The organism is Halomonas getboli (assembly GCF_023094245.1).
In the GTDB taxonomy this organism is placed as follows: domain Bacteria; phylum Pseudomonadota; class Gammaproteobacteria; order Pseudomonadales; family Halomonadaceae; genus Halomonas; species Halomonas getboli.
This window is the reverse complement of the sequence record NZ_JALMEW010000002.1, coordinates 55213-168784: the sequence shown is the minus strand read 5'-3', so window position 1 is coordinate 168784 and position 113572 is coordinate 55213. Positions and strand designations below refer to the sequence as shown.

The window sequence follows — 113572 nt, the reverse complement described above, 5'->3', positions numbered from 1 at the left end:
GTGGAGAAAGAGATCACCTGGGAGTGCCAGGGCGAGGAATACACGGCGACGGTCTACGTCCGTCGGCTCAGCTACATGACTGCCGTGTACGACGCCCAGGCGTTCGGCGGCCAGGTCGATGGCATCGCCGGCCGCATCGCCGCCAGCATCTGCGACGACAAGGGCAAGCCTGTCTTCACACCCCAGGACGTGACCGGCGAGGCCGACCCCGATCGCGGCCCGCTCGACCACAACCTGACCATGGCCCTGCTCGGCGTGATCGGTGAGGTCAACAACCCGGGAAAGGCGAAGAGCTGAGCCTTGGCGATGAGGTGTGGCACGAGCTGGTGCTTGCCGGCGTGGGTGGCCGCACCATCGCGGAGGCTCAGCAGAACCTAAGCATCGTCGAGTTCTATTCCTGGCTGGCGTACCGGCGGAAGCGGGGCGGGCTGAACCTTGGGATGCGCTTTGAACAAGGCGCCGCCACGATCTGCTCGCTTCTGGCGCAGGCCAACTGGAAGAAGACGGACGGCACCGACTGGACGGCCGCGGACTTCATGCCTCACCTCACCGACGACGAGGCCGACCCGCCGATCGATCACGAAGAGGCCATGAGGCGCTGGACCTGACCCAGGGCTGACCCTGCACTAATCTGAGTGAGCAACTCAGCGCAGGGAGGCCGCGATGGCGGATTATTGCAAGCAGTGCGCCGAGCAGTATCTCGGGCACGACAGTCGTGACCTTGCCGGCCTGTGCCGGCGGGGCGAAACCGTTTGGGAATTGTGCGAGGGCTGCGGCGAGGTCGTCGAAGTCGATCATGAAGGCCGCCGCGTCAGCCGTGACGGGAGGGCCGCGTCATGAAGATCATCGGTGGATCGTTCGGGCCCAGCGGCAAGGCTCAGCTGCGCAACGGCAAGCTGGAGGTCATGGGCCTGAAGAACGCGAAGTACGGCCCCGACGAGGTGGAATCGGTCAACGTCCGGCAGGAGGTGAATCGCCGCTTCGGTGTCATCGGTGCCATCTTCGGCGGGCTGATTCTGGCATTCCTGTTCGGCCTGTTTATGGGCCCATTCGGCTGGCTGGTAGGTTTCGGCCTCGCCATCGCCGGCTCGTTCTATTCCGACAAGCGTTTCATCGCCGACCTGGAGATGACCGACGGCGCGTCCCTCACGCTCCAACCAGACCGCAAAGCCGCCCGGCAGCTGGTCTATCTGAAGGACAACGGTAGCAGCTAGACCCTACCCACCTCGTTTCACTCAAGGCCGCCCCACGGGGCGGCCTTTTCTATGCGCGGAGATTGCCATGGCCACTCGTTCACTCGGGCAGCTGACGCTCGACCTGGTGGCCCGCACCGGCGGCTTCGTTCAGGGCATGGACAAGGCGCAGCGCCGCTCGGCGAAGTGGCGCCGGCAGGTGAGTCGCGACCTCGAGAAAGTGCGTAACGCGTTCAAGCTGGCTGGTGTGGCGGCGGCTACGGCCTTCGGCGCCATGGCCGTGCAGACCATCAACAACGCCCGCGAGCTGGAGCGGTACGCCCAGATGGGCGATACCACCACGCAGACGTTCCAGCGGATGTCCTACGGGGCCAACCGATTCGGCGTCGATCAGGAGAAGCTGGCCGACATCCTCAAGGATGTGAACGACCGCATCGGCGATTACGTTCAGACCGGCGGCGGCCCGATGGCCGACTTCTTCGAGAACATCGCGCCGAAGGTCGGCGTGACAGCCGATCAGTTCGCGCGGCTCTCCGGGCCCGAGGCGCTCCAGCTCTACGTCTCCAGCCTCGAAGCGGCCGGGGTGTCGCAGAAGGACATGACCTTTTACATGGAGGCCATCGCCTCCGACACCACGGCGCTGATCCCGCTGCTGGCCAACGGCGGGGCGGAGATGCAGCGCCTGGGCAATGAGGCCGAGCGCACCGGCAACGTGTTCTCGGAGATGGAATTCGACCGCCTGCGCGCGGCGAAGACCGGCATCGATGAGCTGACCGGCGCCGCGATCGGCATGAAGAACGAGATGGTGCTCGGCGCCTTGCCGGCGGTGAACAGCCTGGTGGATCAGCTGAGCGATCCCCAGACCCTCGAGAATGCCAAGGCGCTGGGCGAGGCTATCGCCACGGCGATGGGCTGGGCCGTCACGGCCATCGACAAGGTGGTCGAGGGGATGAGCTGGGTGGGCGAGGAGATTGCCGCCTGGGTCAACGGCCCCGGTCTGCACGACATCGAGCGCATGACCGAAGCCGTGGAAGACCAGCAGGCCAAGATCGACCGGCTGACCCATGGGCCGATGCAGGCGCCGCAATCGGTTATCGACCGGGAGATCGAGAAGCTCAAGGATCTCGAGGCGCGGCTGCAGCGCGGCATCGATCTGCAGAACCAGCTGACCGGCATGGGCCGCGGTGGTGGCGCCGGCGGCGATGCTGGCGCTGGGGATGGCTCGGGCGGCGCCAGCGACGCCACGCCGTCGACCCTGATGCTCACCAACGAGCAGGCGGGTCGCCCGTATAGCACCGCCGGCGAAACGGACGCCAGCCGGGCCGTGGCCGACTTTACCGACAAGGCGGAGGAGGGCACCACCGGCCTTCGCGACTTCAACACCGAGCTGTCGCGTTCGTCCCAGCGCCTCGCCTCGGCCTATGGCGGCGCCGCTGACTGGGGACGTGGCGCCATGGGCGCGATGGAGGGCGAGCAGGATAACGGCGGCCGGAGCGTTCGCCAGCGCATCGAGGCCGGCAAGGACACATCGCCCTACTGGCTCGAGCCGAACCCGACCGCCCACGGCACCTACACCCGGCCCGCCTCGGGCATGGAGGCCATCGGCTCCGCTCAGCGGATCGGCGGCGGAGGAGGCGGTACCGGCACCGGCACAGGTTCCGCCGACCGAGTGCCCATCCAGCTGTCAGTCGTTGGCGCGAACGGCGAGACCACCACCGGCGAGGCCGAGGTCGAGAGCGCTCTGGTCGATGTGCTCGAGGCGGCCGCCGCCGGCACCCGGAGATAACCATGCGCATCCACACCGAGAAGCATCGCCAGCGCCTGGCGGTGTGCGAGACGTGCCCGCACGCCATCCTCACCGTGCGCGGGGCGTGCACCAGCTGCGGCAAGCACCAGACCGTCACCGGCCACGACGACGCCAGCCTGGCCTGCAAGCACTGCGGCGGCGAGGTGCACCCCAAGGGCCGGCTCGATTTCCAGGTTCCGCGCTGCGGCGCCTGCGGGTGTGCGCTGGCCATGCGCGTGTTTGCCAGCTGCCCCAAGAAGAAGTGGTGATCTATCCTGACGTGGGCAACCACAGGGAGGTCATCATGCACCGAATCATCATCGCCATCGCGCTGCTGGCGCTGCCACTGGCGGCCGACGCCCAGGTAAAGCGCTGCGCCGACGGCTCCTACAGCGACCGCTGCGGGGGAGGGGGTGGCACCGTCATCGACCGCGGCAACGTCTCCAGCTACACCGCGCCCCGGCAACCGCCGACGCTGCAGTTCAACCAGGGCGGCAGCCAGGGCTCGCGCCGCTACCGCCAGGCCGGTCAGGCCGCGCGCAACGGGCAGGACGTGCAAACGCCCCGGTCGATCCGCCAGCGCGCCCAGTCCGCCGGCCTCTCGCGCAATGAGCTGGTGCGCGCCCGCAACCGCGGCACCCTGCTGCGCGGCATGAGCCGGCAGGACGTCGAGCACATCCTCGGCCGCCCGGACGATGTGAACACCTACGTCGGCAGCGGCGGCCGCTGCGACGATCTCTGGTACCGCGACAGCCGCCGCGGCTGGCACACCCGCGTGACCATGTGCAACGGCCAGCTCGAGAGCTACGGCGCCGATACCCGATAGCGCTCCACCGCACACCAAGCGCCCCGCTCGATGGCGGGGCGCTTTCGTTCCCCACCGCCCGGCCCTGCGCCGGGCGCTTTCGTCTGGAGGCCTCCATGGCTGGATGGAAATGGTATACCGACGCTGCCTGCACCCAGGAATTCGGCGGCACGCTCAACTTCGTGCACGAGTCGGACCTCTCCGATAACCCGCAGGACCGCGTGCTCTACTACGCCAACGTTGACGACGACCCGGGCGATAACGGTGTGCAGATCCAGCAGGCCGCCTCGAACCCCGGCACCGATGCCATTCTGGTCTCGGTCGTCGATGACGCCCCCAGCAGCGGCCACGCCGCCGACGAGGTGACGCTGGCGCTGACCGCCGGCGAGCTGGACACCAACACCGCCGCCGCCAGCCTGACGATCAGCGAGACGGATTCCACCAACGGCGAACATCTGCTCTCCGGTATCAGCGGGGCGGTCGCCGTGCACGTGCGCGTCGAGAACGCTGTCACTGCCGTGGTCGATTCCACCGAGCTCTCGCTGCAGGTCGTGGCCACCGTCGACTCCGCTGTCTCGTAAGGAGCCCTGCGCATGGCCCTCGCCCAGCCCACTAACCTGACGGTGCAGTCGCTGGCGCCGGTGGCCACCCTCGAGCAGGGCGTGCAGCGCACCAACCCCGCGGCCACCGTGGCCACGCTGCAGCAGTACACCGGCGGCCTGCGCCCGGCGCGTACCGTCGCCACGCTCTCGCAGCAGGTGGTGCGCAGCCAGTCGGCGCGCACCGTCGCCACCCTGCGGCAGCGCACCGGCTACGTGCTCACCCCGGCCCACACCGTGGCCGTGCTCTCGCAGCGGGTAGTGCTCTACAACGCCCAGCCCGCGCGCACCGTGGCCATGCTGGCCCAGGCCGTGCGCCGGGTGCAGCCGGCGCGCACCGTGGCCCGCCTGCGACAGGTCATTCTGCGCGAGCCGAACGACCCGGTCGTCAACGTACGCGTCTCGCTCAACGGGCAGGACGTCTCCGCCCGCGTGCGCCGCGACATCCGCGTCAACGGCGCCGAGGGCGATGCGAAGACTGCCACCCTGCGCCTATCGCGCTTCCCCCAGGGCCCGATCGACGTGCCCGGCTACCAGGGCCAGAGCGTCACCATCGGCAAGATCCTCGACGGCCAACTGGTCCCGCTGTTCACCGGCCACGTGGTGCGCCCGGTGTGGAACCACCAGACCAAGGAATTGACGCTGCACTGCTCCGACCTGCGCCACGAGCGCATCGCCGACGAGGACCAGGCCCGCCTGCGCCAGATGACCGGCGGCCTGTATTCCGAGATCGCCCAGCAAGAGGGCGCCACCGGCGCCGACTGGGTGGCCGAGCTGATGAAAACCGTGCCCGGCTCCCTCGACTACACCGCCGCCGGCGTGCTGCGTTACTCGCCCTGGGCGGTCGGCACGCCCGAGCATGTGCTGGGCAACTGCGACATCCACCGGACGGGCGTGTCGTTCGAGTACGCCACCCGCGACGTCATCACCAACCGGCTGCGCGCGACGCTCGAGTACCGCTACTTCCAGCGCAACACGCTGACGCACAGTGTGCAGGTATCAATGGACCGGGAATCCGGCACCGGGCTGCCCAAGAGCGGGCATATCGTGCCGACCAAGGAGGCCATTCGCAGCGCGCTGACGGGCATCGGCAACTGGAACGTCATCGACTACAGCGTGGGGAGTATTCCCGACAACGGCTGGTATCGCGATCGCTCATCGGCATTCGTCGAACGCATCGCCTTTTCGGCCACCGAAGTGTTCCGGCAGACGCGTGCCATGGGTGGCTCGGCCACGCTCGAGCGATACATCAGCCAGCCCAAGCGCGAGGTGTACGAGATCACCATCGAGGCGCCGGAGAGTATCGACCAGTTCGGCGCCATCGAGGGCAGCGCATCGCGCGTCTCCGCCGAGACCCGCATCGACGGCAGCATCTTCGAAGAGCGCGGCTGCACCATCGTCGCCGATCCCGACGACCGCCGCGACGAGGTCGAACTCGCCATGCGCTCGCTGCAGCGTCAGGCCGAGAAACGCATCCTCGCCGCCCACCGTCAGAACCACGCCGAGTTCCGCAGCCGCGGCGACGTGCTGCCGGTGGAGATCGGCACCCCGATCAGTGCCATCTCGGCCAGCGTCGAGGCACTCGGCACCGTCACCGAGTTCCAGCACGTGATCGGCCCCAAGGGCGACGACTACACCTCGATCAAGCTCGCCGTCTCCCTGGTCAGCTCAGGCGTCAGCGTCAGCGAGGACTGGGCACTGCCCGCGCCGCCCAGCAAATACAAGCTCAACGCCGACAGTCAGGCCCTGCCCGAAACGCCAGACTGCCCGGCGCCGACCGGAGAGGCCGAGATCACCGGCCCCAGCCGCATCGAGCCCGATGGCTCGGTGATCATCGTCACCCCCGCCGTCGACCGTGGCCAGGTCGACGAGATCATCGGCACCCGCACCCACACCTACAACGTCGCCATCCCCCGCGACACCCTCGCCGTGGAGGTCACCTGATGCCCCAGCTCATTCGATGGATCAACCAGAGCAGCGGCCACCTGGGCCACCGCGTGTTCCGCTCGACCTCTCCGATGGACCCGGAGAACCTCCCCGCGCCTATCGCCACGGTCGGCCCCGTCGGTCTCGGCGAATGGGCGGAGTATGTCGAGAGCGAGTATCTGGCCGACGGCACTTACTACTATCGCGTGCAGCCGTTCGATGAGACGGGGGTGGGGGTGGTGAGTGATGAGGATAGCATCAACCTCTCCAATGCCCCGGACTACGCCGGCGCCTCTATTGGTGATGCCATCGGTGGTGGAATTTTCGCCGGCATCGACACCATTGGCGGCGTGGATTACTACATCATTGCTGGCGATGCCGAATCGGAGGCGTATGGTCTGCAATGGAAAACGTCACAAACCACGACCCCGGGCACAGATAGCTATGACGACGGCCTGGCGAATACGCAGGCAATGGTGACGGCAGGGATCGCAGATCATCCTGCCGGTGAGCACTGCGTGAACTACGCCGGTGGTGGTTTCAATGACTGGCACTTGCCTTCCAGATCGCAGTTGCAGCTGATGATCGCCAACCTGAGCGCGCATACTGAGTTTTCGAATAACACAGCATCAGGCGATAGATCCTGGTCAAGCACTGAGTTTAATGCGACGCAGGCATACAGACTAACATTTAGCGATGGGTCTGAAGGCATTTACCTTAAGGATTTCACTAGCTATCGCACTCGCCCAATTCGTCGTGTCGCCGCGTAAGGAACCCGCATGAGTACCAACAATCAGCGAATAGTCTTTGCGATACAACGATTGGCAAGAAATGACCCTGATAGTGCCAGCGCTATCGATGCAGCTACGAATCGCGGCGGCTACGATAGCGAGGGATCGCGAGCGGAATCGTCTAGCGACTCTCGGATATGCTGCGACGGCTCCACATCGGGCAACGCCAACCCGGGCATGTCGTCACGTAATCCCGATGACGAGGGCGCCGGGCAGGACGCTAGTGGCGGACTAGACCCGAATAGTCCGGCGAATCTCGATATGGGTGCGGGCTCGCTGACCGGACTCACCAACTGCGTGACCGACGATCCTGTCTGTTTCGAGGGCGACGACTGGCTGCCGCCAGAGGGCTGGGAGAGCCCAACTCAGCCAGGCCCTGCCCCCAGTTATGAGGCAGGTTGTTACTGGAGGCTGGGTGGAAATCTGAATCGTTACTCGTCATGGAGAGAGGCCTACGAAGAACGACTCCCACCCGGCTGGTATTATGTCAGAGAGCCTATCGTTGAGGATGATCCCGGTAGTTGCGCTGGTTATTATGTATCGCCTGGCAATATTGCTGATGGCCAGGGCAGTGTTATCGGCACATCTAATATATATAGCTACGAATGTGGCGAAATTCAGGACGATTACTGCACGGTTGTGCCGCTGGCTGACACATGGCCAGAGGACGGCTGCGTCAACCTCGGCATCAAGGGCGGCAAGATCGTTGGCTCGAAATACGACCCGGAAAACGACGGTTCCTACTCCGCGCCTCGCGACTCCATCTCGCTGTGCGACGACTACGGCAACTCCTTCGACCTCGCGCCGAGCGCATCGGGCGGATGGAAGACGATCAGCTCGCAGAATCCGGGGGACGGCTATCTCTACGACAGCCAGGGCAACCAGATCGCCCGCATCAGCGAGAGCGAGTACAGCGACCCCAACGTCTGACATCTGCCATCGGCAATCGCCTACGGCGTTACGCTACCCTCCGCGCTATGGTGAGGGCAGGGTCATGACGGGCCCGGGCCATGGACGGCCCATCTACCCTCATTTCCTCCACGGCACCCGCCGCCGCACTTGCCCCAGCCTGGCCCCAGGCTGCCTGCAATACCGCCACACCCCCTCGGTGATCCCGTGCCGCCTGGCCAGCAAATAGACCGGAGAGCCCGGTTCCCACCATCCCGCCGCCCGATCCTCCCGGCCCAGCGCCACCCGCCCGCTGATCAGCCAACCCTGCCAGATCACGTGATACTCGATCACCCGATGGATCGATGCCTCCCCACGGGTCAGGCTGACCCATCCCCGCCTCTCGAGCCGCTTGCGCCACTGCAGCGCTTCCCGCCCTGGATCCACCTCACACCTCCGCCGGCACCCAGCTGACCAGCCAACCCTCCGGCGTTCTTGTGATGTCGACGTTCTCGTTCTCGTCGATCTGGCCAATGATCTGATCCCATGCGTCTAGGTCGTCATCTTCCTGTGGCATCAGATGCACCTGGCGGCACTGCCGCCGGTTCGCGCCCTGGATGGCGATCTGGATTCGTTGGGCCAGCTCGTCGTAGCTGGATGTCTTGGCCATGGTCGCGCCTCTCGATAACTGTACGGATGAACAGTATCGGCAGGAGGGCGGGCGAGGGCAAGCGGTGGCGTGGCGCGGAATCCGTGAGACAACCCGCGATTTGTGAGACCCGCCCCCTTGCAGCATACTGATTCGTAACACGAAACCAGAGCACGGGAACTCTATGTGTGAGTTGCTGGCGCTGAGTTTTCGCCCGTGAAGGGGCGTTGCCGGTGCATAGCTACCAGATCTTCCACCACGGGCGTGAAATCAGGCCAACGATCTTCTCCAGAATACTGATTGCTTCATCGTTCTTTTCTTCCGCCGGAGGCACCCACTTGCCGCCCGGTCCGTAGACGGCGACTTCATTGCATAGCCTTTGGTAATCGCTTTCTAGCTGTCTCAGCCGTCTCCGTTCCCGGTTATTCAGTTCATGCCGCACATTATCAAGAACCCCACCTCGCAATGCTTGCCAGTATCTTTCAGATTCTAGGCAGTTGATTATCTGCTGCTTGGCTGGCGCGGCTGAGTCCTTGAATCGTCTTAATGTGTCGCGATGTATAGCGAGCCAGTGGCCAAGCACGACGCCAACCAGCAAGCTGATGAGAGAGAGACCCAGCTTTATCCATATATCTGTCATCGTTTAGCTCCCTGCCTATAAGTCATCCTCGACCCGTTTCTTGAACGCGATCTTCTCCTCGTCAGTGATGCCGCGGCATAGAGCGTCTAGGTAGTCGCTGTACCACTGCATCATCCGGCGCCGGTGCTTGAGGTAGGCCGCCTGGTTGTAGACGCCAGCCACCCCGGGCTCTTTGTGGGCCAGCTGCGCCTCGACGTGATCCTTGGGCCAGCCGTGCTCGCGCAGCAGGGTGCTGGCCGTATGGCGTGATCCATGCCCGGTGAGCTTGCCCTTGTAGCCCACTCGGCCAATGGCCTGGTTCAGCGTGCTATCACCGAGTACCGGGTGCTTCGGCCCCTGCCCGGGGAACACGAGCCGCTGGCGCCCGGTCTGCTGAAAGACGTCGCGCAGCGAGGCGACCGTCTGCTTCGGCAGGGCGACCACGTGGTCGCGGCGGGTCTTCATCTTCTCCGCCGGTATCGTCCATGTCTCGGCATCCAGATCGATCTCGCTCCACTCTGCATGTCGCACCATGCCAGGACGAGACGCTGTCCGCAGAACCATCCAGACGGCGGCGACGGTGGCCGGTCGGCTGCGGGAACGGCTGAGCGCCTGAAGGAAGCCGGGCAGCTCTGCCTCGAGGAGGTGAGGGTAGTGGGTGGTCTTCGGGGGAGTGGCGGCCACGTGGCGCAGCTCGCTCGCCGGGTTCATCTCGCACTTTCCCTCGGCAATCGCCAGGGAGAATATCTGGCTGACCCAGCTTCGGATCTTCTCTGCGACGTTATGCGCGCGCCGTGCCTCGAAGGTGCGCTGCAGTTCGGTGCAATCCTGACGGGTGATCTCGTCGAGCGGCTTGCGGCCCAGGGCGGGCAGGATGTCGTTGTCGAGGTAGAGGCGCATCTGGCGAGTGGTGCCATATGCACGGCCTGAATCGAGCTTTCGCTGATACCAGTCCTCGGCGATTTCCTTGAACAGATGGCGAGGCTTGGCCTCCCGATCGACGTGGGCCAGGTCGATGCCATCGGCGGCCAGCCGCCGGAGGTCTTCGGCTTCCCGTCGCGCGGCCTTGCCGCTCTTCCCCGGGAACCCGCCCAGGCCTTTCCACGACCATCGCCCATTCGGTCGCCGATACCTCAGCTCCCACGACTTGGCGCCGTTGCGCTTCACGCGAAAGTAGAGGCCTTGCCCATCGAGCTCGCGATAGTCTTTCGCCTCAGCCTCGAGCGAGACCAGCACTGTGTCGGCCAATGGCCGGCGTTTTATCTCCGAACGCTTCATCCCCGAACCCCTTGTCCGATGCTTGTATGCCTCGAACTACGGCATACACACAGGCATACACCACATGGCGTTATGTGGCCCATATACACGGTGATGTCAGGTTATAGCGAGAAGCGGAAAACCGCGAGGGGAAAGGGCTTGGAGGTGCGTCAGGTGACGCTGGGGTAATTAGAATGGTGCGGATGGGGAGACTTGAACTCCCACGCCCGAAGGCACCAGAACCTAAATCTGGCGTGTCTACCAATTCCACCACATCCGCACGGGTCAGGCAGGCGTCCATATTCTACGGACGCCTTGCGCCAAGTCAATCGTCGTCGGGCAGCGCCAGGTGGTCGGCGGCTGCGGCGGCGCGGGCGTCCGGGGTCTCGGCGGCAAGACGCGGCACGATGCCGAGGCAGGGCGCGTCCAGGGTGCGCTCGAGGGTCGAGAGGTTGTCGCGATAGCAGGCCTCGTCGGCGCTGAACTCGGGGTCGATCAGGTTGCCCACCCAGCCGGCCACGCGCAGGCCGTCGGCGCGGATCGCCTCGACTGTGAGCCGGGCGTGGTTCAAGCAGCCAAGCTTGAGCCCCACGACCAGGATCACCGGCAGCTCGAGGCGCAGCGCCAGCCCGGCGAGGTCCTCGTCGTCGTTGAGCGGCACCCGCCAGCCGCCGGCGCCCTCGATCAGCGTCAGCCCGCGCGCCTCGGCCAGCGGGCCGGCGGCGTGGTCGGCCAGGGCGTCGACGGTCGGTCGCTCGCCGACCTGCTTGGCGGCCAGGTGCGGGGCGATGGGTGGCGCGTAGGTGTAGGGGTTGATGACGGCGTAGGGCGTGGCCGGCTCGCTCTGGGCCTGCAGGGTCAAGGCGTCGATGTTGCGCAGGCCCTTGGCGGTGGCGTCGCAGCCGGAGGCCACGGGCTTGAGGCCCAGGGTGGTCAGGCCGCGGCGGCGGGCCTGGGCCAGCAGGCCGCTGGCAACGAGGGTCTTGCCGGCGTCGGTGTCGGTTCCGGTGACGAAGTAGGCGGTCATCTCAGCGTTCCAGGTCGAGCGTCAGAAGGTGGTAGGAGACGGGCAGGCCGTCCTCGGTGCGAAGCGTCTCGAAGCGGCGTGCGGCGCGGGCCACGTCGGCGCGCGAGAGCCGGGCGCCGTCGCGGGCCACCTGGGCGCCCACGCCCTTGATCGAGGCCATCACCGCGGCGAGGTCGGGATAGTGGAAGCGCTCGATGCGTTCCGTGACCTCGACGCCGCGGAAGCCGGCCGCGTGGGCGGCGCGGCGGTGCCGGGCGGCGTCGTGGAAGCCGAGCAGCGCGGCGGGGCGCTGCCAGGCCTGGCCGACCTCGCTCAGCGTGCCCGGCGCCAGGGTGTTGATCAGCGCTCGCCCGCCGGGGCGCAGCACCCGGCGAACCTCGGCCAGCACGGCGTCGAGGTCGGGACACCATTGGATCGCCAGGTTGGAGACGACCAAATCGAGGCCGCCGTCGGGCAGCGGCAGGTCGGCGGCGTCGGCGCACAGCCAGCCGATGGCCTCGCCATGGCGGCGACGGGCCTCGTCGAGCATGCCCGGGGCCAGGTCGAGGCCCTGGACCGCGGCCCCATCGTCCTGGCCAGCAGCGAAGCGCTTGGCCAGTTCGGCGGCGAGGTCGCCGGGGCCGCAGCCCAGGTCCAGCACGGCGCCGGCGCGTTCGGGCAGCCGTTCGAGAAGCCGCTCGGCCATGGCCTGCTGGGCCCGGGCGCGCTCGCGATAGTGCGGCGCGGCCCGCGAGAAGGCGTGGGCGACCCGGGCGCGCCAGTCGCGTTCCTGGGCGTCGGTGCGCGCGTCGACGGCGTGGCTCGGCTGGGCGTTCATGTGGTGTTCTCCGAGGCCGCGTCGGCGAGCGGCCGGGCGGGCGCGGCGGCGATGACGGCCAGCGCACGGGCGAGCCGTGCCGGCTGGCTGATCAGCGGGCAGTGGCCGGCCTCGGGCAGCCGCCAGTCGGCTCGCTCGCGCACCGCTGGGGCCAGCAGCGGGTCGGCCTCGCCGGCCAAGCGATGCACCGGGCAGGGCGGCGAGGCGAGGCGCTCGGCATTGTCGAGCTCGGCGAGCTGGGCGAGCCCCGCGGCCAGGGTGGCGGTATCGGCGCCGGCCTCGTCGCCGAGCAGGGCGCGCAGCCGGCGATGGGCGACACGGGGCGACGGCTCGCCGCCGAGCTGCCAGCGCAGGAAGTGGGCGTGAGTACCCGTCGGGTCGCGTCGGAAGGCCTGGCGAAACTGGGCCAGGGCGGCGCGGCTGACGCCCTCCGGGTGCGGGAAGCGCTCGCCCATGCCGAGCAGCACCAGGGCGCGGGGCGCCGGCAGCCGGTCGAGCAGGGCGCCGGCCAGCAGGCCGCCCAGCGACCAGCCGACCCAGACGGCGTCGCTCGGCAGCTCACTGGCCATGGCCTCGGCCAGGGCGTCCAGCGAGGCGGGATCACCGAGGGCTTCGCGCTCGCCGTAGCCCGGCCAGTCCGGCGTCGCGACCTCGAGCCCGTCCGGCCAGTGGCCGTCGAGCGCCCGCCAGAGGCGGGCGTCGCAACCCCAGCCGCTGAGCAGTACCAGCTTGCGCGTCGGCGAATCGCTCATGCGGTTTCCTCCCGCTGGCAGGCGGCCAGCCCGTCGAGCAGGGCATCCAGATCGTCGTCGCTGTGGCCGGCGGAGAGCGTGATGCGCAGCCGCGCCTCGCCTTTCGGCACCGTCGGGGCGCGGATGGCGCCGACCCGCAGGCCGGCGTCGCCGAGGCGGGTGGCCCAGCGCAGGGTGCGCTCGCTGTCACAGAGGCGCAGCGGCTGGATCGGCGTGGTCGAGGCGTCCAGCGACAGGCCCAGCGTGGCGGCCTCGCGGCGGAAGCGCGCGATGCGCTCATGCAGCCGGGCGCGGCGCTCGGGTTCGGCCTCGAGCACGTCGAGGGCGGCCAGGGTCGCCGCCGCCACGCCGGGCGGCTGGGCGGTGGTGTAGACGTAGGGTCGGGCGAACTGCACGAGATGCTCGATCAGCGCCTCGTCGCCGGCCACGAAGGCGCCGGCGCTGCCCATTGCCTTGCTCAGGGTGCCGACCAGCACCGGCACCTCGTCGACGCCGTGGGCCCGGCCGGCGCAGCCGTCGCCGGTCTCGCCGAGCACGCCCAGGCCGTGGGCGTCGTCGATCATCAGCCAGGCGTCATGGCGGCGTGCAGTGGCGGAAAGCCCCGCCACGTCGGCCACGTCGCCGTCCATGCTGAACACGCCGTCGCTGACCACCAGTGCCGGGGCGTCGCTTGGGGCGCGGGACAGCAGCCGCTCGAGGTCGTCGAGGTCGCGGTGATGGAAGCGCCGCGAGGGCGCGCCGGCGAGCCGGGCGCCGTCGATCAGCGAGGCGTGATTGAGACGGTCCTGGAACACCGGCGTATGGCGATCGCACAGCGCCTGCAGCACGCTGAGGTTGGCCATGTAGCCGGTGGAGAACAGCAGCGCCCTCGGGCGGCCGGTGAGCGCGGCGAGGCGCCGCTCCAGCGCCTCGTGAACGTCCTGATGGCCGCACACCAGATGCGAGGCCCGACCGCCGGCGCCAAAGCGTCGTGCGCCCTCGGCCTGGGCCTCGGCCAGCCGCGGGTCGCGGGCCAGGCCGAGATAGTCGTTGCCGGCGAAGTCGAGCCGGCCGTCCTCCGGCCCCAAGGTGGGGCGGGCGCGCCACAGCCCCTCGGCGCGGCGGGCCTCGGCCCGTTCGGCCAGGCGACGCGACCAGGTCTCGGCCATGGGATCAGGCCCCGCTGGCGTCGTAGAACAGGGCGTCGTCCTGGCGCTCGCGCATGGCGGCTTCCAGGGCGGCCTCGGTCTTCTCGTCGTCGGCGCAGGTCTCGCGCTGCTCCGGATGCAGGCCGAGCTTGTCGAACAGCGCCCGGTCGCGCTCCACCTGGGGGTTGCCGGTGGTCAGCAGGGTGTCGCCGTAGAAGATCGAGTTGGCGCCGGCCAGGAAGGCCATGGCCTGGGTCGACTCGTCCATCTGCTCGCGGCCGGCGGAAAGGCGCACGTGGCTCTTCGGCATCAGGATGCGGGCCACGGCGATGGCGCGGATGAAGTCCAGCGGGTCCATGTCCTCGGCGTTCTCGAGCGGCGTGCCCGGCACCTTGACCAGCATGTTGATCGGCACCGACTCGGGATGCGGCTCCAGGCGCACCAGCTGCTGGAGCAGGGCGGCGCGGTCGCGGGGCGCCTCGCCCATGCCCAGGATGCCGCCGGAGCAGACCTTCATGCCCGCCTCGCGCACGTTGGCCAGGGTGTCCAGGCGGTCGGCGTAGCTGCGGGTGGTGATGATCTCGCCGTAGTAGTCCGGCGAGGTGTCGAGGTTGTGGTTGTAGTAGTCGAGTCCGGCCTCGGACAGGCGCTTGGCCTGATCGACGTCGACCATGCCCAGCGTCATGCAGGTCTCGAGCCCCAGCGCCTTGACCTGGCTGACCATCTCCATCACCACCTCGAGGTCCTTCTCGCGCGGGCTGCGCCAGGCGGCGCCCATGCAGAAGCGGCTGGCGCCGGCCTCCTTGGCGGCCTTGGCCTGGTTCACCACCTTCTCGATCTCGAGCAGCTTCTCCTTGCCGAGCCCGGTGTTGTAGTGGCCGGACTGCGGGCAGTACTTGCAGTCCTCCGGGCAGGCGCCGGTCTTGATCGACAGCAGGGTGGAGACCTGCACGGCGTTGGGATCGAAGTGCGCGCGATGCACCTGCTGGGCGCGGAACATCAGATCGTTGAAGGGCAGCGCGAACAGCGCCTCGATCTCCTCGAGGGTCCAGTCGTGGCGAAGGTCCGGGCGGCTGGCTAGGGTCAGATCAACCGGGGCGTTGTCGTGGGGCTGGGCAGACATGAGGGGCTCGCTTATGGTCAACTTGGCACGAATTCGTGAGTTGACCGATAGGGTACGGAGACCGGTCGGCATGTCAACCTTGTGGCGTCATGAGGTTGACGACTGGCTGCGCCGCGCGCTGCCGGGTCGCTGCGCCTTCTGCCTGGGGGCCTGCACGCCCGGCCGCCCCTGGTGCGACGACTGCCACGCCGCACTGCCCTGGAATCGCGCGGCCTGCCCGGTCTGCGCCGAGCCGCTCCCCGCCACCGTCACCCCAAGGCCCTGCGGCCACTGTCTACGGCGACCGCCGGCCTACCTTCGCGCCCGGGTACCGCTGCGCTACGAGGGGGAAGTGGCCGGGCTGATGCAGCGTTTCAAGTTTCATGCCTCGCCCCGGGCCGGCACGCTGCTGCTGACGTTATTGGCAGAGGGGCTGGAAAAGGATATGACGAGCATCGAGCCGCCCCAGGCGCTGATTGCCGTGCCGCTGCATCCGCGTCGCGCGAGGGAACGCGGCTTCGATCAGGGCCGCTGGCTGGCCGAACGGCTGGCGGCGAGACTCGAGGTGCCGACCATCACGGCTCGGCGGCGCAAGGACACCCCGAGCCAGCGGGGCCTCGACCGTCGCGGGCGGCGGGGCAACCTGCGCGGCGCCTTCGAGGTGCCGCAGGCGCTGCCGCCGCGGGTGGCGCTGCTCGATGACGTGATGACCACCGGCGCCACCCTCGACGCCCTGGCCCTGGCGTGTCGACGGGCCGGCGCCGAGGAGGTCGAGGCCTGGGCGATTGCCAGGACGCCGCTGGAAACGCCTTGAGCCGGCGGCTAGGGCGAGGTGGCGATCAGCGAGCCGCCCGCGGCCATGAACAGTCCGCCGGTGGCGCGGTGGAAGCCCTTGGCCCGGCCGGGATGGCGGAACCACTGGCCGAGGCCCGAGCCCATGGCGGCGTAGAGCCACATCAGGCTGAGATCGATCACCGCCCAGGTGGCGGCGAGGATGGCGAACTGCACCAGCTGGGGCTCGCCCACGTCGATGAAGTTGGGGAACAGGGCGGCGAAGAACAGCAGGTCCTTGGGATTGCTGATGCCGACCAGAAAGCCCTGGCGGAACAGGCGGAGACTGGAGGTGTTCGCGGACGGGGGCGCCTCGTCGGCATCCGTGGCGTCCAACGGCGAGTCGTCGCCGGAGCGGCGCCAGGCCTGAATGCCGAGGATCACGAGATAGGCGCCGCCGACGAGCTTCAGCACGTGGAAGGCGGTCTCCGAGGCGGCCAGGATGGCGCCGAGGCCCAGCGACGACAGCACCATCAGGGCTAGCGAGGCCAGGGTGCCGCCGCACACGGTGGCCGCGGCGCGGCGGCGGCCGAAGCGCAGGCCGTGGCTGGTGCAGAGCAGGGCCACTGGGCCGGGGAAGATGATCAGGGCGACGATCACGCCGAGGTAGGTGATCCAGGTAAGCATTTCCATGGCGTGTCTCCGGCCGGAATGTCCGTGAAGGGCATCGGGCACCGTGCCGATGAAGGCACCAGCATAGGGCAGGCGCGGGGACGATTTCTAGCCGCTTTCTTTATCGGCGGTATCCGCGACGAGGGGCGCCGGGGGCAGGTTGTCGAGGGGGTTTTGGCCAAGAATGGCCAAAGTAGCGCCCAGGGATGGGTTCATAGCGCCCCTCGACAACCTGTCGACGGATCAGCCCCGAGAAGCCGTCAGGAGGATGGCTTTGTTACCATGGCGTTTTGCCTGCGACGAGAACGCCCATGACCGATGCGATTCATCCCTTTGCTCGCCTCGAGCCCGCCCGGGTCGTGGCGGCGGTGGAGTCCCTGGGCTTCTGGCTGCCGGGCGAGCCCTTCGCGCTCAACAGCTACGAGAACCGGGTCTACCTGGTGCACGACGACGAGCGTCGCCGCTGGGTGGTCAAGTTCTATCGCCCGAACCGCTGGACCGACGCCCAGATCCAGGAGGAGCACGACTTCCTGACCGAGCTCGAGGCGGCCGGGGTGACGGTGGCCGCCCCCTGGCGCGACGAGGCGGGGACGAGCCTGCATCGCCACGACGACTTCCGCTTCTCGCTGTTTCCCCATCTGCCCGGCCAGGCGCCAGAGCTGGACAATCCCGAGCACCTGTTCGCCCTCGGCGAGACCATCGGCGCCGTGCATGCGGTGGGCGAGCGTCGGCCCTTCGTGCACCGCCGTACTCTGGCGCCGCGGGAGATGGCCGAGGAGGCCGTCGAAACGGTGCTGGCCAGCCACTGGCTGACGGATCACCAGCGACCGGCCTATGAGCGCATCGGCGGGGGCCTGATGGAGGCGCTCGGCGCCCGGGAGTGGCCGGTGCAGCAGCTACGGGTCCAGGGCGACTGCCACCTTGGCAACATGCTGGGCCGCGACGAGCACTTCGCGCTGGTCGACTTCGACGACTGCCTGATGGCGCCGGCGGTGCAGGACCTGTGGATGCTGCTCACCGCCGAGGACGAGGGCGAGCGACAGATGCAGCTCTCCGAGGTGATCGAGGGCTACGAGCAGCATCGCGACTTCGATCGGAGCGAGCTGGCGCTGGTGGAGCCGCTGCGTGCGCTGCGGCTGATGCGCCACAGCGCCTGGCTGGTGGCGCGCTGGGAGGATCCGGCCTTTCCCCAGGCGTTTCCGTGGCTGGCGGATGCCGGCTACTGGGACGCCCACCTGCGCGAGCTCGAGCAGCAGCGGGTGATGCTGGACGGTACGACCCGCTGGCTTTCATAGGCGGTGCCGATTAGGGCTGGTCGGCGCTCTCGTCGGCGTCGTGCTGGCGGCGGCGGGCATTGATCTCCGCCGAGGGGTTTGCCTGCTGCTCCACGCTCAGCGGCCGGGTCAGCGTCAGCAGGAAGATGTCGTCCGGCGTCAGCCGACAGCGGTCGTCCTGACAGGCGGCGAGGCCCAAGCCGCCGTTCTCGTCGTAGGCGCTGGCGGTGAGCTCCCCGCTGTAGATGGCGCTGTTGGCGCCCGCGGTCTCGATGCAGGTCAGGGCGCTGGCGGTGAGACTTACGCGCTCGCCGTCGCGCCGGGCGTTGCCGGTAACGACGCAGTAGTCGGGGAGACGATGGCTACCTCGTTCGCCCTGCACCGGGTGCATCACCACGCTGTCGCGGCTCGGGGTCTCGGCGTCGAGGGTCAGGTCGTCGACCAGCGCCATCGCCACCCGGGCGTCGGCGGGCAGGGAGAGGGTGTCGCCCAGGGCCAGGCTCGGCAGGGTCAGGACGGTGGCCATCAGTAGAAGCGTCGGCTTGAACATGTCGGTGCTCGGCAGGCAGTGGGTCGATCATCAGGCTAGGGTCACCCTATCACAGCCGTCACGGGGCGGTGGGGCGCGGCACTGCGTCGAGCGGCACCTTGCGCTAGAATAATGCGTTCCCCGAGCCGCTAGTTGTACAAAAAGCGGTTTTTGAATAATTTATGTATAAGGTGTGTGGCCGGGCCATCGCCGACGCACCACTATCACGACTCTGCATGGGGCCTGACCATGACCGAACATCTCGCCAACCACTACCGCCAGATCATCGAGGGACTGGGAGAGGACCCCGAACGCGAGGGGCTCCGTGACACTCCCAAGCGGGCCGCCAAGGCCATGCAGTTCCTCAACCACGGCTATCAGCAGTCGCTGGAGGAGATCGTCAACGGCGCGGTCTTCGCCTCCGAGACCGATGAGATGGTGCTGGTGAAGGATATCGAGCTGTACTCGATGTGCGAGCATCACCTGCTGCCGTTCATCGGCAAGTGCCACATCGCCTACCTGCCGCGGGGCAAGGTGCTGGGCCTGTCCAAGTTCGCTCGCATCGTGGACATGTATGCCCGCCGCATGCAGATTCAGGAGAACCTGACTCGCCAGATCGCCGAGGCGGTGCAGCAGGTCACCGATGCCCGCGGCGTGGCCGTGGTCGTCGAGGCGCGCCATCTGTGCATGATGATGCGCGGCGTCGAGAAACAGAATTCCAGCATGACCTCCTCGGTGATGCTCGGTGCCTTCCGTGAGCACCAGAGCACGCGCCAGGAGTTCCTGACCCTGGTTCAAGGCCGCTGAGGCCGCTAAGGAGAGCGACATGCCACTGCACGCGCTGGGCGACGAGCACCTCGATCACGATCTGGCGACGATCCGCATCAAGGATCTGCGCCTGAGGACCTATATCGGCATCAAGGAGGAGGAGATCCAGAATCGCCAGGACGTGGTGATCAACATGGTGATCCGCTATCGCGCCGACAAGGCGGTGGCCTTCAATCACATCGAGCAGGCGCTGAACTATCGCACCATTACCAAGCAGGTGATCGCTCACGTGGAGGACAATCGCTTCCAGCTGCTGGAGCGCATGACCCGCGAGGTGCTCGATCTGGTGATGAGCGATGATCAGGTGCTGGCGGCCCAGGTCGAGATCGACAAGCCCCATGCGCTGCGCTTCGCCGACTCGGTGTCGATCACGCTCTCCGACTCTCGTGAGGCCCGCCGCCAGGGCTGACCGCCGTGGGCATGAGGGCCCAGGGTTGAACGCCGCTCACGGATGAGCGGTTGGCTTGCCGGGGGTCTTGCGCTTAGCATGAGGAGCATCCTCATGAAGAGTGGCCGCACGCCAGGAGTCAATCATGGAAGCCCTTAAGGAAACCCAGCTCTACTGTCCGTTCGCCTATATCGACGGCAGCTGGGTCGCCGCCGACAGCGGCGAGCAGATCGATGTGATCAACCCCGCCACCGGCGAGACGATGGGCAACGTGCCGCGGCTCGGCCGCGCCGAGACCGAGCGCGCCATCGCCGCCGCCGATGCGGCCCTGCCGGCCTGGCGGGCCCTCACGGCCCAGGAGCGGGCCGATATCCTGATGAAATGGCACGACCTGATGCTCGAGCATCAGGACGATCTCGCCATGATCATGACCCACGAGCAGGGTAAGCCGCTCAAGGAAGCCGCCGGCGAGATCGCCTATGCGGCGAGCTTCCTGCGCTGGTTCGCCGAAGAGGCCCGCCGGGTCTACGGCGAGACCATTCCCGCCGCTCAGGCCCAGCAGCGCATCGTGGTGACCAAGCAGCCGATCGGCGTGGTTGGCGCCATCACGCCGTGGAATTTCCCGGCGGCGATGATCACCCGCAAGGCCGGCGCCGCGCTGGCCGCGGGCTGCACCTTCGTGGTCAAGCCGGCCAGCCAGACGCCGTTCTCCGCCACCGCGCTGGCGCTGCTGGCCGAGCGTGCCGGGGTGCCGCGCGGGGTGTTCAACGTGGTGCCCGGGCGCGCCTCGGAGATCGCCGCCGCACTCACCGAGTCCCCGGTGGTGCGCAAGATCACCTTCACCGGCTCCACCGAGGTGGGCCGAGAGCTGATGAGCCAGGCTTCGCGCCACGTGCAGAAGATCTCGCTGGAGCTCGGCGGCAACGCGCCCTTCATCGTGTTCGAGGACGCCGACCTGGACGCCGCCGTGGAAGGCGCCATGGCCGCCAAGTTCCGCAACGCCGGCCAGACCTGCGTGTGCACCAACCGCTTCCTGGTGCAGTCCAGCGTGGTCAACGCCTTCTGCGAGAAGCTGGCGGTGGCGATGAACAGCGAGCTGAAGGTGGGCAATGGCAGCGACGATGACGTCAATATCGGCCCGCTGATCGACGACCGCGCGGTGGAGAAGGTCTCCGAGCACGTCCAGGACGCCGTGGACCACGGCGCCGAGCTGCTGCTCGGTGGCCATCCGCACCCGCTGGGCGGCAATTTCTTCACCCCGACGCTGATCAACGCCGCCAACGGCAGCATGAAGGTCGCCACCGAGGAGACCTTCGGCCCGCTGGCCGCGGTGTTCCCGTTCGACGACGAACAGGACGCCGTGGCCATGGCCAACGATACCGAGTTCGGCCTGGCCTCCTACTTCTACTCCCGCGATCTGAGCCGCGTATGGCGCGTCTCCGAGGCGCTGGAGTACGGCATGGTCGGCATCAACACCGGGCTGATCTCCAACGCCGCCGCGCCCTTCGGCGGCGTCAAGGCCTCCGGCCTCGGCCGCGAGGGCGGCCACCAGGGCATCGAGGAGTTCCTCGAGACCAAGTACCTGTGTATTGATCTGGGATCCTAGGTTCGAGCCTCCGGGCCGGAAGCATAAAGAACAACACCCCTGCAGCCAGGCTGCAGGGGTGTTGTCGTTTGGGGCGAGAGATCAGGCTGCCTCGCGCCTCAGTGCCTGAAGTGGCGCATGCCGGTAAACACCATGGCAATGCCGGCTTCGTTGGCGGCGTCGATCACTTCTTGGTCGCGCATGGAGCCGCCGGGCTGAATCACCGCGGTGATGCCGGCCTTGGCGGCGGCGTCGATGCCGTCGCGGAACGGGAAGAAGGCGTCGGACGCCATCACCGAGCCGGGCACGGACAGGCCTTCGTCGGCGGCCTTGATGCCGGCGATCTTGGCCGAGTAGACGCGGCTCATCTGGCCGGCGCCCACGCCGATGGTCTGGCCGTCCTTGACGTAGACGATGGCGTTGGACTTGACGTATTTGCCGACCTTCCAGGCGAAGGCCAGGTCACGCATTTCCTGCTCGCTCGGCACGCGTTCGGTGACCACGGTCAGCTCGTCGCGGCCGACCATGCCCAGGTCGCGGTCCTGTACCAGCAGGCCGCCGGTGACGCGCTTGAAATCATGGGCCTGTTCGCGTTCGCCGGGCCAGTGGGCGGAAATGTCGAGCAGGCGCACGTTCTTCTTCTCGGCGACGATCTCGCGGGCCGCATCCTCGACCCCGGGGGCGATGATCACCTCGACGAACTGGCGGTCGATGATGGCGCGGGCGGTCTCGGCGTCGAGCGGGGTGTTGAAGGCGATGATACCGCCGAAGGCGCTGGTCGGGTCGGTGGCGAAGGCCTTGTCGTAGGCCTCGAGCTGGCTGGCGCCGACGGCCACGCCGCAGGGGTTGGCGTGCTTGACGATCACGCAGGCGGTCTCGGCGAAGCTCTTCACGCACTCCAGGGCGGCGTCGGTGTCGGCGACGTTGTTGAACGACAGCGGCTTGCCCTGCAGCGTCTCGGCGGTGGAGACGCTCGGCTCCTGGCAGTTCGGATCGACGTAGAAGGCCGCGGACTGGTGCGGGTTCTCGCCGTAGCGCATGGACTGCTTCTTGTGGAACTGCAGATTGTAGGTGCGCGGGAAGCCGTCCTCGCCGCCCTCGACGCGCTGGCCGAGGTAGTCGGCGATGGCGGCGTCGTAGCCGGCGGTGTGTTCGAAGGCCTTGACCGCCAGGTCGAAGCGGGTGGCCTGCTGCATGCCGCCCTGGGCGACTTCCTCGAGCACGCGGCCGTAGTCGTCGGCGTCGACCACGATGGTGGTGTAGGCGTGGTTCTTGGCGCAGGAGCGGACCATGGTCGGGCCGCCGATGTCGATGTTCTCGATGGCGTCTTCGAGGGTGCAGTCCGGGCGCGCCACGGTGGCCGAGAACGGGTACAGGTTGACCACCACCATGTCGATCGGTGCGATGTCGTGCTCGGCCATCACCGCGTCGTCCTGGCCGCGACGGCCGAGGATGCCGCCGTGGATCTTCGGATGCAGGGTCTTGACGCGGCCGTCCATGATTTCGGGGAAGCCGGTGTGCTCGGAGACCTCGGTGACCGGGATGTCGCTCTCCTGCAGCAGGCGGAAGGTGCCGCCGGTGGAGAGCAGTTCGACGCCCTGCTCGCTGAGGCCGCGGGCGAAGTCGACGATGCCGGTCTTGTCGGACACGCTGATCAGGGCGCGACGAACCGGAGTGGTGGAGGCTTGGGACATGAAGGTCACTCTATTGGGCGTTGAGGGAGGATCGAAACGCAAGCGAGGGCGCTCGATGGCGCCCCCGCGGGAAAATCAGATCAGACCGTAGAGCTTCAGTTTCTTGCGCAGGGTGCCGCGGTTGAGGCCGAGCATCTCGGCGGCGCGGGTCTGGTTGCCCTGGGCGTGCTCGAGGACCGAGGCCAGCAGCGGCGCTTCGACCTCGGCCATCACCATGGCGTGGAGATCGGTGACGTCGCCGCCGTCGAGGTGGTCGAAGTAGCGTCGCATGGCGGCGTCGACGGCCTCGCGCAGGGGCATGTCACCGTGCGGATTCAGCGTGATGCCGTCGGCCTCGTCGAGGCGGTGGGAGGCGCGGGCATCCAGCTCGGTCAGCGCGGAATTCTGGTCAAGGGCTTGGCTGCTGGTCATGCGGCACAGGTTCCATCCGGCGTCATGGCCCGGGCGACACGGTGCGGCGCCGTGGCGGGGTCATGACGAAAGAGTTCGTCGATGAATCGGCACTGGTCAGCGGCGCTGTCCAGGCCGTTGAAGGTGGCCCGCAGGGTGCGTCGTCCGTCATCGTCGAGGCGAGCATCACCGGCCAGATACCAGCCGAGATGCTTGCGGGCGATGCGCACGCCCATGTGCTCACCGTAGAAGTCGTGCAGGGCCACCAGGTGGCCGTGGAGCACCGCCGCACGCTCGGCGTCGTCGGGCGCCGCGAGCCGCTGGCCGTGCCGCAGATAGTGGTCGATCTCGCGGAAGATCCAGGGATTGCCCTGGGCGCCGCGGCCGATCATCACTGCATCCGCCCCAGTATAGTCGAGGACGTGGCGGGCCTTCTCGGGCGAATCGACATCGCCATTGGCGAAGATCGGCAGGCTCACCGCGGCCTTGATGGCGGCGATGGTGTCGTACTCCGCCTCGCCGCCGTAGCGCTGCTGACGGTGACGGCCGTGCACGGCCAGCGCCTGGATGCCGGCGTCCTCGGCCAGCTTGGCCACCCGCACGCCGTTGTTGCTGTCGGCGCACCAGCCGGTGCGGATCTTCAGCGTTACCGGCACATCCACGGCGGCGACCACCGATGCGAGGATCTCGGCCACCAGCGCCTCGTCGCGCAGCAGCGCCGAGCCGGCGGCCTTGTTGCAGACCTTCTTGGCCGGGCAGCCCATGTTGATGTCGATGATCTCGGCGCCCATCTCGGCGTTGAGGCGCGCCGCCTCGGCCAGCATCTCGGCGTCGCCGCCGGCGATCTGTACGGCGCGGGGGCCGGGCTCGCCGCGATGGTCCATGCGCAGCCGCGACTTGCGGGTGTGCCACAGGGCCGGGTCCGAGGTCACCATCTCGCCCACCACCAGGCCGGCGCCCAGCCGGCGGCAGAGCGCGCGGAAGGGGCGGTCGGTGACGCCGGCCATGGGGGCCAGGATCACTCGGTTCGGCAACGCATGAGGGCCGATGCGTGGCAGGGAGCGTGAATCGGGCATGGTCAGGATCGGTGGTTCGAAGGGGGTCATATCATACGCCCACCGGCGTCCTGGGTGAAGGTGCCGCGTGCGGCACAGCGTCGCCCGGCGAGGTGAGCCGGGCGAGCCGTGTCAGGCGGCGCGGCGTCCGGTGAGGCGCACCCAGCCTTCGCGCACCTCTGGCTCGTCCATGATCAATCCACGCGCCTCGTAGGCCTCGCGCACCTCGTCGGCCTGGGCCTCGAGGATGCCGGACAGCGCCAGGCGCCCGCCCGGCGCCACGCGTCCGGCGATCTCGCCGGCCAGTTCGACCAGCGGCCCGGCCAGGATGTTGGCGATCACCACCGGGAAGCGCGCCGCGGTGTCGAGCTGTTCCGGATAGTGGAGCGCGAAGTCGTGTTCGGCGACGCCGTTGCGCTCGGCGTTGTCGCGGCTGGCCGAGAGCGCCTGGGGGTCGATGTCGGTGCCCTGGGCCGACGTGGCGCCGAGCTTGAGCGCGGCGATGGCCAGAATGCCGGAACCGCAGCCCACGTCGAGCACCTCGCGGCCGTCGAGCTCGCCGGCCACGGCCAGCGCGTCGAGCCACGCGAGGCACAGCGCGGTGGTGGGGTGGGTGCCGGTGCCGAAGGCCAGGCCGGGATCGAGATGCAGGTTGACCGCCTCGGGGTCCGGCGCCTCGTGCCAGCTCGGCACGATCCACAGCCTCTGGCCCATCTGCAGGGGCGCGAAGTCATCCATCCAGGCGCGCTCCCAGTCACGGTCGTCGAGCAGCTCGTGCTCGATCTCGGGGCAGGGTTCGCCGGGCATGGCCTCGGACCAGGCGCCGGCCAGGCGCTCGAGCATCGCCGGCAGGCCCTCGAGATCGTCGTAGAGGCCGGTCAGCACGGTTTCGTTCCACAGCGGCGTGGTGCCGCGTTCGGGTTCGAACAGCGGGTCGTCCTGGGCGTCCTGGAGGGTGATGGCGGTGGCGCCTTCGTCCAGCAGCAGCTCCTCGAGCAGGTCGGCCTGTTCGGGGGCGATGCGGGCCTTGAGTTGCAGCCAGGGCATGGGAACTCCCGGGAATCGCGTGGTGAAACGACGACGGGGCGGCCAGGCCGCCCCGTCGCCGGAGGAGTGTCGACCGGGCTCAGAGGCCCAGCTTCTTCTCCAGGTAGTGGATGTTGACGCCGCCCTGCTGGAAATAGCCGTCGCGGACCAGATCCTTGTGCAGGTCGGTGTTGGTCTTGATGCCTTCGACCAGCAGCTCGTCCAGGGCGTTGCGCATCCGGGTCAGCGCCGTCTCGCGGTCGACACCCCAGGTGATCAGCTTGCCGATCAGGGAGTCGTAGTGCGGCGGTACCGAGTAGCCGGTGTAGACGTGGGAGTCCATGCGCACCCCGATGCCACCCGGCGGATGGTAGAGGGTGACCTTGCCCGGGGAGGGCATGAAGGTCTTGGCATCTTCGGCGTTGATGCGGCACTCGAAGGCGTGGCCGCTGAGCTCGATCTCGTCCTGGCTCACGGACAGCGGCATGCCGGAGGCGATGCGCAGCTGTTCGCGGACGATGTCGACGCCGGTGACCATCTCGGTGACCGGGTGCTCGACCTGCACGCGGGTGTTCATCTCGATGAAGAAGAACTCACCGTTCTCGTACAGGAACTCGAAGGTGCCGGCGCCGCGGTAGCCGATCTCGATGCAGGCGTCGGTGCAGGCCTTGAGCACCTGGGCACGGGCGTCCGGGTCGAGGCCCGGGGCCGGGGCTTCCTCGAGCACCTTCTGGTGACGGCGCTGCAGCGAGCAGTCGCGGTCATAGAGGTGGATGGCATTGCCCTGGCCGTCTGCCAGTACCTGCACCTCGACGTGGCGCGGATTCTCGAGGAACTTCTCCATGTAGACGGTGCCGTCGCCGAAGGCCGAATGGGCCTCGGTGCGGGTCACGGTCACCGCGGAGAGCAGGTGGCCCTCGGTGTGCACCACGCGCATGCCGCGTCCGCCGCCGCCGGCGGCCGCCTTGATGATCACCGGATAGCCGATGCGGCGCGCGGTGGCGAGAATCTCGCCCTCGTCGTCGCCCAGCGGGCCGTTGGAGCCCGGTACGGTGGGCACGCCGGCCTTCTTCATCGCCGCGATGGCGCTGACCTTGTCGCCCATCAGGCGAATGGTCTCGGCCTTGGGGCCGATGAAGGTGAAGCCGGAGCGTTCCACCTGCTCGGCGAAGTCGGCGTTCTCTGAGAGGAAGCCGTAGCCGGGGTGGATGGCGCTCGCGTCGGTGACTTCGGCGGCGCTGATCAGCGCCGGGATGTTGAGGTAGGACTGCGCCGAGGAGGCGGGGCCGATGCACACGGCCTCGTCGGCCAGGCGCACGTGCATCAGATCACGGTCGGCCTTGGAGTGGACCGCGACCGTGCGAATGCCGAGCTCCTTGCAGGCGCGCAGAATACGCAGAGCGATCTCGCCGCGATTGGCGATGAGAACCTTGTCCAGCATGATGGGGTCCGCCAATGTGGGTGAAGGGATCAGGAGATGACGACCATCGGCTGCTCGAATTCGACCGGCTCGCCGTCTTCGACCAGGAAGGCCTCGATGACGCCGTCACGATCGGCTTCGATCTGGTTCATCATCTTCATCGCCTCGACGATGCAGATGGTGTCACCCTTCTTGACGCTCTGGCCGACTTCGGCGAACGCCTTGGCGCCCGGTGCCGGGGCGCGATAGAAGGTGCCGACCATCGGTGACAGCACTTCCTGGCCCTGGTAGGCCGGAGCCTGTTCCGCGGCGGGCTCGGCGGCAGCGGCCGGGGCCTGCGGGGCCGGAGCGGCGGGCTGAGCCGGAGCGCCTGCCGGCCAGGCGGGGGCCGGCGCCTGTGGATAGGCCGTGCCGTTCGGATGACGGCTGATGCGTACAGACTCTTCGCCTTCCTGGATCTCGATCTCGCTGATGTTCGACTCTTCCAGCAGCTCGATCAGCTTCTTGACCTTGCGGATATCCATATGACGTCGTCTCGATGGGTGAGTTCTGGGTAACGGCCGGCGCAGTCAACCTTGGCTAACTTGACATAGATCGCGACAAGATATCGTCTCTTGTCGTCTCTATCGGCCTCGAAAAGCGGTGTGGGCGGAGTTTGCCGAAATTCGTGAGCGATGTCCAGAGCCTCGAACGGCGTTCGTCAACGGGGGGCGAATTCCGCCCGAACGGCCGTCCGACGCCGGTCTGTCGCGGGCTGCGTTCAGCCCGCGGCGCGGCCATCGCCGAGCGAGGCCAGCACCGCCTTCAGGTGGCGCGCCAGCGGCTCGGCGTCGATCTCGCCCTGTATGCGTGCCTGGCGAAGTTCGCGGCCGTCGTCGAAGAATAGCAGGCTTGGCGGGCCGAACAGCCCGAAGTGCTCGAGCAGTGTCTGGCTGGCGGCGCTGGTGTCGGTGACGTCGACCTCGATGCGCTGGAAGCCGGCGAGGGCCGCCGCCACGGCGGGGTCGGGAAAGACCTCGCGCTCCATGATCTTGCACGAGATGCACCACTCGGCGGTGACGTCGACGAATGCCGGCTTATCGGTCGCGGCCAGTGCCGCCTGCAGCTCGTCGAGGCTCTTGACCACCTGGATCGGCTGCTGGCGCGGCTCGGCAGCGATGCCGACGCTGGCCGGCGTGTCCTGCCGGGCCAGCGGGCGCAGCGGGTCCTCGGCGCCGCGGGAGGCGCCGATCACCAGGGTCACGCCCCAGGTCAGCAGCAGGATGCCCAGCGCCTGGCGGGCGCGCGGCCAGCCCTGGGGTGCGTCCAGGCTCAGCGCGCCGATGGCCAGCGCGGTGCCGATGGCCAGGGCGGCCCACAGCAGCAGGGCGACCGGTCCCGGCACCAGACGCTCGATCAGCCACACCGCGACGCCCAGCAGCAGGATGCCGAAGGCGGCCTTGATGCCGTTCATCCAGGCGCCGGTGCGCGGCAACAGGGCAGGGCCGAAGGTGCCGACCAGCAGCAGCGGCACGCCCATGCCGAGCGCCAGGGCCAGCAGTGCCGCGCCGCCCATCGCCGCGTCGCCGGTCGAGGAGATGAATACCAGGGCGCCGGCCAGCGGCGCCGACACGCAGGGCGAGACCACCAGCACCGAGAGCGCGCCGGCCAGCGCCAGGCCGATCGGGCCGCTGTTCTGGGCGCGGGCCTGCCAGGCCTCGATGCGCCCGGACAGGCGCGACGACAGGCGCAGATCGAAGGCGCCGAACATGGCCAGGGCGAACAGCGTGAACAGCGTGGCGAAGCCGATCAGCACCGGGGCCGACTGCAGTCGGGCCTGGAGGTTGAGCCCGGCGCCGAAGCTGCCCATCAGCACGCCCACGACCGCATAGGTCAGCGCCATGCCGGCCACATAGGACAGCGACAGCGCGAAGGCGCGCGAGCGGCCGGGCCGCTGGCCGACGATGATCGACGACAGGATCGGGATCATCGGCAGCACGCAGGGGGTGAAGGTCAGCCCCAGGCCGGCGACGAAGAACAGCCCCAGCACCAGCGGCAGGCTGGCCTGCTTGAGCAGGGCGCTGAAGTGGCCGTCCTCGCTGACCGGGGCCGCGGGCGCGCCGGCGGCCGTGGCGTCAGCGTCGGGGGCAGTGTCAGGCGAGGCCGACCCGGTGACATTCAGGTCGGCGAAGGCGGCCGGCGCCTGACCCTCGGGCGCCTGCAGCGTGATGGTCTCCGGCGGATAGCAGAGGCCGGCGTCGGCGCAGCCCTGAAAGCCCAGCGTCAGCGTCAGCGGGCCGCTCGTCTCGCCTTCGATCGGCACCGCGAACACGACACGGTCGTAGAAGACCCGGACCTCGCCGAGAAATTCGTCGGTCTTGGCCTTGCCGGGAGGCAGCCGCGGCTCGCCGAGGGTCATCCCCGGGGTGGTGCTCTCGACGCTGAAGCGATGGCGGTAGAGGTAATAGCCGGCGGTGTTCTCGAAGCCGATCTTCAAGGTCTTGCCGTCGTGCCAGGCGCTGGGCTGGAAGGCTTCCTCGACCGGCAGGAAGTCGCCGTCGCTGTTGTCGTTGCCGAACCACTGTGCCTGGGCGATCAGCGGCAGGAAGAGCAGGGCGAGCAGGCAGAGCAGGCGGCGGGCGTGCAACACGGGGCATCCTTTCTCGTGGTGTCGGAGCAGATGTGACCGGCGGCGGGGCATGGGGTTCCACGGCGCGGGCCGCTATGATCTAGGGAAATGGGTCTGCGTGGCAGACCGCGAGCGCGGTAACGGATATCGGGCTCGGCGTAGGATATCGCAGTGGCGGGGCGGCGTGCAGGCCTCGTTATCGTAGGCTCTCGGGCGTGGCTCGAGGGCGTCGTCAAGGAACCGGATCAGGGAAATCGCATCATGGCATCGAAGCGACAGGCGGGCGAACGGCGTCGCCGCAGGAAGGAAGCGCTGGAGCGTCCTCAATACGGCTGGATCTGGAAGCCGCTGCTGGCGGCGCTGATCCTTTATCTGCTGGTGGTGCTGGGGCTCGGCTTCTGGTGGAGCCGTACGCCGGCCCTGGACGTGACGCAGGCCGATGGGCCGGCGGCCGACGCCGGCACGAGTGCCGACGTTGTGACTGGCGTGGCTACCGTGGACGGTCTGTCGGGGCTGGTGGGCACGCTGCTCGACAAGCCGGGCGGCTATCTGCGCAATGATCTGGCGCCGCCGGGGCTGTGGCTCGACAACATGCCGGCCTGGGAGCTCGGCGTGCTCGATCAGGCGCGCTGGCTGAGCCAGGCGCTGCCGGCCCTGGCCGGCAGCGACGCCTCGGCGCTGGATGCCACCCGCAAGGCGCTGGAAGGGGATGCCGATGACTGGTTCTATCCCTCCACCGAGCACCGCCTCGAGCAGGCCCGCGTCTCGCTCGATGGCTATCGCCAGGCGCTCGCCGGCGGCCAGGTGGCCTTCGCCGGCGATGCCCAGGGGCTCGCCGCCTGGCTCAACGGCGTGGCACGCGGGCTCGATGACATGGGGCGGCGCCTCTCGGCAAGCGTCGGTAGCCCCGAGGCCCTGGTCGGGCTGGACCTCGATACGGCGGGGCTGCCGCAGGAGACGCCCTGGTACCGGGTCGACGATGTCTTCTTCGAGGCCCGCGGCGAGACCTGGGCGCTGCATCGACTGCTGGAAGCGGTGGGGCGCGACGAGGCCGCGCGCATCGAGGCGGCGGGGCTCGAGACGTCCTGGGCGGCGCTCACCGCCGAGCTCGAGCTGAGTCAGCGCCGGCTGTGGAGCCCGGTGGTGCTCAACGGTTCCGGCTTCGGGCTGTTCGCCAATCACTCGCTGGTGATGGCCCATCATGTGATGCGCGCCCGCGACCTGGGTCGCGAACTCTCCGAGGGGCTGGCGGCGCAGGTCGGGGCACCTGAAGCGCCCGCGGCGGAACCTGACGCCTCGGCGTCATCCGGTGAAGACGAGGCATCGGCCTCGCCGGAAGAGGCGGCCGAAGCGCTCGGGGCAGAAGGCGCCGGAGAAAGTGCCGAAGAGAGCGACGGGGAAAACGGGGGCGAGGCGTCTGAAGCGCCCGGTGACGATGCCGAGGCCCTGGCCGTGCCCGAGGCAGGCGACGCGCACTGAGCGTCATGCGCGCCAGATGACGAAGGGGCCGCCCACTGGGCGGCCCCTTTCGTATGCCGTGGCTTGTCCGATGCCGTCTGTCCGGCGCCGGACGGAGCGCGCGGGCGATCAGGCCTTGTCGTAGGCGGCGACGGACTTCTCGATGGCCTTGCGCGCGGCTTCGACGCCTTCCCAGGACTCCACCTTGACCCACTTGCCCTTCTCGAGATCCTTGTAGTTCTCGAAGAAGTGGGCGATCTGCTGGCGCAGCAGTTCCGGCAGGTCGGTCACTTCCTGGACGTCGTCATACAGGCTGGAGAGCTTCTCGTGCGGCACGCAGACCAGCTTGGCGTCTTCGCCGGCTTCGTCGGTCATGTTGAGAATGCCGACCGGACGCGCGCGGATGACGCTGCCCGGCTGCACCGGGTACGGGGTCACGACCAGGGCGTCCAGCGGGTCGCCGTCGTCGGCCAGGGTGTGCGGGATGAAGCCGTAGTTGGCGGGGTAGAACATCGGGGTGGCCATGAAGCGGTCGACCAGCAGCGCTCCCATGTCCTTGTCGATCTCGTACTTGACCGGGGCATGGTTGGCCGGGATCTCGATGGCGACGTAGAGGTCGTTGGGCAGGTCCTTGCCGGCGGGAATGTTGTCGAAGTTCATGAGCGCGTCCTTCTCTAGGCTTATGGCCCTGGGCTGATGGCCGTCGGGTGAAAAATCGGCCGAATTATACGAGGCCGCCCCGGTGATTACCAACCCGACCTAGGTCGTTCGAGCGCCGCGGCGCCGACGATGGGGGGAGAGCCAGGGGTAGGGATGGCCGTGTATCATGGGCGGCAATGGAAAGAGGCCTCGGGTCTCGAAGTCGCTGACACACAAGGAGATCGTCTTGGCATCCGCGCAACTGTCATTGAGTTTCGGCCAGGCCTTCGTGGTGCCGGATCGCGGTCGGCATCGCAGTTCGATGTCGGTGTGCGTGCCCGAGGACGAGGCGCTGATGGTGGGCAAGGGCGCCAGCGCGCTGATCACCGATTCGACCTCGCGCAACCCGCTGGCCAAGCAGGCCGGCGATCTCAGCGTGCAAGGCTTTCTGGCCGACTTCTACTCGACGCCCAAGCACTGGGGCGCCAAGGTCTCGGCGCACCGGGTGCTGCATGCCCTGAACGGCTGGTGCTACGGCCAGAGCCGCCAGGTCCGCGACGGCGGCTACGTGAGCTCGATGTCGGCTATGGTCTACCAGGGGCGCGAGGCGCATCTCTTTCATATGGGCGACACCCTGGTGTTCCGCCTGCGCGGCGCCGAGTTCGAGCAGCTCAGCCGCGATCACGTCACCGATCTCGGCGGCTACCGCTATCCCTCCCGGGCGCTGGGCATGGATGCCAGCCTCGACATCGACTACGTGCAGATGCCGCTCAAGCAGGGCGACATCTTCCTGTTCACCACCCAGGCGGTGCAGGGCACCCTGATGCCCTCGGACTACGTGGGGCTGATCCGCGAAGACGCCAGCGACCTGCACGCGGCCTGCGAGCGCCTGGCCCAGACCGCCAGCGAGCGGGCCAGCGCCCGCGGCTATGGGGGCGATCCGTTCTGCTTCCAGCTGGTGCGCATCGACGCCCTGCCCGAGGAAGCGCACGACGAGCCGGATCCGTCCTACGGCGAACTGCCGATTCCGCCGGAGCTGGCGGTGGGCGAGCGGCTGGACGGCCTGGAAGTGCAGGAGGTGCTCTCGCGCACCGCCCAGTCGCGGGTCTATCGCGTGCTCGACACGTACACCGATCGCGAGATGGTGCTGAAGGCGCCGAGTCCGGAAGTCTCCAGTCGCAACGCCTATCTGGAACACTTCCTGCTGCAGCAGTGGATCGTCGAGCGGGTGCGCTCGCCCTTCGTGGTGCGGGTCATGACGCCGTCGCGTCCACGCCGCTATCTCTACTACCTGATGGCCTACGTGGACGGCATGACGCTGGAGGAGTGGGCGGAGCGCCATCCCCGTGCCGGCCTGGCCCAGCGGCTGGATATCGCCACCCAGCTTGGGAAGGCGGTGCAGGCGCTGCATCGCCGCGACCTGCTGCACCAGCAGATCCATCCCGAGAACGTGCTGATCGACCGTCACGGCCAGGTGGTGCTGACCGACTTCAGCGCCTGCCACCTGCGCGACGTGGACGGCCATCGCCGCTCGCGGGGGCTGCTGCGTCAGGTAGGACTGACCGAGCACAGCGCGCCGGAATATGCCATGGATGACGAGGTTGGCCGGCGCAGCGATCAGTACTCGCTGGCGTCCACCGTCTACTGGCTGCTGACCGGCGCCTTGCCTTACGAGCTGCCGGTGAAGGAGCTGCTGCGCCACACGGATCTGGAGCGCATGCACTATCGCAGCGCCCGGGCGCTCAATCCCGAAGTGTCTCCGGCGCTCGACGAGGCGCTGAAACGCGCCCTGGCGCCCCAGCGGGCGCTGCGCTTCCGGCGGCTGTCGGAGTTCCAGCATGCGCTGAAGGCGCCGAAGCCGGCGCCTGAATCCGGCGAGGCGCCAGCGAAGCGGGGCGGAGCGGCCGGGTTCTGGCAGGCCGTGGCAGGCGCGCTGCTGCTGTTGCTGGTACTGAGCTGGCTGCTGAGGTAAGCCTCATGATGGGGTCTGACCCCGAGTCTCCCCGGGGTCTGCCTGACCTGCCGCTTAGATGCTGAACGCCGGCAGCTTGCGCTCGACGCGCTGCTTGGCCAGGTGCGCGACCTTGGGCAGGCCGTTCTCGAACGGCGGGAAGTCCTCGCCGAGGATCAGCGGCGCCAGGTAGCGGCGGCACTCCTCGGTGATGCCGAAGCCGTCCTCGCGGATGAAGTCGCGGGGCATGAACTTCTCGCGGTTGGCCACCTCGGCCAGCGGAGCGGCCTCCACGGTCCAGGTGTAGGGGGCGTCGCCGGTGCGCTTGATGGCCGGCATCTTGGCGTTGTCGCCGGCGATGGCCAGCTCGACGGCCTTCTCGCCCACCGCATAGGCCTGTTCCACGTCGGTCTTCGAGGCCAGGTGACGCGCGGCGCGCTGCAGGTAGTCGGCCACCGCCCAGTGGTACTTGTAGCCCAGGTCCTGCTTGATCATGCCGGCCAGGGTCGGCGCCACGCCGCCCAGCTGGCGGTGGCCGAAGGCGTCGGTGTTGCCGGAGTCGGCGAGGAAGGTGCCGTCCTCGTAGCGGGCGCCCTCGGAGACCACGATCACGCAGTAGCCGTGGTCCTTGACCGACTGCTCGACCCGGGCCATCACCGCGGCGCGGTCGAAGGCCACCTCGGGGAATATCACCAGGTGCGGGGCGTCGCCTTCCTTCTCGCCGGCCAGGGCGCCGGCGGCGGCAATCCAGCCGGCGTGGCGGCCCATCACCTCGAGCACGAACACCTTGGTGGAGGTGGCGCACATGGAGGCGATGTCCAGCGAGGCCTCCAGGGTGGAGGTGGCGATGTACTTGGCCACGCTGCCGAAGCCGGGGGAGTTGTCGGTGATCGGCAGGTCGTTGTCCACGGTCTTCGGCACGTGAATGGCGGTCAGCGGATAGCCCATCTTCTCGGACAGCTGGGACACCTTGAGGCAGGTGTCGGCGCTGTCGCCGCCGCCGTTGTAGAAGAAGTAGCGGATGTCGTGGGCCTTGAAGACCTCGATCAGTCGCTCGTACTGGGCGCGATGGGTCTCGATGTCCTTGAGCTTGTAGCGGCAGGAGCCGAAGGCACCGGCGGGCGTGTGGCGCAGCGCCGCGATGGCCTCGTCGCTTTCCTGGCTGACGTCGATCAGGTCCTCGGTGAGGGCGCCGATGATGCCGTTGTGGCCGGCATAGACCTTGCCGATCTGGTCGGAGTGGCGGCGGCAGGCCTCGATGACGCCGCAGGCGCTGGCATTGATCACGGCGGTGACGCCGCCGGACTGGGCGTAGAAGGCGTTGTGCTGGGCCATGGAGCTATCCTGTTGCTGGTCGCGTCAAGGGAAGGGCGGCCGTGGCTCGGCGAGCCTTCCCGGCTTCGTCCCGAAAAGCCGCGATTCTAGCCCATCGCCCCGATGGCTGCATCCTGTCGGCGCCGCGCGACGCCCAGCGCGCTCGGGCGGGCGCTGGAGAGGTCGCAGGCGCCATGCTAGGCTGCCGCTTTTCGCCGGCCCGCCGGCAAACCGACGTTCGGCAGCGGAGTCTCCATGCACCTTCATATTCTCGGTATCTGCGGCACCTTCATGGGCAGCCTGGCGCAGCTGGCCCGCGAGGTCGGGCATCGGGTCAGCGGATCGGACGCCGGCGTCTACCCGCCGATGAGCACCCAGCTGGAGCAGGCGGGTATCGCCCTGGGCGAGGGCTTCTCGGCGCAGAATCTCGAGCCGACGCCGGACCTGGTGATCATCGGCAACGCCCTGTCGCGGGGCAATCCCGAGGTGGAGGCGGTGCTCGATCGCGGCCTGCCCTACGTCTCCGGCCCCCAGTGGCTGGCCGAGCACGTGCTGCCCGGGCGGCGGGTGATCGCCGTGGCCGGCACCCACGGCAAGACCACCACGGCGAGCCTCACTGCCTGGCTGCTGGAGGCCGCCGGCCTGGCGCCGGGTTTCCTGATCGGTGGCGTGCCGCGCAACTTCGGCGTCTCGGCGCGGCTAGGCAGCGCCGACGCGCCCTTCGTGGTCGAGGCCGACGAGTACGACACCGCCTTCTTCGACAAACGCTCCAAGTTCGTGCACTACCGCCCCGAGATCGCGGTGCTGGGCAATCTGGAGTTCGACCACGCCGACATCTTTCCCGACCTGGCCGCCATCGAGCGTCAGTTCCACCATCTGGTGCGCACCGTGCCGGGCAAGGGACGGCTGCTGGTGGCCGACGGCGAGCCGGCGTTGGAGCGCGTGCTCGAGCAGGGCCGCTGGACGCCGGTGGAGCGCTTCGGCAGCGCGGCGGACAGCGCCTGGCGCCTGGTGCTCGAACGCGACGATGCCAGCCGCTTCCGGGTCATGCATCGCCGCGATGACGGCGGCGAGGAAGAGGCATTGGTCGACTGGTCGCTGACCGGCGCCTACAACGCCCGCAACGCCCTGGCGGCGCTGGCCGCCGCTCATGCCTGTGGCATGTCGCTCGCCGACGGTGCCGAGGCGCTGGCCCGCTTCGCCACTCCGCGGCGGCGCCAGGAGGTGCGCGGCGAGGTGGCCGGCATCCAGGTGATCGACGACTTCGCCCACCATCCTACCGCCATCGCCGCCACCCTCGGCGGGCTGCGCGCGTCCGCCCGGGAGGGACGGTTGCTGGCGGTGATCGAGCCGCGCTCCAACACCATGCGCCTCGGCACCCTGCGTGAGCGCCTGGCCGGCAGCGTGGCCGACGCCGACGCTGCCTTCTGGTATCAGCCTGCGGGGCTCGACTGGACCCTGGCGCCGGTGGTCGAGGCCAGCGGTCGGCCCGGCGGCGTGTTCGACGATCTGGACGGCCTGGTGGCGGCGCTGGTGGCCGAGGCGCGTCCGGGCGATCGCCTGGTGGTGATGTCCAACGGCGGCTTCGGCGGCATCCACGAGAAACTGCTGGCGGCGCTGGAGGTGGCCCATGGCGGCTGAACACGGCAGCGAGCGCTTCGGTGCCCCGGTCACCGTGGCGCTGACCGGCGCCTCCGGCGCCCAGTACGGACTGCGCCTGATCGAGGCGCTGGTGGCGGCCGAGCGCGAGGTCTGGGTGATGATCTCCAAGGCTGCGCACCTGGTGATCGCCACCGAGACCGACAGCGACCTGCCGGCGCGCCCCGAACGGCTGGCCGAGGCGCTCACCGATCGCGCCGGCGCGGCGCCTGGACAGATCCGCTGCTTCGGTCGCGAGGACTGGATGGCGCCGGTGGCCTCCGGCTCCGGCGCCAGCTCGGCGATGGTGATCTGCCCCTGTTCCACGGGCACGCTCTCGGCGGTGGCCTGCGGCGCCAGCAACAACCTGATCGAGCGCGCCGCCGACGTGGCGCTGAAGGAGCGGCGCCAGCTGATCCTGGTGCCGCGCGAGACGCCGCTGTCGGCGATCCACCTCGAGCACATGCTGAACCTGACCCGCCTGGGCGCGGTGGTGATGCCGGCGGCGCCGGGCTTCTATCATCGGCCGGCCTCGGTCGAGGACCTGGTCGACTTCATCGTCGCGCGCATTCTCAATCAGCTCGGCATCGAGCATCGCCTGATGCCGCGCTGGGGGGAGATGGAGTGAGAGGGGTAAGGAGTGAGAGGTAAGGAGTGAGGGGTAAGAGGTGAGGAGGCTTCCCTCGCCCCTTGCCCGACGCATTGGCCATTCAAGGAGGAGGCCCGTATTTCATGATCGATCTCGCCGTGCTGTCGGTGTTCGTGCCGACCTTTCTGCTGGTGTCGCTGACGCCGGGCATGTGCATGACCCTGGCCATGGTGCTGGGCATGACCCAGGGCGTGCGACGCACCCTGTGGATGATGGTCGGCGAGCTCGTCGGCGTGGGGTTGGTCGCGGTGGCGGCCGGGGCCGGGGTGGCCACGCTGATGCTGCGCCAGCCGGCGCTGTTCGCGGTGTTCAAGTGGGTGGGCGGCGCCTACCTGGCCTATCTCGGCGTGATGATGTGGCGCTCTCGGGGTCGCATGGCGATTCCCGACAACCTCGAGAGCCAGGGCCGCGCCGGGCGCCGCGAGCTGGCCATGCAGGGCTTCGTCACCGCGGTGGCCAATCCCAAGGGCTGGGCCTTCTTCGTCGCCCTGCTGCCGCCGTTCCTCGACGCCTCGCGGCCGCTCGCCGCGCAGCTGGCCGCGCTGGTGGCGATCATCCTGACCATCGAGCTCGGCGCGCTGCTGGCCTATGCCACCGGCGGCCAGACCCTGCGTCATCTGCTGGGCCAGGCCGACAAGGTGCGCCTGCTCAACCGCCTGGCCGGCACGCTGATGATCGGCGTCGGGGCCTGGCTGATCCTGGGCTAGCGCCGAGCTACAAGCGCCGAGCTACAAGAAACCCCGAAGGCCTTGGCCTTTGGGGTTTCTTTTACTCTGGGCGATTTCAGGCTATCGACTTGCCGCTTGCCGCTTGCCGCTTGCCGCTTGCCCCTACACCGGCCCCAGCCAGGCGATGCGCGCGGCAACCAGCGCCAGCGACGCCGCGCCGAGCAGCGGCCAGGGGCAGGGCCGAAGGGTGCGATGCGGCCGGCGCTGCCAGGCCAGCTGCACCAGCGCGCAGACCACCAGCCCGAGCAGGGCGCCGCCGATCAAATCGCTCAGCCAGTGCACCCCCAGCACCAGCCGCGACAGCGCCATCGGCACGATGATGGCGATGGCGCCCCAGTAGGCCCAGAAGCGTCGTGACAGCGGCAGCTCGCGGGCGATGAAGGCCGCGGCCAGGCCGTAGAGCACCACGGCGGTGGAGGTGTGAGCGCTGGGATAGGAGAACGAGTCCGCCAGGTGCAGTGGCGTGTCCGGGCGCACACGGCCGATCAGCGCCTTGCCGAGGGTGTTGAGTGCGGCGATCCCGAACAGCCCGCCGCCGAAGTGAACCAGCACGTCGAGCCTGCCGCGAGCCAGCCACCAGAGCCCCCAGGGCAGTATCAGGGCGATGACGCCGTAGAGATCGCCGAGCCGCGCCAGCGTCTCGCCGAGCACGCTCAGGCTCGGCAGCGTCAGGCCGCCCATCAGCGTGTCGAGCCGGCGGTCCATGGGCAGCGGGCCGCCCTGCTGCAGCACCAGCAGGGTCAGGGCCGAAAGGGCGGTGAGCGAGGTCAGCAGCAGCAGCCAGGTGCCCAGCGGTGCCTCGCGTTCCCGGGTGCGGGCCAGCGCCTGCCACAGGCGCTGGCCGCGGGGGTGGCGGTGCAACAGGTCGGCCATGGCGCGGTAGATCAGGCCATCGTGATGGGTTTGATGGCGCAGCCAGGAGAACACCAGTGCCAGCGCCACGATCAGGGCGCCGAGGCCCGCCAGCCAGGGTTCCAGGGCTTCGGGGATGCCGGGCAGGCGCCGCCAGGTGCGCCCCAGCAGGTAGCCGGGGAGCACGTAGGCCGGCGCCCACAGCGCCGCGGAGGTCAGGTTGGCGATCAGGAAGCGGCGCGGGGCCATGTCCATCATGCCGGCGATCAGCGGTATCACCGGGCGCACCGGCCCGACGAAGCGCCCGAGGAAGACCGACAGCGAACCGTGTCGCCGAAAGAAGCGGGCGCCCTGGGCCAGCCATTCCGGATAGCGTGACAGCGGCCAGAGGCCGGTGACGCGCTCGCGCTGGGTGGCGCCGAGCCAGAAGCTGAGCCCGTCACCGATCACGGCGCCGACGAAGGCGGCCACCATCATCGGGGGAGCGCCCACCTGGTGGTGGCCGGCCAGGGACGCGACTGCGGTAATCAGTACCACGCCGGGCACCAGCAGCCCCACCAGGGCCAGGGATTCCACCAGCGCGATGAGCGCGGTCAGCAGCAGCAGGACGGTCGGCGACGGGGTCAGCTGCTGGAGCAGGTCGACGAGATGCAAGGTTCCCTCCTCGAGGATGGCGGCGGCGTCAGCCGCTGGCCAGGGTCTGGGTCATGGCCTGCAGTCGGGCCAGGAAGGCCTGGCACGACTCACCGGAGCGGGGTGCCTCCAGGCGCAGGCGAACCTCCAGTGGCCCGGTGTCCACCAGCACGATCTGTTCCATGGCCTGCTGCAGGCGATGGCGCATCAGCAGGGCGCCGCTCTCGGTGGTGTCCGGCAGGATCAGCCAGAAGGCGGCCTCGTCCTCCCGTCCCAGCGCGTCGAGGTCGCGGCTGTCGCGCAGTATGCACTGGCAGAGTGTCTTCAGCATGGCGCGCCGCGGTACGTCGCCGAACTGCTCGCGGGTCATCTCGAGCTGAGGCAAATGCAGCAGCAATACAGAGAGGGGGCGTTCGAGCAGCCGGGCGCGCTCGAACTCGCCGGTGAGGCGTTCGTGCAGGCGCGTGCGCGTCAGCGCCGGACATTCCTGATCCAGCGGATCGGTCGTCTGCAGCAGCGCACGCTGGCGCAGACGGTCCCACAGCGCCAGTGAGGCCACGGCGACCAGCGTCAGATAGCCGGCGGCCAGGTCGGCGTCGGCTTCGCCGTTGCCGAGCAGGGCCAGCCAGATCGGCGTCAGCGCCAGGTTGAGCAGCGTGGCCGGACCCAGTGGCAGCAGCACCAGGGTCAGGATCGGCGGCAGGCCGATCCACAGCGCCGGGAAGCCGGACTGGCTGGGCAGTTCGACCGCGATCAGCAGGAAGCCGCAGATCAGTGCCAGATAGGCGGAGGCCCGACGCGACGCGTCGCCCGCGGCGGCCAGCAGAGTGGCGAGGGCCATGAGTGGGGCGAGCAGCGCCGGCAGCAGGATGCGCACGTAGTCGCCCATCAGGTAGAACCACAGCGCCTGGCCGATCAGCAACAGGGTGGCGATGCCCAGCACCAGGATGAACAGGCGCGGACGCGAGGCGGAGATTTCAATCATGGGGCACGGCCTCTCGAACCTCGAAGGCGCGGGTCTGGCGCTTGAAGGCGCGGCGTTCGCTGGCCAGAGAGCCCAGCTGCGGCAGGTGGATCACCCGCACGCGCACACGATCTTCCAGGTCGTCCAGCAGCACCTGCCGCCGCCGCTCGGCCTGTTTGCCGTCGCGGTGGACCAGCAGCAGCGCCAGGGTGTGGCGGTCGAGCCGATAGCCGTTCTCGAACGGCTGCAGGCGCCGGCACAGCCGCTCGGCCAGCGGCCACAGGCGACGACGGCCGACGTGCAGCAGCAGCAGCTCGATGTGGCCGCCCTCCTGGCGGGCGCGCTGGCGTTCGCGCTGCACGTCGTGGTGGAGGCGGCGGCTCGGCCACAGGGCCAGTTCCGGGACCAGTCGGGCGCGATGGCGGATGCGGCGACGCAGAGCCTGGAGCTCCAGCGAGCGCGACAGCCCCAGCAGCATCAGTCCGGCCAGCAGCAGGCCGGCCAACAGCCAGGCTTCCAGCCCCAGCAGGTCGCGCAGCGGCCACCAGCTGGCGGCGGCCAGCACGCCGTTGAAGGGCAGCACCCAGCGAGGCTGGGGCAGCATCAGCAGCAGTGCCCAGGCCCATAGCCAGGTCAGGTGGCGCTCCGGCGTGACCCACAGCATGGCGGCCAGCAGCAGGCCCGGCAGCAGCTGCCAGGGCAGGGTGGCCGGGTGGCGGTGGCTCAGCCCCACCTGGGTGGCCGTCACCGCCAGCCACAGCGCCGCCAGGCTCAGCAGCAAGGCGTCCGGCAGTGTCTCGGCAGTGGCGGCCAGGAAGCTCGCGAGGCAGGCGGCGACCAGCAGGTTGGCGCGCATCAGCCCGGCTTTGTACTTGCTCTGCATGGTGACTTAGTATGGGCTCCTTCCCGATTCGACACGAGCCTGGGGCGTGGCCCGATGCTGCGGCCCTACTTCCTGGAGACACTCTACGGCATGACAGCTCACGCTTCCCACACCAACGGTGTCATCACCGACGTCGATGCCTATATGCAGCAGCTGGGGCAGCAGGCGCGTGACGCCGCCGCTCGCCTGCGCCGCGCCGACACCGCGTCCAAGAATGCCGCCCTCAAGGCCATGGCCGAGCGGCTGGGTGAATCCCGCGACGCGGTGCTGGCGGCCAATGCTCGCGACATGGAACGCGGCCGCGAGAACGGCCTCGACGCCGCGCTGCTCGACCGCCTGGCACTCAATGAGGCCCGCTTCGACGCCATGATCGAGGGGCTGCATCAGGTCGCGGCGCTGCCCGATCCGGTTGGCGAGATCGACGGCCTCAGCGCCCGCCCGAGCGGTATTCAGGTCGGCCAGATGCGCGTGCCGCTGGGCGTGATCGGTATCATCTACGAATCGCGGCCCAACGTCACCATGGAAGCCGCCAGCCTGTGTCTCAAGTCGGGCAACGCGGCCATCCTGCGCGGCGGCTCCGAGGCGAGCGAATCGAACGCCGCCATCGCGGCCTGCATCCGCGAGGGCCTCGCGCGCGCCGGGCTGCCCGAGGGGGCCGTTCAGGTGGTGGCGACCACCGACCGCGCGGCGGTGGGGCAGCTGATCGCCATGCCGCAGTATGTCGACGTGATCATTCCGCGCGGCGGCAAGTCGCTGATCGAGCGCATCTCTCGCGACGCACGGGTGCCGGTGATCAAGCACCTGGACGGGGTCTGTCACGTCTATCTGGACACCAGCGCGGATCGCGACAAGGCGCTGGCCATCGCCGTCAACGCCAAGACCCAGCGCTACGGCACCTGCAATACCATGGAGACCCTGCTGGTCGACGCCCCGGTGGCCGAGGACCTGCTGCCCGCACTGGCTGCGGCCTACGCCGAGCATGGCGTCGAGCTGCGCGGCTGCGAGCGCACCCGGGCGATCCTCGGCGACGTCGCCGCGGCCACCGAGGCCGACTGGGCGGCGGAATACCTGGCGCCGGTGCTGGCGATTCGCGTGGTCGACGGCATCGATGACGCCATGGCGCACATCGAGCGCTACAGCTCGCGCCACACCGATGCCATCGTCACCGAGAGCTATACCCTCGCGCGGCGCTTCCTGGCCGAGGTCGATTCCAGCTCGGTGATGGTCAACGCCTCCACCCGCTTCGCCGATGGCTTCGAGTACGGCCTGGGCGCGGAGATCGGCATCTCCACCGATCGTCTTCACGTGCGCGGCCCGGTGGGCCTCGAGGGCCTGACCACGCGCAAGTACGTGGTGCTCGGCGACGGCCAGATCCGTCAGTGAGCGAGGTGTCTTTGAACGAGCGTGCCCCGCGCATCGCCATGCTGGGCGGGACCTTCGACCCCGTCCATCTCGGTCATCTCCGCAGCGCCGTGGAGCTGCACGAGGCACTGGGGCTCGATCGGGTGCACATGATCCCCGCGGCCCAGCCGCCGCTGCGTGGCGAACCGCACATCACCCCCGAGGAACGCCTGGCGCTGCTGCGCCTCGGCATCGGCGATACCCCCGGGCTGGTCGCCGATCCGCGCGAGCTCGAGCGCGAGGGGCCGTCCTACAGCGCCGACACCCTCGCCACGCTGCGCCGCGACCATGGCCCCGAGGCGCGGCTGGTCATGGCGCTCGGCCACGACGCCTTCCTGCGGCTGGCCGAATGGCGCGAGCCCGAACGGCTGTTCGCGCTGGCGCACCTGGTGGTGATGGACCGCCCGGATCACGATGCCGCGCTGCCCGAGGCGCTCGCCGCGCTGATCGACGGTCGCGAGGTCGATGACGCCGAGACGCTGATGGCCGCGCCGTGCGGCGGGCTGCTGCGCCTGCGGCTGCCGTCGCGCATGGCGATCTCGGCCACCGAGGTGCGCCATCGGCTGGCCGAGGGGCGCAGCGTGCGCTACCTGCTGCCGGAGGCGGTCGAGGAACGAATTCTCTCCGCGGGACTCTATCGACGCTAGCCGCTGGCGGCCCGGCACAAAAAAACGTGGCCGGGCCGTTATCGGGCGCTGCCAGGCACGGCCCGAGCCGGTACAATGGCGGCGTGATCATTTTCGCCTAGAGGGGCTGATACGAAGGGTATGCACATCGACGCACTCAAGACGCTGGTGCTGAACGCACTGGAGGAGCTCAAGGCTCAGGACATCACCGTCATCGACGTTTCCTCCCTGACCAGCGTGACCGACCTGATGGTGGTCGCCAGCGGTACCTCCAACCGCCACCTGGCGGCGCTGTCCAACAAGCTGATCCAGACCGTGAAGGAAGAGGGCGTGACGCCGCTGGGCGTCGAGGGCGAGAGCGGTGCCGACTGGGTGCTGGTCGACCTCGGCGACATGGTGGTGCATCTGATGATGCCCGAGACCCGCGCCCTCTATGACCTGGAGCGCCTGTGGGCCGACCTGCCCAGCGATGGTGTGGCGCTGGAGGAAGAGCGGGCCCACGGCGCGTCATGAAGGTAAGACTGCTGGCCGTCGGCACCAGGATGCCCGATTGGGTGACCAAGGGCGTCGAGGAATACCGCAAGCGCCTGCCCCGCGACTTCGCCCTCGAGGTCGAGGAGATCGCCCCCGGGGCGCGGGGCAAGAATGCCGATACCCGTCGCGCCATCGCCCAGGAGTCCGAGCGTCTCCAGGCCCGCCTCAAGGGCGATGAGCATCTGGTGGCGCTCGAGGTCGGCGGCAAGCCCTGGAGCACCGAGCAGCTGGCCGGCCAGGCCGAGGAGTGGCGCCTCGGCGGCCGTGACGTGGTGCTGCTGGTGGGCGGGCCCGACGGGCTCGACCCGGCGATCTCCGCGCGCGCTCACCAGCGCTGGTCGCTGTCGCCGCTGACCCTGCCGCATCCCCTGGTGCGTATCCTGCTGGCCGAACAGCTCTATCGGGCCTGGACCCTGATGGTCGGCCATCCCTACCATCGCTGAGCGCTCGAGGTCTCCGCCAAGCATGCGTCCGCCACGCGATACCCTGAAGAATCCTCAACAGGAACTGCGGATCTTCCGCCTGCGCGCGCTGCTGGCGGTGGTCGTGGTGCTGGTGCTCAGCGGCCTGCTGGCCGGGCGCCTGTTCTACCTGCAGATCGTCCAGCACGAGGTCTACAGCACCCGCTCCGAGAAGAACCGGGTGCGGGTCGAGCCGCTGCCGCCGACCCGCGGCCTGATCTACGACCGCAACGGCGAGCTGCTGGCCGAGAATCGCCCTACCTACAACCTGACCATCGTCCGCGAGCGGGTCGACGACCTGGACCGGACCCTGTCGCTGCTGGTGGATCTGCTCGATCTGCCCGAGGACAGGGTCGAGGCCTTCCGCGAGCGCTCGCGCCAGCGCCAGCGCCCCTATCAGCCGGCGCTGCTGATGAGCGACCTCAGCGAGCAGCAGATCGCCCGGCTTGCGGTCAACCGTCATCGGCTGCCCGGAGTCGAGGTCGAGGCCCAGCTGCTGCGCTACTACCCGGATGCCAAGATCATGTCCCACGTGCTTGGCTACGTCGGGCGGATCAACACCGAGGAGCTGCAGCGGGTCGACAGCGGCAACTATGCCGGCACGCACTTCATCGGCAAGACCGGCGTCGAGCGCTTCTACGAGGACACGCTGCACGGCCAGGCCGGGCTGCGCAAGGTCGAGACCAACGCCCGCGGGCGGGTGCTGCGCGAGCTGGGGCGCACCGAGCCGGTGCCCGGCGAGAACCTGACGCTGACCCTGGACACGGGTCTGCAGCGTCTCGCCGTGAAACTGCTCGATGGCCGCCGCGGCTCCATCGTGGCGATCGCGCCCAAGACCGGCGAGATCCTGGCCATGGCCTCGGTGCCGGGGTTCGACACCAACCAGTTCGTGACCGGCATCGACGTGGACTCCTACCGCGCGCTGCAGCAGGACCACGACCTGCCGCTGTTCAACCGCGCCATCCGCGGCAGCTATCCCGCCGGCTCGACCATCAAGCCGTTCATGGCCATCACCGGCCTGCGCGACGGCGAGATCACGCCCGACGACGTGATCTACGACCCCGGCTACTATCAGCTGCCCAACGATTCGCGCCGCTACCACAACTGGCTGCGCTGGGGCCACGGGCGGGTCAATCTGGAGCGGGCGCTGGAGGTGTCCAACAACACCTACTTCTATTCGCTGGCGCACAAGCTCGGCATTGACCGCATCCACGCCAGCCTGTCCCAGTTCGGCTTCGGTCACCGGGTGGCCGCCGATGTCTACGGCCAGGGCGCCGGCCTGCTGCCGTCGCGGGAGTGGAAGCGGGCGCGCTTCGACCAGCCGTGGTATCCCGGCGAGACGCTGTCGGTGGGCATCGGCCAGGGCTACCTGCAGATCACGCCGCTGCAGCTGGCGGCGGCCACCGCGACGCTGGCTAACCGCGGCCACTGGGTCAAGCCCCGCCTGGTGCACGAGATCGGCGACGAGCCGGTGCCCACCGACCTGCCCGATACGCTGCCGGACGTCGAGCTCGAGCATCCCGAATGGTGGAAGGACGTCATCGCCGGCATGGAAGACGTGCTGTCCGGCAACGAAGGCACGGCGCGCCGCGCGGGGGCGGGGCTCGAGTACCGCATGGCCGGCAAGTCCGGCACCGCCCAGGTGTTCTCGCTGGGGCAGGACGAGCGCTACAACGCCGATGAGATCAAGGAGCGGTTGCGCGACCACGCCCTGTTCACCGCCTTCGCCCCGGTGGAGGATCCGCAGATCGCGGTGTCGGTGATCATCGAGAACGCCGGCGGCGGAAGCCACAACGCGGCCGGCCCGGCACGCGCCATGACCGACTACTGGCTGCTCGAGCGCGACCATGGCGAGATTCCGCCGGAAGGCGCGGTCGACGACGGCGAGCCAGAGGAGCAATGACGATGGTCGACTTTCTGCTGCGTCGCGCCCACCCCGTCAAACCGCCCGAGAGCGGTATGTCGCGCAAGCGCAGCCTGTGGGAGCGCATCCACCTGGACCCCTGGCTGCTCGGCCTGCTGCTGACGCTGATGTCGGCCGGCCTGGTGGTGCTCTACAGCGCCGGTGGCCAGAGCCTCCACCTGGTGACCGCCCAGGCGCTGCGCTTCGGCGTGGCTCTGGCGGGCATGGTCATCATCGCCCAGTTCTCGCCGTCCACCCTGCAACGCTGGGCGCTGCCGGCCTACCTGGTGGGCATGGCGATGCTGGTGGCGGTCGAGGTCATGGGCGACATGGGCATGGGCGCCCAGCGCTGGCTGGTGATTCCCGGGGTGATCCGCTTCCAGCCCTCCGAGATGATGAAGCTGGCGGTGCCGATGATGGTGGCGTCCTGGCTCAGCCGTCGCGAGCTGCCACCGCGCTGGCAGGACCTGGTGGTCTGCGCGGTGCTGATCGGCGCGCCGGTGCTGCTGATCGCCCGCCAGCCCGACCTTGGCACCTCGCTGCTGGTGGCCATGGCGGCGGTGTTCGTGATCCTGCTGGCCGGGCTGTCCTGGCGCATCATCGGCCTGCTCGGGGCGATGGCCGCCGCCGCGCTGCCGCTGCTGTGGATGAACATGCACGACTACCAGCGCCAGCGGGTGCTGACCTTTCTCGATCCCGAGAGCGACCCGCTGGGCGCCGGCTGGAACATCATCCAGTCGACCACCGCCATCGGCAGCGGCGGGCTGTGGGGCAAGGGCTGGCTGCACGGCACCCAGTCGCACCTGGAATTCCTGCCCGAGAGCCACACCGACTTCATCGTTGCGGTGCTCGGCGAGGAGTTCGGCCTGGTCGGCATGCTGGCCTTCCTGATGCTGTATCTGCTGATCGTCTATCGCGGCCTGTGGCTCGCCGGCGCCGCCCAGGAGACCTTCGGGCGCCTGCTGGCGGGCAGCGTCATCCTGACGTTCTTCATCTACGTGTTCGTCAATATCGGCATGGTCAGCGGCATTCTGCCGGTGGTCGGCGTACCGCTGCCGCTGGTCAGCTACGGCGGGACCTCCAGCGTGACCTTGCTGGCGGGTTTCGGTATTCTCATGGCCATTCATTCGCACCGCCGCCTGCTGCCGCGCTAGCGCGGCCGGCGGACCGATCGACTCAGGGAGAGAAGCATGACGGTGACGATGTCGAGACAGGGACGCCGCTGGCTGGGCCTGGCCCTGGGAGGCCTGCTGGCGGGGCTGTCCGCCGGCGCCTCGGCGGCGGATTTCGACCCCGCCCAGGGCAAGGTGCGAGCGCTGGTGGACGAGGTGGTCGAGCAGGGCGTCGATCGCGGCTGGGCCGAGCAGGCCATGAACCGCGCCAGTTTCCGCCAGGAGGTGCTCGACGCCATGTCCGGCGCCGCCGAACACCGCCTGGTGTGGCACGAGTATCGCGATATCTTCCTCGGCGAGGAGCGCATCCGACAGGGCGCGGACTTCATCGCCGCCCACCGCGAGGCCTTCGAACGCGCCCAGGCCGAGTACGGCGTGCCGCCGGAGATCATCGCCGCCATCCTCGGCGTCGAGACCCGCTACGGGCGGGTGACCGGCGACCATCGGGTGCTCGACTCGCTCTCGACCCTGGCCTTCCGCCATCCGCGTCGCGGCGACTTCTTCCGCGGCGAGCTCGCCGCCTTCCTCGAGATCGCCTATCGCCAGCAGGTGGCGCCGGAGAGCATCGAGGGCTCCTACGCCGGGGCCATGGGCTATCCGCAGTTCATCCCGACCAGCTATCGCGCCTACGCGGTGGACTTCGACGGCGACGGCCATCGCAATCTCTGGACCGATCCGGTGGACGCCATCGGCAGCATCGCCAACTACTTCGCCGAGCATCACTGGCGGGCCGGCGCCCCGCTCTATCACGAGGCCGAGGGGCCGAGCGTGCGCCCCGGCGGCGTCACCTTCAATGCCGCGCGGCCGCCAGGCGCGACCGTCGGCGAGCTGGCCGCGGCCGGCATCGAGAGCGACGCGCCGCTGTCGGCCGACACCGAGGTGATGCCGCTGGCGCTGGAGATGGCCGACGGCTCGATCCGCTATCGTCTCGGCCGCCACAACTTCTATGTCATCACGCGCTACAACCACAGCTATCTCTACGCCATGGCCGTGACCGAGCTGGCCGAGGCCATCGCCGACGCCGAGGGGCGCACGGCCGACTGGTTCACCGCGACCGTCACCGACACGGAGGAGCGTCCATGAGAGCCTGGTGGATTCCCCTGCTGGCCACTCTGGCGCTGGTCGGCTGCGCCGGCGGTGGCGGCACCCCGCCATCGTCCGGCGGCAATGCCGGTATCTCCGCCGGCGAGACGAGCGGCGGCGAGCGCTACGCCATGAGCAGTGACGCCTATCCCGAAGAGCCGCCGGACGTCAGCCGGGTGCCGGACGCCGTGCCGCGCGTCGAGCCTCGCTCCAAGGCCGGCAATCGGCCGACCTACGAGGTGTGGGGCAAGACCTATCACGTGCTCGATGATGCCACCGGCTACGAGCGTCGCGGCACGGCCTCCTGGTACGGCGAGAAGTTCCAGGGCTATGCGACGTCCAACGGCGAAATCTACGACATGTACAAGATGAGCGCCGCGCATCGGTCGCTGCCGCTGCCGAGCTTCGCCCGGGTCACCAATCTCGACAACGGCCGCTCGGTGATCGTGCGCGTCAATGATCGGGGGCCCTTCCACAGCGAGCGCGAGATCGACCTCTCCTATGCCGCGGCGGCGCGCCTCGATATTCTCGACCACGGTACCGGACGGGTGAAGGTCGAGGCGATCGATCCCGCGGCGTGGCAGGCCCGGCATGGCCAGAGTGGCAGCGCTGCGAGCGATGCGCAGGCCGGCCAGGCTCCGCGCGCGGTGGTCGCGGCCCAGCCGACGGCGCCGAGGAGCGACACGTCGCCGTCCTCGACGCCGCCGCAGGACGCCATCTATCTCCAGGTGGCCGCGCTGGGTTCCGCCGAGAGCGCCAGCGCGCTCAAGGCCCGGCTGCAGGATTCCCTGGAACAGCCCGTGCGGGTGGCCTCCGAGGCCGGCCTGCATCGTGTTCAGGTCGGCCCGCTGGCCGGCCGCTCCCAGATCGACCCGGTGCGCGGCGAGTTGCGCCGGGCCGGTTTCGACGAAGCCTTCGTCGTCGATGCCAAGGCCGACTGAGTCGGCCTCGAATCTTCCCGATGTTCCCGAAGAGACTGCCCTTCATGAAACCCCTGAGCACAACCCTGCTACGTCGGCTGCTGCCGAGTCTGCTTGTCTGTCTGTCGCTGGTGTCCTCGCCGCTGCTGGCGCAGACGCCTCAGCCCGATACCGCACCGGTCGCCCGGACGGTGATTCCGTCGCCGCCGCGCCTGGCCGCCACTTCCTGGATCCTGCTGGATGCCGAGAGCGGGCGGGTGCTCGCGCAGCATGAGCCCGACAAGCGGCTGCCCCCGGCGAGCCTGACCAAGCTGATGACCGCCTATCTGGCCGAGCGCGAGCTCGAGGCCGGCAATATCTCGTCGGACGACCTGGTGCCGATCAGCGAGAAGGCCTGGCGCACCGGCGGGTCCAAGATGTTCGTCGAGGTCGGCGATCGCGTGCCGGTCAGCGAGCTGCTGCACGGCATCGTCATCGTGTCCGGCAATGATGCCAGCGTGGCCATGGCCGAGTATCTGGCCGGCGGCACCGAGCAGTTCGCCGACATGATGAACCAGCATGCCGCGCAGCTGGGCATGACCAACACCCACTACGAGAACCCGACCGGGCTGCCGCACGATAACCACTATTCCTCGGCGCGTGACCTGTCGACCCTGGCGCGGCACATCATCAACGACTATCCGGATCACTACCGGATGTACGAGGACAAGCACTTCAGCTACGGCGGTATCGACCAGCCCAACCGCAACCTGCTGCTGTGGCGCGACCCGAGCGTCGACGGTCTCAAGACCGGCTGGACCGAGGCCGCCGGCTACTGCATGGTGGCGTCGGCCAAGCGCGACGACATGCGCCTGATCTCGGTGGTGATGGGCACCGACTCCAAGGAGGCGCGCGCCCAGGAGTCCCAGAAGCTGCTCAGCTACGGCTTCCGCTACTACGAGACCCTCAAGCTCTACGATCAGGGCGCCGTGCTCAACACACCGCGCGTGTGGGGCGGCGACCGCAACGAGCTCAAGGTCGGCGTGGACGACGACGTCTACATGACCGTGCCGCGCAATCGCGACCAGGAGCTGACCGCCAAGCTGGACATTCGCTCCGATCTGACCGCGCCGATCGCCGCCGGTGAGCAAGTGGGCACCATGGAAGTGCGCCTTGGCGACGAGGTGGTGGGGCAGCGTCCTCTGCTGGCGCTGGAGCCGGTCGAGGAGGGCGGCTTCTTCAAGCGCATGTTCGACAAGGTACAGCGCTTCTTCATCAACCTGGTGGGCGGCTTCTTCGACTGAGGCCTGCGTCATGAAGGCGACGGGCCGGGGATGACCCGGACCGTCGCCTTGGTGGGCCGGCGCGGGTCGCGTAGAATGAGCGGTCGATATGCTTTCGGACGGTTGACGGATGAGCAACAAGACCCTGCGCGACCTGCGCCAGCCCAGCACCACCGGTGGCGGCAAGCCGCCCAAGATCGAATTCCCCTGCGACTACCCGGTCAAGGTCGTCGGTGACGCCGCCGAGGACTTCACCGCCATGGTCTGCCAGGTGGTGACCCGCCACGATCCCGGCTTCGATGCCGAGGCCATTCAAGTCGTTCCCAGCCGCAACGGGCGCTTCGTCTCGGTGCGCCTGACCCTGCGCGCGACCGGTGAGGCCCAGCTGCAGGCGCTGTTCGCCGAGCTCAAGGCCAGCGGCCGCGTGCACATGGTGGTCTGAGGTGGCGCTGCAGCTGCACCGCCTCGGTCGGCGGCCCTACGAGCCCGTCTGGCGGGCCATGAGCGAGCTGACCGACACTCGCGACGCCGATACGCCGGACCAGATGTGGCTGGTCGAGCACGACCCGGTGTTCACCCAGGGCCGTGCCGGCAAGCCCGAGCATCTGCTGATGCCCGGCGACATTCCGGTGGTGCAGACCGACCGCGGCGGTCAGGTCACCTACCACGGCCCCGGCCAGGTGGTGCTCTACCCGCTGCTCGACGTGCGACGCGCCGGGCTCGGCGTGCGCGAGCTGGTCAGCGCGCTCGAGAACGCCGCCGTCGCACTGCTGGCCGAGTACGGCATCGAGGCTCACGCTCGGCCGGATGCGCCCGGCGTCTACGTCGGCGAGGCCAAGATTGCCTCGCTGGGGCTGCGCATCCGGCGCGGGGCCAGCTTTCACGGCATCGCCCTGAACGTCGACGGCGATCTATCGCCCTTCGATCGCATCAACCCCTGTGGCTATGCCGGCCTGGCGATGACCCGGCTGGCCGATCTGGTGGGCGAGGCACCGTCGATGTCGGAGGTCGGCGAGCGGCTGGCCGCCTGTCTGGCGAGGGAGTTGGGGCAGGAGCTGGTCGACGCCGAGGGGTAGCGCCGAGCTACAAGCGCCGAGCTACAAGCGCCGAGCTACAAGCGCCGAGCTACAAGCGCCGAGCTACAAGCGCCGAGCTACAAGCGCCGAGCTACAAGCGCCGAGCTACAAGAAAACCCCGAAGGTTAAGCCTTCGGGGTTTTCTTTTGCTCTGGGCGATTTCAGACTGCCAGCTTTCAGTTTTCCTCAGCTGACGTTGCGGGCGGGGATGATGTTCGGGTCGGCTTCCTGGCCGGGCACCTCGGCGGGGGAGGCGAGCTCCAGGCCCAGGTTGTTGTTCTCGAACACCCGGTCGGCGCGATAGCTGGAGCGCACCAGCGGGCCGGACGGCACTTCCATGAAGCCCTTCTCGAGGCCCTGCTGGCGATAGCGCTCGAACTCCTCGGGGGTGACCCAGCGCTCCACCGGCAGGTGATTGCGGGTCGGGCGCAGGTACTGGCCGAGGGTGACGATGTCGACGCCGATCTCGCGCAGGTCGTCGAAGGTCTGCAGGATCTCTTCCTCGGTCTCGCCCAGGCCCAGCATCAGGCTGGTCTTGGTGATCACGTCGGGGCGGTGGCGCTTGGCATGGGCCAGCACCTCGAGGGTCTTGCGGTAGCCGGCGCGGGGATCGCGCACGCGCTGGGTCAGGCGCTCCACGGTCTCGACGTTCTGGGCGAACACCTCGAGGCCGGCATCCACCACCTTCTCGATGGCGCTGGGCGCGCCGTCGAAGTCCGGGGTCAAGGCCTCCACCGCGACCTCGGGGGTGCGGGCCTTGATGGCGCGGATGCAGTCGGCGTAGTGGCCGGCGCCGCCGTCGGGCAGGTCGTCGCGGTCCACCGAGGTCAGCACGATGTAGCGCAGCCCCATCAGCTCCACCGACTTGGCGGTGTTCTCGGGTTCCTCGGCGTCCAGCCAGCCCTTGGGATTGCCGGTGTCCACGGCGCAGAAGCGGCAGGCGCGGGTACACACCGAGCCCATCAGCATGATGGTGGCGGTGCCGTTGCTCCAGCACTCGCCCATGTTGGGGCAGTGGGACTCGGCGCACACGGTGCTCAGCCGATGCTCGGCCACGTTCTTCTTCACGGCGTCGAAGCGCTCGCCACCGGGAATCTGGGCCCGCAGCCACTTGGGCTTGCGCCCCAGGGACGGGCTTTCCTCGGCCTGCTGGCGCGCCTTCATGCCGTCCTTGATGGCGGTCGCGCCGTGTTCGTTGCGGTACTTCTCGCCGCTGGCCACTGACTTGCTGGTGTTGTCGCTCATGAGCTGGCGTGTCTCCACTCGGCGGCCGGTCGCCGCGCGTCTCGCCCTCGGGCGGCCGGTGGTCTGTCTAGGATCTGACGGTCTAGAAACTCGGGCGACTAACCTACCATAAACCCTGTCCGGCTGGACAGGCGCCTCAGGAAGGCGTGCTCGGCAGGCAGGCCACGCCGTGGCTGGGCAGCGGCTCGGGGTCGGCGGCGAAATGCTGCTGCAGTTCGTCCAGGTGCTGACGCACGAAGCGCAGGAACAGCTCGGTGACCGGGGTCGGGAAGCGCTCCCGATGATAGACGGTGCACCAGGAATGGCGCAGCGGGAAGCCGGGCAGGTCGAGCGGCGCCAGCAGCCCGGCCTCGAGCTCCAGACGCACCGCCAGGCGCGGCAGCACGGCCACGCCGAGCTGGGCCATCACACCCTGCTTGACCGCCTCGTTGGTGCCCATCTCGATGGCGTGGTCGAGGCGTACGTCCTGGTCGGCGGCCAGCTCCTCCAGCGCGCCGCGCACGCCGGAGCCGGGCTCGCGCATCAGCAGATAGTGACGGGCGAGATCCTCGAGCGTCGGGCACGGCGCCTCGAGCAGCGGATGGCCCGGCCACACCACCGGGATCATCTCGTTGTCGAGGATCGGCATGAACTCCAGGGCGTCGTCGTCCGGCACCCGGGCCATGATCACCAGGTCGTCGCGGCGCTCGGCCAGGCGCTCCAGGGCCTGGCTGCGGTTGCACACCCGCAGCCGGATCTGGACGTTGGGATAGTGGGCGCGAAAGCGCGCCAGCAGGTGCGGCACCACGTACTGGGCGGTGGAGACCGCGGCCAGGTTGAGCTCGCCGGTGATGGTGCCTTCCAGATCGGAGAGGCTCATCTGCAGCCGTGATACCTGGCCGAAGATCGCCTGGGTCGAGGCGGCCAGGGCGTCGGCGGCGGGCAGGGCATGCAGGGTACGTCCGGCGTACTTGAACAGCGGATGGCCGAGGGCCTGCTCGAGTTGGCGCACCTGGGCGCTGACCGCCGGCTGGGTCAGGCCCAGTGCCTCCGCCGCCCGGGAGTAGGACTGGCGCTCGTGAACGGCGCGGAACACCTGCAGTTGGCGGAAGGTCAGGCGGTTGAGCAGCTTGGGGGTGGTCATGAAGCTTCCGTGGCGGCGACGCTCGGCATGGCGTGCTCTCATGCTAGCATCTCGGCCGCGTCTCCCGGTAATGTCGGCCCCCAAGCGCCGATGGCCCGCGACGCTCGTCCACGCTTACCGAATCTCCCTTCAGCGGAAATCGCCCATGTCTGCTTCGTCTTCCCTTCCTCGTCGCCCCCTGATCGCGGGTGACGGTGTCGTCACCCTGCGGCTGGGCCAGGCCGCCCGGGAGCTGGGCATCGAGGCTCGAGTGGCCGGCGGCGACCCCGGCGAGTTGATCGACCTGGCGCGGTCGTGGGGCTGCGATGCGCTGCATCCCGGTGCGGCGGCGCCGTCTCGCCAGCTCGCGCTGGCCGCGGCCTGTCGTGAGGCCGGCGTGCGCTTCCTGGGCCAGGGCACGACGCTGCTCGCCGCCATGGCCGACGACGCGGTCATGCGTCGGCTGATGCAGGAGGCCGGCCTGCCGCTGGCGCGGCCCGATGCTCGGGAAGCGCTGGTGCGGATCTCGCTGCTGGCCGACGGGGCAGGGCGAGTGGTGCATCTGGCGCCGCGTCAGACGTGGGACACGGGCGTGTCGCTGGCGCCGCTGCCGTGGCTGACGCCGGAGCGCAGCGCCTATCTCGGCCGCCTGGCCGCCGAGGGCGTCGCCGCCCTCGGCGCCACCGGACTGCTCGAGGCCACCTTTCGTCAGCAGGGCAACGCCCTGGGTTTCGTTGGTCTGACGCCGGGGCCGAGTGGCGAGGAGGCCCTCGACGAGTCGCTGTTCGGCCTCGACCCGCTGGTGGCGCAGTGGCGTCTATGGGGCGGCGAGCGACTGGGCGAGCGCCAGAGCGGACTGGTCGCGCGAGGCCATGCCCGACTGTGGCGGCTGGTGCTGCCCGAGGGCGCGCGCCTCGACGGCGGCCCCGGCGTGCGTCTGGATCATGCCGCCACCGGTCAGGCGTCGCGGCTGGTGGTGTGGGGGCGGCGCCCCGAGGATCTGCGCGGGCGCGCCCGGCGTGTGCTGACCGCGCTGCTGGGAGAGGAGGCCGCGCAGGCGCACTGGCCCTTCGCGTGAGTCGGCTCTCGCCACGCGGCGGTGTCTGGGTTATATTGCGATGCAGCAAAGGCGGTTCGGCGCTGGAGGCGTGACCGCCTTTATCCCCATGGCGACCCATGGAGCGTCGATAATATGATTCCCCTCATGCCGACCCTGCCTCCCGCCCTGGCGTCCTGGATGGACCCCTTCGGCTTCGGCCGCGCCGCCGTCGATTACTGGCGCGACGGCCTGGAGCGCAGCACGCTTTACCTGGATGTCATGCGCCAGCGTGGCAACCAGTATCTGGAACACATCGAGAAGACCAAGCCCAACGTGCTCGGCTTCGAGGCCGAGGTCGTGCACGACGGCCGCGATCTGCCGCGCCCGGTCAACTACGAGCTGCTGCGCATCCTGCCCCCCGAGGGCGTCGAGACCGATCCGCTGATGCGGCCCTTCGTGGTCGTCGATCCGCGTGCCGGCCACGGGCCTGGCATCGGCGGCTTCAAGCCCGACAGCGAGCTGGGCGTGGCACTGCGTGCCGGCCATCCCTGCTATTTCATCGGCTTCCTGCCGTATCCGGAGCCCGGCCAGACGGTCGAGGACGTGGTCGAGGCCGAGGTGGCCTTCCTGCGTCACGTGATCTCGCTGCACCCGGACACCGCCGAGAAGCCGATGGTGGTGGGCAACTGCCAGGCCGGTTGGCAGATCATGATGGCCGCGGCGCTGGAGCCAGAGGTGTTCGGGCCGATTCTGATCGCCGGCGCGCCGCTGTCCTACTGGGCCGGCCACCGTGGTCAGGCGCCGATGCGCTACACCGGCGGGCTGACCGGCGGCAGCTGGATCACCACGCTGCTCAGCGACCTGGGCGACGGCCTGTTCGACGGCGCCTGGCTGGTGCAGAACTTCGAGCGGTTGAATCCGGCCAACACCTGGTGGAGCAAGCAGTACCACCTTTATTCCCACGTCGATACCGAGGCCGAGCGCTACCTGGACTTCGAGCGCTGGTGGGGCGGCCACGTGGTGCTGGGCGGCCAGGAGATCCAGTACATCGTCGACAACCTGTTCGTCGGCAACCGGCTCTCCACCGCCCAGATGGTGACCGCCGACGGCCGGCGCATCGATCTGCGCAACCTGCGCTCGCCGGTGGTGGTGTTCTGCTCGCGCGGCGACGACATCACGCCGCCGCCCCAGGCGCTGGGCTGGGTGCAGGATCTCTACGAGGACACCGACGACCTGATCGCCAATGAGCAGACCATCGTCTACTGCGTGCACGACACCACCGGGCACCTGGGGATCTTCGTGTCGGGCAGCGTGTCGCGCAAGGAGCACGCCGAGTTCACCGCCAACATGGACTATATCGACGTGTTGCCGCCGGGGCTCTACGAGACCGCGATCTCGCGGGCCGAGGATCGTCCCGACGCCGAGCTGATCGAACGCGACTACCTGCTCGAGTTCCAGCCGCGCAGCGTCGAGGAGCTGGACCACGAGATCCAGCATCGCGCCGACGACGAGCGCCGTTTCGCCACCGTGGCGCGAGTCTCCGAGATCAACCAGGGGCTTTATCGCGCCTTCCTGCAGCCCTGGGCGAAGGCCCTGGCCACGCCCGAGTCGGCCCGCTGGATGCGCCGGATGCATCCCAACCGCCTGGGCTATCGGCTGCTGTCCGATCGCAACCCGCTGATGGTGCCGGTCCCGGTGCTGGCCGACCGGGTGCGCCGCGACCGGCATGAGGTCGGCGACGACAACGTCTTCCGTGCCCTGGAGGGCGTGGTCTCGAGCCAGATCACCCATGCCCTGGAGGCCTGGCGCGAGCTGCGCGATCGCAGCCTCGAGCGCTGGTTCCAGGACGTCTACGGCCAGCCGCTGCTGCAGGTGCTGGTCGGCCTCGGCGGAGATGCGCCGGTGCGTCGTCATCCGGGCGCCGAGCCGGAGCAGCGTCGTTTCGTGAAGCAGCGCCACGAGGCGATTCGCACTCGAGTCGCCGAGGGCGGCAGCCACGAGGCGGTGATGCGCTCGGTGATCTACGTGCTGGGCGGCGCACCGGCCACCGACGGGCGCAATTTCCAGCGCCTGCGGGCCTCGCGTGCCGAACTGGAGCCGGACGCGCGGCTGGCCGACTTCAAGCACCTGGTGCGCGAACAATTCTTCATCCTCGAGCAGGATCGCGAACGGGCGCTGGAGGCGATTCCGACGCTGTTGAAGGGGCTCGGCGCCGACGAGATCGATGCCCATCTGGCGCACATCGATCACGTACTGGCCGCCAGCGGCGAGCTCAGCGATCATGCCGCCAAGCGCTTCGCACGCATTCGCGAGCTGTTCGAGAGCGCCCGGCCCGAGCCCACGTCACCACCCTCCATGCCTGACGAGACGCCCGGGGCATCAGGCCAGCCCGGGGCGGCCAAGGCGGCCGGGAAAGCGCCATCCGGCAAGGCGGAAAACGCGTCGGCGAAGAGCGGGACGCGCCGCAGCGGTTCGCGTCAGACTGCGGCACGGCGTCGCAAGCCGCCCGAGCCCAAGGGCTGACATTCTCGTGCGTCATCTGCCGCGCCCCCGTCGGATTTCCGACGGGGGCGCCTGCGTTGGGGGCGGCGCTTGCCGAGGCCAGGGCGGCGGTCTAGGGTCAAAGGCCCGGCGACCCCGTGACTGGCGTGTTGATTGGCGCTGGGGTAGGGTAAGCGCATTTTTCACCCGACAGCGGGTGACCGATTCCGTTCGACGCGGGCCTCTCCCGCGCCTACTGACGTTTGGAGCACTATGGGCAAGTCTCTGGTCATCGTCGAGTCGCCGGCCAAGGCGAAGACGATCAACAAGTATCTCGGCAACGACTACATCGTGAAGTCGAGCGTGGGGCACATTCGTGACCTCCCGACCAGCGGCTCGGGCAAGGCGGCCTCGGATCCCAAGGAGCGTGCCCGGCAGGCCGCGGCGACGCGCAAGATGTCGGCCGAGGAAAAGGCGGAGTATCGCCAGCGCAAGGCCCATGATCAGCTGATCCGGCGCATGGGTATCGACCCCGAGCACGACTGGGAAGCCAACTACGAGATCCTGCCCGGCAAGGAGAAGGTGGTCGCCGAGCTGCAGAAGCTCGCCGCGAAGGCCGATACCGTCTATCTCGCCACCGATCTGGATCGCGAGGGGGAAGCCATTGCCTGGCACCTTCGCGAGACCATCGGCGGCGACGAGTCGCGCTATCGGCGCGTGGTGTTCAACGAGATCACCAAGAATGCCATCCACGAGGCCTTCGAGGATCCGGGACAGCTCAACATGCCGCGGGTCGAGGCCCAGCAGGCGCGTCGTTTCCTCGATCGCGTGGTGGGCTTCATGCTCTCGCCGCTGCTGTGGGTCAAGATCGCCCGCGGGCTGTCCGCCGGCCGCGTGCAGTCGGTGGCCATGCGCCTGATCGTCGAGCGCGAGCGCGAGATCCGAGCCTTCGTGCCCGAGGAGTTCTGGGACGTCCATGCCGATCTCAAGCCGGCCGACGACGCCAAGGCCGAGCCGGTGCGCTTCGAGCTGGCGCGCCAGGACGGCAAGGCCTTCCGCCCGACCTCGGAGGCCGAGACCCTGGAGCGCATCGAGGGGCTCAGGAAGGCGTCGCTTGCGATCACCTCGCGTGAGGACAAGCCGACCCGCTCCAAGCCCAATGCGCCTTTCATCACCTCGACGCTGCAGCAGGCCGCCAGCGGCCGCCTGGGTTTCTCGGTGAAGAAGACCATGACGCTGGCCCAGCGCCTTTACGAGGCGGGCTACATCACCTACATGCGGACCGACTCCACCAACCTCTCCCGCGAGGCGGTGGACGGCGTGCGCGACTTCATCGGCGAGGAGTACGGCGCTCGCTACCTGCCCGAGGCGCCCAACCGCTACTCCAGCAAGGAGGGCGCCCAGGAGGCCCACGAGGCGATCCGCCCCTCCGAGGTGACGCGCCGTGCCACCGATCTGGCCGGCATGGAGCGCGACGCCGAGCGGCTCTATGAGCTGATCTGGCGCCAGTTCGTGGCCTGCCAGATGACCCCGGCCGAGTATCTCTCCACCACCCTGACCGTGGCCGCCGACGGCTATGAGCTCAAGGCCAAGGGCCGGGTGCTGAAGTTCGACGGCTATACCCGGGTCATGAAGCCGATGGGGCGCAAGGACGAGGATCAGTCGCTGCCCGATCTGGCCGAGGGCGCGGCGCTGACTCTGGAAGCGCTGGACCCGCAGCAGCACTTCACCAAGCCGCCGGCCCGCTACACCGAGGCCAGCCTGGTCAAGGAGCTGGAGAAGAAGGGCATCGGCCGGCCGTCGACCTACGCGGCGATCATCTCGACCATCCAGGATCGCGGCTACGTGACCCTGGAGAACCGGCGCTTCTACGCCGAGAAGCTCGGCGACATCGTCACCGAGCGGCTCAAGGAGTCGTTCCCCGACCTGATGGACTACTCCTTCACCGCGCGCATGGAGGACAGTCTCGACGAGGTGGCCGAGGGCGAGCGCCGCTGGCGCGAGCTGCTCGATGCCTTCTACGCCGAGTTCCGCGAGGAGCTCGACGAGGCCCAGAGCGAGGAGGGCATGCGCCCCAACCAGCCGGTGCCCACCGACATCGACTGCCCGAGCTGCGGGCGCAAGATGCAGATCCGCACCGCCTCGACGGGCGTGTTCCTGGGCTGCTCCGGCTACAACCTGCCGCCCAAGGAGCGCTGCAAGACCACCATCGACCTGCTGCCCGGCGACGAGGCGGTGGCCGCCGATGCCGGCGAGGATGCCGAGACCGATGCGCTGCGCGCCAAGCACCGCTGCCCCAAGTGCGGCACGGCGATGGACAACTACCTGATCGACGAGACGCGCAAGCTGCATGTCTGCGGCAACAGCCCGGACTGCGACGGCTACGAGGTCGAGCAGGGCAAGTTCCGTATCAAGGGCTACGAGGGCCCGACCATCGAGTGCGACAAGTGCGGCAGCGAGATGCAGCTCAAGAGCGGCCGCTTCGGCAAGTACTTCGGCTGCACCAACGAGAGCTGCAAGAACACCCGCAAGCTGCTCAAGAGCGGCGAGGTGGCGCCGCCCAAGATGGACCCGATCCCGATGCCGGAGCTGGCCTGTCAGAAGGTCGACGACCACTACGTGCTGCGGGACGGGGCCAGCGGCCTGTTCCTGGCGGCCAGCAAGTTCCCCAAGAACCGCGAGACCCGTCCGCCGCTGGTGATCGAGCTGAAGGCCCACGCCGCCGAGCTGCCGGACAAGTACCGCTACCTGCTCGACGCCCCCGACGCCGACCCGGACGGGCGCCCGGCCCAGATCCGCTTCTCGCGCAAGGCCAAGGCGCAGTTCCTGATGACCGAGGATGAGGGCAAGGCCACCGGCTGGAAGGCCACCTTCGACGACGGCAAGTGGCAGGTGGAGGACAAGCGCAAGTGACACCGAGAGCCCGCACCAATCAGCTGCTCTACCAGGCCGAGCTGCTGCTGGCGACTCCGGCCGGCGACGACGAGCACGCCGAGGCGCGTCGCATGGCCGGCGAGGAGGGCGCGCTGGCCATGTTCGAGCTGGCGCTGGAATCGCTGCTGCGCGAGGTGACCGAGCACGCCATGCTCGCAAGTCACGACTGGCGCGAGCTGCTCGCCCCCGGCGGCGAGCCGCTCGCCGAGCTCGAGCGCCTGCGCAGCCTGGCTCGGCGGCCGGACAGCTGGCTCGCCCGGTTGATCGCCCGCCTCGAGGCGCTGCATACCAGCGACGGCGTGGCGCGTCGCGCCAGCGGCGCGGCCCAGGGCATCATCGCCGTGGGCAGCGCCGCCTCCCTGGGCGATGAGCTGCGTGACGGCCTGACGGCCGCCAAGCGCGAGATTGCCGAGCTGCGCCAGACCAGCGAGGAGTGGTAGTACGGCCACGGCCCAGGGGCGCCTTCGGGCGCTCATGGATCGCGGTCGTTTCTATTGCTAGGTCTGGTCGTTCCAGTGTCGCTGCATCTCCAGGAAGGTCAGCGATGCCGACCAGGTGATGAGCATGAAGCCGGTCAGGGATTCGGTGCCCATCAAAAAGCGCAGCGGCCCCTCCGGGAAGACGTCGCCGTAGCCCAGCGTGGTGAAGGTGATGGCCGAGAGGTAGATGTAGTCCAGCCCGTTCTCCATGGGCGTCGTGCCGGCCACGGCGCCGGCCGTGGCGTCCGTCAGCCACCAGGCCGCGAGGCCGAACAGCCAGATCTCCAGCACATGGGCGGCCAGCAGGCCGTACATCAGTCCCAGGAAGCGCCGCCGTCGCGACGCCGTGGTGCGGCGCATCCGTCGGCTCAGCACGCTCGATGCCTCGAAGTGCAGCAGCACGCAGGCCGCCACCACTACCAGGGTGACGACGGCCACCATCACGTGGCCAGGGTCCAGCAGTCGCTCGATCAATGCGATCTCCTCGTCTTGCACTGTTCTCGTGCCGCGGTTATGCCCGCGGTACGAGGCGGCCTTGACGTGCATCAAGCCGCCGTCGCTGGTGTCTCGTCTAGGATATCAGCAGCGAGGGCGCGTCCTGTCACGCCCCGTGGCATCGCATTATCGGGAGGAGACGTCATGCGATTCCATCAGGTTAGAGAATTGTTGCGTTGGGCCGCGGACTATCACGGCCGCCTCGAGGCGGCCTATACCAAATGGACCGGGCATGAAGATGTCGGTGAGCGGCGACGCATGGCGCTCGACTATCTCGCCGAACACGAGCGCCGGATGCGGCGCGAGCTGGAAGAATACTTCATCGAAGGCAGCGCACATCGCCGCGTGCTCGACACCTGGTTCGACGATCCGGAGGACTTCCCCCATGCGCCGGTGCTGGAACGCCTGCCGGGCGCCGATGAGGGCGAAGGGCTCGAGACGCTGCTGTCGACGGCGCTGGCGCTGCATCGCACCTTGCAGGACCTCTACCGCCATCGCGTCGAGCGTGCCGCCAGCGAGCCGGAGAGCGAGTTCTTCGAGGCGCTGGTACGGGCCGAGGATGCTGAAGTGCGGCGTCTGGTGCGCGATATCCAGCGGCTGGACGCCTATTGATGATCTCGGCGCGGGGCGTCCGGCTCGAAGTGTCGCTCCCGGGCGACAAGGCGGGCGACAAGAGTGGCGACGACGGATCGCGCGTCACCGCCTGACATCGGCTCGCAGATGCGATATAACGGCCTCCTCGATTTTCGGCTAACGACACATCCATGACGCACAACCGAGCCCAGCGGTCGCCGCTGATGACCCGACGGCGCTTCGGCCTGCTGGCCCTGAGCCTTCCGTTCTGGTCGACCGCCGCCCCCGCTTCCACTCTGATGAGCGATCTGCTGGCCCAGGCCAGCGCGCCACGCTCGCCCGGCGAGCTCTGGGTGCTGGTCGACGACAGCGAGTCCAAGCTGAGTATCTTTCGCGGCGACCGGCTGGTGGACCGCTTCTACCCGGTATCGCTGGGCCGCGGCGGCGCGCGACCGCAGCGCGTACGCGGTGACCGTGCCACGCCGCTGGGCGAGTTCCGGGTGATGCGCTTCAACTATCACAGCAAGTTTCACACCTTCGTCGGCCTGGATTATCCCACGCCGGCCCATGCGCGGATGGCGCTGGAGGCCGGCGTCTACAGCCAGCAGGATTACGACGACTACTTCAGCTATTATCGCCGTCATGGCTCGCCGCCCCAGGATACGGTGCTGGGCGGCTATATCGGCATTCACGGCCTGGGCGTGGCCGATCCGGAGATTCATCGGCGCTTCAACTGGACCGACGGCTGCGTCGCGGTTACCGATCGGCAGATTGATACGCTGTCGTCGATGATCGACATTGGCACACGGGTCGTCATCCGCTAGGCTTTATATGCGCTAAGGACGTTCTAGTCGGAAAGCGCGCGTCTGGCGCCTCCGATTCGCAGCAAGTGATCTTGCTGCAGTAGAACCTGCGATCGCAGGACGCCTGGACTTCAGGCATCACCAACGCAGTACCAAGGAAGACTCAAGGAGAACACCATGACTCTCAAGACTACTCTGAAGCTGTCCGCCGCTGCCGCCTCTCTCGCCGTTCTGGCTGGCTGCGCCTCCTCCAGCGCCCTGGAAGAAGTTCGCACTACTGCCGAGTCTGCCCAGGCTGACGCCGCCGAGGCTCGCAGCATCGCGACCGATGCTCAGAGCACTGCCAACCAGGCGCAGCGCGATGCGCAAGCGGCTCTGCAGATGTCTCAGCAGAACCGTGAAGAGATGAACCGCATGTTCGAGCGTTCCATGCGCAAGTAAGTCGATGCTGCATCGGCCGGGCGCCTAGCCCGGTCGTGCCACGACTTCGGCCACCCCTCGCAAGAGGGGTGGTTTTTTTGTGTCTGTGATTCTTGCCAGCGAGACGAGGCGAGGAGAAATGGGAAGGTGAGATGAGAGGTCGCCTGCTCGTTGCGCTGTGGGAGGCGTCGATACTGGTGAGTCCTCGGCGTCGCTAGTGCCGTCTGCTGGTGTAAGTGATCTCTTATCATGGCGTAGATAATGATGGGGAGGTCTTGTAAGTTTTCTTTTTTATCAATTGCTTAGGAGTTTTTGTAAGAGATTTCAGACGGTTTGAAAGACCCGCGTTCCTGCATACGCTTCCGGCTGCAAGGCAGTCATTTGGCACTCGATATCTCCCCGACGAGGCTGGTGCCACCGGAAGACATAAATAGAGGATCGTGACGATGGCAGGGACTACTGGACTTCAGACTCGGCTCTTTCCCCTGGCGGCTCTGGTGCTGGCGATTTCGCTGGCCGGCTGCAGCGGGAGCTCGGACATTTCCCAGCCGCTCGACGGCGGCGACGGTGGCATGGAAGCTGGCGACGGGAGCGGTAGCGGTGATGGCACCGGTGGCGACGGCAGCGGTGGCGATGATGGCTCCGGCGGCGATGGCACCGGCGGTGATGGTTCTGGCGGCGATGGCTCCGGGGATGGTTCCGGCGACGGCTCCGGTGGTGACGGTTCCGGCGGCGATGGCTCCGGTGATGGAAGCACCACCTCGTCCAGCCTCGAGAGCGTGATTCAGGATGGCAGCGACGCCACCGGCAGCGTCGGCGATACCGTTACCACCCTTGGCGGTACCATCCAGCAGGTCGATGCCCCCTTGGTGGGCGGCGTGACCGACGGCAGCGGTCAGGTGCTGAAGGATCTGGGCGACGGCGTCAACCTGCTCTCCGACGGCCTCAATGACGGCCTTGGCAGCCTCAGCACCAACGACAATGCCCTGGGCACCTCCCTGGCGGGCGCTTCCGGCCTGGTGTCACAGACCGGCGTGGCGGTGAGCGACGTGGGCGGCATCGTCGAGGGCCTGGGCTCGCTGCCGGTGCTGGTTCAGGTCGAGGACGGTACCGGTCTGCTCGCCAGCCTGGGGGGTACGGTCGACCAGCTCGGCGGTACCGTCACCGCGGTGGGCGACCAGCTGACCTTCACCCTGACCGATGAAGACGGCCATCTGGCCGGCCTGACGACCGAGCTGACCGCCGTCGTCCGCCCGCTGCTGGTGAATGTCGAGGGCACCACTCAGCGCCTGGGTGATACGCTGGTGGTCGGCCCGGTGGGCGACCAGCTGCTGGACCAGGTCGGCGGTGCCGTGGTGCTGCTGGGCGAGCGCGTGGGTGACAACGTTCAACTGGCCGGTGTCGGCGATCTGGTGACCTCGACCGGCCAGCTGCTGACGGATGCCGGCGGCCTGCTGACCCAGGGAGAGGACGGTTCTCTCGAGCTGGCGCTGCCCGGCGCGGAAGGCGGCCTGCTGGACACCGACAACGGCCTGCTGAACGGCCTCGACGGCCTGACCGGCGGCCTGCTGGTGGGCGAGAACGGCCTGGTGGTCGGTGACAGCAGCCTGCTGGCCGCCACGCTGTCCGCCGAAGGTGGCCTGCTGGATGACCCGACCGGCGTTCTTGGCGACCTCGACGGCGGCCTGCTGGGTGGACTGCTCGGCGGTGATGGCGGCCTGTTGGGCGGCGTGACCGGCGGTCTGGACGGCGGTGGCCTGCTCGATGGTGGCGATTCCGGCCTGCTGAGCGGTGTGACTGGAACCACCGACGGCCTGCTGGGCGGTGATGGCGGTCTCCTGGGCGGCGTGACCGACACCGTGGATGGTGTGACCGGCGGCCTGGTGGGCGGCGACAGTGGCCTGCTGGGCGGTGATGGCGGCCTGCTGAGCGGCGTGACGGACACTGTCGATAGCGTGACCGGTGGCCTGGTTGGCGGCGATGATGGCGGCCTGCTGAGCGGTGACGGCGGTGCGCTAGGTGGCGATGGCGGCCTGCTGGGCGGCGTTGCCGACACCGTGGATGGCGTGACCGATACCGTCGACGGGGTGACCGGTGGCGCGCTGGAAGGGGTGACCGGCACCGTCGATGACGTCGCTCACGGCCTGCTGGGTGGCAGCACCGGTGATGAGGAATCCGGCACCGACGGTAGCGGTGGATTGCTCAATGGCCTGCTGGGCGGCAGTAGCGGCGGGGGCCTGCTCTGATCGCGATTGAAACCACTCGGCGATAGCAGAAGGCCCGGCAAGCGCCGGGCCTTCTGTCGTGTCGAGCAGACGCCTCCATCATTTGCATAGCTCATGTCGGGCGTGGCCGTGATGATGGTCGTCAATTTTTCTTCGGTCCATACTTGTCATGGATCATGAAATTTGTACTAATCTAACTTCAGTCTTCGGTATGAAGTCGATTGAGCAAGGCGGCGTAATTTTTTATTGAATGCTCAAAATATAATATCGGCAGCGCATGCCGCGACTGAATGTCATTGCAGGGAAACGTTATGATGCCAAGGCTCGGCGCAGAAGTGTTATCGGTACACAAGTTTGTTGTTGAAAAGTTAGGAATAAAAAGAGTCCGATATAAACTCTTTTCACTGGCTGCCATGTCCGCATGTTCGATGACCGTGACGCTAGCGCAGGCGGATGACCTGCCATCGCTGATCAATGAGCGTCAGCCGACGATGACGCCCCCGGTTCAGGACGTGCTGGAGCGTCAGCGCGAGGGCGGCGGCGAAGTCAGCCTGCCGGAAGCCGCCGGCGCCATCGGGCCGGACTCGGAGGTGACGGTCTCGAACGTCCAGATTCAGGGCGGCAGCGTCTTCGATCTCGATACGCTGAGTGCGCCCCTGCAGCCGCTGGTCGGCCAGCGGGTTCGCGTGGCGCAGCTGATCGAAGCCACCGAGCAGATCACCCAGCGCTATCAGGATGCCGGCTTCCCGCTGTCCTATGCCTATCTCCCCGGCAATAACTTCCAGAACGGCACCCTGACGGTGGTCGTGGTCGAGGGCTATATCGCCCGCACCGAGATCGCCGTCGAGGATGCCGCGGTGGCTCAGCGCGTTCGGCGGCTGGCCGATCGGATGCGGGAAGAGCGCCCGCTGACCCGCGAGACCTTCGAGCGCTATACCGCGCTGATCGAGCGCATCCCGGGGGCCCGACTGGCGGTCAAGGCGCCGGTGCCGCGCACGCCATCGGGGGCCACCACGCTGCGGGTCGAGCAGCGCGACAGCGACCGCGTCGATGCCGGGCTGGCCCTGGGCGGCGGTGACGAGAACGACACCCAGGTCATCGGCAACCTGGCCTTCCATAGCCATACGCCCTATGCGGAAACGCTGTCCTTCGCCTATCTGCTGCCGGTCGACAACGACGATACCTTCTACGCCGCCCAGTACCGGCAGGAACTGGGCACCGACGGTCTGCGCCTCAACATGAGCGCCCAGCGCTTCGAGGGCGATGACGAGCAGCCCGTGCTGGTGGAAGGGCGGCCTTATGAGGTCGATCAGGAAAAGGTGCGCGACCGCTACCGGCTTGGGCTCGACTATCCGCTGCTGCTGGAGCGGCGCCGCAGCTGGACCGTCGATGCCAATCTCGAGCATCTCGACGAGACGGCCGACTATCGCTATCGCTCCGAGATGGGGCCCGAGCTGCGGGCGAGGCAGGATCTGCGCTACTCCACCCTGGAGCTGGGCACCCACTATCGCCAGGGCAATGCCGATCGGCGCCTGGAAGGGCGCGCAGAGCTACGCCAGGGCATTGATCTGGGCGGTGCCGAGACCACCACCGAAATCCGCAATGTCGCCAATGGGGTGTCGGTTGATGGCGAAGGCCAGGAAGAGCTCGAGTACACCCGCATAGAGCTCCAAGGGCGCTGGCTGGAGGCACTGACGCCCAACTGGCGGCTGTCGACGCGGGTGGCGGGTTTCTGGTCGGACGACCGCCTGCCGGCGCCCGAACGGGGCAGCTACGGCGCCAGTCGCTTCGCTCGCGCCTACGACGACGGCGAGGCCGAGGGGGAACGCGGCTACGCCGGCGAGGTCGAGCTGCGCTATCGCCAGGCGCTGGGGGTCTCCTGGGCCTCGCACCTGGAGCCCTACCTGGTGATGGACGGTGCCCACACCGAGTTCAACGACAGCGCGCTGGAGTACGACCTGGCCTCGGTGGCCACCGGGTTCGAGCTGAGCAATAGCCGCCTCTATCGGGTGGGCATCGAATACGCCTACCCGATCGGCGACCGGCCCTCCGACCTCGATTCGCGGGAGGGGCGGGTCAATGCGCGCCTGAGCTGGGACTTCGGCGGCTAGCCCGCCCCGGGCCAGGCGGCATTGTTGGTAATGTCGTCGATACGAGTAGGTGATGTCTTACAAAAGGCCGGCCCAAGCCGGCCGATATAAAAAAGAAAAAGCGTCGATACGCAGGAAGTGCATGAACGATGTCGGTAAAGAAAATGTTGCCGGCAGGAGCAGGGCTCCGACGCGGGACACGTCGGTGCGGTGGAAAAGGAAAGCAGGACTCAACCAAGCGGGGAATTCTTATGAAACGCTTCTCTCTCTCAAAAGTGTTCGGTAAAGCTCATGCCGCTATGGCAGCCAGTAAACTCAATACTCCAGTCTTTCGTCGACAGCGAGGGGCGACAGCAATTGAGTACGCTATTATCGCGGCCGTTCTGGCAGTGGCTATTTTTGCAATTTTTGGGGGAGATACGGGTGGTTTTAAGACTCTACTAAATAACCTTTTTAGTAGTGTGGAAAGTGCTGTTAGTTCGTCTTGAAAGTGGCTGGCTAGAGCTGTCTTAAAAATGTATATCAAATCAGAGGCAGTTATATGTCTCCCAACTTGCTAAAAGGCATCGCCGCCTTATTGGTGGCGGTCGCCATCGGCCTGGCCTTCGTGGGCTGGCGGATGGCTAACGAGGTGCCGGAGACCGTGGCCACGGCGCCGGCGGTCGAGGCCGTGGCGCCGCGGGCGGCCGGGCATGCGGTACTGACCGCGGCCCGGCCGCTGGCGGTGGGCACGCGCCTGGAAGCGCCGGGCGAGGGCCAAGCGCCGCTGGTGCAGGCCGTCGACTATCCCGAGCCCCTGGACGACAGCTTTTCCGATCTGGCCGAGGTGGAAGGGCGGGTGCTGACCCGCCCGCTGGCCGTGGGCGACGTGCTGCGGCCTTCCGATTTCGCCGCCGGCGGCCTGCTGGCCGAGGCCGTGCCGGCGGGCATGCGTGGTATCGCCGTCAGCGTCGATGAGGTGATCGGCGGCGGCGGCTTCGTGGCCCCGGGCGATCGCGTCGACGTGTTCTTCTACGCCCAGGACAGCGACGGCGAGCGCACGCGCCTGGCGCGTCGGGTGCTGCGCAATGTCGAGGTGCTGAGCTACGGCAGCGCCCTGAGCGGCCAGCCGCCGGCGGAAGACGACGAGGGCGGGGCCAAGCGCAGCGGGCGGACCGCGGTGCTGGCGCTGGACGAGCGCCAGGCGCCGCGGCTGCTGCTGGCCGAGCAGACCGGGCGGCTGCGCCTGGCGGTGATCGGCGCCGAGGAGCGGCGCGCCGCGCTGGAGCCGACGCTGCCCGAGGCCGGCGACGACTGGCTGATGCCGGCCTCGCTCGAGACCGGTCGTGACGTGCACGACGAGACGGCCGACGCCGAGCCGGACGATCTGGGCGAGCCCGTCGACTTCGACGCCCTGATGGGGCGCGAGGGCAAGGCTGCCCCGGCCCGGCAGCCGACACCTCGCTCCGGCGGGCGCCAGGTGGTCCAGCAGGTCGGCGGCCAGGTGCGTACGGTGAGCGTGGGCGGCTGAGGTGTCGCCAGCGTCGCACGATAACGATGCCCACGATAACGATGTCAAGGAAGAAGCAGGGAACCGCATGCAACGAGCGATGAGTGGTGTTTTCCGGTGGTCGTCGGACCTTCCCCGTCGAGCGCCGATGGCGGCCGTCTGGCCGTGCCTGATGGCGCTGGTGCTTTCCATCCCGACCCTGTCCACGTTGACGCTGGCGACCTTGGCCTGGCCCACGGCGGCCCAGGCCCAGGAGGCAGGGCGTACGATCTCGCTGCTGGTGGGCGAGAACCGCCGTCTGGACTACGGCCGCGACATCGTGCGCACCGCGGTGGGCAGCGGCGAGGTGGCCGACGTGCGGGTGGTCAATGGCCGCCAGCTGCTGGTGACCGGTCTCGGCCCGGGGGTGACCTCGCTGAGCGTGTGGTTTTCCGGGCGGCGCACGCCTCAGGCGGTGACCCTCGAGGTGCGCCCGGCGGCGGCCCGCGGCCTGGAGGAGGAATACGAGCTGCAGGCGAGCGGGGGGCAGGCGTCGCTCTACGGCGAGACGCGCTCGCTGGAACGCCACGATCAGGCGCTGGCCCGCTTCGGCGATGCGCCGCCGCTGGACGCCACGCAGCAGTCCGGCCCGGTGCAGGTGCAGACCGATATCCGCGTGGTCGAGGTCAACCGCAGCCGGCTGCAGTCCTACGGCTTCTTCCTCGGGCGCAACAACGGCGGCAATACCCAGTACGCCGTCGGCCCCACCAACAGCGGCAGCAGCTATATTGACGACGGCAGCCTGGTGGCGCCGCTGAGCGAGGGCTTCTCGATCATCAGCGGCAACGACGACGGCTACCTGGGCGCGATCAGCGCCCTGCGCAACAACGGCTTCGCTTACACCCTGGCCGAGCCCAGCCTGGTGACGCTCTCGGGCCAGAGCGCATCCTTTCTCGCCGGCGGCGAGTTTCCCTATCCCAGCAACAGCAGCGACGGCGATGTCTCGGTGGACTTCAAGGAGTACGGCATCCGCCTGCAGCTGACGCCCACGGTGCTCGACGACCGGCGGATCATGCTCAAGGTGGCGCCGGAGGTCAGCGAGCTGGACTTCACCCAGGCGGTGCAGTCCAGCGGCATCTCGGTGCCGTCGCTGAGTGTGCGGCGCACCGATACCACCATCCAGCTCGGCGACGGCGAGAGCTTCATCATCAGCGGCCTGGTCAGCCAGTCCACCATGCAGAGCGTCGACAAGTTTCCCGGCCTCGGCGACCTTCCGGTGATCGGCGCCTTCTTCCGTTCGACGCAGTTCGAGCGCGACGAGAAGGAGCTGATCATGATCGTCACGCCGCATCTGGTGTCGCCGATCTCCGCCGGCGTCGAGCTCGACGACCTGCCCGGCGAGGCGCTGGGCCGCTACGATCCGAGCTTCCTGGAGCTGCTGTTCGATCCCCAGGACGCGCGCGAGATCGAGCGGCTCGGTGACGTCGGCTTTTCCCGCTAGGAGGTGATATGGGGAACTGGCGCTCGCTGACGCGACACAAACCGATGCCGGCCCGGCCGCAGCCGGATCTGACTGATGGCGCGATCCGCTCGGCGCTGCACCGCGAGGTGATCGAGCGCCTGGAGGACGACGAGGCGCTGTTCAGCGACGAGCCGTCGGCGATGCTGGTGCGCATCGAGAGCCTGGTGCGCGACTACTTCGACCAGCGCGGCGAGCATGTGCCGGTCGAGTCGCTGGAGGCGCTGTCGCGGGAGGTGCTCCATGAGGTCTCCGGCTTCGGACCGCTGCAGCCGCTGCTCGGCGACGACGATATCTCCGACATCCTGATCAACGGGCCGCACAACATCCTGGTAGAGCGCCGTGGGCGGCTGGAAAACGTCTCGGCCAGTTTCATCAACGACGCCCACGTGCTGCGCGTGGTGAGGCGCATGCTGGCGCCGCTGGGGCGGCGCCTCGACGAGTCCAGCCCGATGGTCGATGCGCGCCTGCCCGACGGCTCGCGGGTCAACGTGGTGATTCCGCCGCTGGCGCTGGACGGCCCCTGCGTGTCGATCCGCAAGTTCCGCCGCGAGGCCCTGACCAGCGAGTCCTTGATCGAGGGCGGGGCGGTGACGCCGGCGCTGATGGCCATGCTGCAGGACGCGGTGAGTGACCGGCGCAATATCCTGATCAGCGGGGCGACCGGCTCCGGCAAGACCACGCTGCTCAATATCCTCAGCCGTGACATTCCCCATCATGAGCGGGTGGTGACCATCGAGGACGCCGCCGAGCTGCAGCTCGGCAATAGCCACGTGGTGCGCCTCGAGACCCGGCCGCCCAACAGCGAGGGCGAAGGCGAGATCACCGCGCGTCAGCTGGTGCGCAATGCCCTGCGCATGCGCCCCGACCGGGTGATTCTCGGCGAGAGCCGCGGCGACGAGGCGCTGGACATGCTGCAGGCCATGAACACCGGCCACCTGGGCTCGATGAGCACGGTGCATGCCAACTCCGCCCGCGATGCGCTGGTGCGGCTGCAGATGATGGTGCGCCTGGCCGGCTTCGAGGGCAGTGACGGCCTGGTCAACCAGATCATCGCCACGGCCCTGGACCTGGTGGTGCACGTCACTCGCGACGGCCAGGGCCATCGGCACGTGGTCGAGGTGCAGCAGGTACGTGGCTTGTTCGACGGTCGAGTGGCGCTGGCCACGCTCTATCGCCACGAGGATCGCCGGCTGGCCGAGTCCATCGACTGGCACAAGCAGATCGAGGACGCCGCATGAGCGCCTGGCAACTGTGGTGCGTGACCATGGTGCTGCTGCTGCTGGCGGCCAGGCTGCTGTGGCGCAGCGCCAATCACGAAAGCGACAAGGTGCTGCGGCTCAACAAGCCCAGGCGGCGCAAGCGCCGCATGCCGTCGGAATCGCTGATGCAGTGGCTGCTCGACTATCTGCTGGCCGCCGGCGTGCACGCCACGCCGCGGGGGATCTGGATCGCCGGCGGGGTGATCCTGGTGGTGCTGATTCCGGCGCTGATGCTGTTCACGCCGCGCTTCACCGCGCCCGCGGTACTCGGCCTGCTGTTGCTGATCAACCTGATCCTGCGAGGGCGGGCGCAGCAGCTGCGCCGCCGCGTGCGTGCCCGGCTGCCGGGGTTCATGGAGCAGGTGGTGCGCGACCTCGGCACCGGGGCGACCATCGAGATCGCCTTCCGGCGCAACGGCGAGAGCGCCACCGGCCTGCTGCGCGAGGCCACCGCCCGGATCAACATTCGTCGCGAGCTGGGCATGGAGCTTCATGAGGCGCTGCGCCGCGAGGCCCAGCTGATCAAGCTGACCGAGTTCGACCTGCTGGCCACGGCGGTGGAGGTCAACCAGACCCATGGCGGCAGCCTGCGCGACATTCTCGGCAGCTTCATCGACCTGCTGCGCCAGCAGGAGAAGGGCCGCCGCGAACTGCGCGCCCTGACCGGCGAGACCCGGGTGACGGCCTTCGTGCTGGCGGCGGTGCCGGTGGCGATGGCGGCGTTCATGTGGTTCAGCAATCCCGAGTTCCTGGCGCCCATGCTCGAGAGCGGCGGCGGGCGCCTGGGACTGTGGGCGGCGTTGCTGCTCGAACTCGGCGGCTGCGTAGCGCTGTGGCGGATGCTCAAGTCGATCTAGGGAGAAGGTCATGGCATGGCTGATGATGAGTGCCCTGCTGTCGCTGGCGGCGGCCGGTATCTGCCTGAGGCTGGCCGGCATCGGCCAGCGCGAAGGCCAGGCAGAGCGGAGCGACACGCTGGCAGACGGGGCCCGCGGCGACCGGCACCGCCAGGTGGCGGCCCGGGAGGCGCGGCTGATGGGCAGCGGCCGAGTCATCTGGCGTCGCCAGACGCGCGGCCGCCCCTGGCTGGCCGAGCTGGCCCTGATCCTGCGCCAGGCCGGCTTCATCGGCACGCGCGCCCAGCTGCACCTGCTGCTGTCCGTGGCGCTGGTGGTGTTCGGCGTGTTCAGCGGCGGGGTGCTCTATGCGCTGCAGGGCGGGCAGGGCTGGTGGCCGGCGTTGACGACCGGCCTGGCGTTTGCCGCCCTGGCGGCGGTCGGAGCCTGGATCTGGGTCAAGCGCGCGCGGCGCAGCCGGGTGGCGCGCCTGGACGAAGAGGCCGACATGGTCATCCAGGTCACGCGCATGCTGTGGGAGTCCGGCATGACGCTGGAGGGCGTGCTGCGTGGTCTGATTCGCAACCTCGACGACTCCTGCCCGGAGAGCGTGCGCGAGCTGCGGCTGATCCTGTTGCGGATCGAGGCCGGCCAGGCTCGGGAAGAGGTGCTTGAGGAGCAGTCGGCGATCCAGGCCAGCGAGGGGCTCGAGGACCTGCTCAAGCTGCTGGCCCAGATTTCGTCGTCCGGCGGTGGGGCGCGCCGCGCCATGCTCGACCTGAGCCATCGGCTGCGCGACCGGCGCCGGATGCGCATCCAGGAGGCGGTGTCGCGGCTGTCGGGGCAGATGTCGCTGGTGATGATGGTGTTCCTGTTTCCGGCGCTGCTGATCGTGCTGGCCGGACCGGCGGTGATCAATCTGGGCGGTATGCTCCAGAGCCTGGGCAACTGAGGGGGGAAAGTGAATGACGCGGCGGACGATGCGCAGGAAGTGGCGGAACGGGCTGATTCCGCTGGCGCTGCTGGCGCTGACGGGCTGTGCCGGAGGCGTCGAGCCGATGGCGATGGTCGGCCTGGGTGGGGGCGAGGAGGCGAAGGACGTTACGGGCCCCTGCGGCGAACACTACAGCGCCGACATCGGGCTGCGCCTGGACATGATCCGCCAGCAGATGGAGCAGGGGCGTTCGCGCTCGGCGCTGGCGCATCTCGACGAGAGCGGCTTCGACTACGCCGAGGCCGCGCTGATGCGGGGCGATGCCCTGCGCGATGTAGGGCGGCGCGACGAGTCGGATGCCGTCTACGAGACCCTGGCGGGCGGCTGCCTGGCGGCCGATGCCTTCCATGGCATGGCGCGCAACGCGGTGGTGCGCGGCGATCGCCAGCAGGCGCTGGTGCTGATGCGCCAGGCGCGAGATGCGCGCCCGACCGACGCCGATATTCGCAACGACCTGGGCTACCTGCTGATGCTGGAGGGCGAGCCGCAGCAGGCCCGGGAAGAGCTGCTGACCGCGCTGGAGCTGGGCGGCGCCGGCCAGCGTGCCGCGTCCAACTTGGTGATGCTGATGATGCAGCAGGGCCGCGTGGTCGAGGCCGAGCGACTGGCCCGGCGCTACGATGTCGATGACGAGCTGGTGGCGCGCCTGCGTCGGCTGTCGAGCGGTGGCGCAGGCCCGGAACATGGATAACGTCGAGCAAGGAGGTGGCGCGATGCGTGCCAATGGAAGGAGCAAGCGGCTGCGGCCGTTGGGTGCCCTTGGGCTGGCGGTGGTGCTGGCCGCCCCGATGATGGCCTGGGGGCAGGGCAGCCAGCATATCGCGCAGACCGCGACGTCGCGCAGTGCGGTGCCGACCAGGGTCGCGCCCCACCAGACCGAGTTCGGCGAGCGGACGCAGCGGCTGCTCGATCTGCAGCGCAGCGGCCGGGTGGCCAGCCCGCGCCGGCAGACGCTGTCCGGCGAGGTGCAGACGCAGGCCTATCGGCGCTATGTCGAGAGCTTCTCGCAGCCGATTCCCGACCAGTACATCGACCTGAGCTTCGGTGAGTGATGGCGGCCTGCCGCGTCTACGGTCCGCGCCGGCAGCGCGGCGTGATCGGCCTGCTCGGCGTGATCGTGATGCTGCTGGTGGTGCTGTGCATCGCCCTGGCGCTGGATACCGGGCGGCTGTACATGGAAAAGCGCAATCTGCAGCGGGTGGCGGATCTCATAGCCCTTTCCGTCGTATCGAGTTGCCGCTATCTGGATGCATGCGATGAGAGTGATAGAGAGCAATATGCTTTGGAGGCGGCCCAAGACAATGACTATGCTCTGGAACTAGACAATGCCTCGGCGCAGGAGAGAGACAATCTCATACCGGGACAAATCCGGATAGAGGGTGAGCGGTATAGCTTCGACGAAAATTCCGCGGTTCATGATGCGGTCAAGGTAGAGTTGAGCCATCAGGTGCCTACAAGTCTGGTGGCTAATCTGGCAGCCTTGATGCCCGGCAGCGATATCGATCCCGAGACGTCTCTGCGAGCGTCGGCAGTCGCCAGGCAGCGTAACGGTACCGTGACGTTCAGTGTTGGTTCAGGCCTGCTGAAGGCAGATGAAAGCGGACTTCTCAAGATGTTGCTGGGGAATGATGCCATCGTCGATGCTCTAAGTTATGAAGGGCTCATTAATGTGTCTTTGTCCATTGCCAATCTTATTGATTTGGCCGCTTCGGCAGGCTCAAAAGATGGCCTTCTACAAGATGTTGAGCTGGAACTTGATAAAGTCGATGTGGCTGGCCTTGAGGCTGTTTCGTGTGCTGATGGTTCTTGTGATGCAGATACTGTGGCCAGTTTGCAGATTTTCAAGGACGCTATGGATGGTTTTTTAGAGTTGGGCCTTGAAGCGGTAAAGGTTGGGGATTTGCTTGCGGTAGATTCCACGACGCCAGCGGAAGCCTTGCAAGCTGAAGTGGGTTTGCAATCGCTTCTTCATACGATGGTGTTGATGGGGAATGGCCAGTTTTTGGATGTCGATAATTTTAAAGTAAATGTTGGCGCGCTCACCAACGTTGAGCTTTTGCTTGATGTTATCGAATCTCCTCGTATTGCCGTAGGACAGGCCGGCTGCCTGGATGGTGCAGAGGGGAACTGTCAAGGGGAGTGGATTACTGAAGCCAGAACGGTCCAACTGCGTGTCGGCATCGCCGGCTCTGTTCGTGTACCGCTAGTAGCCGATGTGAACCTTAAAGTTGGACTCTGGTCGGCTGGGGCTCGAGCAGGCATAGAACAGGTAAAAGGTGCTGAGGATGATGGTTATGAGTTAACAGTGTCTGCTTACAATCAGCCAGTTGATATTCGGCTTGGTCTCGATGTCAATACCCTTTCTGGCATAAGAATTAGCTCTGCAAGTTGGTCGGGCTCTGATTTGGATACCTGGCTGGGGATGCATGAGATGAGCTGGAAAGGGAGTGTGATGAACCCTGATCCAGGGGTGGTTGATTTTTCGAATGATGGTGAGAAGTCGATCGGTTTCTCGGGAGACGCTGAAAGTCTTTCCGATCAGCTTGCCAATGCATTGAGTCGTGAGATTCCGTCGAAAGTGGTGGGTATTTTATTGAAGCCTGTTAATTCATTGTTAAGCGATGTTGTGGCTGCCATGGTGTTAAATCCATTGCTTGGCGCTTTGGGTGTCCAGGTTGGCATGGCAGACGTGCGTATCATCGACGTGGAGCCCAGTCGAGGCGGCGGGGAGCTGGTGCTATGAGTTCGGCTCGATACCGGTCAAGGCGCAGGGAAAAGGGCTCGGTGGCCATCGAGTTTGCGATTATTTTCCCGCTGTTCCTGTTGATCTTCTATGCCATCGTCAGCTACGCGATCTGCTTTGCCGTAATGTTCACTCTTCATGGTCTTAGCTCGGATGCGGCTCGAGCCGTGTTGAGTATCGAGCGGACAGTGTTGTTCTCGAGTGATACAACAGCCGTTGAGCAGGAAATTACGGATGTTGTGAATCACTCATGGCTCAGCAGTGATGTGATCAGCGGATGTGTTGACGGTGATGGAAAGCGATATGAAATCATTGAAGGCAATGATCTGTTAAAGGTCTGCTTAGAAGTGCGTTTGACCGATGCAGACGGTGACAGCAGTAATGTTCTTGCCCTGCCACGCTTGAGCCTGCTGGGTATCACCGTGCCTCATCTGGACACTCTCTCTTCCACCTCGAGCATCCGCCTATGACGCCGATGAAGCGCTGGACGGGCGGTGGTCTTCTGGTTCTGACCCTGAGCTTGGCCGCTCCGAGCTGGGCCGCCACGACGCTGGCCATCGCGCCGGGGGAGCCGGGCGGGCGGTTGGATCGTGAGCTGCTGAGCGCGCTCGACGATCGCCTGGAAGCCCGAGACGGTCCGGGGGCGCTGCGCATCCTGTATCTGGAAGACGGTGAGGTCTCGACGGCCCAGCTGCGCGAGCGACTGGCGCGGGCCGGGCTGGATGACGTGGCCCGGGTGATCCTGCTGCATGACGCGGGCGTCTCGGCCTATCGGCGGCTGGAAGACGCCTCGCCGCAGCCGTCGCGGCGGCTGGTGGCCTATGGGGCCTTTTCGCCGCTCAATCGGCAGTGGCTGCGCCTGGCCGATGCCGGGCATCTCGACCTGCTGCCGGTGCTGTTTCGCGACCTGAGCTGGATTCGCCACGGCAGTGAGGCCAGGCGCCTGGTCGGCTGGGTGGCGCCGGGCTCGCCTCTGCTGGCGCTGGGCGATGCCCTGCTCGACGGCCAGCAGCGGCTGGACGCGCTGAGGGTGCTCGGGCGGGACACGCCGGTGGCCGCGGACGATTCGGCGCAGGTGCTGCTCGCCCTGCCGGGACGGCTGCAGCGCCGGCTGGCGGGCGATCTGCTGGGTGGCGGGCGCGGCGCCTGGTGCCTGATGCCGGAGTGGCTGGCCGACGGCTGCTACGGTGGCGTGCAGCCTGAGACGGCCGGCGTGGCCGATGGCCTGCTGCGGCTGCTGGGGGAGGGCGGCGAGGCCACGGCGCCGGCCTCGCCGCGCCTGGACTACGCCGCCCGCGGGCAGCTGTCTGCGTCGCTGCGCGACGAGGTGCGCTACGTCAACGTACCGGCCGCCGAGGCCAGCCGCCGCAGCCTGGCCGAGCGCCTGCTGATCGGGGCCCTGGTGCTGGGCGGTGGTGCGGTGATCGCGCTGGGGCTGGCGCTGGGCGTCGAGCGCCGGCGTCGTCGACAGCGCGAGCGTTTCGGCTTCGACGCGCTGACCGGTCTGCCGGGCCGGGCACGGCTCGAACGGCGCATGCAGCGCTACCTGAGCCATCGTCATCCGTTCCAGCTGTGCTGGATCGGCTTCGACCTGCTCGACGGGCTGCAGGATTCACTGGGCGCAGAGGGCGCTCGCGAGGCGCTCAAGCGGATCGCCAAGCGGCTGCGCCGAACCGTGCGCGGTGAAGGCTATGTGGTGCGTCTCGAGGACGATGTCTTCGCCGTGATGAGCTTCCTGCAGGCGGACGAAGCCGGCGAGTCCCCGGCCGGCATGGTGTTCGCCGAGCGCCTGCAGGAGAGCCTCTCCGCGCCCTTCCACGTGGGTAACGCCGATCGGCTGCTGCTGCCGCGCATCGGCATCGCGCGCTCGACGGACGACAAGACGCCGTTCGATATGCTCGAGGAAGCGCAGGGGGCCGCCCGCCAGGTGTTGCGCGGCGGCCAGCGCCGCCCGCGTGAGCTGGTCGCCGAGGCGGTGGCGCCCGAGGAGCGCTGTCTGGCCCTGGCCGAGTCGCTGGCGGGGATGACCAGCGAGCAGCTCGCCGAGCAGCTGACGCTGGAAATCGAGCCGCGCTTTCTGCTGGCGGATCGCCGCTGCTGCGGCGGCGAGTTCCGCGCGCGCTGGCAGCATCCGCGATGGGGCAACGTGCCCAAGAAGGAGCTGATGCGGCTGGCCGAGACGGCGGGGCGGCGTGCGCTGCTGGACCGCGCGATCGGTCGGCTGGCGATAGAATGTCTGGCCTCGTCGGGGTTGCCGCTTGTGGTGGCCTCTGGCGGACCGCACTCCGCGCGCCCGCTGTGGACGCTGCCGATCGGCGTGGCCCAGATGGTCGATACGGCTTTCATCGACGCCTTGGCCGAGCGTTGCGCGGCGCTGAACGTGCCGACCGGCTGCTTGGAGCTTCAGTGGCACGGCGCGGAGCTGGGGGAATCCTGGCCCTTGCAGTCGGCGATCCGCTACTGCCGCGAGCGCGGCTTCGGTGTGGCGCTCAAGGGGCTGACGCATACGCGTCAGGCGCTGGATGCCATCTTCCGCCAGCCGCTGTCGCGCCTGGTGCTCGAACCGCGCCTGCTGCGCGGGGTGCCCAGTGACCAGTCGTCGATTTTGATGATCAAGAGTTTGCGCGACATGGCCAAGCTGGGCGGACGCCACATGACCGTGACGGGCGTCGCGTCGTCGGAACAGCTGCTGGCGATTCGAGGAATGAATTTCGTCTCGGTGCAGGGGCCGCTGTTGGGCTTGGTGCAGGCGCCCGAGGCGCTGGCGGCGAGCCTGTCGGGCGCGGCCTCACCGCAGACCGGTGGGGAGCCGGGCGAAGACGCGAGCAGTAGCATGGCGCGCGGGGAGAACGCTCATAGCCGCGTCGCCGGAGGCGGCGCGGAAGAAGACGAGCGGTAGCGCTGACGACGAGCGATGCTGGCGGTAGAGACGACTGGGCCCGGCGATTGCCGGGCCCTGTGCGTTTGCGGCGGGAGCGTCAGCCCTGGGAGGGCTCGGCCGGCCCGGTGTCGGCGACGACCAGCTCCAGCTGGTCGTAGAAGTGCGGCGCGGGCTCGGGGGCCGGCTCGGGCTTCGGCGGAGCCTCGAGCGCCACCGGCATGCCGCCCGGGACCTCCACGACCTCGCGCAGGCGGGCGTAGTCTACCGGGTAGTCGAGCCCCTCGATGCTGGCGTCCACCTGGTCCAGGGCCTCGGTGACGCGCTGGATGGTGGTGCCCTGCTTGTCATCCAGATAGGGATAGGCCTGGACGTAGAGGGTGCCGTCGGACCAGCCCAGCTTGAAGCTGTCGTTGATGATCCGCACCTGGGTGCCCACCGAGACCTGATCGAACAGGGTCTCGACGTCTTCCGGCAGCATCCGCACGCAGCCGTGGGAGACGCGCATGCCCACGCCTTCCGGCTTGTTGGTGCCGTGGATCAGGTAGCCCGGGATGCCGAGCCGCATCTTGCGCGTGCCCAGCGGGTTGTCGGGGCCGGCCGGGACCACGCTGGGCAGGCTTTCGCCGTTGGCGGCATGCTCCTGGCGGATGGACTCGGGCGGATACCAGGCCGGGTTCTTGATCTTGTCGGTGATGGTGGTGACCCCCAGCGGCGTTTCCCAGTCCTGGCGACCCACGCCGAGCGGGTAGGTCTCGACGATGCGCGACTCGCCGTCCTCGGCCGGGGGGTAGTAGTAGAGGCGCATCTCGGCAACGTTGATCACGATGCCCTCGCGCGGCGCGTCGGGCAGGATGAACTCGCCGGGAATCGTCACCTCGGTGCCTTCGCCGGGATACCAGACGCTGACGTCCGGATTGGCACGCACCATGGCGCGATAGCCGATGCCGTATTCGTGGCCGATGTCGATCAGGGTGTCTTCCTTCTCGGCCTCGACGGTAAACACCTTGCCGATCACGTCGCCTTCCTCGGGCAGCCGATAGTAGCCGCGAGGCAGATCCTCGTTGGCCTGCAGCGGAGCGGCGAGGGCGGTGGTCAGCCCGATCAGCAGTGTCGCGCGGGCCAGGCCGCCGCGTAGGGGAGCAAAGGTCATCTTGGTCATGTCTCGAATCGGATTCGTCAGGAGGCGACCCCATCCGTGGGGATCGACCATGGCGTTAGAGTGCCCGAGGTGGCGGCGGTTCGCCAGTGGGCTGTCGGGTGAGGCGTTGAGTGCAAGGGGTGAGGAGAGGGTGGCGGGCCCTTTCACCTCGCTCCTCACCCCTCACCGTGCCCGGCTATGCCGCCTCAGCCTTGCGATTGAACAGATCGAGCAGTTCCTCGACCGCTTTGAAGCGGGCTTCCTGGTCGGCCATGTCGGCCTCGAAGCGCATGGTGTCGGCGCCTTCCAGGCGGTAGCGGTCGGGCTGGCGCTGGATCAATTCCACCAGGGTCAGCGGGTCGACGCCCGTGTGGCCGGCGAAGATCACCCGACCTCGCTCGGGGCCGGCCTCGAGGCGGGCGATGCCCAGCCGCTCGGCGCGCTGGCGCAGGCGGGTCTGGCGCAGCAGTGTCTTGACCGGCGCCGGCAGCAGGCCGAAGCGGTCGATCATCTCCACCTGCAGTTCCTTGAGCTCGGCCTCGGTCTCGGCGCCGGCGATGCGCTTGTACATCACCAGTCGCTGCTGGACGTCGTGCAGGTAGTCGTCGGGGATCAGCGCCGGCAGGTTGAGGCTGACCTCGACGCCCTCGTCGAGCGGCGCCTCGATATTGGGTGTCTTGCCCTCGCGGATGGCCTTCACGGCGCGGTCAAGCATCTGCATGTAGAGGCTGTAGCCGAGCGCCTCCATCTGGCCGCTCTGCTCCTCGCCGAGCAGTTCGCCGGCGCCGCGAATCTCCATGTCGTGGCTGGCCAGGGTGAAGCCGGCGCCCAGGTCCTCGGCCTGGCCGATGGCCTCCAGGCGCTTGACCGCATCACGACTCATGGCCCGCGGCGGCGGGGCCAGCAGGTAGGCATAGGCCTGGTGGTGGCTGCGGCCGACCCGGCCGCGCAGCTGGTGCAGCTGGGCCAGGCCGAACTTGTCGGCGCGCTCGATGACGATGGTGTTGGCGCTCGGCACGTCGATGCCGGTCTCGATGATGGTCGAGCACACCAGCACGTTGAAGCGCTTGTGATAGAAGTCCGACATCACCCGCTCCAGGGCGCGTTCGGGCAGCTGGCCGTGGGCCACGCCGACCCGCGCCTCCGGCACCAGTTCGCGCACCGTCTCCGCGGCGGTCTCGATGGTCTTGACCTCGTTGTGCAGAAAGTAGACCTGGCCGCCGCGCAGGATCTCGCGCAGGATCGCCTCCTTGATCACCGCCTCATCGCGCTGCTGGACGAAGGTCTTCACCGACAGCCGGCGGGCCGGCGGGGTGGCGATGATCGACAGGTCACGGATGCCGCTCATGGCCATGTTGAGCGTGCGAGGAATCGGCGTGGCGGTGAGCGTGAGGATGTCGACCTCGGCCCGCAGGCCCTTGAGACGCTCCTTCTGTGCGACGCCGAAGCGGTGCTCCTCGTCGATGATCAGAAGGCCCATCTTGGGGAAGCGCATCGACTTGGACAGCAGCTTGTGGGTGCCGATGACGATATCGGCCTGGCCTTCCTCGATGCGCTTGGCGGCCGCGCTCTGTCCCTGGCCGCCGGTGAAGCGCGAGACCAGCTCGATGTTCACCGCGGTGTCGGCGAAGCGGTCGCGAAAGTTCTCGAAGTGCTGGCGAGCGAGCAGGGTGGTGGGTACCAGCACGACGACCTGCTGGCCGGAGTGCACCGCCAGGAAGGCGGCGCGCATCGCCACCTCGGTCTTGCCGAAGCCGACGTCGCCGCAGACCACGCGGTCCATGGGGCGCGGTGCGATCATGTCGCCGACCACCGCGTCGATGGCGGCGCGCTGGTCGGGCGTCTCCTCGAAGGGGAAGCTGGCGGCGAAACGCGCGTACTCGGCGTCCGGCGCCTCGCAGGCGAAACCTTCCCGGGCCTCGCGGCGGGCGTAGACGTCGAGCAGCTCGGCGGCGGTGTCGCGGATGCGCTCGGCGGCCTTCTTCTTGGCCTTGTCCCACTGCTCTGAGCCGAGCTTGTGTAGCGGCGCCAGCTCGTCGTCGACGCCGGCGTAGCGCGAGATCAGGTGCAGGCTGTCCACCGGCACGTAGAGCCGGGCGCCGTCGGCGTATTCCAGGGTGACGAACTCCGCCGCCTGGCCGCCGGCCTCCAGTGTCTCGAGGCCCTTGTAGCGGCCGACGCCGTGGGCCTGGTGGACCACCGGCGCGCCGGGCTTGAGCTCGGCCAGGTGGCGGATCGCCAGCTCGTTGTCGTCGGTGGCCTTCTCGCGGCGGCGGCTCTGGCGCACCACCTCGCCGTAGAGCTCGGTCTCGCCGATCACGGCGATATCCGGCGACGTGAGCCACAGGCCGGCGTCGATGGTGCCCTCGGTGATGGCGGTGCGCTGGTCACTGTCGAGGAAGGCGGCGAAGTCGTCGACGTGGGGCAGGGCCAGGTTCAGCGGCGCCAGGGTCTCCTCGAGCGCCTCGCGGCGGCCGCGGGACTCGGCAACGAACAGCACCCGAGTGTCGGCGTGCTCGGCGAGAAACGCCTCGAGCTCGGCCAGCGGGCGCTTGGCCCGGGCGTTGACCGGCAGGGCCGGGGCCGGCCGGGCCGCCGGCGCCACGGCGTGGCGATGCTTGGCGTCGTCGGTGAGCTCGACCCGCGGATGACGCTTGATGGCGCCGAACGCCTCGGCCACCGGCACGAAGGCGCGGTGCGGCGGCAGCAGCGGCCGGGTCGGATCGACGCCCAGGTTCTCGTAGCGGCTCTCGATGGCCGCCCAGTGGTGCTCCGCGGCCTCGAACACGCCGGGCAGCAGCGCCACCCGAGTGCCGTCGGCCAGGTGCTCGAACAGCGTCGCCGTTTCCTCGAAGAACAGCGGCAGGTACTGCTCGAGGCCGGGGGAGGGGATGCCCTTGAGCGCATCGACGTAGAGCGGACACTGGCGCGGGTCGACGTCGAACAGTGTCTCGAAGGCCTCGCGGAAGCAGGCGATGGCGCCTCGCGACAGCGAGTACTCGTGGGCCGGCAGCAGCTCGACGCGCTCGACCCTGTCGGCGCTGCGCTGGGTGTCGGGATCGAAGTGGCGCAGGGTGTCGATCTCGTCGTCGAACAGGTCGATGCGCAGCGGGGCGTCATAGCCCATCGGGAAGAGGTCGATCAGCGCGCCGCGCAGGGCATACTCGCCGGGTTCATAGACGGTCTCCACGGCGCGGTAGCCGGCGCGCGACAGGCGGTCGCGGAAGCCTTCGCGGTCGAGCGTGGTGCCCACCTCGAGGGTCATCACCCGGCCGGCGATGTAGTCCACCGGCGGCAGGCGCTGCATCAGGGTGTTGATCGGCACCAGCACGATGCCGTGCTCGCCGTCCTGCAGCCGGCGCAGGGTGCGCAGCCGGGCCGAGACGATGTCCTGGTGGGGCGAGAAACTGTCGTAGGGCAGCGTCTCCCAGTCGGGGAAGGGCAGCACCGGCAGCCGTGAGTAGAAGGCCAGGTCGTCTTCTAGGCGCTGGGCGGCGGCGGTGTCGGCGGTGATCACCAGCAGCGGGGCATCCTCGGCGAGGTGTGCCAGGGACAGGGCCGTGGCGCTGCCGGGAGGCGTCTGCCAGTAGAGCGTGTCGCGCAGGCCCGTCGGGCGGGGCGGGTCGAGAGGCGAGAAGGTCGGCATGGGCGTCGCTTGCGTCGTGTCCAATGGGTGACTGGGGGCATCATAACAGCCCGGCCCCGTCATGTAGTGAAACCCGAATTCCTGTAAATCCCCTACAGCGTCTGCGACCATCCCGTGATTGCCCCGCCGTGGCGGGCCTCGGATAATGCCCTCCGAATCTCAACCCCACGGAGAGGCCCCACGTGAGTCAGCAATCCCTCGATACCGTCTTCCAGGACTGGCACGACAACCAGGCGCTCGCCGAGCAGATGATCCCGATGATCGGCAGCCTGTACCGCCACAACAACGTCGTGACTACCCTGTACGGTCGTTCGCTGTTCAATCGCAGCGTGATCCGCATCCTCAAGGACCACCGCTTCGTGCGCAAGATCGAGGGCACCGAGCTGTCCGTCCAGGACACCTTCCCGCTGGTCAAGGCCATGACCCAGCTGAACCTGGGGCCGGCCCACGTCGACGTGGGCAAGCTGGGCGTGGCCTTCAAGCAGCAGGGCGGCGGTGATGCCGAGGCCTTCCTGCGCACGGAGCTCTCCGAGATCGTCGACGGCCACGACGCCGACACCGGCAACGGCAAGTCCAAGGACGTGGTGCTCTACGGCTTCGGCCGTATCGGCCGCATCCTGGCGCGGGTGCTGATCGAGAAGGCCGGCGGCGGCAATCTGCTGCGCCTGCGCGCCATCGTGGTGCGCGGCCGCGGCGATATCGCCAAGGACCTGGAGAAACGCGCCAGCCTGCTGCGTCGCGACAGCGTCCACGGCCCCTTCGACGGCACCATTAGCGTCGACGCCGAGGCGCGCACCCTGACCGCCAACGGCAACGTCATCAAGGTGATCTACGCCGACTCGCCGTCCGACGTCGACTACACCGAGTACGGCATCGACAACGCCGTGGTGGTGGACAACACCGGCATCTGGCGCGATGAGGACGGCCTCAGCCAGCACCTGGCCTGCAAGGGCGTGGCCAAGGCGCTGCTGACCGCGCCGGGCAAGGGCGACGTCAAGAACATCGTCTACGGCATCAATCACCAGGACATCACCGCCGACGACCGCATCATTTCGGCCGCGTCCTGCACCACCAATGCCATCGTGCCGGCGCTCAAGGCGCTCAACGACGAATACGGCATCGTCCACGGTCATGTCGAGACGGTGCACTCCTATACCAACGACCAGAACCTGATCGACAACTACCATAAGGGCGATCGCCGCGGCCGCAGCGCGCCGCTGAACATGGTGCTGACCGAGACCGGTGCCGCCAAGGCGGTCGCCAAGGCGCTGCCGGAGCTGGGCGGCAAGCTGACTGGCAACGCCATTCGCGTGCCGACGCCCAACGTCTCCATGGCGATCCTCAACCTGACGCTGGAGCGCGAGACCGACGTCGAGGCGCTCAACGACTACCTGCGTCGCATGTCGATCGACTCCCAGTACCAGAAGCAGATCGACTACGTCGATTCGCCCGAGGTGGTGTCCACCGATTTCGTCGGCAACCGCCATGCCGGCATCGTCGATGCCAAGGCGACCATCGCCAACGGCAAGCACGCCGTCCTCTACGTATGGTATGACAACGAGTTCGGTTACAGCTGCCAGGTGATCCGCATCCTGCAGCACATCTCCAACGTCGACTTCCTCAAGCTGCCCCGCACCCACGGCTGAGTGCCTGCGCCCCGGCTACGGCCGGGGCTTTACGCCAACTTCCTCTCCGTCAACGCCTTTCTCACCCTTCTGCGACACTTCGTCACTTGCCGACGATGGCTTTGTGCGACCTTTCGGCAGGTAGTCATTCCAGCGCCTTCTCTTTATAATACGAGGGATTTTTTCGGGGTGGTTCGAGCTCGCCTCGGGCCCGACTGGTTACATTCTGAACAAGACACAAGAATCCGATCCAATCACACCCCTTTCCTTCGTATATCAGATCCATCAACTGGGCGAGACTATGATCGAAGTCAAGAAAGGCCTGGATCTCCCCATCACGGGAGCCCCGGAACAGCGTGTCGAAGACGCGCGTCCGGTGCGCCACGTGGCGGTTCTCGGCACCGACTATATCGGCATGAAGCCGACCATGGAGGTGCGCGAGGGGGACAAGGTCAAACTGGGCCAATTGCTCTTCACCGACAAGAAGATCGACGGCGTTCGCTTCACGGCGCCGGCGGCCGGTGAAGTGGTTGCCATCCACCGCGGCGAGAAGCGCAGGCTGCTGTCGGTGGTGATCAAGGTCGACGACACCGAGGAAGCGGTGGAATTCGCCACTCATGGTCGCGACACGCTGGGCTCCCTGGAGCGTCAAGGCGTCGTCGACCAGCTGGTTGAATCCGGTCTCTGGACCGCGCTGCGCACCCGTCCCTTCTCCCGCACCCCCGCCCTCGACAGCGTGCCGAGCGATATCTTCGTCACCGCCGTCGATACCCATCCGCTCGCCGCCGACCCCGCCGTGGTCCTCCAGTCCGAGGCACAGGCCTTCGAGGATGGCCTCAAGGTGCTGACGCGCCTGACCGAAGGCAAGGTGTTCCTGTGCGGCGCCCCGGGCGCCGACCTGCCCGGTGGCGACGTTCAGGGCGTGCAGACCGAGACCTTCGGCGGCCCGCATCCGGCCGGCCTCGTGGGCACGCACATTCATCATCTCTCGCCCGTGGGTCTGCAGAAGAGCGTCTGGCACGTCGGCTACCAGGACGTCATCGCCATCGGCAAGCTGTTCACCGAAGGCAAGCTCGACGTCAGCCGCGTGGTGGCCGTGGGTGGTCCGCGCGCCGAGAAGCCGCGGCTGCTGCGCACCCGCCTGGGGGCCAGCACCGAAGAGCTGCTGGCCGGCGAGGTGCGCGAGCCCGACGACACGCGCGTGATCTCCGGCTCGGTGTTCTCCGGCTTCACTGCCGAGGGCAGCCTGCGCTACGTGGGTCGCTTCAACACCCAGCTCAGCCTGCTCGAGGAAGGCAACAAGCGCAGCTTCATGGGCTGGCTGTCGCCGGGGGCGAACCGCCACTCCGTGCTCGGCATCTACCTGTCGCGTATCAAGGGCCTCAAGAACTACGCGCCGACCACGTCGACCAACGGTTCCGAGCGTGCCATGGTGCCGGTGGGGGCCTACGAGGAAGTGATGCCGCTGGACATCCTGCCCACCCAGCTGCTGCGCTCGCTGATCGTCGGCGACATCGAGACCGCGATGCAGCTCGGTTGCCTGGAGCTGGATGAGGAGGACCTGGCGCTGTGCACCTACGTGTGCCCCGGCAAGTACGAGTATGGTCCCATCCTGCGCGATAACCTCACCATGATCGAGAAAGAGGCCTGATGATGGGTATCCGACAGACACTCGAGAATCTCGAGCCGCACTTCCACAAGGGCGGCAAGTACGAGAAGTTCTATCCGCTCTTCGAGGCGGTGGACACCATCTTCTATACGCCGCCCAGCGTCGCCAAGACCACGGCCCACGTGCGTGATGGCATCGACCTGAAGCGCATCATGATCACGGTGTGGTTCTGCACCTTCCCGGCCATGTTCTTCGGCATGTGGAACGCCGGCTGGCAGGCCAACGTGGCCATCGCCGACGGCTTCGGCGCCGCCGGCGGCTGGCGCGAGGCCATCGTCATGACCCTGGCGGGCGGCCACGATCCGGGTAGCCTGTGGGGCAACTTCGTGCTCGGCGCGACCTACTTCCTGCCGATCTACCTGGTGACCTTCGTGGTCGGCGGCTTCTGGGAAGTGCTGTTCGCCATCAAGCGCGGCCATGAGGTCAACGAGGGCTTCTTCGTCACCTCCGTGCTGTACGCGTTGATCCTGCCGGCCACCATCCCGCTGTGGCAGGTGGCGCTGGGCATCACCTTCGGCGTGGTGATCGGCAAGGAGATCTTCGGCGGCACTGGCAAGAACTTCCTCAACCCGGCGCTGACCGGTCGTGCCTTCCTGTACTTCGCCTATCCGGCGCAGATCTCCGGCGACTCCGTGTGGGTGCCGGCCGACGGCTACACCGGCGCTACCGCGCTGTCTACCGCCTTCCAGAACGGCATGAGCGCGCTGACCGACCAGTTCAGCTGGTGGGACGCCTTCCTCGGCTTCATCCCGGGCTCGGTGGGCGAGACCTCGACGCTGGCGATCCTGATCGGCGCGGTGGTGCTGCTGTGGACCAAGATCGCCTCCTGGCGGATCATGCTGGGCGTGTTCCTGGGCATGGTGGCGACCAGCCTGCTGTTCAACCTGATCGGCTCCGACAGCAACGCCATGTTCGCCATGCCGTGGTACTGGCACCTGGTCGTCGGCGGCTTCGCCTTCGGCATGGTGTTCATGGCCACCGATCCGGTATCCGCCTCCATGACCAATCCGGGCCGCTTCATCTTCGGCGCCCTGATCGGCGTGATGACCGTGCTGATCCGCGTCGTCAACCCGGCCTTCCCGGAGGGCATCATGCTGGCGATCCTGTTCGCTAACCTGTTCGCCCCGCTGATCGACCACTTCTTTGTTCAGGCCAACATCAAGCGCCGTCAGCAGCGCACCGGTGTGCCGGCCGAGGAGACCGCCTGATGGCACAGAGCAACAACTCCATCAAGAAGATCCTGACGGTGGCGTTCGCACTTTGCATCGTGTGTTCGGTGATCGTCTCCACCGCCGCGGTGGGTCTGCGCGCCAAGCAGGAGCTCAACCAGGAGCTCGACCGCAAGTCGAACATTCTCGACGTGGCGGGGCTCTACGAGCCCGGCATCGACGTGGAGAAGGCCTTCGAACAGGTCACGCCGCGGGTCGTCGACCTGCGTACCGGTGAGTACACCGACCAGTTCGATCCGGCGTCCTACAGTGGTTTCCAGGCCGCCAAGGATCCGGCGCAGTCCCGCACCCTCTCCGGGGAAAAGGACATCGCCGGCCTGTCGCGCCAGGAGGACTACAGCACCGTCTACCTGGTGGGTAACCCGGACAATCCCGAGCAGGTCATCCTGCCGATTCGCGGCCAGGGGCTGTGGGGGCTGATGCGCGGTTACCTGGCGGTGAAAGGCGACGGCAACACCATTCAGGGCATCACCTTCTATTCTCACTCCGAAACCCCGGGTCTCGGCGGCGAGGTCGACAACCCGCGCTGGAAGGCCAAGTGGGACGGCAAGGAGATCTTCGCCAGCAAGGACAGCGTCGAGCCGGCCATCGCCCTCGTGAAGGGCGGCGCCAGCGACGCGACCGAAGTCGATGCCCTGTCCGGTGCTTCCCTGACCAGCAAGGGGGTGACCAACCTCCTGCAGTTCTGGCTGAGCCCCGAGGGCTTCGGCGAGTATCTCGCCCGGTTCCGCAACGGCGTCACCAGCGACGCCGTGCAGGAAGCGTCCACCGACACTGAAGGAGCCTGATGATGTCTGCACCGACTCCCAAGGGCGTCCTGGTAACGCCGATCTTCAAGAACAACCCCATCGCGCTGCAGATCCTGGGGATCTGCTCCGCGCTGGCGGTGACCAGCAGCATGAGCGTGTCGCTGGTAATGACGCTGGCGGTGATGTTCGTCACGGCCCTCTCCAGCTTCTTCGTGTCGCTGATTCGCCACCACATCCCGTCGTCGATCCGGATCATCGTGCAGATGACCATCATCGCGTCGCTGGTGATCGTGGTGGACCAGCTGCTCAAGGCCTACGCCTATGACATGTCCAAGCAGCTGTCGGTCTTCGTCGGCCTGATCATCACCAACTGCATCGTGATGGGCCGCGCCGAAGGCTTCGCCATGACCAACAGCCCGGGCCTGTCCTTCCTGGACGGCATCGGCAACGGCATGGGCTATGGCTTCATCCTGATGACCGTCAGCTTCTTCCGCGAGCTGCTCGGCTCCGGCAGCGTGTTCGGCTTCACCGTGCTGCAGACCGTGCAGAACGGTGGCTGGTACGTGCCCAACGGCCTGCTGCTGCTGCCGCCGTCCGCGTTCTTCATCATCGGCCTGTTGATCTGGGCGATGCGCGCCATCAACCCGGAGCAGGTCGAAGAGACCGAATTCAAGATGAAGGAAAACACCCAGCCGAAGGAGGCCGTGTAAGATGCAACACTATCTGAGCCTGTTCGTCGCCTCGGTCTTCGTCGAGAACATGGCCCTGGCGTTCTTCCTGGGCATGTGTACCTTCCTGGCCGTGTCCAAGAAGGTCTCCTCGGCCATCGGTCTGGGCATCGCGGTCATCGCGGTGCTGGTCATCACCGTGCCGGTCAACAACCTGCTGCTGACCTATCTGCTGGATGAGGGCGCCCTGACCTGGACCGGTCTGCCCGGCGCCGAGAACATCGACCTGTCGTTCCTCGGCTACCTGAGCTACATCGGCGTGATCGCGGCCATCGTGCAGATCATGGAGATGTTCCTCGACAAGTACGTGCCGGCGCTCTACAACGCGCTCGGCGTGTTCCTGCCGCTGATCACCGTGAACTGCGCGATCCTCGGTGCGACCCTGTTCATGTCCGAGCGTAACTACAACTTCGGCGAGTCCGTGGTCTACGGCCTCGGCGCCGGGGTCGGCTGGGCGCTGGCCATCACCGCACTGGCCGGTATCCGCGAGAAGCTCAAGTACAGTGACGTGCCGGCCTCTCTGCAGGGCCTGGGCATCACCTTCATCACGGTGGGCCTGATGTCGCTGGGCTTCATGTCCTTCTCCGGCATCCAGCTCTGAGGCGGCTACCGGCGGCGCGTCGCGCGCCGCCGGTGTGACCAGTCAATGCTAGCAATAGGAAACCGACATGGTTGATACAACAGTCATCTTGCTCGGTGTGGTCATGTTCACCGTGATCATCATCGGTCTGACGGCGGTGATCCTGGCCGCCCGCAGCAAGCTCGTCAGCACCGGGGACGTGACCATCGAGATCAACGAAGATCCCGATCACACCCTGACCACCCAGGCCGGCGGCAAGCTGCTGAACACCCTGGCCGCCAACGGCATCTTCCTGTCCTCCGCCTGCGGCGGTGGCGGCTCCTGCGCCCAGTGCCGGTGCCGCGTGGCAGAGGGCGGCGGTTCGATCCTGCCGACCGAGGAGTCCCACTTCACCCTGCGCGAGAAGAAGGACGGCTGGCGGCTGTCCTGCCAGGTGCCGGTGAAGCAGGACATGAAGATCGAGGTCCCCGAGGAGGTCTTCGGCGTCAAGAAGTGGGAATGCGAGGTCATCGAGAACCCCAACGTCGCCACCTTCATCAAGGAGCTCAACCTGCGTCTGCCCGAGGGCGAGGAAGTGGCCTTCCGCGCCGGCGGCTATGTGCAGCTGGTGGCGCCGCCCTATGACATCAAGTTCTCCGACTTCGACATCGAAGAGGAGTACCGCGGCGACTGGGAGAAGTTCGGGCTGTTCAACGTCTCCCACAAGAACAACGAGGAAATCATCCGGGCCTATTCCATGGCGAACTACCCGGAAGAGAAGGGCATCCTCAAGTTCAACATCCGTATCGCCACGCCGCCGCCCAACACCGACCACCCGCCGGGCCTGATGTCCACCTACGTCTTCAGCCTGAAGCCGGGTGACAAGGTCACGGTGATGGGGCCCTTCGGCGAGTTCTTCGCCAAGGACACCGATGCCGAGATGGTGTTCGTGGGGGGCGGTGCCGGCATGGCACCGATGCGTAGCCACATCTTCGACCAGCTCAAGCGCCTGGATACCAAGCGCAAGATCAGCTTCTGGTACGGCGCGCGCTCCTGGCGCGAGACCTTCTACAACGAAGAGTACGACCAGCTGGCCGAAGAGCACGACAACTTCGAGTGGCATCTGGCGCTGTCCGATCCGCAGCCCGAGGACAACTGGGAAGGCGCGACCGGCTTCATCCACAACGTCCTCTACGAGAACTACCTCAAGGACCATCCGGCGCCCGAGGACTGCGAGTTCTACATGTGCGGACCGCCTATGATGAACGCCTCCGTGATCAAGATGCTGCTGGATCTCGGGGTCGAACCCGAGAACATCATGCTCGACGACTTCGGCGGCTGATCGCCCTCCGGCGACCTTCAGGGCTGGCCCACGGGCCAGCCCTGATTGGTTCCGCCGCCCGATATGCCGCTCGACCGGGCGGCATATCAGGCGACGGCACCCGTTGGGCACCAGGGGATCAAGACGGCACCTGGCGTTGTCTCAAGACCGACACCGTCCGGCCACACTCTCAGCGAACTCGATGGAGCACTCTATGAGCACCTTTCTCGTGGTACTGGCCTTCATGCTGCTGGTCATGGCCGCCATGGCCATCGGCGTGATCTTCGCCAACAAGCCCATCGCCGGCAGCTGCGGCGGCCTCAACAAGCTCGGCCTCAAGGAAGGCTGCGAGGTCTGCGGCGGCAAGGATGAGGTGTGCGAAGAGGAGAGCCGCAAGCGTCAGGGCGGCGCTCGCCGCCGCAGCGACGAGAATCGCGGCGCGGATCTCGGCTACGACGCGACACGCCGCTGATCCCGGTCGACACGATCTTCGAATTCCGGCGCTGAGCCGCCAGGGACGCGTGGCAACGGGCTGGTGCCGGAATGATCGGCGCCGTCAGAACGTAGCACCTCCTCGGCTTGGTCGCCTTCAAGCAACCAGACAAGCAGGGGAGTCATGGCAGTTCATAACTACGATGTGGTGGTGATCGGCACCGGGCCGGCCGGCGAGAGCGCCGCCATCAATGCCGCCAAGCACGGCAAGCGCGTGGCGGTGGTGGAGAAGCAGCCCGTGGTGGGCGGCAACTGCACCCACTGGGGCACGATTCCCTCCAAGGCGCTGCGCCACCAGGTCAAGCAGATCCTCTCCTTCAACACCAATCGTATGTTCCGCGACATCGGCGAGCCGCGCTGGTTCTCGTTCCCCAGGGTGATGGAGCGTTCCCGGGTCACCATCGACCAGCAGGTGGCGATGCGCACCAACTTCTATGCGCGCAACCGCATCGACCTCTACAGCGGCGTGGCGCGCTTCAAGGACGCCCACACCCTGGTGGTGCGCGGCGACGGCGAGAGCGTCGATGAGCTGGTGGCCCAACGGGTCATCATCGCCACCGGGTCGCGCCCCTATCGGCCGGCCGACATCGACTTCCGGCATCCGCGCATCTACTGCTCGGACACCATTCTTGGCCTCAACCATACGCCGCGTACCATGATCATCTTCGGGGCCGGGGTGATCGGCTGTGAATACGCCTCGATCTTCTCGGGGCTGGGGCTCAAGGTCGACCTGATCAACAGCCGCGATAGCCTGCTGTCCTTCCTCGACGACGAGATCAGCGACGCCCTGTCCTACCATCTGCGCAAGCACGGGGTGTTGATCCGCCACAACGAGGAATACGAGCGGGTCGAGGGCGACGAGTCCGGCGTGACGGTGTACCTCAAGTCCGGCAAGCGGCTGCGCGCCGACGCCTTCCTGTGGGCCAACGGACGTACCGGCAACACCGACGAGCTGGGGCTGGAGAACGTCGGCCTGGAGGCCAATGGCCGCGGGCAGCTGCAGGTCGATGAGCACTACCGCACGGCGATTCCTCATATTTATGCGGCGGGTGACGTGATCGGCTGGCCGAGCCTTGCCAGCGCCGCCTATGACCAGGGACTGAACGCCTGCGACGAGCTGCTCGATCGCGAGTACCGCTTCGTCAGCGAGGTGCCGACCGGCATCTACACCATTCCGGAGATCAGCTCCTTCGGCCGCAATGAGCGCGAGCTGACCGAGGCCAAGGTGCCTTACGAGGTGGCGCAGGCCTTCTTCAAGGATACCGCCCGGGCGCAGATCACCGGTGACACCGTGGGCATGCTCAAGATCCTGTTCGACCAGGACACGCTGGAAATCTATGGCATCCACTGCTTCGGCGACCAGGCCTCGGAGATCGTCCATATCGGCCAGGCGATCATGCAGCAGGAAGGCGGGGCCAACACCCTCGAGTACTTCGTCAGCACCACCTTCAACTATCCCACCATGGCCGAGGCCTATCGAGTGGCGGCGCAGAACGGGCTGAACCGGCTGTTCTGATCCGTTGAGAACGGTGAGCCTGAAAGAAACGACGGCGCCCCTGGGGGCGCCGTCGGTCGTTCATGCTAGTGGTTGACGTCAGTCGTTGATGTCAGTCGTTGGCGGGTGGCTCGAGCCCCTGGCGTCCGTAGCAAGGCGGCGAGCTGGGCTCGCGGTCGAGGGCATCTTCGGCCTCGATGGCCCTCAGCAATGCCTCGCGCAGGATCGGTAGGTAGGAGTCGTCGAGGTCGCGCACCGCCGACAGCAGGGTCAGGCGCCCGGTGCGGGCGTGGCGCATCAGCGGCGTCAGTACCTCGGGATGATCCCGCAACTCGCCGCGATAGCGCACGGCGAACACGGTGGGGTTGATCTCTCCCTCGTGGAACTGGCGCCGAAGGGTCGGCGAAGGCGAGGCATCGCGATACCAGTCGGCCAGCTGCAGTGACTCGCGGCGCTTGCCGCGGGGCCACAGCCGGTCGACCAGCACTCGGGCGCCGTCGTCGGGCTCGGGGGCCTGATAGACGCGCTTGAGGACGATATCCCGGCTCATGCGTCGTCCTCCATCTCCAGCGCCCGTTGCTCCTCGCGGGCGCGCGACTGCCAGGGGCCGGGCAGCGTCGCGGCGCGTGACAGCGCCTCCCGTGCGGTGTCGAGACGACCCCGATCGGCGGCGACGATGCCCAGGTTGAGCCAGGCCGGAGCCAGCGCCGGATCCGCCTTGACGGCGGCCTGGAACGCCTCGAGGGCGCCATCGGGATCGCCGGTGGCGTGCCGCGCATTGCCCAGGGCGAACTGCACGGTGGCGGACTCGGGGTGACGCTCGGCCAGGGCCTGCCAGGCGGGCAGGGCGGTCTCGCTGCCCTGTACCGTCTCGAAGTCGGCGATGGCTCGGGTGGCGGCCTCGGCCTCGGCGTCCGCCGGCAGCTCGCCCGGCGGCAAGGCGACGAAGGCCCAGCGGTCGCTGCGGGCCCAGGTGGCGTCGAAGCGGGCGAAGTCGATCTCCCGCTCCGGCGTCATGCCGGTGTGCAGCACCAGCTTCTCGGCCGGCAGGTCATAGCCGATGGCGACGGCATAGTGCCACTGGGGCCAGGCGGGCAGGGACAGGTTCTGCATCACCACCACCGGATGCCCGGACGCGAGCTCGTCGAGCAGGGCCGCGAAGTCGCTGTCGAGGCGGAAGGGGATCAGCCCGTGGCGGCGCACCGTGGCCAGCATCTCGGGCTGCACGCTGCCGTCGCGGCCGGGCAGGAAGACCTGGGGAATCAGCTCGTCCACGGTGGCGTCGCGGCCGGCAGCCTCGAGGGCCATGGCCAGCGCTGCGGGCCCGCACTGGTAGTCGCGCTGGCCGTGGAAGGGCACGTCATCGACCAGCGTCAGGGACGGCAGCGCCTGGCGGGTCTCGGGCGCGATCTGCGGAGCCGTGGCGCAGCCCGCCAGCAGCACAAGGCTCATCACCAGCGCAAGAACGCCCGCAGCGCGGGCGTTCTTGCGTCCGGTTGGCCGGAACAGGTCGGTCATGCGTGACCTCCCGGCTTAGCGGGTGAAGGGATAGACGTCGGTGAGGCCGAGGATGTCGGTCACCAGCAGGATGATGAAGACCGCGAACAGGGCGCCGACCACGCCGGCGCCGGCGGGCATCTGGTCGAGGCGGTCGGCCATCTGGCGGGCCTCGGCGTCGGACAGCGCGGCAACGCGGTCCTGCACTTCGGCCGGGGAGACGCCTTGGAGCAGCAGCTGCTGCTGGACGTCCTCGCGGGCCAGGACCCGGCGGATCTTGTCGCGATCCTGTTGGCTGGCCTGGGCGTCGAGCAGTGTGGTGGTGCCCACCAGTCCCTGATCGGCCGCCGGCACGGCGGCAACGGCAGGCAGGCTGCCGATGACCAGGGCGAGGATCAGGAGCGGGCTGAGGAGTCGGGTGAGTCGCTTCATGATGGCATTCCTTGTGTCTCGGGATGATCCGGCTCGGTGTCGCTCCACATGGGCGTCCTTGCGCCATGCCGGCGGCGATGCATCGACAGTATAGGGGATAAACGGGGGGAGTTTCACGGTTGTGCGTTGATTTCCAAACGGTTGCGTCCGTTTCGCCTGGCCGCTAACGGTCCCGCCCGGCGTATGAACTCGGCGCCCAGGGGGGGCGGAGACGATGCCGCGTCGATCAACCGACGCGGTAGGAGTGAGGCGACTCGGCCAGCAGGCCGCGACCGCCGGCGAGCGTCAGTGCCAGGTCGTGCAGGCCTTCCCACAGCGGGATGGGGCTGGCGCCCTTGATCGCCAGATCGAGACGCTGGGCGAACAGCAGCAGCTTGTGCAGGCGCTTCATCGGCAGACGCTTGAGTGCCTGCTGATAGGCGGGGCGGCGCTTGTCGAAGATCGGCGGTTTCTGGGCCTTGCAGGCGTGTTCCAGGCTCTGACCCTGATCGAGGTGCTGATGTAGCGACAGCAGCAGCCGCAGCTCGCGGGTCAGCGCCCACAGCACGATGGGCGGCTCGACGCCCTCGCCGCGCAGGCCGGTCATGATGCGCGACACCCGGGCGCGTTCGCCCTTGAGGCAGGCATCCATCAGCGTGAAGACGTCGAAGCGCGCGCTGTCCTCCACACCGCCGGCCACCTGCTGGGGCGAGATGCGCGCGCCGGGCGGCGACAGCAGGGCCAGCTTCTGCAGCTCCTGGTCGGCGGCCAGCAGGTTGCCCTCGGTGCGCTCGCCGAGCAGGCGGGCGGCATCGAGGTCGAGGTTCAGGCCGTGGTGCGAGGCGCGATCGCGCAGCCAGAAGTGCAGCCGCGAGACGTCCACCGGCCACACCGGAACGAACAGCCCGGCCTTGTCGAGGGCCTTGAACCAGGCGCTCTTCTGCTCGCGGAAGTCGAGCTTGCCGGCGGCCACCAGCAGCACGTTGTCGCTGCCGGCCATGCCCTCGGCGTACTCGCGCAGCGCCTTGGCGCCTTCCTGACCGGGCTTGCCGTTGCCCAGGCGCAGTTCGATCAGCTTGCGCGAGGCGAACAGCGACAGGCTGGCGGCGGCCTCGGTGAGCCGCCCCCAGGCGAAATTGGCCTCGACGTGGAGCACCTCGCGCTCCTCGATGCCCGCCTGACGGGCCGCGGCGCGCACGGCGTCACAGGCCTCGCGGTGCTGCAGCGGTTCGTCGCCGGCGACGATGATGACCGGCGGCAGCGACTTGGTCAGTGCGCTTTCGAGCTTGTCGGGAAAGACCTTCACGACGACCTCAGTTCGGCGACAGGGCGCGCAGGCGGTCCATCAGCCGGCGCACGGCCTCGCGGCGCAGTCGCTCGGTAGCGTCGTCGCGCAGTTCGTCGCCGACCAGCAGGTTGTTGTCGCTGAACGAGTAGCGCTCGCTGGCCTCCACGACCTGCTGATCGAGGCGGTAGGCGCCGTCGCTTGAACGCTGCACCGAGAAGGGCACGCTCAGCGTCAGCTCGCGCTCCTGGCTGCCGGAGTCGAGCACGCCGAGCTGTTGCTCCTCGACGCGCTCGGCGCCGAGGTTGAGTACCAGCGGCGCGTCGTCGCTGACGGTGACGCCGGAGGCCTCGAGCCGCTGGCTGACCAGACGCGAGAACTCATCGTCGGCGCCGGCCACGGCCAGCGCCGTCAGGTTCAGCGCCGGCTGGTCGAGGCCGCGCAGTCGGAAGCCGCAGCCGCCGAGGGTGAGGCCGGCGGCGCCGGCCAGGGTGAAGCGCAGGAAGTCACGCCGTTGCATTTGGCTCTCTCCTTGGCCGGCGGTCGGCTCAGCCGACCACGATGTTGACCAGCTTGCCCGGGACCACGATGACCTTGCGCACCGTCTTGCCCTCGACGTGGCGCTGCACGTTCTCGGCGGCCATCGCTTGTGCCTCGATGGCGGCCTTGTCGGCGTCGGCCGGGACGTCGAGGCGGGCGCGCAGCTTGCCGTTGACCTGCACCACCAGCTCGATGGTGTCGCGGGCCAGGGCGGATTCGTCGACGGCCGGCCAGCGGGCGTCGATGGCCGGCTCGGCGTGGCCGAGCTCGGCCCACAGTGTGTGGCAGGCGTGCGGGGTGATCGGGGCCAGCAGCAACACGCAGGCCTCGACGGCCTCGCGAGCCACGGCCAGGCCCAGCGGGCTTTCATCCTGGAACTTGCCGATCGCGTTGGTCAGCTCCATCACCGCGGCGATGGCGGTGTTGAAGGTGGTGCGCCGGCCGATGTCGTCGCTGGCCTTCTGGATGGTCTCGTGGGTCTTGCGACGCAGCTCGCGCTGAGCGTCGTTCAGCGCGTCGATGTCGAGCTCGCTCGGGGTGCCGGCCTCGACGTGCTCGGCCACCATCCGCCACAGACGCTTGAGGAAGCGATGGGCGCCCTCGACGCCGGAGTCGGACCACTCGAGGGACTGCTCGGGCGGCGCGGCGAACATCATGAACAGGCGCACGGTGTCGGCGCCGAAGCGGTCGATCATTGCCTGGGGGTCGACGCCGTTGTTCTTGGACTTGGACATCTTCTCGATGCCGCCCATCTCCACCGGCTGGCCGTCGTCGTCGAGCACGGCGCTCAGCGGGCGGCCCTTGTCGTCGCGCTTGACGGTGACGTCGGCCGGGTTGAACCACTCCTTGCCGCCGTTGGCCTCGGGGCGGTAGAAGGTCTCGGCGATCACCATGCCCTGGGTCAGCAGGCGCTGGAACGGCTCGTCGGACTCGACCAGGCCGAAATCGCGCATCAGCTTGTGGAAGAAGCGCGCGTAGAGCAGGTGCAGGATGGCGTGCTCGATGCCGCCGATGTAGAGGTCGACCGGCAGCCAGTAGTTGGCGCGCTCGTCGAGCATGGCCTCCGGGTTGTCGGCGCAGGCGAAGCGCGCGTAGTACCAGGAGGATTCCATGAAGGTGTCGAAGGTATCGGTCTCGCGCACCCAGCCGTCGCCCAGATCGCTGAACTCGGGCATCTTCTTGAGCGGCGAGCCGGAAGCGTCGACGGTGACTTCCAGCGGCAGGGCGACCGGCAGCTCGTCGTCGGTGAGCGGCACGGTCTGGCCCTCGGGGCCGTACTTGACCGGGATCGGCGCGCCCCAGTAGCGCTGGCGGGCCACGCCCCAGTCGCGCAGGCGGAAGTTGGTCTTGACCTCGCCGTGGCCCTGCTCGGCCAGGCGGGCGGCGATGGCGTCGAAGGCCGCCTGGAAGTCGAGACCGTCGAACTCGCCGGAGTTGATCAGCACGCCGTGCTCATCAAAGGCGCCCTGGCTGAGGTCCGGCGCCTGGCCGTTGTCGCCGGCGATCACCGGCTCGATGGGCAGCGCGTACTTGGTCGCAAACTCCCAGTCGCGCTGGTCATGGGCGGGGACCGCCATCACCGCGCCGGTGCCGAACTCCATGAGCACGAAGTTGGCCACGTAGACCGGCACGCGACGCCCGGTGAGTGGGTGCACGGCCTGGTAGCCGGTGGCCATGCCCTTCTTTTCCTTGGTGGCGAGCTCGGCCTCGGAGGTGCCGCCGTGGGCGCACTCCTCGAGGAAGTCGGCCAGTTCGGGATTGCCCTCGGCGGCGGCCTGGGCCAGCGGATGGCCGGCGGCCACGGCGACGTAGGTCACGCCCATCAGGGTGTCGGGGCGGGTGGTGTAGACGCGCAGCGGCTCCAGCGCGTTGTCCTCATGGTCGGCGACGTCGAAGGCCAGCTCCACGCCCCTGGACTTGCCGATCCAGTTGCGCTGCATGGTCTTGACCTGCTCGGGCCAGTCGACCTGGTCGAGGTCCGCCAACAGCTCCTCGGCGTAATCGGTGATCTTGAGGAACCACAGCGGGATCTCCTTGCGCTCGACCGGCGCGCCGGAGCGCCAGCCGCAGCCGTCGATCACCTGCTCGTTGGCCAGCACGGTCTGGTCGACCGGGTCCCAGTTGACCGTGGACATCTTCTTGTAGACCAGGCCCTTCTCGACCAGCTTGGTGAAGAACCACTGCTCCCAGCGGTAGTAGTCGACGTCGCAGGTGGCGAACTCTCGGTCCCAGTCGTAGGCAAAGCCGAGCGCCTTGAGCTGACCACGCATATAGTCGATGTTCTGGTAGGTCCACTCGCCTGGCGGCACCTGGTTCTTGATCGCCGCGTTTTCGGCCGGCATGCCGAAGGCGTCCCAGCCCATGGGCTGCAGCACATTCTTGCCCTGCATGCGCTGGAAGCGGGAGACGACGTCACCGATGGTGTAGTTGCGCACATGCCCCATGTGCAGCTTGCCGCTGGGGTAGGGGAACATCGACAGGCAGTAGAATTTCTCGCGGCTGGCGTCTTCCACGGCCTTGAAGCAGGCGTTCTTCTCCCAGTACTGCTGGGCGTCGCGTTCGATCTCTTGGGGCTGGTATTGTGCGTCCATCGCTGTCTTCGGGTACCTTGCTAGTCGAGCGCGGCGCGCGTGGCGCGGCGCATGTCAGCGGGCCTTGTCCGGCGTCAGGGTCGGCCCCATTACAGGGGGGAAGCCATTGATTCGCCGACGGCATATCGTCTAAATGGGAGAACCTCTGGGGCGCAAGGATACCCCAGCACGGCGGGCGCCGGCTATGGTGGCGGCGCCGCGACCCCGATGCGGACAGGACACGGACAGGAGAACAGCGATGAGCGATCAACCGCAAAAGCCCCATGAGGACCATCGCCTCAAGGATGCCTACGAACGCGTGCTGGAGCGGCTCAAGGAGGGCGCCGGCGAGCTGAACCGGGAGTCGCTGCAGAAGGAGCTCGACGAGGCGATCGAGTTCGAGGCCGACGTCGAGAACTTCACCCGGGACGAGCTATCGCTGCTGCGCGCCTGGGTCGATCGCGACCTCAAGGAGATGCGTCGCTATCTGAACGCCGGCGGACACAGCGTGGCCCACTGGCTGGGCGTCGATCTCTCGGTGCTGTCGCGGCGAGTGGTGGAATCGCTGCTGTCGATCGCCGATCGCGGCCTGATCGATCGCGAGCGGCTCGAGGACGACCTCGAGGCCTCGCGGGCCGATTACACCGCCGGCGAGATCGCCGCGCCGGGACGCATGGCCTGCACCCACTGCGATGCCATCGTCGAACTCGGTGAGATCGCCCGGCTCGAACCCTGCCATCAGTGCGGCCACCGCTACTTCGTGCGCGCGCCGCTGGATTGATCCCCCGGCCTCCTGAGAGTCATCCGATTCTCAGGGGGCATTTCCCTCCTCCTCGATCGTTGCCGATCACGCCAGCCAGGCGATCATCCCGACGACCAGCGTCGCCATGATCAGCGCATAGCGCAGGTTCTCGCGCATCATCAGCCCGCCACTGACGCCGTAACGGCCCTGCAGCGACAGATTGATCCCCGACAGCGGCCCCACGCTGGTGCCCACCGCCCAGGCCGACAGGGCGACGAAGGCGAACAGCGTCTGCTCCGACGCCGCCAGATCGAGCACCGAGGCCAGCACCGAGACGCCAATGATCGGGTGCAGCCCGATCACGGCGCTGACCACGATGGCCAGGAAACTCATCATGGCCTCGCCCATGCCGAAGTGCGCGAACAGCGTCCAGCCGCCCTCGGTGGCGGCGTCGGCGAGCGTCGACAGCCCCTGGGTGAGCAATCCCGCGCACAGGAACAGCGAGATCTCGCCGCGCATGGCCGGCAGCCGGGTCAGGGTGTGCTGGCGCAGGCGACCGGCGGTCCAGTGCAGACCGCGGGGCAGGTTGGCTGCCAGCGCCGTGCCGGGCATCAGGAAGGTGATGATGGCGACGATGGAGAGCGTTGGCGTCAGGCCGAAGTGAAAGCCCATCACCAGCGCGGCCATGATCACCGGCAGCAACAGGCTCCTCGGCGCCATCGAGAAGCCGGCGGTGTCGGTCAGGTCGAAGCGCCGCGGCAGCTCGATCAGCGTCACCAGTCCCGCGCACAGCGCCAGCGGTAGGCCGTGGGCCAGCACGGTGGCGTAGTCCATGCCCGGCGCCAGGGTGATGACGATGCCCATGGAGGCGAAGAAGGGCGACCACAGCGCGGCGCTGGACAGCCCGCGGTTGAGCGCCAGTAGCTGGGACGTCGTCAGCGGCGCCCGGCGTGCCAGGCGGTCGCCGACCATGAACACCGTCGACAGGTTGAGGATGGTGCCGAGCAGATGCACGCCGAGCCAGGTGCCGGCGAGGCCGCGCCGCCCGGTGACCGGCGGGCCCGAGGGGCGAGGAGAGCCACGGCGGTTGCCGATCAGGCCGATGAAGCTCACCCCGACCAGCATGGCCACCACCTGGGTGTTGGCGTCGAGCATGGCCGGCCAGTCCACCCGGGCGCCGTAGACGAATGCCGCGATCAGCAGCAGGCCGACGCCGATGCCCGCTAGCAGCCCCGCCTGGCGGCGGTTGCGGCGCGGCAGGTCGGGCCACAGCAGGGCGGTGCCCAGCCACAGGGCCGGGCCGGTCAGCACCTCGGCATCGGGCAGCCAGGCCAGCCCCGCGATGCGCGACAGCAGCCCGGCGAGGATCGCCAGGCCGGCCAGGGCATGGCGTAGGCCGACTCCGGAGGAGGTCGCTTCGGCGGTCTGGGCGGACATGGCGGCAATTCCTGGCAGGCGAGGGGCGGGCTTCGTTCCGTAAGCCCGACGGAAACATAGCATCCTAAGCAAGGAGCTAGAGGCTCACAAGCTGCACTTGGACGCTTCTTGGGCAGGATGGATTTTCTATTTTTGTGGCTTTATTGCCACTTTTTTATCGCTCTTTAGCTGATCAGCCTGCTCTTTTCTCTGCGCGCGATCTCATATCTGGTGCGCTGCTTGCAACGGTTGTTTGCTAACGATTTTTTTGTTGCAGTCTTGCGCCACAAAAATGACAACCGGCGCCTTCGACGTGCCGGAAAGGTGGCGTGCTGCCACTCCCAAAGATATCGAAAAGATTCACCAATGTTTGAGGGAACATAATGATTCGACACTCGCTCAAGGCGGCAGGCGTTGCCGTAGGAACGCTTGCTCTGGCCGGGCCGTCAATGGCGCAGTCCGAGCAGAATGCCGAGGCCATGCAGCGTCAGATCGATGCCTTGCGTGCCGAGCTGGCGCGCATGCAGGAAACGATCGACGCGCAGCAGGCCGAGCGTGCGCCGCGCGATGCTTCTTCCGATGATGTCTCCACTCGCGAGCTGGCCAAAGAGAACAGCGCGATTCTCGAGACCATGCGCAGTACCCAGATCAATGGCCAGCTCGAATTTGGCTCGGTCTTCAACGACTGGGACGATCGTGACAAGGAAACGGCCGGGGACATGGACTTCGGCAAGTTCAACCTTGGCGTCACCGGAGGTACCGGGAAGTTCAACTACTCCTTCCAGTATCGCTTCTATGACGGTTACGACTTCCTCCAGCACGGCTGGCTGGGCTATGACCTCACCGAGGACGACAGCCTCAAGCTGGGCCTGGTGCAGGCGCCGTTCGGCAACATGGACTATGGCTATCTCGGCTGGTACGGCACCCTGCCGTATATCGCGGGTTTCAATGACAACCAGAACGCCGGCCTCAAGTGGGACCACTCCCAGGGCGCATGGGATACCTCGCTGGCCTTCTTCAAGAGCGATCAGCTCGGCGATGGCAATGAGCATTACGGGGCTAATCCCGTGGGCAGTGGCGCTCAGGGCAACTCGGAAGAGAATCAGCTCGCCGGTCGTGTCGCCTATACCTTCGGCCAGGGCACCAATGCCACGACCGAGATCAACCTCTCGGCCAAGGGCGGCCAGCTCTACAATACCCAGACCGGCGACAGCGGCGACAGCTGGCAGGCGGCCCTGGGGCTCAGCGGCCAGTACGGCAGCTGGTCGACCCGGCTGCAGGCGACGACCTACGAATACAACGCCGAGAATCCGGCCGAGAGCGTCTCGGGCATCTCGGACGACGTGATCCAGATCGGTGCCTTCGGGTTCAACTATCTGATTCCGGCCGAGGCCGAGATGTACTCCGCCAGCCTGGCCTACAGCATGGACGTCGATCTGGGGCCGGTGGACAATCTCTATTTCTACAACGACTTCAGCATGATCGATCCGTCAGGCGATTATTCGGCCATCAACGGCGGCTTCGGCGATCAGAGGGATCCCATGCTCAACGATCTGGGCATGAAGGTCACCGCCGGTCCCTACTACGCCTGGTTCGACATCGTGACCAACAAGAACGGGCTGAACTACTTTGGCTCTCCCGTCGACGATGACTGGCACACCAGCTTCCAGACCCACGTCGGTCTGACCTTCTAGGACGACGGATCGTCACGACATCTGATACGCCCCGCGCCTCTGAAGCGGGGCGTTTTTCGTGGGCGGCCGCCTGCTTCCGCTAGTCTGGCCAGATCATGGCCTCTGGCGTGCGTGCCGCCTCGAGCCGATCGAGCATCGCCCGGGCGGCGTTGGAGAGAGTGCGGCTGCGGTGCACCAGGTAGCCCAGCGGGCGCTGGATCGGCGGGTGGTCCACCTCGAGCACGTGCAGCTCGCCGGCCGCGAGGCCTTCCGGCAGCAGGCTCCAGCCGAGGCCGATGGCGGTCATCATCTTCAGCGTCTCCAGGTAGTTGGTGGACAGCGTCACCGGCAGGCGCAGGCCGGCGGCGGCGAAGCGTGCCTCGATCAGCCCGCGGGTGAAGGTCAGCGGCCCCGGCAGTACGGCATCGAAGTCGCACAGTTCGCTCAGGGCCAGCGGGCCGCGCGCGGCCAGGGGGTGATCGTGGGCGCAGACGAAGCACAGCCGGTCGATCCATACCGGCACCACCTGGAGCTGGGCGTCGGGATGCGGGGCCAGGGTGGCCACGGCGATCTCCAGTTCGCCGTCGAGCACGCCCTGGTAGGCCTGCTCGGAGTCCTGGAAACGCAGGTCGAGGCGCACCTCGGGATGCTCGCGGGTATAGTCCTTGAGCAGCGGCGGCAGCCGGTGCAGGCCGATATGATGGCTGGTGGACAGGGTCAGGCTGCCGGCCACCTGTCCGCTCAGGTTGCCCAGCGCGCGGCGGCTGTCGTCCACCATCACCAGGATCTGTCGGGCGCGGGGCAGCAGCAGCCGGCCGGCCTCGGTCAGCGTCACCCGGCGGCCGATGCGGTCGAACAGCCGCGCCCCGACCTGATCCTCGAGCACGGCGATGCGCTTGCTGACCGCCGGCTGGGTCAGGTGCAGCTGCTCGCCGGCGCGGGAGAAGCTGCCGCCGTCGGCCACGGCGAGGAAGGCCTGCAGGCTCTGAGTGTCCATGGGTGCTCCCGGTCGTTTTTCTGTGATTCCTTTTTGGAATCCTTTGAATAAATAACATGAATTGCTTTTATGTGCGCGTCGCGGGACACTCCTGCAAAAGCGCCAAGCGCCAAGCGCCAAGCGCCAAGCGCCAAGCGCCAAAAAGACGAGAAGACCGACCGGACACGCACAGGGCCCAGCGCCCGGGAGAACGAGATGGCAGGCCAGACCCTCTACGACAAGCTGTGGTCGCAGCACCTGGTGAAGGAACGCGACGACGGCACCGCGCTGATCTACATCGATCGCCAGCTGCTCCACGAAGTGACCTCGCCCCAGGCCTTCGAGGGCCTGCGCCTGGCGAATCGCCGCCCGTGGCGGATCGACGCCAACCTGGCGACGCCGGACCACAACGTGCCGACCACCCTCAAGGAGCGGGCCGAGGGCAATGCCGGCATCAAGGACCCGGTGTCGCTGATCCAGGTCCAGACCCTCGATGACAACTGCAACGAGTTCGGCATCGAGGAGTTCCGCATCAACGACCCGCGCCAGGGCATCGTGCACGTGGTCGGCCCGGAGCAGGGCGCGACCCTGCCCGGCATGACCGTGGTCTGCGGCGACTCCCACACCGCGACCCACGGCGCCTTCGCCGCGCTGGCCCACGGCATCGGCACCTCCGAGGTCGAGCACGTGCTGGCCACCCAGTGTCTGCTGGCGCAGAAGATGAAGAACATGCAGGTGCGCGTGGAAGGCGAGCTCGGCGTCGGCGTCACCGCCAAGGATATCGTGCTGGCCATCATCGGCGAGATCGGCACCGCCGGCGGCACTGGCTATGCCATCGAGTTCGCCGGCAGCGCCATCCGCGAGCTGTCCATGGAAGGCCGCATGACGGTCTGCAACATGGCCATCGAGGCGGGCGCTCGGGTCGGCCTGATCGCCGTGGACGACACCACCATCGATTACCTCAAGGGCCGTCATTACGCGCCCAGCGTCGAGCAGTGGGAGGCCGCGGTGGCCGACTGGCGCGATCTGGTCTCCGACGAAGGCGCCGCCTTCGACAAGGTGGTGACCCTCGACGCCGCGGACATCGAGCCGCAGGTGAGCTGGGGCACCAGCCCCGAGATGGTCACCGGCATCGGCGGCGAAGTGCCGGACCCGGCCGAGGCGGCCGATGACACCGCGCGCACCGGCATCAGCCGCGCACTCGAGTACATGGGGCTGGCGCCGAAGCAGAAGATCACCGACATCCGCCTGGACAAGGTGTTCATCGGCTCCTGCACCAACTCCCGCATCGAGGACCTGCGCGAGGCCGCCAAGGTGGCGCGCGGCAAGAAGGTCGCCGATTCCATCAAGCTGGCCATGGTGGTACCGGGGTCCGGCCTGGTGAAGCAGCAGGCCGAGGCGGAAGGGCTCGACGCGATCTTCCGCGAGGCGGGCTTCGAGTGGCGCGAGCCGGGCTGCTCCATGTGCCTGGCGATGAACGCCGACAAGCTCGGCGCCGGCGAGCACTGCGCCTCGACCTCCAACCGCAACTTCGAGGGTCGCCAGGGCTACGGCGGGCGCACCCACCTGGTCAGTCCGGCGATGGCCGCCGCCGCCGCCATCGCCGGTCATTTCGTCGACGTTCGCGGGCTTGCCGCCAACGATGCCACCCAGCAGCAGGAGGCCTGAGCCATGCAGAAATTCGAACGTCTCCAGGGCCTGGTCGCGCCGCTGGATCGCGCCAACGTCGATACCGACCTGATCATTCCCAAGCAGTTCCTGAAGTCGATCCAGCGCAGCGGCTTCGGTGTCAACCTGTTCGACGAGCTGCGCTACCTCGACGAGGGCCAGCCGGGCCAGGACTGCTCGCAGCGTCCGCTGAATCCCGACTTCGTGCTCAATCAGCCGCGCTATCAGGGTGCCAGTGTGCTGCTGGCGCGCCAGAACTTCGGCTGCGGCAGCTCCCGCGAGCACGCGCCCTGGGCGCTGGCCGACTTCGGCTTCCGGGCGGTGATCGCGCCGAGTTTCGCCGACATCTTCTACAACAACGCCTTCAAGAACGGCATCCTGCTGATCAAGCTCCCCGAGGAGCAGGTCAATCGGCTGTTCCGCGAGACCGAGGCCGAGGAAGGCTATCGCCTCGACGTCGATCTCGAAGCCCAGCGCATCACCACCCCGTCCGGGGAGATCCTCGAGTTCGAGGTCGACGCCTTCCGCAAGCACTGCCTGCTCGAGGGGCTCGATGACATCGGCATCACCCTGCAGGATGAGGACGCCATCCGCGCCTTCGAACAGAAGCATCGCGCCGCGCGGCCCTGGCTGTTCCGCGATGAGGCTGGCGTTTGACGTTATACCCTGCATCAGTCTGGCGGCGGGGCTGATCCGGCGGCAGGCTTGCGAGAAGGCGCTGTGAACCCATCCATGGGCGCTACCGACGCCATCCCTGGCGTAGGACCTTCTCTGCGGCCTGCCCCCGGCGCCCCTAGGCCGCCCGGCCCTGAGGACACAAGGAAGATACGATGACACGCAAGATTCTGGTTCTCCCGGGCGACGGTATCGGCCCGGAAATCACCGCCCAGGCCAGCCGCGTGCTGGCCGCCTGCCAGGCCCGCGGCCTCGACGTCGAGGTCGAGGAAGCGCCGGTTGGCGGCACCGCCTATGACCTCGAGGGCTCGCCGCTGCCCGAGAGCACCCTGGCCAAGGCCAAGGCCGCCGATGCCGTGCTGCTGGGCGCGGTGGGCGGGCCCAAGTGGGACAAGCTCGAGGACATCAGCAAGCGCCCCGAGAAGGGGCTGCTGGGCCTGCGCAAGGCGCTCGGCCTGTTCGGCAACCTGCGCCCGGCGCTGCTCTACCCGCAGCTGGCCGAGGCTTCCAGCCTCAAGCCCGAACTGGTGTCCGGCCTCGATATCATGATCGTGCGCGAGCTCACCGGCGGCATCTACTTCGGCCAGCCGCGCGGCATCGAGGAGCGCGACGGCCAGCGGGTCGGCTACAACACCTACGTCTACTCCGAGGCCGAGATCGAGCGTATCGGCCGCGTCGCCTTCGAGATGGCCCAGAAGCGCGGCAAGAAGCTGTGCTCCGTCGACAAGGCCAACGTGCTGGAAGTGACCATGCTGTGGCGCGAGGTCATGGAGCGGCTGGCGCCGGAATACCCGGACGTCGAGCTGTCGCATATGTACGTCGACAACGCCGCCATGCAGCTGGTCCGCGCGCCCAAGCAGTTCGACGTGGTGGTCACCGGCAACATGTTCGGCGACATCCTCTCCGACGCCGCCGCCATGCTCACCGGCTCCATCGGCATGCTGCCCTCGGCCTCGCTCAACGAGTCCGGCCAGGGCATGTACGAGCCCTGCCACGGCAGCGCCCCGGACATCGCCGGCCAGGGCCTGGCCAACCCGCTGGCCACCATCCTCTCGGTGGCCATGATGCTGCGCTACTCGCTGGGCGAGGACGCGCTGGCCGAGCGCATCGAGGCCGCCGTGGGCAAGGTGCTCGACGACGGCCTGCGCACCGCCGACATCGCGGCCGAGGGCGCGCCCCGCGTCTCCACCCGCGAGATGGGCGACGCCGTGCTGGCCGCCTTCGAGGCGCTCTGATCGCCTGACGGCAGTGCACCGCCGAAGCGTTCGAGGCGATGAAAGTGGCAGGAAGCGTGCGTTTTCCTGCCATTTTGCGTCGTTTTCGCGACATCAAGGGTCGCGCTGCTAGGCCACGCTTTTTTCTGTAGACTAACGGGTTCATTTCTTTCTGGAGGGCTTCACATGTTGAAAGTCGGTTTCGTCGGATGGCGGGGCATGGTCGGTTCCGTGCTCATGCAGCGGATGGTGGAAGATGGAGACTTCAACGGCATCGAGCCGATCTTCTTCACCACCTCCCAGGTCGGCCAGGCCGGTCCCGACGTCGGCGTTGAGGTGCCTCCGCTGAAGGATGCCTTCGACCTCGAGGCCTTGAAGGCCCTCGACGTGGTCATCACCTGTCAGGGCGGCGACTACACCAAGAAGGTCTACGAGGACCTGCGCAACGGCGGCTGGAAGGGCTACTGGATCGATGCCGCCAGCACCCTGCGCATGGCCGACGACGCCACCATCGTGCTGGATCCGGTCAACCGCAAGGTCATCGACGAGCAGCTGGCCCGCGGTGCCAAGACCTTCGTCGGCGGCAACTGCACCGTCAGCCTGATGCTGATGGGCCTGGGTGGCCTGTTCGAGGCCGACATGGTCGAGTGGATGACCTCCATGACCTACCAGGCGGCCTCCGGCTCCGGCGCCAAGCACATGCGCGAGCTGCTCAACCAGATGGGCGGCCTGCGCGACAGCGTGGCCGACGAGCTCGCCGACCCGGCCAGCGCCATCCTCGACATCGATCGCAAGGTCACCGCGGCCATGCGCTCCGGCGACTTCCCGACCGACAACTTCGGCGCGCCGCTGGCGGGCAGCCTGCTGCCGTGGATCGACTCCAAGCTCGACAACGGTCAGAGCCGCGAGGAGTGGAAGGGCAACGTAGAGACCAACAAGATTCTCGGCCTGCAGGACAACCCGGTGCCGATCGACGGTCTCTGCGTGCGCATCGGTGCCATGCGCTCGCACAGCCAGGCGTTCACCATCAAGCTGCGCCAGGACGTGCCGCTCGACGAGATCGAGGAGCGCATCGCGACCCACAACGACTGGGTCAAGCTGATTCCCAACGACAAGGATGCCACCATCGACGGCCTGACCCCGGCCGCCGCCACCGGCACCCTGACCGTGCCGGTCGGCCGCCTGCGCAAGCTGGCCATGGGCGGTGAATACCTGTCCGCCTTCAGCGTCGGCGACCAGCTGCTGTGGGGCGCGGCCGAGCCGCTCAAGCGCATGCTCAAGATCCTGCGCGAGCAGTGATAAATCACTGATTCATTGCTGCGCTCGATATCCTGGCCGCCGGCGGTCCCGAGGCGTCGGACCGTCACAAGCCTCATTGAACAACCAGTCAACTCCGGTTGTTCCGTTCCGGCGGCGGCCAGCCTCTCATCGCTCGCGACATGAATCAGCGACTTATTTTTCATCCCTGTCTGATGGGGATGTGGCGGGGCGTCTCCTTCGGGAGGCGCCCCGCCTGTCGTTCGGGCGGGCTCGCCCTTTCGTGGATCAATGGGTTACGTTGAAAGTACGAGAGAGGGGTGGCAGTGCTGCAGGGCCACCAACGAGCCGAATGTGTTAGACCAATAAGCCAGACATCGTATCGATCGCCCTGCATCGGCGCGCCCGGACAGGGGATGGCAAGGGGGCCCATGAAACGCACGCTATCGCTTACCACACTGCTGCCGCTGTCTCTGTTCAGTCCGCTGGCGCTGGCCCTGGGGCTCGGCAATGCCGAGGTCGGCTCGACCCTCAACGCGCCGCTGCGCGCGACCATTCCGCTGACCGACACCGCGGGGCTCGAGGCGGGGCTGCTCAACGCCTCGGTGGCCGATGGCGACGCCTATCGCGCCGCGGGGCTCGCGCGCACGCCGCTGGCGGCCAGCGTCGACCTGGCGATCAGGCGGCGGCAGGGGAGGCTGGTGCTGGAGCTCTCCACCGAGCGTGCCGTGCGCGATCCCTGGCTCGACCTGCTGCTGCGCTTCGACTGGCCGGGCGGCCGCCAGCTGCGCGAGGTGACGCTGCTGCTCGACCCGCCCGACTATGCCGCCATGCCGGCGCTGGTCGAGGGCAGCGGGGCGGTGCGCCTGGCCACGACGACGTCCTCGACATCGCCGGCGTCGACGGCGCCCGCGCGGGCCGTGTCGTCCGTCGGCACCGGCGATCCGGCCCGGGTGCGCAGCGGCGATACCCTGTGGGCGGTGGCCGGCCGGCTGCGGCCCGACAGCGGCATCGGCATGAATCAGATGATGCTGGCGCTGGTCCAGGCCAACCCCGAGGTCTTCCCCAGCGGCAACATCAACGAGATGCGCGCCGGCTTCACCCTGACCGTGCCCTCCCGCGAGACGATCGCCGCGCGTTCCCCGGCGCGGGCCGCCGAACTGGTGCAGGCCATGAACAGCGCCTGGGCCCGCCGCGGCGGCGGGGCGCCGGCCCCGGTGCCGCTGGGCGCTGCCGAGCCGGCCGTGGCCGAAGCGCCGGCGCCCGAGGCGAGCGCCGACGAGGCCGCGGTCGCGTCGCTCGAGGGCGCGCGCGATTCCTCGGGGGACGCGGCGCCGCGCCTGACCCTGTTGACCGACGAGGAGGTCGCCGCCGGCCTGGGTGGCGACGGCGTCGATGTCGGTAGTGCCGGGGGCGGTGTCAGTGCAGAGAGCGGCGAGGCCGGCAGCGCGGAAGAAGGGGCGTCCCCGACGTCACCCGGCGCCGCCGAGCGAATCGATCCCGAGGTGCTGGCGGCCATCGCCGGGCGCGGCGGGCTGACCGACGACGAACGGCTGCTGCGTCTGGAGCGGCGCTTCCAGCAGAGCCGTGCGGCTCTGGCCGAGGTGCAGGCCGAGCGTGACGCGCTGAAGGCCGAGGTCGGCGGGCTGCGCGAGGAGCTGGATGCGCTGCGCGACCGGGTTGCGGCCCTGGCGGCCGGCGGCGCCGGCATCGATGCGGCGGGGGCCGGTGGCGTGGCAGCGCCCGAGAGCGGCGTTGTCGATGACGGCCAGACGCGTCCCTGGTGGGGCGCGCTCTATCAGGGCGCGGTCGAGCGGCCGCTGGTACTGGGCGGCGTGGCGATCGCGCTGCTGTTGGCGCTGTGGGGGCTGGTGCGCCGGCGTCGCGATGACGAGGCGACGACGCCGAGTCCCGCCGCCTTCGGCGAGAATCGGGTCATTCGCCCGCCGGGCGAGCCGGCGACGCCGGATGCCGGAGGCGAGGCGGTCGCCGCCCCCGCTCGTTCCGTGCGTGCCGGCATGCCCGAGGCCGAGGCGATCAGCGAGGCGGATATCTTCATCGCCTACGGCCGCTACGACCAGGCCCGCGAGTTGCTGGAGGCCGGCGTGGCGCGCGAGCCCGAGCGTGACGACCTGCGCCTGAAGCTGATGCGGGTGCAGCTGGAGCAGGGCGACCGCGCCGCCGCCGAGGCTCAGGCCGAGCGACTGCGCGCGTCGCAAGACGACGCGGTCCGCCGCGAGGCGTCGCGTCTGATGGGGCGGCCCTCCGCCGGTGCCGAGGCGGCCCATGTCACCGAGCGTGCCGTGTTCAGCGCCTCGGACGAGCGTCCGCCGCGGCTGTTCGAGGAGCGCGACGAGTCGCCGGAGGCCGCATCCGGCAAGCCGACTTCGAGCGCGGCACCGGAGGACCTGTCGCGCTATCGTCCGCCGGAGATCGAGCCGTCGGCGGAGGCGGAGCCCGGCAAGCCGCCCGAATCCGACGCCGCTGACGAGTCGTCGTCATGGCCGGTGCCCGGCAGCGACGAGCAGGGCGATCAGGCCGATGAGCCCGAGCCGACGATGCCGCAGGTGAGCACCCGTCAGAAGGAAGACGGCAGCCGGATCATCGACTACCGGCCGCCGACGCTGGAGCCGGCGGTGCCCCGCGAGGAGACGCCGAGCCAGCCGGAGGTCGAGTTCACGTCGGGCGAGGATGCCGAGGATGGCGCCCGCGACGTGGGCGATCCGTCGTCGTGGGATGTCGAGGAGGTGGCGTTCCCGCCGCTGCCCGGGGATAATGACGCTCCCGACGACGCGGCGCCCGCGGCCGACCCCCTCGACGAGGCACGCCACCTGATCGAGGTCGGCGAGGTGCGCGAGGCGCGCGTCATGCTGGAGCGCTTCCTCGAGGCGTCCGATGACGCCGCCGCCCGACAAGAGGCCCGCGACCTGCTCGACCGCCATCAGCCATGAAGAACGCATGACCTTCTTTCATCGTCTCGACGACAAGCAACCCCTCCGCGGCCGGCTGGCCATGGCCGTGGAATACGACGGCACCGCCTACTGCGGCTGGCAGCGCCTCAAGCACAGCGCCTCGGTGCAGGCTTCCCTGGAACAGGCGATGTCCCGCGTGGCCGCCGCGCCGGTCTCGGTAATGTGCAGCGGCCGTACCGACTCCGGCGTCCACGCCACCCGTCAGGTCATTCACTTCGACCCGCCTTCGCCGCGTTCGGAGAAGGCCTGGGTGTTCGGCACCAACGCCAACCTGCCCCGCGACATCGCGGTGCGCTGGGTCAAGCCGGTGGCCGACGACTTTCATGCCCGCTTTTCGGCGCTGGCGCGGCGCTATCGTTACGTGATCCTCAATCGCGTCAGCCCGCCGGTACTCGAGCGCCACAACGTGACCTGGTGCCGCGATCCGCTCGACGCCGAGGCCATGCATCGCGCCGCCCAGGCGCTGGTCGGCGAGAACGACTTCTCCACCTTCCGTGCCGCCGGCTGCCAGTCGACGACGCCCTGGCGCCACCTGCACTTCATCGAGGTCAATCGCTACGGCCCGCTGGTGGTCATCGACGTGCAGGGCAACGCCTTCCTGCATCACATGATCCGCAACATCGCCGGCGCGCTGATGTCGGTGGGGCGCGGGGCCCAGGACGAGGGCCATGTCGCCCGGCTGCTGACCCTGCGCGATCGCACCCTGGGCGA

The 113572-nt window shown here is 67.9% G+C and carries 103 protein-coding genes and 1 tRNA gene (2 of these 104 running past the window's edge); 68 read left to right on the top strand and 36 right to left on the bottom strand.

Features of this window, described 5'->3' with window-relative positions; all coding sequences use genetic code 11:
• The 10 genes from MYL53_RS05690 to MYL53_RS05645 form a co-directional block, all read left to right on the top strand.
• Positions 1-297 carry the 3' portion of a phage tail assembly chaperone family protein, TAC gene (locus MYL53_RS05690; RefSeq protein ID WP_247852653.1) on the top strand. It extends 54 nt beyond the left edge of the window, so the window shows 297 of its 351 coding nt (coding positions 55-351); its start codon lies off the left edge, out of view; it ends in the stop codon at positions 295-297.
• A gap of 14 nt (positions 298-311) precedes the next feature.
• Positions 312-608 carry a phage tail assembly protein T gene (locus MYL53_RS05685; RefSeq protein ID WP_247852651.1) on the top strand — a complete coding sequence of 99 codons (297 nt, stop codon included), beginning with the start codon at positions 312-314 and terminating at the stop codon, positions 606-608.
• A gap of 228 nt (positions 609-836) precedes the next feature.
• Positions 837-1214, top strand: coding sequence for a hypothetical protein (locus MYL53_RS05680; RefSeq protein WP_247852650.1), 378 nt, complete (start codon positions 837-839; stop codon positions 1212-1214).
• A 67-nt stretch (positions 1215-1281) separates the two neighbouring features.
• Positions 1282-2979: a hypothetical protein gene (locus MYL53_RS05675; RefSeq protein ID WP_247852648.1), complete on the top strand. Its 1698-nt coding sequence runs from the start codon at positions 1282-1284 to the stop codon at positions 2977-2979.
• Between the two features lie 2 nt (positions 2980-2981).
• Positions 2982-3248, top strand: a complete 267-nt coding sequence (locus MYL53_RS05670; RefSeq protein ID WP_247852647.1) for a hypothetical protein — start codon at positions 2982-2984, stop codon at positions 3246-3248.
• Between the two features lie 35 nt (positions 3249-3283).
• Entirely contained in the window at positions 3284-3805 is a 522-nt protein-coding gene (locus MYL53_RS05665; protein ID WP_247852645.1) for a hypothetical protein, read from the top strand.
• 95 nt (positions 3806-3900) lie between these two features.
• Positions 3901-4365 carry a hypothetical protein gene (locus tag MYL53_RS05660; protein ID WP_247852644.1) on the top strand — a complete coding sequence of 155 codons (465 nt, stop codon included), beginning with the start codon at positions 3901-3903 and terminating at the stop codon, positions 4363-4365.
• A gap of 12 nt (positions 4366-4377) precedes the next feature.
• Entirely contained in the window at positions 4378-6327 is a 1950-nt protein-coding gene (locus tag MYL53_RS05655) for a hypothetical protein (protein ID WP_247852642.1), read from the top strand.
• Positions 6327-7079: an Lcl domain-containing protein gene (locus MYL53_RS05650; RefSeq protein ID WP_247852640.1), complete on the top strand. Its 753-nt coding sequence runs from the start codon at positions 6327-6329 to the stop codon at positions 7077-7079. The genes MYL53_RS05655 and MYL53_RS05650 overlap by 1 nt, the downstream gene beginning before the upstream one ends.
• Positions 7080-7088: 9 nt before the next feature.
• Complete coding sequence (locus MYL53_RS05645) at positions 7089-8030, top strand: hypothetical protein (RefSeq protein WP_247852638.1); 942 nt, start codon at positions 7089-7091, stop codon at positions 8028-8030.
• A gap of 406 nt (positions 8031-8436) precedes the next feature.
• On the opposite strand, the gene MYL53_RS05640 is transcribed toward MYL53_RS05645, so the two are convergent.
• From MYL53_RS05640 to bioB, 9 genes are all read right to left on the bottom strand, one after another.
• A complete protein-coding gene (locus MYL53_RS05640; RefSeq protein ID WP_247852637.1) occupies positions 8437-8658 on the bottom strand; it encodes a DUF1654 domain-containing protein in 222 nt (73 codons plus the stop codon).
• Positions 8659-8878: 220 nt separating this feature from the next.
• Positions 8879-9277 (bottom strand): hypothetical protein, encoded by a 399-nt coding sequence (locus MYL53_RS05635; RefSeq protein WP_247852635.1) that lies wholly within the window; start codon positions 9275-9277, stop codon positions 8879-8881.
• Positions 9278-9292: 15 nt separating this feature from the next.
• Positions 9293-10534 (bottom strand): tyrosine-type recombinase/integrase, encoded by a 1242-nt coding sequence (locus MYL53_RS05630; RefSeq protein ID WP_247852633.1) that lies wholly within the window; start codon positions 10532-10534, stop codon positions 9293-9295.
• A gap of 174 nt (positions 10535-10708) precedes the next feature.
• Positions 10709-10793 (bottom strand) — tRNA-Leu (locus MYL53_RS05625).
• A gap of 45 nt (positions 10794-10838) precedes the next feature.
• Entirely contained in the window at positions 10839-11540 is a 702-nt protein-coding gene (gene bioD, locus MYL53_RS05620) for a dethiobiotin synthase (RefSeq protein ID WP_247852631.1), read from the bottom strand.
• 1 nt (position 11541) lies between these two features.
• Complete coding sequence (locus MYL53_RS05615; RefSeq protein WP_247852630.1) at positions 11542-12357, bottom strand: methyltransferase domain-containing protein; 816 nt, start codon at positions 12355-12357, stop codon at positions 11542-11544.
• A complete protein-coding gene (locus MYL53_RS05610; RefSeq protein WP_247852628.1) occupies positions 12354-13109 on the bottom strand; it encodes an alpha/beta fold hydrolase in 756 nt (251 codons plus the stop codon). Before MYL53_RS05610 ends, MYL53_RS05615 begins: the two co-directional genes overlap by 4 nt.
• Positions 13106-14257 carry an 8-amino-7-oxononanoate synthase gene (gene bioF / locus MYL53_RS05605; protein WP_247852626.1) on the bottom strand — a complete coding sequence of 384 codons (1152 nt, stop codon included), beginning with the start codon at positions 14255-14257 and terminating at the stop codon, positions 13106-13108. Before bioF ends, MYL53_RS05610 begins: the two co-directional genes overlap by 4 nt.
• Positions 14258-14261: 4 nt before the next feature.
• Positions 14262-15359, bottom strand: coding sequence for a biotin synthase BioB (bioB, locus tag MYL53_RS05600; RefSeq protein WP_247852625.1), 1098 nt, complete (start codon positions 15357-15359; stop codon positions 14262-14264).
• 70 nt (positions 15360-15429) lie between these two features.
• On the opposite strand from bioB, the gene MYL53_RS05595 reads away from it, so the two are divergent.
• A complete protein-coding gene (locus tag MYL53_RS05595; protein ID WP_247852623.1) occupies positions 15430-16152 on the top strand; it encodes a ComFC family protein in 723 nt (240 codons plus the stop codon).
• An 8-nt stretch (positions 16153-16160) separates the two neighbouring features.
• Here the strand turns inward: MYL53_RS05595 and MYL53_RS05590 are convergent, their stop codons facing one another.
• Positions 16161-16802 carry a LysE family translocator gene (locus MYL53_RS05590; protein ID WP_247852621.1) on the bottom strand — a complete coding sequence of 214 codons (642 nt, stop codon included), beginning with the start codon at positions 16800-16802 and terminating at the stop codon, positions 16161-16163.
• A gap of 290 nt (positions 16803-17092) precedes the next feature.
• Here MYL53_RS05590 and MYL53_RS05585 point away from each other — a divergent pair, with 290 nt between their 5' ends.
• Complete coding sequence (locus MYL53_RS05585) at positions 17093-18076, top strand: serine/threonine protein kinase (protein ID WP_247852620.1); 984 nt, start codon at positions 17093-17095, stop codon at positions 18074-18076.
• A gap of 10 nt (positions 18077-18086) precedes the next feature.
• Here the strand turns inward: MYL53_RS05585 and MYL53_RS05580 are convergent, their stop codons facing one another.
• Positions 18087-18605 (bottom strand): hypothetical protein, encoded by a 519-nt coding sequence (locus MYL53_RS05580; RefSeq protein ID WP_247852618.1) that lies wholly within the window; start codon positions 18603-18605, stop codon positions 18087-18089.
• Positions 18606-18833: 228 nt separating this feature from the next.
• Here MYL53_RS05580 and folE point away from each other — a divergent pair, with 228 nt between their 5' ends.
• The 3 genes from folE (at position 18834) to MYL53_RS05565 (ending at position 21406) form a co-directional block, all read left to right on the top strand.
• Positions 18834-19391: a GTP cyclohydrolase I FolE gene (gene folE / locus MYL53_RS05575; protein ID WP_247852617.1), complete on the top strand. Its 558-nt coding sequence runs from the start codon at positions 18834-18836 to the stop codon at positions 19389-19391.
• Positions 19392-19410: 19 nt separating this feature from the next.
• Positions 19411-19821 (top strand): dihydroneopterin triphosphate 2'-epimerase, encoded by a 411-nt coding sequence (gene folX / locus MYL53_RS05570; protein WP_247852615.1) that lies wholly within the window; start codon positions 19411-19413, stop codon positions 19819-19821.
• Positions 19822-19945: 124 nt separating this feature from the next.
• Positions 19946-21406, top strand: a complete 1461-nt coding sequence (locus tag MYL53_RS05565) for an NAD-dependent succinate-semialdehyde dehydrogenase (protein WP_247852613.1) — start codon at positions 19946-19948, stop codon at positions 21404-21406.
• Positions 21407-21504: 98 nt separating this feature from the next.
• On the opposite strand, the gene purH is transcribed toward MYL53_RS05565, so the two are convergent.
• From purH to dsbD, 7 genes are all read right to left on the bottom strand, one after another.
• Positions 21505-23079 carry a bifunctional phosphoribosylaminoimidazolecarboxamide formyltransferase/IMP cyclohydrolase gene (gene purH / locus MYL53_RS05560; RefSeq protein WP_247852611.1) on the bottom strand — a complete coding sequence of 525 codons (1575 nt, stop codon included), beginning with the start codon at positions 23077-23079 and terminating at the stop codon, positions 21505-21507.
• 75 nt (positions 23080-23154) lie between these two features.
• Positions 23155-23490 carry a DNA-binding transcriptional regulator Fis gene (gene fis / locus MYL53_RS05555; RefSeq protein ID WP_247852609.1) on the bottom strand — a complete coding sequence of 112 codons (336 nt, stop codon included), beginning with the start codon at positions 23488-23490 and terminating at the stop codon, positions 23155-23157.
• Positions 23487-24545, bottom strand: coding sequence for a tRNA dihydrouridine synthase DusB (gene dusB, locus MYL53_RS05550; RefSeq protein WP_247852993.1), 1059 nt, complete (start codon positions 24543-24545; stop codon positions 23487-23489). Before dusB ends, fis begins: the two co-directional genes overlap by 4 nt.
• Before the next feature lie 111 nt (positions 24546-24656).
• Positions 24657-25571 carry a 50S ribosomal protein L11 methyltransferase gene (gene prmA / locus MYL53_RS05545; RefSeq protein WP_247852608.1) on the bottom strand — a complete coding sequence of 305 codons (915 nt, stop codon included), beginning with the start codon at positions 25569-25571 and terminating at the stop codon, positions 24657-24659.
• 79 nt (positions 25572-25650) lie between these two features.
• A complete protein-coding gene (accC, locus tag MYL53_RS05540) occupies positions 25651-26991 on the bottom strand; it encodes an acetyl-CoA carboxylase biotin carboxylase subunit (RefSeq protein ID WP_247852606.1) in 1341 nt (446 codons plus the stop codon).
• A gap of 29 nt (positions 26992-27020) precedes the next feature.
• Positions 27021-27494 (bottom strand): acetyl-CoA carboxylase biotin carboxyl carrier protein, encoded by a 474-nt coding sequence (gene accB, locus MYL53_RS05535; RefSeq protein ID WP_247852604.1) that lies wholly within the window; start codon positions 27492-27494, stop codon positions 27021-27023.
• Between the two features lie 236 nt (positions 27495-27730).
• The gene (dsbD, locus tag MYL53_RS05530; protein WP_247852603.1) at positions 27731-29599 is read right to left on the bottom strand and encodes a protein-disulfide reductase DsbD; all 1869 of its coding nucleotides are present in this window, start codon (positions 29597-29599) and stop codon (positions 27731-27733) included.
• A gap of 240 nt (positions 29600-29839) precedes the next feature.
• On the opposite strand from dsbD, the gene MYL53_RS05525 reads away from it, so the two are divergent.
• Positions 29840-31057 carry a DUF2333 family protein gene (locus MYL53_RS05525; protein WP_247852601.1) on the top strand — a complete coding sequence of 406 codons (1218 nt, stop codon included), beginning with the start codon at positions 29840-29842 and terminating at the stop codon, positions 31055-31057.
• Between the two features lie 108 nt (positions 31058-31165).
• Here MYL53_RS05525 and ppa read toward each other — a convergent pair whose 3' ends face one another.
• Complete coding sequence (ppa, locus tag MYL53_RS05520) at positions 31166-31696, bottom strand: inorganic diphosphatase (RefSeq protein WP_247852599.1); 531 nt, start codon at positions 31694-31696, stop codon at positions 31166-31168.
• A gap of 226 nt (positions 31697-31922) precedes the next feature.
• Here ppa and MYL53_RS05515 point away from each other — a divergent pair, with 226 nt between their 5' ends.
• On the top strand, positions 31923-33647 hold the full coding sequence (locus MYL53_RS05515) for a bifunctional protein-serine/threonine kinase/phosphatase (protein WP_247852598.1): 1725 nt from the start codon (positions 31923-31925) through the stop codon (positions 33645-33647).
• Between the two features lie 54 nt (positions 33648-33701).
• Here MYL53_RS05515 and MYL53_RS05510 read toward each other — a convergent pair whose 3' ends face one another.
• Positions 33702-34961, bottom strand: a complete 1260-nt coding sequence (locus tag MYL53_RS05510) for a 6-phosphofructokinase (RefSeq protein WP_247852596.1) — start codon at positions 34959-34961, stop codon at positions 33702-33704.
• 234 nt (positions 34962-35195) lie between these two features.
• Between MYL53_RS05510 and mpl the strand changes: the two genes are divergently transcribed.
• The 3 genes from mpl (at position 35196) to MYL53_RS05495 (ending at position 37934) form a co-directional block, all read left to right on the top strand.
• Positions 35196-36581 (top strand): UDP-N-acetylmuramate:L-alanyl-gamma-D-glutamyl-meso-diaminopimelate ligase, encoded by a 1386-nt coding sequence (mpl, locus tag MYL53_RS05505; protein WP_247852595.1) that lies wholly within the window; start codon positions 35196-35198, stop codon positions 36579-36581.
• On the top strand, positions 36571-37206 hold the full coding sequence (locus MYL53_RS05500; protein WP_247852593.1) for a flavin prenyltransferase UbiX: 636 nt from the start codon (positions 36571-36573) through the stop codon (positions 37204-37206). Before mpl ends, MYL53_RS05500 begins: the two co-directional genes overlap by 11 nt.
• Before the next feature lie 104 nt (positions 37207-37310).
• Complete coding sequence (locus MYL53_RS05495) at positions 37311-37934, top strand: LysE family translocator (protein WP_247852591.1); 624 nt, start codon at positions 37311-37313, stop codon at positions 37932-37934.
• Positions 37935-38057: 123 nt separating this feature from the next.
• Here MYL53_RS05495 and MYL53_RS05490 read toward each other — a convergent pair whose 3' ends face one another.
• From MYL53_RS05490 to MYL53_RS05480, 3 genes are read right to left on the bottom strand one after another with little or no spacing between them, the layout of a single operon-like run.
• The gene (locus MYL53_RS05490; protein ID WP_247852589.1) at positions 38058-39461 is read right to left on the bottom strand and encodes a bifunctional DedA family/phosphatase PAP2 family protein; all 1404 of its coding nucleotides are present in this window, start codon (positions 39459-39461) and stop codon (positions 38058-38060) included.
• Positions 39462-39489: 28 nt separating this feature from the next.
• On the bottom strand, positions 39490-40425 hold the full coding sequence (locus tag MYL53_RS05485) for a GGDEF domain-containing protein (protein WP_247852588.1): 936 nt from the start codon (positions 40423-40425) through the stop codon (positions 39490-39492).
• Positions 40418-41287: a hypothetical protein gene (locus MYL53_RS05480; protein WP_247852587.1), complete on the bottom strand. Its 870-nt coding sequence runs from the start codon at positions 41285-41287 to the stop codon at positions 40418-40420. Before MYL53_RS05480 ends, MYL53_RS05485 begins: the two co-directional genes overlap by 8 nt.
• 90 nt (positions 41288-41377) lie before the next feature.
• On the opposite strand from MYL53_RS05480, the gene MYL53_RS05475 reads away from it, so the two are divergent.
• The 11 genes from MYL53_RS05475 (at position 41378) to lipB (ending at position 51725) form a co-directional block, all read left to right on the top strand.
• Positions 41378-42670, top strand: a complete 1293-nt coding sequence (locus MYL53_RS05475; RefSeq protein WP_247852586.1) for a glutamate-5-semialdehyde dehydrogenase — start codon at positions 41378-41380, stop codon at positions 42668-42670.
• A gap of 38 nt (positions 42671-42708) precedes the next feature.
• Positions 42709-43335 carry a nicotinate-nucleotide adenylyltransferase gene (gene nadD, locus MYL53_RS05470; RefSeq protein ID WP_247852992.1) on the top strand — a complete coding sequence of 209 codons (627 nt, stop codon included), beginning with the start codon at positions 42709-42711 and terminating at the stop codon, positions 43333-43335.
• 120 nt (positions 43336-43455) lie between these two features.
• Entirely contained in the window at positions 43456-43827 is a 372-nt protein-coding gene (gene rsfS / locus MYL53_RS05465) for a ribosome silencing factor (protein ID WP_247852585.1), read from the top strand.
• On the top strand, positions 43824-44291 hold the full coding sequence (rlmH, locus tag MYL53_RS05460; RefSeq protein ID WP_247852583.1) for a 23S rRNA (pseudouridine(1915)-N(3))-methyltransferase RlmH: 468 nt from the start codon (positions 43824-43826) through the stop codon (positions 44289-44291). The genes rsfS and rlmH overlap by 4 nt, the downstream gene beginning before the upstream one ends.
• 22 nt (positions 44292-44313) lie before the next feature.
• On the top strand, positions 44314-46212 hold the full coding sequence (gene mrdA, locus MYL53_RS05455; RefSeq protein ID WP_247852581.1) for a penicillin-binding protein 2: 1899 nt from the start codon (positions 44314-44316) through the stop codon (positions 46210-46212).
• The gene (gene rodA, locus MYL53_RS05450) at positions 46209-47366 is read left to right on the top strand and encodes a rod shape-determining protein RodA (protein ID WP_247852579.1); all 1158 of its coding nucleotides are present in this window, start codon (positions 46209-46211) and stop codon (positions 47364-47366) included. The genes mrdA and rodA overlap by 4 nt, the downstream gene beginning before the upstream one ends.
• Before the next feature lie 36 nt (positions 47367-47402).
• Positions 47403-48467 carry a lytic murein transglycosylase B gene (mltB, locus tag MYL53_RS05445; RefSeq protein ID WP_247852578.1) on the top strand — a complete coding sequence of 355 codons (1065 nt, stop codon included), beginning with the start codon at positions 47403-47405 and terminating at the stop codon, positions 48465-48467.
• On the top strand, positions 48464-49408 hold the full coding sequence (locus tag MYL53_RS05440; protein ID WP_247852576.1) for a septal ring lytic transglycosylase RlpA family protein: 945 nt from the start codon (positions 48464-48466) through the stop codon (positions 49406-49408). Before mltB ends, MYL53_RS05440 begins: the two co-directional genes overlap by 4 nt.
• Positions 49409-49452: 44 nt before the next feature.
• Entirely contained in the window at positions 49453-50670 is a 1218-nt protein-coding gene (locus MYL53_RS05435) for a D-alanyl-D-alanine carboxypeptidase family protein (protein ID WP_247852574.1), read from the top strand.
• A 109-nt stretch (positions 50671-50779) separates the two neighbouring features.
• The gene (locus MYL53_RS05430; protein ID WP_247852572.1) at positions 50780-51091 is read left to right on the top strand and encodes an HP0495 family protein; all 312 of its coding nucleotides are present in this window, start codon (positions 50780-50782) and stop codon (positions 51089-51091) included.
• 1 nt (position 51092) lies between these two features.
• On the top strand, positions 51093-51725 hold the full coding sequence (lipB, locus tag MYL53_RS05425; RefSeq protein WP_345740357.1) for a lipoyl(octanoyl) transferase LipB: 633 nt from the start codon (positions 51093-51095) through the stop codon (positions 51723-51725).
• A 186-nt stretch (positions 51726-51911) separates the two neighbouring features.
• Here the strand turns inward: lipB and lipA are convergent, their stop codons facing one another.
• Both lipA and MYL53_RS05415 read right to left on the bottom strand, forming a co-directional pair.
• On the bottom strand, positions 51912-52970 hold the full coding sequence (lipA, locus tag MYL53_RS05420; RefSeq protein WP_247852570.1) for a lipoyl synthase: 1059 nt from the start codon (positions 52968-52970) through the stop codon (positions 51912-51914).
• A 136-nt stretch (positions 52971-53106) separates the two neighbouring features.
• A complete protein-coding gene (locus MYL53_RS05415) occupies positions 53107-54093 on the bottom strand; it encodes a LysR family transcriptional regulator (protein ID WP_247852568.1) in 987 nt (328 codons plus the stop codon).
• Between the two features lie 145 nt (positions 54094-54238).
• On the opposite strand from MYL53_RS05415, the gene MYL53_RS05410 reads away from it, so the two are divergent.
• The 4 genes from MYL53_RS05410 to MYL53_RS05395 all read left to right on the top strand — a co-directional run bounded on the left by MYL53_RS05410 (position 54239) and on the right by MYL53_RS05395 (position 60966).
• The gene (locus MYL53_RS05410; RefSeq protein ID WP_247852567.1) at positions 54239-55150 is read left to right on the top strand and encodes an acetyl-CoA carboxylase biotin carboxylase subunit family protein; all 912 of its coding nucleotides are present in this window, start codon (positions 54239-54241) and stop codon (positions 55148-55150) included.
• A gap of 114 nt (positions 55151-55264) precedes the next feature.
• Positions 55265-57634 (top strand): DUF3141 domain-containing protein, encoded by a 2370-nt coding sequence (locus MYL53_RS05405; RefSeq protein WP_247852565.1) that lies wholly within the window; start codon positions 55265-55267, stop codon positions 57632-57634.
• 231 nt (positions 57635-57865) lie between these two features.
• Entirely contained in the window at positions 57866-60505 is a 2640-nt protein-coding gene (gene topA / locus MYL53_RS05400) for a type I DNA topoisomerase (protein ID WP_247852564.1), read from the top strand.
• Positions 60502-60966 carry a DUF6586 family protein gene (locus MYL53_RS05395; protein WP_247852561.1) on the top strand — a complete coding sequence of 155 codons (465 nt, stop codon included), beginning with the start codon at positions 60502-60504 and terminating at the stop codon, positions 60964-60966. Before topA ends, MYL53_RS05395 begins: the two co-directional genes overlap by 4 nt.
• Positions 60967-61023: 57 nt before the next feature.
• On the opposite strand, the gene MYL53_RS05390 is transcribed toward MYL53_RS05395, so the two are convergent.
• A complete protein-coding gene (locus MYL53_RS05390; RefSeq protein WP_247852560.1) occupies positions 61024-61479 on the bottom strand; it encodes an ion channel in 456 nt (151 codons plus the stop codon).
• A 165-nt stretch (positions 61480-61644) separates the two neighbouring features.
• Here MYL53_RS05390 and MYL53_RS05385 point away from each other — a divergent pair, with 165 nt between their 5' ends.
• The 16 genes from MYL53_RS05385 to MYL53_RS05310 all read left to right on the top strand — a co-directional run bounded on the left by MYL53_RS05385 (position 61645) and on the right by MYL53_RS05310 (position 79332).
• Complete coding sequence (locus tag MYL53_RS05385; RefSeq protein ID WP_247852559.1) at positions 61645-62112, top strand: 2-hydroxyacyl-CoA dehydratase; 468 nt, start codon at positions 61645-61647, stop codon at positions 62110-62112.
• Between the two features lie 152 nt (positions 62113-62264).
• Complete coding sequence (locus tag MYL53_RS05380; RefSeq protein ID WP_247852557.1) at positions 62265-62897, top strand: L,D-transpeptidase family protein; 633 nt, start codon at positions 62265-62267, stop codon at positions 62895-62897.
• A gap of 156 nt (positions 62898-63053) precedes the next feature.
• Positions 63054-63317 carry an Lpp/OprI family alanine-zipper lipoprotein gene (locus MYL53_RS05375; RefSeq protein ID WP_247852556.1) on the top strand — a complete coding sequence of 88 codons (264 nt, stop codon included), beginning with the start codon at positions 63054-63056 and terminating at the stop codon, positions 63315-63317.
• 425 nt (positions 63318-63742) lie between these two features.
• The gene (locus MYL53_RS05370) at positions 63743-65542 is read left to right on the top strand and encodes a collagen-like triple helix repeat-containing protein (protein ID WP_247852554.1); all 1800 of its coding nucleotides are present in this window, start codon (positions 63743-63745) and stop codon (positions 65540-65542) included.
• 407 nt (positions 65543-65949) lie between these two features.
• Entirely contained in the window at positions 65950-67632 is a 1683-nt protein-coding gene (locus tag MYL53_RS05365) for a ShlB/FhaC/HecB family hemolysin secretion/activation protein (RefSeq protein WP_247852553.1), read from the top strand.
• 230 nt (positions 67633-67862) lie between these two features.
• On the top strand, positions 67863-68099 hold the full coding sequence (locus MYL53_RS05360; protein WP_247852552.1) for a Flp family type IVb pilin: 237 nt from the start codon (positions 67863-67865) through the stop codon (positions 68097-68099).
• Between the two features lie 53 nt (positions 68100-68152).
• Positions 68153-69121 (top strand): Flp pilus assembly protein CpaB, encoded by a 969-nt coding sequence (gene cpaB, locus MYL53_RS05355; RefSeq protein WP_247852550.1) that lies wholly within the window; start codon positions 68153-68155, stop codon positions 69119-69121.
• Positions 69122-69248: 127 nt separating this feature from the next.
• The gene (locus MYL53_RS05350; RefSeq protein WP_247852548.1) at positions 69249-70580 is read left to right on the top strand and encodes a type II and III secretion system protein family protein; all 1332 of its coding nucleotides are present in this window, start codon (positions 69249-69251) and stop codon (positions 70578-70580) included.
• Positions 70581-70588: 8 nt separating this feature from the next.
• Positions 70589-71839, top strand: coding sequence for a TadA family conjugal transfer-associated ATPase (locus MYL53_RS05345; protein WP_282103418.1), 1251 nt, complete (start codon positions 70589-70591; stop codon positions 71837-71839).
• Positions 71836-72717 (top strand): type II secretion system F family protein, encoded by an 882-nt coding sequence (locus MYL53_RS05340; protein ID WP_247852546.1) that lies wholly within the window; start codon positions 71836-71838, stop codon positions 72715-72717. Before MYL53_RS05345 ends, MYL53_RS05340 begins: the two co-directional genes overlap by 4 nt.
• Positions 72718-72727: 10 nt before the next feature.
• Positions 72728-73648: a type II secretion system F family protein gene (locus MYL53_RS05335; protein ID WP_247852545.1), complete on the top strand. Its 921-nt coding sequence runs from the start codon at positions 72728-72730 to the stop codon at positions 73646-73648.
• A gap of 13 nt (positions 73649-73661) precedes the next feature.
• Positions 73662-74381: a tetratricopeptide repeat protein gene (locus MYL53_RS05330; protein ID WP_247852544.1), complete on the top strand. Its 720-nt coding sequence runs from the start codon at positions 73662-73664 to the stop codon at positions 74379-74381.
• 22 nt (positions 74382-74403) lie between these two features.
• Complete coding sequence (locus MYL53_RS05325; RefSeq protein ID WP_247852542.1) at positions 74404-74742, top strand: DUF3613 domain-containing protein; 339 nt, start codon at positions 74404-74406, stop codon at positions 74740-74742.
• Between the two features lie 41 nt (positions 74743-74783).
• Positions 74784-76433 (top strand): pilus assembly protein TadG-related protein, encoded by a 1650-nt coding sequence (locus MYL53_RS05320; RefSeq protein WP_247852540.1) that lies wholly within the window; start codon positions 74784-74786, stop codon positions 76431-76433.
• Between the two features lie 41 nt (positions 76434-76474).
• Positions 76475-76903, top strand: a complete 429-nt coding sequence (locus MYL53_RS05315; protein ID WP_247852538.1) for a TadE family protein — start codon at positions 76475-76477, stop codon at positions 76901-76903.
• A 5-nt stretch (positions 76904-76908) separates the two neighbouring features.
• Positions 76909-79332: an EAL domain-containing protein gene (locus MYL53_RS05310; protein WP_247852536.1), complete on the top strand. Its 2424-nt coding sequence runs from the start codon at positions 76909-76911 to the stop codon at positions 79330-79332.
• Between the two features lie 79 nt (positions 79333-79411).
• Here the strand turns inward: MYL53_RS05310 and MYL53_RS05305 are convergent, their stop codons facing one another.
• Together MYL53_RS05305 and mfd are read right to left on the bottom strand one after the other, a co-directional pair.
• Positions 79412-80473 carry a L,D-transpeptidase family protein gene (locus tag MYL53_RS05305; RefSeq protein ID WP_247852534.1) on the bottom strand — a complete coding sequence of 354 codons (1062 nt, stop codon included), beginning with the start codon at positions 80471-80473 and terminating at the stop codon, positions 79412-79414.
• A 175-nt stretch (positions 80474-80648) separates the two neighbouring features.
• On the bottom strand, positions 80649-84098 hold the full coding sequence (gene mfd / locus MYL53_RS05300; protein ID WP_247852532.1) for a transcription-repair coupling factor: 3450 nt from the start codon (positions 84096-84098) through the stop codon (positions 80649-80651).
• 182 nt (positions 84099-84280) lie between these two features.
• Between mfd and MYL53_RS05295 the strand changes: the two genes are divergently transcribed.
• From MYL53_RS05295 to sthA, 9 genes are all read left to right on the top strand, one after another.
• On the top strand, positions 84281-85744 hold the full coding sequence (locus MYL53_RS05295) for a glyceraldehyde-3-phosphate dehydrogenase (protein ID WP_247852530.1): 1464 nt from the start codon (positions 84281-84283) through the stop codon (positions 85742-85744).
• A 280-nt stretch (positions 85745-86024) separates the two neighbouring features.
• On the top strand, positions 86025-87374 hold the full coding sequence (locus tag MYL53_RS05290; RefSeq protein WP_247852529.1) for a Na(+)-translocating NADH-quinone reductase subunit A: 1350 nt from the start codon (positions 86025-86027) through the stop codon (positions 87372-87374).
• Entirely contained in the window at positions 87374-88600 is a 1227-nt protein-coding gene (locus MYL53_RS05285; protein ID WP_247852528.1) for an NADH:ubiquinone reductase (Na(+)-transporting) subunit B, read from the top strand. Before MYL53_RS05290 ends, MYL53_RS05285 begins: the two co-directional genes overlap by 1 nt.
• On the top strand, positions 88600-89409 hold the full coding sequence (locus MYL53_RS05280) for a Na(+)-translocating NADH-quinone reductase subunit C (RefSeq protein ID WP_247852526.1): 810 nt from the start codon (positions 88600-88602) through the stop codon (positions 89407-89409). Before MYL53_RS05285 ends, MYL53_RS05280 begins: the two co-directional genes overlap by 1 nt.
• Positions 89410-89411: 2 nt before the next feature.
• Positions 89412-90080 carry an NADH:ubiquinone reductase (Na(+)-transporting) subunit D gene (locus tag MYL53_RS05275; RefSeq protein WP_247852525.1) on the top strand — a complete coding sequence of 223 codons (669 nt, stop codon included), beginning with the start codon at positions 89412-89414 and terminating at the stop codon, positions 90078-90080.
• Position 90081: 1 nt separating this feature from the next.
• On the top strand, positions 90082-90699 hold the full coding sequence (nqrE, locus tag MYL53_RS05270) for an NADH:ubiquinone reductase (Na(+)-transporting) subunit E (protein WP_247852523.1): 618 nt from the start codon (positions 90082-90084) through the stop codon (positions 90697-90699).
• A 67-nt stretch (positions 90700-90766) separates the two neighbouring features.
• On the top strand, positions 90767-91999 hold the full coding sequence (gene nqrF / locus MYL53_RS05265; RefSeq protein ID WP_247852522.1) for an NADH:ubiquinone reductase (Na(+)-transporting) subunit F: 1233 nt from the start codon (positions 90767-90769) through the stop codon (positions 91997-91999).
• 193 nt (positions 92000-92192) lie between these two features.
• Entirely contained in the window at positions 92193-92450 is a 258-nt protein-coding gene (nqrM, locus tag MYL53_RS05260; protein WP_247852520.1) for a (Na+)-NQR maturation NqrM, read from the top strand.
• A gap of 144 nt (positions 92451-92594) precedes the next feature.
• Entirely contained in the window at positions 92595-93986 is a 1392-nt protein-coding gene (sthA, locus tag MYL53_RS05255; RefSeq protein ID WP_247852519.1) for a Si-specific NAD(P)(+) transhydrogenase, read from the top strand.
• Positions 93987-94077: 91 nt separating this feature from the next.
• On the opposite strand, the gene MYL53_RS05250 is transcribed toward sthA, so the two are convergent.
• The 6 genes from MYL53_RS05250 to leuS form a co-directional block, all read right to left on the bottom strand.
• Complete coding sequence (locus MYL53_RS05250; protein ID WP_247852517.1) at positions 94078-94515, bottom strand: DUF488 domain-containing protein; 438 nt, start codon at positions 94513-94515, stop codon at positions 94078-94080.
• A complete protein-coding gene (locus MYL53_RS05245) occupies positions 94512-95483 on the bottom strand; it encodes a PA2778 family cysteine peptidase (protein ID WP_247852516.1) in 972 nt (323 codons plus the stop codon). Before MYL53_RS05245 ends, MYL53_RS05250 begins: the two co-directional genes overlap by 4 nt.
• Positions 95484-95498: 15 nt before the next feature.
• The gene (locus MYL53_RS05240; protein ID WP_247852514.1) at positions 95499-95894 is read right to left on the bottom strand and encodes a PA2779 family protein; all 396 of its coding nucleotides are present in this window, start codon (positions 95892-95894) and stop codon (positions 95499-95501) included.
• A 226-nt stretch (positions 95895-96120) separates the two neighbouring features.
• Positions 96121-97179 carry a DNA polymerase III subunit delta gene (gene holA, locus MYL53_RS05235; protein ID WP_247852512.1) on the bottom strand — a complete coding sequence of 353 codons (1059 nt, stop codon included), beginning with the start codon at positions 97177-97179 and terminating at the stop codon, positions 96121-96123.
• 7 nt (positions 97180-97186) lie between these two features.
• The gene (locus tag MYL53_RS05230; protein ID WP_247852510.1) at positions 97187-97678 is read right to left on the bottom strand and encodes an LPS-assembly lipoprotein LptE; all 492 of its coding nucleotides are present in this window, start codon (positions 97676-97678) and stop codon (positions 97187-97189) included.
• A gap of 28 nt (positions 97679-97706) precedes the next feature.
• A complete protein-coding gene (gene leuS / locus MYL53_RS05225; RefSeq protein WP_247852508.1) occupies positions 97707-100289 on the bottom strand; it encodes a leucine--tRNA ligase in 2583 nt (860 codons plus the stop codon).
• A 238-nt stretch (positions 100290-100527) separates the two neighbouring features.
• Between leuS and MYL53_RS05220 the strand changes: the two genes are divergently transcribed.
• Positions 100528-101049 (top strand): zinc ribbon-containing protein, encoded by a 522-nt coding sequence (locus MYL53_RS05220; RefSeq protein WP_247852506.1) that lies wholly within the window; start codon positions 100528-100530, stop codon positions 101047-101049.
• Between the two features lie 66 nt (positions 101050-101115).
• Here the strand turns inward: MYL53_RS05220 and MYL53_RS05215 are convergent, their stop codons facing one another.
• Positions 101116-102447, bottom strand: a complete 1332-nt coding sequence (locus tag MYL53_RS05215; RefSeq protein WP_247852504.1) for a hypothetical protein — start codon at positions 102445-102447, stop codon at positions 101116-101118.
• 428 nt (positions 102448-102875) lie between these two features.
• On the opposite strand from MYL53_RS05215, the gene MYL53_RS05210 reads away from it, so the two are divergent.
• Positions 102876-104120, top strand: a complete 1245-nt coding sequence (locus tag MYL53_RS05210) for a TonB-dependent receptor (protein ID WP_247852503.1) — start codon at positions 102876-102878, stop codon at positions 104118-104120.
• A gap of 79 nt (positions 104121-104199) precedes the next feature.
• On the opposite strand, the gene MYL53_RS05205 is transcribed toward MYL53_RS05210, so the two are convergent.
• Positions 104200-105096: a LysR family transcriptional regulator gene (locus tag MYL53_RS05205; RefSeq protein WP_247852501.1), complete on the bottom strand. Its 897-nt coding sequence runs from the start codon at positions 105094-105096 to the stop codon at positions 104200-104202.
• 195 nt (positions 105097-105291) lie between these two features.
• Here MYL53_RS05205 and leuC point away from each other — a divergent pair, with 195 nt between their 5' ends.
• The 6 genes from leuC to truA form a co-directional block, all read left to right on the top strand.
• Positions 105292-106743, top strand: a complete 1452-nt coding sequence (gene leuC / locus MYL53_RS05200; protein ID WP_247852499.1) for a 3-isopropylmalate dehydratase large subunit — start codon at positions 105292-105294, stop codon at positions 106741-106743.
• Between the two features lie 3 nt (positions 106744-106746).
• On the top strand, positions 106747-107400 hold the full coding sequence (gene leuD / locus MYL53_RS05195; RefSeq protein WP_247852497.1) for a 3-isopropylmalate dehydratase small subunit: 654 nt from the start codon (positions 106747-106749) through the stop codon (positions 107398-107400).
• Positions 107401-107573: 173 nt separating this feature from the next.
• On the top strand, positions 107574-108653 hold the full coding sequence (leuB, locus tag MYL53_RS05190; RefSeq protein ID WP_247852495.1) for a 3-isopropylmalate dehydrogenase: 1080 nt from the start codon (positions 107574-107576) through the stop codon (positions 108651-108653).
• Between the two features lie 165 nt (positions 108654-108818).
• A complete protein-coding gene (gene asd / locus MYL53_RS05185; RefSeq protein ID WP_247852493.1) occupies positions 108819-109931 on the top strand; it encodes an aspartate-semialdehyde dehydrogenase in 1113 nt (370 codons plus the stop codon).
• A 389-nt stretch (positions 109932-110320) separates the two neighbouring features.
• Positions 110321-112840: a FimV/HubP family polar landmark protein gene (locus MYL53_RS05180; RefSeq protein ID WP_247852492.1), complete on the top strand. Its 2520-nt coding sequence runs from the start codon at positions 110321-110323 to the stop codon at positions 112838-112840.
• Between the two features lie 7 nt (positions 112841-112847).
• Positions 112848-113572, top strand: partial view of a tRNA pseudouridine(38-40) synthase TruA gene (gene truA / locus MYL53_RS05175; protein ID WP_247852490.1) — the 5' portion only. 220 nt of this gene lie beyond the right edge of the window; the window shows 725 of its 945 coding nt (coding positions 1-725); it begins with the start codon at positions 112848-112850; the stop codon falls past the right edge of the window.

Bases quoted from the DNA above. Each gene is read 5' to 3' on its own strand.
- MYL53_RS05680 (WP_247852650.1), top strand. From the start codon at position 837: ATGAAGATCATCGGTGGATCGTTCGGGCCCAGCGGCAAGGCTCAGCTG.
- MYL53_RS05675 (WP_247852648.1), top strand. From the start codon at position 1,282: ATGGCCACTCGTTCACTCGGGCAGCTGACGCTCGACCTGGTGGCCCGC.
- MYL53_RS05670 (WP_247852647.1), top strand. From the start codon at position 2,982: ATGCGCATCCACACCGAGAAGCATCGCCAGCGCCTGGCGGTGTGCGAG.
- MYL53_RS05665 (WP_247852645.1), top strand. From the start codon at position 3,284: ATGCACCGAATCATCATCGCCATCGCGCTGCTGGCGCTGCCACTGGCG.
- MYL53_RS05660 (WP_247852644.1), top strand. From the start codon at position 3,901: ATGGCTGGATGGAAATGGTATACCGACGCTGCCTGCACCCAGGAATTC.
- MYL53_RS05655 (WP_247852642.1), top strand. From the start codon at position 4,378: ATGGCCCTCGCCCAGCCCACTAACCTGACGGTGCAGTCGCTGGCGCCG.
- MYL53_RS05650 (WP_247852640.1), top strand. From the start codon at position 6,327: ATGCCCCAGCTCATTCGATGGATCAACCAGAGCAGCGGCCACCTGGGC.
- MYL53_RS05645 (WP_247852638.1), top strand. From the start codon at position 7,089: ATGAGTACCAACAATCAGCGAATAGTCTTTGCGATACAACGATTGGCA.
- MYL53_RS05640 (WP_247852637.1), bottom strand. From the start codon at position 8,658: ATGGCCAAGACATCCAGCTACGACGAGCTGGCCCAACGAATCCAGATC.
- MYL53_RS05635 (WP_247852635.1), bottom strand. From the start codon at position 9,277: ATGACAGATATATGGATAAAGCTGGGTCTCTCTCTCATCAGCTTGCTG.
- MYL53_RS05630 (WP_247852633.1), bottom strand. From the start codon at position 10,534: ATGAAGCGTTCGGAGATAAAACGCCGGCCATTGGCCGACACAGTGCTG.
- bioD (WP_247852631.1), bottom strand. From the start codon at position 11,540: ATGACCGCCTACTTCGTCACCGGAACCGACACCGACGCCGGCAAGACC.
- MYL53_RS05615 (WP_247852630.1), bottom strand. From the start codon at position 12,357: ATGAACGCCCAGCCGAGCCACGCCGTCGACGCGCGCACCGACGCCCAG.
- MYL53_RS05610 (WP_247852628.1), bottom strand. From the start codon at position 13,109: ATGAGCGATTCGCCGACGCGCAAGCTGGTACTGCTCAGCGGCTGGGGT.
- bioF (WP_247852626.1), bottom strand. From the start codon at position 14,257: ATGGCCGAGACCTGGTCGCGTCGCCTGGCCGAACGGGCCGAGGCCCGC.
- bioB (WP_247852625.1), bottom strand. From the start codon at position 15,359: ATGTCTGCCCAGCCCCACGACAACGCCCCGGTTGATCTGACCCTAGCC.
- MYL53_RS05595 (WP_247852623.1), top strand. From the start codon at position 15,430: ATGTCAACCTTGTGGCGTCATGAGGTTGACGACTGGCTGCGCCGCGCG.
- MYL53_RS05590 (WP_247852621.1), bottom strand. From the start codon at position 16,802: ATGGAAATGCTTACCTGGATCACCTACCTCGGCGTGATCGTCGCCCTG.
- MYL53_RS05585 (WP_247852620.1), top strand. From the start codon at position 17,093: ATGACCGATGCGATTCATCCCTTTGCTCGCCTCGAGCCCGCCCGGGTC.
- MYL53_RS05580 (WP_247852618.1), bottom strand. From the start codon at position 18,605: ATGTTCAAGCCGACGCTTCTACTGATGGCCACCGTCCTGACCCTGCCG.
- folE (WP_247852617.1), top strand. From the start codon at position 18,834: ATGACCGAACATCTCGCCAACCACTACCGCCAGATCATCGAGGGACTG.
- folX (WP_247852615.1), top strand. From the start codon at position 19,411: ATGCCACTGCACGCGCTGGGCGACGAGCACCTCGATCACGATCTGGCG.
- MYL53_RS05565 (WP_247852613.1), top strand. From the start codon at position 19,946: ATGGAAGCCCTTAAGGAAACCCAGCTCTACTGTCCGTTCGCCTATATC.
- purH (WP_247852611.1), bottom strand. From the start codon at position 23,079: ATGTCCCAAGCCTCCACCACTCCGGTTCGTCGCGCCCTGATCAGCGTG.
- fis (WP_247852609.1), bottom strand. From the start codon at position 23,490: ATGACCAGCAGCCAAGCCCTTGACCAGAATTCCGCGCTGACCGAGCTG.
- dusB (WP_247852993.1), bottom strand. From the start codon at position 24,545: ATGCCCGATTCACGCTCCCTGCCACGCATCGGCCCTCATGCGTTGCCG.
- prmA (WP_247852608.1), bottom strand. From the start codon at position 25,571: ATGCCCTGGCTGCAACTCAAGGCCCGCATCGCCCCCGAACAGGCCGAC.
- accC (WP_247852606.1), bottom strand. From the start codon at position 26,991: ATGCTGGACAAGGTTCTCATCGCCAATCGCGGCGAGATCGCTCTGCGT.
- accB (WP_247852604.1), bottom strand. From the start codon at position 27,494: ATGGATATCCGCAAGGTCAAGAAGCTGATCGAGCTGCTGGAAGAGTCG.
- MYL53_RS05525 (WP_247852601.1), top strand. From the start codon at position 29,840: ATGGCATCGAAGCGACAGGCGGGCGAACGGCGTCGCCGCAGGAAGGAA.
- ppa (WP_247852599.1), bottom strand. From the start codon at position 31,696: ATGAACTTCGACAACATTCCCGCCGGCAAGGACCTGCCCAACGACCTC.
- MYL53_RS05510 (WP_247852596.1), bottom strand. From the start codon at position 34,961: ATGGCCCAGCACAACGCCTTCTACGCCCAGTCCGGCGGCGTCACCGCC.
- mpl (WP_247852595.1), top strand. From the start codon at position 35,196: ATGCACCTTCATATTCTCGGTATCTGCGGCACCTTCATGGGCAGCCTG.
- MYL53_RS05500 (WP_247852593.1), top strand. From the start codon at position 36,571: ATGGCGGCTGAACACGGCAGCGAGCGCTTCGGTGCCCCGGTCACCGTG.
- MYL53_RS05495 (WP_247852591.1), top strand. From the start codon at position 37,311: ATGATCGATCTCGCCGTGCTGTCGGTGTTCGTGCCGACCTTTCTGCTG.
- MYL53_RS05485 (WP_247852588.1), bottom strand. From the start codon at position 40,425: ATGATTGAAATCTCCGCCTCGCGTCCGCGCCTGTTCATCCTGGTGCTG.
- MYL53_RS05480 (WP_247852587.1), bottom strand. From the start codon at position 41,287: ATGCAGAGCAAGTACAAAGCCGGGCTGATGCGCGCCAACCTGCTGGTC.
- MYL53_RS05475 (WP_247852586.1), top strand. From the start codon at position 41,378: ATGACAGCTCACGCTTCCCACACCAACGGTGTCATCACCGACGTCGAT.
- nadD (WP_247852992.1), top strand. From the start codon at position 42,709: ATGCTGGGCGGGACCTTCGACCCCGTCCATCTCGGTCATCTCCGCAGC.
- rsfS (WP_247852585.1), top strand. From the start codon at position 43,456: ATGCACATCGACGCACTCAAGACGCTGGTGCTGAACGCACTGGAGGAG.
- rlmH (WP_247852583.1), top strand. From the start codon at position 43,824: ATGAAGGTAAGACTGCTGGCCGTCGGCACCAGGATGCCCGATTGGGTG.
- mrdA (WP_247852581.1), top strand. From the start codon at position 44,314: ATGCGTCCGCCACGCGATACCCTGAAGAATCCTCAACAGGAACTGCGG.
- rodA (WP_247852579.1), top strand. From the start codon at position 46,209: ATGACGATGGTCGACTTTCTGCTGCGTCGCGCCCACCCCGTCAAACCG.
- mltB (WP_247852578.1), top strand. From the start codon at position 47,403: ATGACGGTGACGATGTCGAGACAGGGACGCCGCTGGCTGGGCCTGGCC.
- MYL53_RS05440 (WP_247852576.1), top strand. From the start codon at position 48,464: ATGAGAGCCTGGTGGATTCCCCTGCTGGCCACTCTGGCGCTGGTCGGC.
- MYL53_RS05435 (WP_247852574.1), top strand. From the start codon at position 49,453: ATGAAACCCCTGAGCACAACCCTGCTACGTCGGCTGCTGCCGAGTCTG.
- MYL53_RS05430 (WP_247852572.1), top strand. From the start codon at position 50,780: ATGAGCAACAAGACCCTGCGCGACCTGCGCCAGCCCAGCACCACCGGT.
- lipA (WP_247852570.1), bottom strand. From the start codon at position 52,970: ATGAGCGACAACACCAGCAAGTCAGTGGCCAGCGGCGAGAAGTACCGC.
- MYL53_RS05415 (WP_247852568.1), bottom strand. From the start codon at position 54,093: ATGACCACCCCCAAGCTGCTCAACCGCCTGACCTTCCGCCAACTGCAG.
- MYL53_RS05410 (WP_247852567.1), top strand. From the start codon at position 54,239: ATGTCTGCTTCGTCTTCCCTTCCTCGTCGCCCCCTGATCGCGGGTGAC.
- MYL53_RS05405 (WP_247852565.1), top strand. From the start codon at position 55,265: ATGATTCCCCTCATGCCGACCCTGCCTCCCGCCCTGGCGTCCTGGATG.
- topA (WP_247852564.1), top strand. From the start codon at position 57,866: ATGGGCAAGTCTCTGGTCATCGTCGAGTCGCCGGCCAAGGCGAAGACG.
- MYL53_RS05385 (WP_247852559.1), top strand. From the start codon at position 61,645: ATGCGATTCCATCAGGTTAGAGAATTGTTGCGTTGGGCCGCGGACTAT.
- MYL53_RS05380 (WP_247852557.1), top strand. From the start codon at position 62,265: ATGACGCACAACCGAGCCCAGCGGTCGCCGCTGATGACCCGACGGCGC.
- MYL53_RS05375 (WP_247852556.1), top strand. From the start codon at position 63,054: ATGACTCTCAAGACTACTCTGAAGCTGTCCGCCGCTGCCGCCTCTCTC.
- MYL53_RS05370 (WP_247852554.1), top strand. From the start codon at position 63,743: ATGGCAGGGACTACTGGACTTCAGACTCGGCTCTTTCCCCTGGCGGCT.
- MYL53_RS05365 (WP_247852553.1), top strand. From the start codon at position 65,950: ATGACCGTGACGCTAGCGCAGGCGGATGACCTGCCATCGCTGATCAAT.
- MYL53_RS05360 (WP_247852552.1), top strand. From the start codon at position 67,863: ATGAAACGCTTCTCTCTCTCAAAAGTGTTCGGTAAAGCTCATGCCGCT.
- cpaB (WP_247852550.1), top strand. From the start codon at position 68,153: ATGTCTCCCAACTTGCTAAAAGGCATCGCCGCCTTATTGGTGGCGGTC.
- MYL53_RS05350 (WP_247852548.1), top strand. From the start codon at position 69,249: ATGGCGGCCGTCTGGCCGTGCCTGATGGCGCTGGTGCTTTCCATCCCG.
- MYL53_RS05345 (WP_282103418.1), top strand. From the start codon at position 70,589: ATGGGGAACTGGCGCTCGCTGACGCGACACAAACCGATGCCGGCCCGG.
- MYL53_RS05340 (WP_247852546.1), top strand. From the start codon at position 71,836: ATGAGCGCCTGGCAACTGTGGTGCGTGACCATGGTGCTGCTGCTGCTG.
- MYL53_RS05335 (WP_247852545.1), top strand. From the start codon at position 72,728: ATGGCATGGCTGATGATGAGTGCCCTGCTGTCGCTGGCGGCGGCCGGT.
- MYL53_RS05330 (WP_247852544.1), top strand. From the start codon at position 73,662: ATGACGCGGCGGACGATGCGCAGGAAGTGGCGGAACGGGCTGATTCCG.
- MYL53_RS05325 (WP_247852542.1), top strand. From the start codon at position 74,404: ATGCGTGCCAATGGAAGGAGCAAGCGGCTGCGGCCGTTGGGTGCCCTT.
- MYL53_RS05310 (WP_247852536.1), top strand. From the start codon at position 76,909: ATGAAGCGCTGGACGGGCGGTGGTCTTCTGGTTCTGACCCTGAGCTTG.
- MYL53_RS05305 (WP_247852534.1), bottom strand. From the start codon at position 80,473: ATGACCAAGATGACCTTTGCTCCCCTACGCGGCGGCCTGGCCCGCGCG.
- mfd (WP_247852532.1), bottom strand. From the start codon at position 84,098: ATGCCGACCTTCTCGCCTCTCGACCCGCCCCGCCCGACGGGCCTGCGC.
- MYL53_RS05290 (WP_247852529.1), top strand. From the start codon at position 86,025: ATGATCGAAGTCAAGAAAGGCCTGGATCTCCCCATCACGGGAGCCCCG.
- MYL53_RS05285 (WP_247852528.1), top strand. From the start codon at position 87,374: ATGATGGGTATCCGACAGACACTCGAGAATCTCGAGCCGCACTTCCAC.
- MYL53_RS05280 (WP_247852526.1), top strand. From the start codon at position 88,600: ATGGCACAGAGCAACAACTCCATCAAGAAGATCCTGACGGTGGCGTTC.
- MYL53_RS05275 (WP_247852525.1), top strand. From the start codon at position 89,412: ATGTCTGCACCGACTCCCAAGGGCGTCCTGGTAACGCCGATCTTCAAG.
- nqrE (WP_247852523.1), top strand. From the start codon at position 90,082: ATGCAACACTATCTGAGCCTGTTCGTCGCCTCGGTCTTCGTCGAGAAC.
- nqrF (WP_247852522.1), top strand. From the start codon at position 90,767: ATGGTTGATACAACAGTCATCTTGCTCGGTGTGGTCATGTTCACCGTG.
- nqrM (WP_247852520.1), top strand. From the start codon at position 92,193: ATGAGCACCTTTCTCGTGGTACTGGCCTTCATGCTGCTGGTCATGGCC.
- sthA (WP_247852519.1), top strand. From the start codon at position 92,595: ATGGCAGTTCATAACTACGATGTGGTGGTGATCGGCACCGGGCCGGCC.
- MYL53_RS05250 (WP_247852517.1), bottom strand. From the start codon at position 94,515: ATGAGCCGGGATATCGTCCTCAAGCGCGTCTATCAGGCCCCCGAGCCC.
- MYL53_RS05245 (WP_247852516.1), bottom strand. From the start codon at position 95,483: ATGACCGACCTGTTCCGGCCAACCGGACGCAAGAACGCCCGCGCTGCG.
- MYL53_RS05240 (WP_247852514.1), bottom strand. From the start codon at position 95,894: ATGAAGCGACTCACCCGACTCCTCAGCCCGCTCCTGATCCTCGCCCTG.
- MYL53_RS05230 (WP_247852510.1), bottom strand. From the start codon at position 97,678: ATGCAACGGCGTGACTTCCTGCGCTTCACCCTGGCCGGCGCCGCCGGC.
- leuS (WP_247852508.1), bottom strand. From the start codon at position 100,289: ATGGACGCACAATACCAGCCCCAAGAGATCGAACGCGACGCCCAGCAG.
- MYL53_RS05220 (WP_247852506.1), top strand. From the start codon at position 100,528: ATGAGCGATCAACCGCAAAAGCCCCATGAGGACCATCGCCTCAAGGAT.
- MYL53_RS05215 (WP_247852504.1), bottom strand. From the start codon at position 102,447: ATGTCCGCCCAGACCGCCGAAGCGACCTCCTCCGGAGTCGGCCTACGC.
- MYL53_RS05210 (WP_247852503.1), top strand. From the start codon at position 102,876: ATGGCGCAGTCCGAGCAGAATGCCGAGGCCATGCAGCGTCAGATCGAT.
- MYL53_RS05205 (WP_247852501.1), bottom strand. From the start codon at position 105,096: ATGGACACTCAGAGCCTGCAGGCCTTCCTCGCCGTGGCCGACGGCGGC.
- leuC (WP_247852499.1), top strand. From the start codon at position 105,292: ATGGCAGGCCAGACCCTCTACGACAAGCTGTGGTCGCAGCACCTGGTG.
- leuD (WP_247852497.1), top strand. From the start codon at position 106,747: ATGCAGAAATTCGAACGTCTCCAGGGCCTGGTCGCGCCGCTGGATCGC.
- leuB (WP_247852495.1), top strand. From the start codon at position 107,574: ATGACACGCAAGATTCTGGTTCTCCCGGGCGACGGTATCGGCCCGGAA.
- asd (WP_247852493.1), top strand. From the start codon at position 108,819: ATGTTGAAAGTCGGTTTCGTCGGATGGCGGGGCATGGTCGGTTCCGTG.
- MYL53_RS05180 (WP_247852492.1), top strand. From the start codon at position 110,321: ATGAAACGCACGCTATCGCTTACCACACTGCTGCCGCTGTCTCTGTTC.